Genomic DNA, 115,343 nt, shown 5'->3' on the forward strand with positions numbered 1-115,343 from the left:
TCCTGGGTCATCGGCCACAGATCGGGCTGCACGCGCAGGGTATAGACCGCATAGCGAGTGCCGCCGATCTCTTCGCTGGAAACGGCGACGGCGGTGATTTTGCCGTTAAGGAAACGCGGCTCGGCGAGAAAACCCTGGGTAGGGATAACCAGGGTCAGCGGCTGGCCGAGCAGGGCCTTGCGATCCAGGCGCGGGTTGGTGCTCAACAAAGCCACGTTGAAATCAAAAGGTTCGGAAAGGGCTTCGGTGCCGTCCAGGGAATGGAACAGCAGTTGCCCGGTGCCCAGCGGGGTATAGGCGGAAATACGGTCCAGCATGCGGACATCCTCTGTAACAACGCCCGGCGCTGGGCGGTTAGGGCATGTTATAGCAACGCCTAAAAACTAACCGATAGGCCGAGATATTTTTGTATTGTTTAATTTCTTTTAAGAGTGCCACACTTTTTCTTGAGAAAAAACACTGGTATCACTAACCAAAAGCCGTAGTTTTCTCTTCAGCGATATCAGTGCTGTCCGTGATCGTTTTGCAGCCAACCGCTATTCATAAGGCGTTACGGCACCAGAAAGGCTTTGAACTGCGGGGTCATCACCGCGCTGAAGCCGCTATCGGTCTTGGTGATCAGATACACCGCCAGTCCTTTTTGCTGCGCCAGTTGCAGCGCCTTTTCCGGGCCGAGCACCATCAGCCCGGTGTCCCAGCCGTCGGCTTCCAGCGCGGTGGGTGCGATCACCGTGGCGGAAACCAGCTTATGCTCGATCGGCCGGCCGGTGCTGGGATCGATCACGTGGGAATAGCGTTTGCCGTTTTCCTCGAAATAGTTGCGGTAGCTGCCGGAAGTGCTGATGCCATAACCTTGCAGATCCACCAGCGCCTGCACCGCGTTTTCCTGGTCGGTGGGTTTTTGGATCGCCACCCGCCAGGGTTTGCCCTGGCCGTTCACCCCACGTGAAGAAACCGCGCCGCCCACGGAAACCAGGTAGTTGGTGATGCCCTTGCGCGCCATCAACTGCACCAGTTGATCCACACCGTAGCCTTCTCCCAGAGTGGAAAGGTCAACATACAGCGCCGGCAGATCTTTTTGCAGCCACTCGCCCTGGCTGTTGCCGATCAATTGCAGGTGCTGCAAACCCACAAGGCTTTTCGCCGCTTCAATTTGCTGTTGATCCGGGGTTTTCCACGGGTGTTTGTCCGGCCCGAAGCCCCACAGGTTAACCAATGGGCCGACGGTAATGTCCATCGCGCCGTGCGTGTCGCGGCCGATGCGCTGGGCCATCAGGATAATATCGGCCATGCCGCGCGGAATCGGCTGCGGCGCCGTGCTTGGGCTGTGGTTGAACCTGGAAAGTACGGAGCCGGGCCGATAGGTGGATATATCGTCGTTGGCCTGTTCCAGCAGCGCGTCGATCTCTTGCCGGAGCTGCTGCTGGCTTTCCGCCAGTTCGCCGCTGATTTTAACGCTGTAGAAAGTGCCCATGGTTTTACCTTCAATGGTGACCTGTGGGCGGGTTTGCGCGCTGTCGCAGGCGCTGAGCAAGGCCAGCGTGGCGCCCAGCAGCAAAACCCTGGCATAGATGTGAGCCATAGTGCATCCCTTAAAAACAGATAAGGGCGTTACAAATAGAGCAAAGCGCGGCAAATGAAAAGGCTGAAAGTAAAAAATCGCTGCCCGGGGCGCATCGCCAGCGGCAACAGGCCGGCGTTTATCAGGCAGTATTCCTAATCGTATTATTGCGAGCTTGTCTGAGCTTCCCCCAGATTATTCATAAGGTTATCATTGGAAAAAAACGATATGGGAAGCGGCTGATGAACATAGCAAGTATAGGTAAAGGGGTTATAGACGGTGTAGTATCAATCCCCGTCGATTTTTATTACGGTATTGAGCGCACTTTGGAAGACCTTAGTTTAAGCGACGGCGGGCAGATGTACCAGAGCCGTAATTTTGATGACGATAGCCGTTTATACCAAGGGCTGAAAAGGATTTGTGCTAATCGGACGGTCATTATCCAGATAACAGAAATCATCATTAATGATGCCCTAAGCCACCTTCCAGATAGCGCTGTCCAGAAAATACATGATGCAATAGCTCGTAAAGCGACTGCTGTTGGTTCCCGGCAGATAACACAATTAGCCATTGGTGGTATCATCGGCGCAAGGTTAGTTGATGGGATAGCTGCCGCTGCCATTAGCAGGTTGGCTATCCGTATAGGGACATCATTTTCTATCGGTGTTGTACTCACCCAAGGGTTAATTTCGCGAGCTGCTCAAGCCTCTCGCCGTTTACGCCATGAAAATCCAGGACTGTATCAAAAGCTTTGGGTGCAAAATTTCGACATGCTCTATTTTTTATTTGAAAAACCTCTTGAAAACTTCTTATCCATCAGTAAGTTAGCCAGAAGCAATCCCGCGCAATTGGAGAGCGTTATCAATGAAATCAACAATATGTGATAGGGTTTTGCGCGTTTTTTTTGATGCCCTGGGTGGGATAGTCATGGGTATCACCGCGTTCTGCGTGATTGGCGCTATCGTGCTTAACGAGGGTTCCATGCAATATATTATACCTGCCCTAGTATTTTTCATCGGTTGTTTTATTTTCTGGTTGATTCCCGATAAAGGAAAACGGAAAGGAAAATAAAGATTCATCAGCAACAAAGCTCGGTATAACCTTAGCTTTCCCTCTCTTCATGATGAGTAGGGCTATCATCTGTGGTCTGCCTTTAAACAACACAGGAGCTGTCAGCCATGGCTATCGTTTCATCTATTTTAGTTTTTCCGCCCGCCGATCCGGCACAACATCTGGCCTATTTGCAGGCCAAATTGAGTTACTACGCTGATGCCTGGGACGTGGCTGAAGATCTGCGCAACGGTGTGACAGAGATTGTAGTGATCGACACCCGTTCGCCGGAAAATTATCGGGCCGGGCATATTCCCGGCGCGCTGAGTTTGCCTCACCGGCAGATGAACGAAGCCCGCCTGGCGCAGTTGGATCCCAGCAAGGTATACGTCACGTATTGCGATGGCATAGGTTGCAACGGCTCCACCAAAGGCGCTTATAAGTTGGCGATGTACGGCCTCAAAGTGAAGGAGCTGATCGGCGGGCTGGATTTTTGGCTGCGCGACGGCCACCCGTTGGCCACGGGGGAGCTAGCGGGTGAATGGGGCGCACGGCCGGCCGGTGATTGCGGCTGTGGGTAAGGCTGGCGCTGCCTAGAACAGCAGCATCAGCGCACCGATGATGATCGCCAGCGCAACGATCGTGGGCACCAGCGGTTTGCGTGCGATAGCCTGCCACCAGCCAGGTGACGGCGGCGGGGTTGCGATATCTTCACTGCGGATCAGCGCCGCCGTTCCAGCCTTTTCCAGGCGCTGCGAAAACAGCAGGCCAATGGCGTCGTTGAGCTGATCCTGGGTTAACGCCGCGTTGGCGCGGCGGTTAAAGCGCGACAGGCAATAATCGCTGAGCAACTGCCGCTCCTGCCTGTCTGCCGGCTGTTTAAGCGCCGCCAGCAGGCCGTTCAGCGTCGGCGCGCTTTGCTGGCTGAGCGTGGTTTTCACCTGCAGGTATTGGCTGAGCAACTGGAAGTGGCGCGCCGGTAACGGTTCGTTGCTTTTGATGCCGACCAGATGGAAGATCGCTTGCCTGATTTTTGCCGGCGGTTCGCCGGTGGTTGCGCTCAGACGCGTCACTAACGGCGCCAGGCTCTGGTGTTCCGCCGGCAGCAAGGGGCGATCGGTGACGGTCGCCTGCTGCGGCGTGGGGATCGCCAGCGAACCGCTTTGCAACAGATCCAACACCTGTTGCAACTGCGCATCGTTGAGCTGGCTGAGCACCGTGCAGTTAAATTGCTGGCGAATATAGTCGCTGACGGCCACGCGGTTGTTGCCCTGGGGCAACAGTTCGGTCAGCTGTTGCAGCAGTTGGCGGCTGGCATGATTTTGCTGCGCCTGCGCCAGGCGGCTTTGCAGGCGCTGTTCCGCCGGCTGGAAATGGCGGGCCAGCAGTTCGCTGCCGTTGTCTAGCCCCAGATCGTGGCGCAGCGCGGCCCAGATTTCTGCGGATTTCACCGGGCTGAGCGCCATGATTTTGACGATCAGTTTTTCCAGCGTTGTGCGCTGTGCCGTAGAGAGCGGTTGATCACCGGCGTTTTGGCTACCCGGAGCAGAAGGACTGTCGGGGGCGTTAGTGGTGTCGGGCCCGCTCAAAGGTTGCATATTACCAGTCCTTCCCAGTGTAGAAAAAAAGTCATCCCCGCCGCATCGCGCAGGTACTTTAATGATACCTGCAAATAACGGTTATCAATACTGTTTCGGCGAGATTTCTTTCGCTGAAGACGGATGCGCCGCCCGCCTGCCTATATTTCAGCCAGCGCGGCGGCGGGCGGTCAGTCTTTACAGGTTTTCGCCTGTTCCGCCGGCTTTTTACGGCCGAGCGGGGTACGCAGGCGTTGGGAAAGTATTACCCCCAGCAGAGTGGCGCCGCCGCCGATCAGGTGGTAGCTGTGCAATTGCTCATGCAGGAACGCCACGGCGATCACCGCGGTAAACACCGGCGCCAGGTTCATAAAGATCGACGCGGTATTGGCGCCCATGCGCATCACGCCCTGGATCCACAGATAGGGCGCGGCGATTGAAGCCGGGATGCCGGCAAACAGCACCAACGGGATGTTCTCACGGGTGAGCCCGATATCCGGCGCCAGCAGGAAGTTGGGCAGCAACAGCACCACCCCGAACAGGATCTGCACATACAGCGCCTGCCAGTTCGGCATCGGGATCGCCCAGCGTTTGGTCAGCACCCCATACAGCGCGTATGATGCGGCGGCGGCGAACATCATCAGTTCGCCTTTGTCGATGCCGTGTTCCAGCAGTAATCCCGGTTGGCCGCCGCTCACCAGCCACACCAGGCCGCCCAGCGATAGCACGCTGCCAATCATCACGCCAAGGGTGGGCGCCACGTTCAGCAACCAGATGCTGATCAGGATGGTCAACAGCGGGATCAGAGAGACGATAATCCCCATAAAAAGCGCGCTGACGCTGTGCGCGGCATAGTAGGCCAGGCTTTGGTACAGCACCATGCCGAGCAGGCCAAGAATCAACAGTTTCCAGCCGTTGGCGCGCGCGGCGCGCCAATTGCGCAGCAGCCCCGGCAGCACCATTGGCGTCAGGGCAATTAGCGCCAGCAGCCAGCGGTAGAACGAGATGGCGGCCGGATCGATCGCGGTTGCGGAAAGCTTACTGACGATGGCGTTGACAGACCAGATGAACACCGCCAGCAACGGAAAAAGTGCGTTCATAATCTTGTATCTTCGAGTTTTACTGCGGATAACGTAGCGGGTAGTTTACGCGTGTCTGGTTTATTATATATAACGATAACCAGACAAATTGCGGCGTAAACAAGACAACCTACGGGCTAACACGATGGCCGAGATCCGTTACTTTCCCGCCGAGCATATTCTTGCTCCGCGCCCAGTGCAGTTTCGCTGCGAAGATTTCAACGCGCACACAGAATTTCAGCCGCACAGCCATAGCTGGGGGCAACTGATGTGGGTAAAAGCCGGGGTGATGGCGCTGAACATCGGCGGCCAGCGCTTTTTGGCGCCGCCGGAATTTGTGGTGTGGGCGCCGGCGGGGCTGGAGCACTCTTGCTACAACCGCAGGCAGGCGCAGTGCAGGATGGTGGATATCATGCAGCCGCTGTGCGCCGGGATGCCGGCCGAACCGTGCCTGGTTAACGTGACGCCGATCTTTCGCGCTATCGCCGAAGATTTTTACGCCCGCCGGCAATATGTGCCGCAAAGCCGGGAAGATTTGCGCCTTTGCCGGGTGCTGATCGATCAACTGCACCGTTCGCCGCAGCAACAGGCTTATCTGCCTGCTTCGCGGGACAAGTTTTTGGCGCCGGTGCTGCAGGCGCTGGAACGCTGCCCGGCGGACAATACGCCGCTGGCGCAGTGGGCGGCGCGGGTGTATACCACCGAGCGCACGCTTTCGCGCCGCTGCCAGCAGGAACTGGGCATGTCGTTTAGCGAATGGCGCCAGCGGCTGCGTTTTCTGTATGCCAGTTCATTACTTGAGCAGGGCAAAACCGTGCAGGAGGTTGCCCTGGAGGTGGGGTATAGCTCGGCGTCGGCGTTTATCGTGATGTTCCAGCAGATCGCCGGCACCACGCCGGAGCGTTTCCGCCGGGCATAACAACATTGGGTTTCCGCGCCATTCAGTGGCAAACTATTGCCAGACAAACACTGTTTTAACCCGCCGGAGAGCGAAGTGAAAATCCTGGTTGATGAAAATATGCCGTATGCGGCTGAGCTGTTCAGCCGTTTGGGGAAAGTGCGGGCGGTGCCCGGGCGCCCGATCCCACGTGATGCGCTGGCTGATGCCGACGCCCTGATGGTGCGTTCGGTGACCAAAGTTAATGAAGAACTGTTGGCCGGCACCCGCATCGGCTTTGTCGGCAGCGCCACCGCCGGCACCGATCACGTTGACGACGCCTGGTTGAAACAGGCTGGCATCGCCTTTTCCGCCGCGCCGGGCTGCAACGCCATTGCGGTGGTTGAATATGTGTTTTCTGCGCTGATGTTGCTGGCCGAGCGCGACGGTTTTCAACTGCGTGATAAAACGGTCGGCATCGTCGGGGTCGGCAACGTGGGCTCACGGCTGGATGCGCGCCTGAAGGCGCTGGGCGTGCGCACGCTGCTGTGCGATCCGCCGCGCGCCGCGCGTGGCGACGCCGGGGCGTTCTGGCCGCTGGAAAAACTGGTGGCGGAAGCCGATGTGTTGACCTTCCACACGCCGCTGAATAAATCTGGCCCGTATAACACCCTGCACCTGGCTGATGCCGAGCTGCTGGCGGCGTTGCCGGATAACCGGATCTTGATTAATGCCTGCCGCGGCCCGGTGGTCGACAATGCGGCGCTGTTGCAGGCGCTGGAGCAGGGCAAGAAATTGAGCACGGTGCTGGACGTCTGGGAGCCGGAGCCGGCGCTTTCTCTGCCGCTGTTGGCGCGGGTGGATATCGGTACCGCGCACATCGCCGGCTATTCGTTGGAAGGCAAAGCGCGCGGCACCACGCAGGTGTTTGAAGCCTTTAGCCAGTATCTTGATCGGCCGCAGCAGGTTGAGCTGGCGGCGCTGCTGCCGGTGCCGGCGTTCAGCGAAATCCGCCTGCACGGGCCGCTGGATGACGCGAAGTTAAAACGATTGATGCACTTGGTGTATGATGTGCGCCGCGATGATGCGCCGCTGCGTAAAGTGGCCGGTCAGCCTGGTGAGTTTGATCGCTTGCGCAAGCAGTATCAGGAGCGCCGTGAATGGTCATCGCTGCGCGTACGCTGTGATGACAGCGCCAGCGCCGAACTGTTGCGCCAACTGGGCTTCACCGTGCAATAAGTTGCCGTAGCGCGGCGTGGGGGGCCATCGGCAACCCGCGATAACATTTTTACTCTGCGGGCGTTGTATCGCCAACGCCTTCCACGCGGCGGTGTGGAAGGCCAGGGCGGTAACGCCCGTCTGTATTTGAACGACATACTCTGGAGAAAACCCAATGTCTGACGGCTGGAATATCGCTCTGCTCGGCGCCACGGGCGCAGTAGGGGAAGCGTTGCTGGAATTGTTGCAGGAACGCCAGTTCCCGGTGGGTGAACTCTATCCTTTGGCCAGTGAACGCAGCGCCGGTGAAACGGTGCGCTTCGACGGTAAATCCCTGCAGGTGCAGGATGCGGCGCAGTTTGACTGGTCGCAGGCCCAGTTGGCGTTTTTCGTCGCTGGCAGCGAAGCCTCGGCCCGCTATGCCGAAGATGCGGGCAACATGGGCTGCCTGGTGATCGACAGCAGCGGCCTGTTTGCGCTGGAGCCGGACGTGCCGCTGGTGGTGCCGGGGGTTAACCCGCAAGCGCTGGCCGATTACCGTAACCGAAATATCGTGGCGGTGGCCGACGGTATGGTGAGCCAGTTACTGACCGCCATCAAACCGCTGGTGGAGCAGGCCGGCCTTTCCCGTTTGCATGTCACCACGCTGATGTCCGTATCTTCACGCGGCAAGGCCGCGGTGGATGCGCTGGCAGGCCAAAGCGCGCGTCTGCTCAACGGCATCCCGGCGGAAGCCGGCATGTTCAGCAAACAGTTGGCGTTTAACCTGCTGCCGCTGCTGGCGGACGAGCAGGGCAGCGTGCGTGAAGAACGGCTGATTGTCGATCAGGCGCGCAAAGTGTTGCAGGACGATGGCCTGCCAATTTCGGTGAGCTGCGTGCAATCGCCGGTGTTTTACGGCCATGCTCAGGTGGTGCACCTTGAGGCGCTGCGCCCGCTGGCGGCGGAAGAAGCGCGCGCAGAGTATGCACAGGCGGCGGATATCCAACTGAGCGAGGAGGACGATTACCCCACTCAGGTGACGGAAGCCTCTGGCAGTGCCGTGTTAAGCATCGGCTGCCTGCGCAATGACTACGGCATCCCGGAGCTGCTGCAATTTTGGTCCGTGGCTGATAACGTGCGCTTTGGCGGCGCGCTGATGGCGATCGAAACCGCCGAACGCCTGTTGCAGGAGCAGTTGTACTGATGTCACAGGTAGCAACCCCACCGTACAAAATTGCGCTGGGTATTGAATATGATGGCAGCCGTTATTACGGCTGGCAGCGCCAACAGGAAGTGGACAGCATTCAGGGCTGTCTGGAAGCGGCCCTGAGCAAAGTCGCGGATGAGCCTATTGTGGTGTTTTGCGCCGGCCGCACCGATGCCGGGGTGCACGCCACCGGGCAGGTGGCGCACTTTGAAACCAACGTGCGCCGCAAAGATGCCGCCTGGACCATGGGGGTGAATACCCATCTGCCGCCGGACATCGCCGTGCGCTGGGTGGCCGATGTGCCGGCGGATTTCCACGCGCGCTTTAGCGCCACGGCGCGGCGTTATCGCTATATCATCTTCAACCACCGTTACCGCCCGGCCGTGCTGCAACAGGGCGTCACCCACTTTTATCATCCGCTGGATGCCGACCGTATGCACCGCGCCGCACAGGCATTGCTGGGGGAAAATGACTTCACCTCGTTCCGTGCCGTGCAGTGTCAATCACGCACCCCCTGGAGAAACGTAAAACACGTTAAAGTTTCGCGTCATGGGCAATATATCGTGGTAGATATCAAGGCGAATGCGTTTGTGCATCATATGGTTCGTAACATTGTCGGCAGCCTGCTGGAAATTGGCTGCGGCAACCAGGATGAAAACTGGATGGCTGAACTGTTGGCATTGAAGGATCGCAATCTGGCGGCAGCGACGGCGCGGGCAGGGGGGCTGTATTTGGTTTCCGTGGATTATCCTGCGCATTTTGCATTACCGCGGCCAACTCTGGGGCCGCTGTTTTTACCTGATGATTAAGCCTTGTTCCCTGATTAATCCGCCGGGTGGGTGGCTCGCCCGGTCATAAGAGAGAATCTATGGAAATTATTAAGTTCCTTATTGATTTTATTTTGCATATTGATGTGCATCTGGCTGAGCTGGTCGCGCAGTACGGCATGTGGGTGTACGCCATCCTGTTCCTGATCCTGTTCTGTGAAACCGGCCTGGTGGTGACGCCGTTTTTGCCGGGGGACTCTCTGCTGTTCGTCGCCGGCGCGTTGGCGGCACTGCCCAGTAACGATTTAAACGTGCACACCATGGTGCTGCTGATGGCGATTGCCGCCATCGTCGGCGATGCGGTGAATTACACCATCGGCCGGCTGTTTGGCGAAAAGCTGTTCAGCAACCCGGACTCGAAGATTTTCCGCCGCAGCTATCTGGAAAAAACGCATCAGTTTTATGAGAAGCACGGCGGGAAGACGATTATCCTGGCGCGTTTTGTGCCGATCGTGCGGACATTTGCACCATTTGTCGCAGGTATGGGGCATATGTCCTATCGCCATTTCGCCGCGTACAACGTGGCAGGGGCCTTGCTGTGGGTGCTGCTGTTTACCTACGCCGGCTACCTGTTTGGCGATTTGCCGGTGGTGCAAGAAAACCTGAAACTCTTGATTGTTGCTATTATCATTGTTTCGATTCTGCCGGGCGTGGTAGAAATTTGGCGCCATAAACGCGCCGCTGCACGCCAGCAAAAATAACAAAAACATCGCTTAACCTATCGGTTCGACCAGTTTTTTATCCACAGCGCCGGGCCGATATGGTTTAATGAGCGACATTCACAGGTCTGTTCCTGTGAACAATCCCGAAGCCTGCGTTGCGCGCTTGCCGCGTTTTGTCAGGCATTTTTCTTTGGGGGCGTTCACAGGGGGATTGCTAAAGCATGAACAGCAGATTGGCGTCTGCCAGGTTCAAACAGAAAGGTCATCGATGAGCTGGATTGAACGAATTCTTAACAAGAGCAATATTACACAAACCCGTAAGGCGAGCATTCCCGAGGGGGTTTGGACCAAATGCGATAGCTGCGGCCAGGTACTTTACCGCGCCGAGCTGGAGCGTAATCTGGAAGTTTGCCCGAAGTGCGATCACCATATGCGTTTGTCTGCGCGCGCACGCCTGCACACGTTGCTGGATGAAGGCTCTGAAGTTGAGTTGGGCAGCGAACTGGAACCGAAAGACGTTCTGAAGTTCAGGGATTCCAAAAAGTATAAAGACCGCCTGAGTGCGGCGCAGAAAGCGACCGGCGAGAAAGATGCGCTGGTGGTGATGAAAGGCACGCTCTACGGCATGCCGGTGGTTGCAGCGGCGTTTGAATTCGCCTTTATCGGCGGCTCCATGTCTTCAGTCGTTGGTGCGCGCTTTGTGCGTGCGGTTGAACAGGCGCTGGAAGACAACTGCCCGCTGGTGTGCTTCTCCGCCAGCGGTGGCGCACGTATGCAGGAAGCGCTGATGTCGCTGATGCAGATGGCGAAAACCAGCGCTGCGCTGGCCAAATTGCAGGAACGCGGCCTGCCGTATATCTCGGTGTTGACCGATCCGACCATGGGCGGCGTTTCCGCCAGCCTGGCCATGCTTGGCGATATCAACATCGCTGAGCCGAAGGCGCTGATTGGCTTTGCCGGGCCGCGCGTGATCGAACAAACCGTGCGTGAAAAACTGCCGCCTGGCTTCCAGCGCAGTGAGTTCCTGATCGAAAAAGGGGCCATCGATATGATCGTGCGCCGCCCCGAGCTGCGCCAGACGCTGGCCAGCATTCTTTCCAAGCTGACCAACCAGCTGCAGCCAAACTTTGGCGAAACGGCGCCGGTGGTTGCGCCGGACAGCCAGGCGGATGCCTAAATTCAGGCGGTAACACCGCGCCGGCTTAGGCCGCGCGGTGTGCAATTTGCCAGTGTTATGGTTTAGCGTTGGCTGGCAACGGAGAGCACCACCCTTAGCCGCTGTTGACGGTGGTGCGCTGATGAATTAATGACCCAATCAGTGATGGGACGCATGCAAAACCACCAAATCCCCCAAGCCACGTCGTCACTCAGCGCGTGGCTTTACTATCTGGAGCGTCTGCACAGTCAGGCCATCGAACTTGGGCTGGCACGCGTTCAGCGTGTTGCAACGCAGCTTGATCTTCTTTCTCCCGCCCCGACCGTATTCACCGTTGCAGGCACCAATGGCAAGGGCACTACCTGCCGTACGCTGGAGGCCATTTTGTTGGCCGCCGGCTTGAAGGTGGGGGTGTACAGCTCGCCGCACCTGATCCGCTACACCGAACGGGTGCGGATCCAGGGCCAGGAACTGAGCGAAGCCGAACATTGCCGCGCGTTCGCGGCGGTTGAAGCCGGGCGCGGCGAGACGTCGCTGACCTATTTCGAGTTTGGTACGCTGGCCGCGTTGCAGTTGTTCAAACAGGCGCGGCTCGACGTTGTGATCATGGAAGTGGGCCTGGGCGGCCGCCTGGATGCCACCAATATCGTCGATCCCGATGTGGCGGTGATCACCAGCATTGCGCTGGATCACACCGATTGGCTGGGCGATAACCGCGAGAGCATCGGCCGCGAGAAAGCCGGGATTTTCCGCGCCGGCAAACCGGCGGTGGTCGGCGAGCCGGATATGCCGGCCAGCATTGCCCAGGTGGCGCAATCGCTGGGGGCGAAGCTGTACCGCCGCGGCGAAGCCTGGTCATTCAGCGAGCAGGGCGAGCGCTGGCAGTGGCAGGGCGACGGCACGCTGTTGACCGATTTGCCGATGCCGAACGTGCCGCTGGCCAATGCGGCGACGGCGCTGGCTGCATTGCACTATGCGGCGCTGGAAGTGGACGAGCGTGCGATTTTCACCGGGCTGCAGCAGGCGCTGTTGCCAGGGCGTTTCCAGATCGTGCAGCAAGAGCCAATGTTGATCCTTGATGTGGCGCATAATCCGCATGCGGCCGGCTATCTGGCCAGCCGCCTGGCGCAACTGCCGCGTAATGGCGGCAAGGTGCGCGCCGTTGTGGGGATGCTGGCGGATAAAGACATCGCCGGCACTTTGGCCTGCCTGGCGCCTGAAGTGGATGAGTGGTACTGTGCGCCGTTGGAAGGCCCGCGTGGCGCAAGTGTTGATCTGCTGGCCCAGCATTTATCGCTGCCGCGGCAATTTGCCGATGTTGCAACTGCCTGGCGCCAGGCGATGCAGGACGCAGCAAAACAGGATATTGTGATCGTCTGTGGATCGTTCCACACCGTTGCGCACGTGATGGCGGCGTTAGACGAGATACGGGGAGAGTGAGTGGCAAGCAAATTTCAGAACCGTCTGGTCGGGACCGTGATACTGGTGGCGCTGGGGGTGATTATCCTGCCTGGGCTGCTGGACGGCAAAAAGAAACACTATCAGGATGAGTTTGCGGCTATCCCATTAGTGCCGAAACCCGGCGACGTAGAAGAATCCGACGTGGTGCCGCCGGTTAGCCAGCCTTTGCCGGCGCAGCCGCCGGAAGGTGCCGCTTCGCTGGTGGAACAGCAGGCGGCGAATGAAGCGGCCATGCAGCAGGCGGCCAATCAGGCGGCGCAGCAGCCTGTCGTTGCACCGCCGGCGGTGGCCGAAAGCAAACCGGCGCCGCAGCCGAAACCGAAGCCGGCCGAAGTGAAACCGGTGGAACCCAAGCCGATTGAACCGAAACCTAAGCCAGTGCCGAAGCCGGAAGTGAAGCCGGCGCCAAAACCGGTGGAGCAGCCTAAACCGGCAGAAACCAAACCGGCCGAAGAAAAAGCGCCGGCGGGGCAGGCTTACGTGGTGCAACTGGGGGCGCTGAAAAACGCGGCCAAAGTGAATGAGATCGTCGCTTCGCTGCGGTTATCCGGCCACCGCGCCTTTACCGTGCCGGCAACGCCGGTGCAGGGGCAGATCACCCGCATTTACGTTGGCCCGGATGCATCGCGGCAAAAACTGCAGGCGGCGCTGCCGGAGTTGAACTCGCTCAGCGGATTGAGTGGGCAGATCAAACCGTACGGCGTGCGCTAACGGCCAAGGGGCGGCCCTGTGCCGCCCCTGCGGCAAGCTCCGTGCGAGGGCGATCGCCTATCCCCGTGAGGCGGCTGGGAATTATTTCATCGCCGATTTTTATTTGCGGCGCTGGGGAAAATCCCCTACGCAAACGTTTTCTTTTTCTGTTAGAATTCGCCGCGATTGGACGCAGGGGCGATTCACTATTGGAATAGTTCATGGTCTGGATTGATTACGTCATTATTGCGCTGATTGGTTTTTCTGCTCTGGTCAGCCTGATCCGCGGTTTTGTCCGCGAAGCTTTGTCACTTGTGACTTGGGGATGTGCGTTTTTTGTTGCCAGCCATTTCTACCCATCTCTTGCCGTCTATTTCACGCGTTTTCAAGATGAACTGGTGCGAAATGGTATCGCGATTACTATCCTGTTTATCGCGACTCTGATCGTCGGGGCGATTGTTAACTATGTGATTAGCTCGTTGGTGGAAAAAACCGGGCTGTCAGGAACCGATCGGGTGCTGGGCATCTGTTTCGGGGCGCTGCGTGGGGTGCTTATCGTCGCGGCCATCCTGTTCTTTCTGGATACCTTTACCGACTTTTCACACAGTGAAGACTGGAAACAGTCACAGTTAATCCCGCAGTTCAGTTATATCATCAGGTGGTTTTTTGACTATCTGCAGAGCACGTCGAGTTTCTTACCGGCCCACTTACCGGGGCGGTAGCGGCTTAGAGGAAAAGACAACATGTGCGGTATTGTCGGTATCGCCGGTTTTATGCCGGTTAACCAGTCGATTTATGATGCATTGACGGTGCTTCAGCATCGTGGTCAGGATGCCGCAGGCATCGTCACTATCGATGCGCATAACGGGTTCCGTCTGCGTAAGGCAAACGGTCTGGTGAAAGACGTGTTTGAAGCACGTCATATGCAGCGTCTGCAGGGAAATATGGGGATCGGCCATGTGCGTTACCCCACGGCCGGCAGCTCCAGCGCCTCCGAGGCTCAGCCCTTCTACGTCAACTCGCCGTTCGGCATTACGCTGGCGCATAACGGTAATCTGACCAACGCTCACGAACTACGCCAGGCGCTGTTTGAAAACGGGCGCCGCCATGTCAACACCACCTCCGACTCCGAGATTCTACTGAACGTACTGGCCACCGAGTTGGACCGTTTCCCGCATTATCCGTTGGGCGCCGACGACATCTTTACCGCCGTGGCGGCCATGCATCAGCAACTGCGCGGCGCTTATGCCTGCGTGGCGATGATCATCGGCCATGGCTTGCTGGCGTTTCGCGATCCGCACGGCATTCGGCCGCTGGTGATTGGCAAACGCACGCTGGAAGACGGCCGTAACGAGTATATGGTTGCTTCCGAAAGCGTGGCACTGGATACCCTGGGCTTTGAGTTCCTGCGCGATGTGGCGCCGGGCGAAGCGGTGTACATCACGGAAAAGGGGCAGTTGTTCACCCGTCAGTGCGCGGAGAACCCGAAAACCAACCCTTGCCTGTTCGAATACGTTTACTTTGCCCGCCCGGACTCTTTCATGGACAAGATTTCGGTGTACAGCGCCCGCGTGCGCATGGGGCAGAAGTTGGGCGAGAAAATTGCCCGCGAATGGGAAGATTTGGATATTGACGTGGTGATCCCGATCCCGGAAACCTCTTGCGATATCGCGCTGGAGATCGCCCGTATCCTGAACAAGCCGTATCGCCAAGGGTTTGTAAAAAACCGCTACGTCGGCCGTACCTTCATCATGCCGGGGCAGCAGGCGCGCCGTAAATCCGTACGCCGCAAGCTGAATGCCAACCGCGCCGAGTTCCGCGACAAGAATGTGCTGCTGGTGGATGATTCCATCGTGCGCGGCACCACGTCAGAGCAAATCGTTGAAATGGCGCGCGACGCCGGCGCCAAACGGGTTTATCTGGCTTCTGCCGCACCGGAAATTCGTTTCCCTAACGTGTACGGTATCGACATGCCAAGCGCCAATGAACTGATCGCTCATGGCCGCGAAGTGGATGAAATCCGCCAGCTTATCGGCGCCGACGGGCTGATCTTCCAGAACCTGGAGGATTTGATTGCCGCGGTGAACGAAGAGAACCCGGATATCACCCAGTTTGAATGCTCGGTCTTCAACGGCATTTACGTGACGAAGGACGTCGATCAGGGCTATCTGGAGTACCTGGAGTCGTTGCGTAACGACGACGCCAAGGCGCTGCGCGGCCAGGCAGAAGCCGAAAACCTGGAAATGCATAACGAAGGTTAACTCTCCTGGCGGTTTGCCGGCGGTGATGGTGGGCGAGGTTCTCCTTGGGGGGCCTCGCCCTGTGTTTTTCAGCACCGGTACGGCGCTATTTTCTGCTGGCTAAAATGGTGCAGGCCGGTTTGCTAATGGTGCATCGCGCCGTTACGGCTTGCTTATTCGCCCGTATTGCGGCAAAGTCGCCCTGATTTATCCCCAAGGCAGAGGCCTGCTAATGAAACGACTCATCATCGGTATTTCTGGCGCCAGCGGCGCTATCTACGGCGTGCGTATGCTGCAGGTATTGCGTTCGGTTGACGATGTGGAAACCCACCTGGTGATGAGCAACGCCGCGCGCCAGACGCTGGCGTTGGAAACGCCGCTCAGCCTGCGTGACGTGCAGGCGTTGGCTGATGTGGTGCACGATACCCGCGATATCGGCGCCAGTATCTCTTCCGGCTCGTTCAAAACGCTCGGTATGGTGATTTTACCCTGCTCGATTAAAACGTTATCCGGCATTGTCAACAGCTATAGCGACGGTTTGCTGACCCGCGCCGCCGATGTGGTATTGAAAGAAAGCCGCCGTTTGGTGCTGTGCGTGCGTGAAACACCGCTGCATCTGGGGCATCTACGCCTGATGACGCAGGCGGCGGAAATGGGGGCGATCATCATGCCGCCGATGCCGGCGTTTTATCATCAACCCACCAGCGTAGAAGCGATCATCGATCAGACCGTCAACCGGGTGATCGACCAGTTCGATATTACCTTGCCGCACGATTTGTTTGCCCGCTGGCAGGGCAGCCATTAGCCGTTAATCCCCATATTGATACATTTATGCAACACTGCACCAATATGGTGCTTTTGCTGCACTTTAATGGATCATCGATTTTAACCCTGTTGTTTACGTGTTTAATTATTCGTCACGGGCCGGGCGCCGGCTGGAGCTGAACGTTCGAATTATGTGCTGATGGTAGCCATATTCGCATCCCATGGCGCTTGACACGCATCTTGTAGCCGGCAATGGCAAATGTGGCATGATTGCTGCAGTTAATACGGATGGATAGGGTAGGTTTTTATTCTGTGGTTAACCGTCACGCGTTATACGCGCCAGCTTTACCGGCCCACGTTGGCGGATAATGACAGCATGCCCAGGTGGCATCAAAAACAATTGAGGGTAATGTATGAAAAAGCGGGTTTTGATTCTTCCTCTGCTTATGGCCTGTGCGTTACACAGCGCATTCGCTGCGATTCCATCGCCATTAAAGATTGGTACCGATCCTACCTATGCGCCATTTGAATCGAAAAACGCGCAGGGGGAGTTGGTCGGCTTTGATATCGATCTGGCAAAAGAGTTGTGTAAACGCATAAAGACTCAATGCACTTTTGTGGAGAGCGATTTTGATGCATTGATCCCTTCCCTGAAAGCCAAGAAAATCGACGCCATTATTTCGTCGCTTTCCATCACTGAAAAGCGCCAGCAAGAGATCGACTTTACCGACAAATTGTATGCGGCCAACGCACGGCTGATCGCACCGAAAGGCTCAAGCATTCTGCCGACGATTGAATCACTCAAGGGCAAGAGCGTGGGGGTGCTGCAGGGCACCACTCAAGAAGCCTACGCCAATGCCTTGTGGCAGCCGAAAGGGGTGACGGTTGTGCCTTACCAGAATCAGGATCTGGTCTACGCCGATCTGGCTTCCGGGCGCATCGATGCGGCATTCCAGGATGAAGTGGCGGGCAGCGACGGCTTCCTGAAACAACCCCCAGGCAAGAACTATGCCTTCGCCGGCGAAGCGGTGAAAGACGATAAATTCTTTGGCGTCGGCACCGGTATGGGGCTGCGCAAAGGTGATACCGAACTGAAAACCGCGCTGGATAAAGCCTTCGCTGAAATGCGTAAAGACGGGACTTACGACACGATTGCGAAAAAATACTTCGATTTTGACGTCTACGGCGGTTAATCCATACGCCCTTATCAAAGGGTAACTACGGGGCCGTATACCGGCCCCTGCGGACTGCAAGCCTGTCTTGCAGCCAGGGAAGGCGTGCCTCTCTGGAAGTTCACGAATAATGACGACAGGGCCCAGTAATGCTGCAAGGCTATTCCCAAATTATCTATGAAGGCGCTTTGGTGACGCTGGAGCTGGCGATCAGTTCCGTGTTGCTGGCGGTGGCGATCGGTCTGATCGGCGCGGCCGGAAAACTGTCCCAAAACCGCATAATTTCCTCGCTGTTCGGCGCTTATACCACGTTGATCCGCGGTGTGCCGGATCTGGTGTTGATGCTGTTGATCTTCTATGGCCTGCAGATTGTTTTGAACAATATCACCGAGTTTTTCGGTGTTGCACAAATTGATATCGATCCCCTCGGCGCCGGTATTATTACCCTGGCCTTTATTTACGGCGCCTATTTCACCGAAACCTTCCGCGGCGCCTACCTGGCGGTACCACGCGGGCAGATTGAAGCGGCGACCGCCTATGGCTTCAGTGGCAGCCAAATATTCCGCCGTATCATGTTCCCGGCGATGATGCGCTACGCGCTGCCCGGGATCGGCAATAACTGGCAGGTGATCCTGAAAGCGACGGCGCTGGTGTCGATTCTCGGCCTGAATGATGTGGTGAAAGCCACGCAGTTGGCGGGCAAGGGCACTTATCAGCCGATGTTCTACGCGCTGGTGGCCGGTGCGGTTTATCTGTTTTTTACCACGGTATCCAACGGTGTGTTGCTGTGGCTTGAACGGCGTTATTCGCTGGGAGTGAAGAGGGCGGAGCTATGATCGAGATCCTGCAGCAATACTGGCAGTCGCTGCTATGGAGTGATGGCTACCGTTTTACCGGCGTGGCCGTTACCTTGTGGCTGCTGATTCTTTCCGTGGTGTTCGGCGGCCTGCTGGCGATACCGATGGCGGTGGGGCGGGTTTCCTCCATTGCGTGGATACGCCTGCCGGTGTGGTTTTACACCTATGTGTTCCGCGGCACGCCGCTGTATGTGCAACTGCTGGTGTTTTATTCCGGCATGTACAGCCTGGAGATCGTGCGCGGCAGCGAGTTCCTCAATGCGTTTTTCCGCAGCGGGCTTAACTGCACCATTCTGGCGCTGACGCTTAACACTTGCGCCTATACCACCGAAATCTTTGCCGGCGCGATCCGTGCCGTGCCCTATGGCGAAATTGAAGCGGCCGAGGCCTATGGTTTTTCACGCTTCAAACTGTACCGCTGTATCATTCTGCCTTCGGCGCTGCGCACCGCATTACCGGCTTACAGCAATGAAGTGATTTTGATGCTGCACTCCACCGCACTGGCCTTTACCGCCACCGTGCCGGATCTGCTGAAGATCGCGCGTGATATCAACTCGGCCACTTACCAACCGTTCTATGCCTTCGGCATTGCGGCGGTGCTGTATTTGGTGATTTCTTATGCGCTTGTCAGCCTGTTCCGCAAGGCGGAAAAACGCTGGATGGTACACATTAAACAACATTGATGAATGACGGGAACAACGCTATGTCTGATAAAAAATTGGCCGTCACGGAGTTGCATAAGCACTATGGCGAACACGAAGTATTGAAAGGGGTTTCACTGGCGGCGAACGCGGGGGACGTGATCAGCATTATCGGCTCCTCCGGTTCTGGCAAAAGTACTTTCCTGCGTTGCATCAACTTCCTGGAAAAGCCCAGCGAAGGCTCCATTAGCCTGAATAATGAAGATATTCGCATGGTGCGGGATAAAGACGGGCAGCTTAAGGTGTTTGATAAAAAACAGCTGCAGTTGTTGCGCACCCGCCTGACGATGGTCTTCCAGCATTTTAACCTGTGGAGCCATATGACGGTGTTGGAGAACGTGATGGAAGCGCCGATCCAGGTGCTGGGGTTGAACAAGGCGGAGGCGCGCGAGCGTGCCATACGCTATCTGGACAAAGTAGGGATCGACGAGCGTGCGCGCGGCAAATATCCGGTGCATCTTTCCGGTGGCCAACAGCAACGCGTATCCATCGCCCGCGCGCTGGCGATGGAGCCAGAGGTGTTGCTGTTTGATGAACCGACTTCAGCGCTGGATCCTGAACTGGTGGGCGAGGTGCTGCGCATCATGCAGAAACTGGCCGAAGAGGGGAAAACCATGGTGGTGGTGACGCACGAAATGGAGTTTGCGCGCCATGTTTCCAGCCATGTGATTTTCCTGCACCAAGGGGTTATCGAAGAACAGGGGCCGCCGGATGAGCTGTTTGGCAACCCGAAAAGCCCCCGCCTGCAGCAGTTCCTTTCCGGCGCGTTGAAATAAGCCGCCGTGAGCCGCGCCCGCACCCTGTGTGCGGCGCGGCGCTTATTTGCCGTTAATTACGTTCTCCAGCGCCGGCGCCAGTTCGCTGTAGCGGAAGCTGAACCCCGCCTGTTCCAAGCGTTTCGGGATGGCGTGCTGCCCGCCGAGCACCAGGACTGCCGCTTCACCCATCATTATCTTCATGGCGAAGGCCGGCACGCGCAGAAACGCCGGGCGGTTGACCACCCTGGCAAGCTGGGCGGTAAACTGTTCGTTTTGCACCGGATTGGGCGCCACCATGTTGAATGGCCCCTGCAGGTTAGCGTCAGCCAGCAGGAAGAGAATGCCGTTGACCATATCGTCAAGATGGATCCAAGGCAGGTATTGGCTACCATCGCCTATCGGCCCGCCGAGGCCCAAGCGAAACGGGGGCAGCATTTTCGCCAGCGCGCCGCCGTTGGCGGCCAGCACCACGCCGGTGCGCAGCAGGCAGACCCGCGTTTCGCTGCTTTGCGCCCTTAAGGCTAAGGCTTCCCAACGTTGGCATAGCTGGTGGGTGAATTCGTCATGCGCCGGGGTGTCTTCGGTGACGACCGTCTGGCCCTGATCGCCGTAATAGCCGACGGCGGAGCCGGAAATCAGCACCTGCGGGGGCCGGCGGCTGGCGTGGCACAGGGCTGCCAACCGCTCGGTCAGCGCCCAGCGGCTTTGGCATAGCCGTTCCTTCTGGGTATTGCTCCAGCGTTTGTTGGCGATCGGTTCGCCAGCCAGGTTAATGACGGCGTCAATGCCGTCGAGATCGCGCTGTTCCGCCAGCGAGGGCCAGTAGCCGGCTTGCTCGCCAAACAGCTTGCGCGCCCGCTTTACGCTGCGCGTCAATACGGTGATGCTATGCCCCTGAGTGAGCAGGCGCTGCGTCAGTGTGCTGCCTATCAGCCCTGTTGCGCCGGTAATCAGGATATGCATGGAGATCTCCCTTTGGCTGTGCCCCGCGAAGGGCAGGGTAACGCTGCGCTGCCAGGCTTGCCGCGGAACAACGGGTTTTTAGCCCCGGCGATAGCTCATGGTCATGGAAACCGAATCGGCGTAGCGCAGCGCCAGCAATTTGTCTATTTCTACTTCAGCATAGGTCACCCACGGGTGCTGTTTCACTATATCAAGCACATCCTGGGTTAATTTTTCCAGGAGCGCGAAGCGGTTATCTTCCACATGCCGGATAATGGCTTTGGTAATGGTGCGGTAATTGAGGGCGTCGGCAATGTCTTCGCTGTTGCGGGCTTTATCGGCGGGGTAGTGGATCGCCACATTGATCAGAACATCCTGGCGGTTATTGATCTCTTCTTCCTTGATGCCGACAAATGTGCGTAAACGTAGATTTTTTATACGAATAATGGCGTCGGGTTGGTTAAATGACATCACTAATTCTCCGTGAGCTGGTTGTCTTCGCCCAGAATACACGGAAAGTAGGGAAAATATAATGCAAGGTGCCGGCGATGAGCCGCCGCCGGCAGCTTATCCCCCCGTCAGGCCTGGTCAGCCTTCTGATAGGCGCGTTGGGTCGCCGGGCGGTTGCCGATACGCTCATACCAGTTGCGCACCGCCGGGTAGTCCGCCAGATCGATACGTTGGCGGGCATGTGCCGCGGCCCAGGGGTAGGTGGCGATATCCGCGATGCTGTAATTGTCGCCCCCCAGGTAAGGGTGCTTTTGCAGCTCTGCTTCCAGCACGCCGTACAGGCGTTTGGTTTCCAACTGGTAGCGCTCGATGGCATAGGGAACCGGCTGCGGCGCATAGTGGGTGAAGTGGTGATTTTGCCCAAGCATGGGGCCAAAGCCGGCCACCTGCCAGAACAGCCACTGCAGCGTGGCGGCCCGTTCGCGCAGGCTTTTGCTCAACAGTTTGCCGGTTTTTTCTGCCAGATAGAGCAGGATCTCGCCGGATTCGAACAGGCTGATCGGCGCGCCGCCGTCGACCGGGCTAAGATCGACGATCGCCGGGATTTTATTGTTGGGCGAGATGGCGAGAAACTCGGGCTTGAACTGATCGCCAGCGCTGATATTCACATGGTGAATACGGTAGGGCAAGCCAACCTCTTCCAGGAACAGGGTTATCTTATGGCCGTTGGGCGTCGGTGCGTAATACAGGTCAATCATGTAGTGATACTCCTTGTAAAACATCGTCATAAGATGAAACATGGGCCGGTTGGCGCCACAAGGGTAATCAGCCGCCGCATGCCGTCTGTGAACCTGAAGGATCAAACCGCCGGCAATACCAGCCTGCGCGCGGCTGAGTGAAATGGTTCTCAATCACGCGGCTTAGGATATCAGTTCAGCGTAGGCGATCGCGAGTTGCTTGATCCAGATTTAGGAAAATCCGCCGGGCTTCGCTAACGTAAACCAAGCGGCGGCGGCCGGCGCCGTTACGCCGAGGTAGCGCCGCCTGGCGGCGCTAACATCACTAATCACTTCGCGACATCAGGAATGGGTATGAAACTGTTATTTGCTTCCGATCTGCACGGCTCACTGTCCGCCACGGAACGTGTGTTGGAACGTTTTGAAGAACATGACGCCGACTGGCTGATCCTGCTTGGCGATTTTCTTAATCATGGGCCGCGCAATGCGCTGCCGGACAACTATCAACCGGCGCAGGTTGCTGAACAATTGAATGGCTATAGCGACAAGATTATCGCCGTTCGCGGGAATTGCGATAGCGAAGTCGATCAGATGCTGCTTTCGTTCCCGATCACCGCCCCTTGGCAGCAAGTGCTGTTGCAAAAAAGACGATTGTTTTTGACCCACGGTCACCTTTATCATCCCTCTGCGTTGCCGCCGCTATCGGCCGGCGACGTATTGGCTTATGGCCATACGCACTTGCCGCAGGCAGAACGGCAGGGCGATATCTTTTGTTTTAATCCTGGCTCGGTCAGCATACCGAAAGGCGGTTTTCCCGCCAGCTACGGGCTGCTGGATGAAGACACTTTGCGGGTAGTGTCTCTGCACGAGGGCAAGACGGTTGCAGAGGTGTCATTATCCCATTAATTTATACCCTCGATATTCGGGTTGCAGGGCAAAACGCCCAGGCGCTGTTGAACGGCGCATGCAGCTTGCAGTATGGCGGGTATTTGCATAATAAGAATCTATGAATAACACTCATTGATCAACCAGTGCGCGGAATTCATCGTGCCAACACAGAAGGTTTTAGAGGATGGCGGAACAGGGTCAGGCTGCAGATATTGAGTGGGTTGATATTGTCAACGAGCAAAATGAAGTGATTGCTCAAGCCAGTCGCCAGCAAATGCGTGCAGAGCGGCTGCGTCATCGTGCGACCTATATCGTGGTGCATGACGGGATGGGGAAAATACTGGTGCAGCGCCGCACCGAAACCAAAGACTTCTATCCGGGCTGGCTGGATGCAACCGCCGGCGGTGTGGTGCAAAGCGGCGAAAACGTCCTGGAGTCGGCCCGCCGTGAAGCGGAAGAAGAGCTGGGTATCGCCGGTGTGCCGTTTGCCGAGCATGGCCTGTTCTACTTCGAGGAAGCGCAGTGCCGGGTGTGGGGCGCGCTGTTTAGCTGCGTTTCGCACGGGCCGTTCGCGCTGCAGGAAGAAGAAGTTGCCGAAGTGTGCTGGCTGAAGCCGGAGGAAATTACCGCGCGTTGCGATGAGTTTACGCCAGACTCGCTGAAAGCGCTGTCGCTGTGGCTGACGCGCAACAATGGGCAGGCTTACGGCAAGCCGCTGGCGCGGGAGGCAGCGCCAGAAGAAGGGGATGATCAGCCCTGATCGTCTGCCAGAGTAAACCGCAACACCGGCCAAATGGCCGGTGTTGCGCATTCTAACAGCTACTACGCCGGCAGAGCGTGGAAGGCAGCGATCCTTCCGGTTGCCAGGCTTCATCATTCAAACGCGCCAGCAAGGCCTTGCCGGCCTGAATACCGATCTCTTTGTGCGGCACGGTCATGGTCGTCAGCGGCGGCTGGCAAACCTGGCTGGCGTCGCTGTTGCCGAAGCCGACGATCGCCAATTGATCCGGCACTTTTATGTGCCGCCGCTGGCACTCGTACAGCGCGCCGCAGGCCAGCTCGTCGGCGGCGCAGACCAGCGCATCCAGTTCTGGCCAGGCAAGCAGGAACTCGGGCAGTTGCTGTGCGCCGATGCTAAAGCTGGCCGGCTGCGCGGCGTTGATCACCCGGTGCGGCGACATGTGATTGTGCAGCAGCGCTTTGTGCCAGCCTTGCAGGTGCTGCTGGAAAATCCACTGTTCCTGATTGGCGCACAGCAGCCCAACGTTTTGGTAACCGCTGGCGATGACCGTTTGCGTCAGTTGATACATGGCCGCCACATAATCAATGCCGATATTCATATCAATCGGATCTTCGCGTATCGCACCAATTTCAACGACCGGGATATTGGCGACTTTCAGTGCGTTGCGGGTATTTTGCGAATGTTCGACGCTCAACAACACCGCGGCGGCCAGATTATACGACAATAGCGTCTCCAGCAGTTTTTCCTCCCGCTCAAGGCGGTGCTGTGATTCCGCCAACATGATCTGATAGCCCGCCGGCTGCAATACGTGCTGTAGGCCGGCGAACATGCTGGCGCAGCCGAATTCAGACAGGCTGGGCACTACCATGGCTACGGTATAGGAAGATGCGGATGCCAGCGAACTGGCCGCCAGGTTAGGCAAATAGCCCAACTCGTTGATGGCCGCCTCGATTTTTTCTCGTAGTTTATCGGAGACTTGTTCCGGGGTGCGCAGCGCCCGGGAAACGGTCATGGTGCCGACGCCGGCCAGTTGGGCGACGTCGGCCAGTGTGACCTTTCCGGTACTGCGCCGTTTTTTACCGATCGACATGTGTAATCCTGACTAAACCGCGCATCGTGCGCATAAACGGTGGACGATTTCCCTGCGGCGCTGCCGGGTAGGAATATTGCGGAACCCGCCGCATTTTCAGCTTATTCTAACCCGTGGCCCTGTGGGGCGTGATAAAAAAACTGTGCGCCGCGTAGCACTGAGCGGCGTAGAACGCTGGCGCCATTGCGGCATAGCCGGCGCAAGGCGCGCAAGACACAACAGGATATATCGTTTATTTGATAGCGCTATCACAAAATTCTATTATAAAAACTTGGTAGCGCTATCTTTGTGATGGTAGTCACGGCTGGTGATCAGTGCGTTGATTAAAGTTTTATCAGGTTGTGGCAGCCAACGGCGCTGGCCATGAAAATTTGCGCCACCGCTGGCGCCTGGTTTCCTAACCTACACAGATGTTCGGTTCCTTATTGGATGGCAAGGAGGGAGCGTGCTGAACGACTGGCTAAATAATGACACGATCCAACTGTGTGACCGCGTCGATGGCTGGCAACAGGCGGTGGCATTGAGCGCGCAGCCGCTGCTGCAGCGCGGGGCGATCACGCCGGATTACGTCACGGCGATTCTCCAGCAACATCGTCTGCTGGGGCCTTATTTTGTGTTGGCGCCCGGTATCGCCATGCCGCATGCCCGGCCGGAAGCAGGGGCGAAAGCGCTGGGGCTATCGTTATTAAAAATACACCAGGGGGTAAATTTTCACTCTGCGGATAATGATCCCGTCTATGTGGTGGTGATGTTGGCCGCGCCGGACAGCAATAGCCATATCGAGATTATTGCACAGCTTGCTGAACTATTTTCAAACAACGCGGCGATGGATGAATTATTCAACGCTAAAGATAAACAGCAAATTGAGGATATTATTTCCCACTATTAATACTTGTATTTTTCATGACGGTCTCCTTTATTTAACCGGGAACTATTCCGGCGGGGATCCCTTACATAAAAATCAGGCGGGTGAATATCATGAAAATAATGGCTATTTGTGGCTCCGGCCTCGGCAGCAGTTTTATGGTTGAAATGAATATAAAGAAAGTGTTGAAGAAACTGGGCGTAGAAGCCGAGGTGGAACATTCCGATTTATCTTCGGCCACGCCCGGTGCAGCCGATATTTTTGTGATGGCGAAAGATATCGCCGGTAGCGCCAGCGTTGCGCAAGAGCAACTGGTGGTGATCACCAATATTATTGATATCAATGAGCTGGAAACCAAGCTGCGTGCGTATTTTGAAGCACACTCTATTCTGTAACCAAAATAATTCGAGTTGCAGGGCAAAAACGCAAAAGCGTTTTGAACAACGCTAGCGCTGGCCCCGAAAGGGTGAGGCCGAATGGCTGAATCACGCGGCAAGGGAAGAAATCCCGATGAGCTTACACAGGTAAGTGATTCGGGTAACTGAGCGCAGCCAACATACCTGCAACTTGGCGTGTGACGGGTAATTAATCAGACTCAATGGCGAGGTGGATATGTTTATCCAGGAAACGCTTAAATTCGTGGTTGATATATTAAAGGTGCCCTCCGTACTGGTGGGTATTATTGCCCTTATCGGTTTGCTGGCACAACGGAAATCATTTTCTGATATCGTGAAGGGGACGGTAAAAACCATTCTTGGTTTTATTGTATTGGGCGGCGGCGCTACCGTATTGGTCAGTTCACTGAATCCGCTTGGCGGTATGTTCGAACATGCCTTCAATATTCAGGGGATCATTCCCAATAATGAAGCGATCGTCTCTATCGCCCTTGAAAAGTATGGTGCCTCCACGGCGTTGATTATGGCCTTCGGTATGGTGGCGAATATTGTGGTGGCGCGCTTTACTCGGCTGAAATATATATTTCTTACCGGCCACCATACTTTTTATATGGCCTGCATGATTGGCATTATCCTGACTGTCGCCGGGTTTGAGGGTTTTGCTCTGGTATTCACCGGTGCATTGTCGCTGGGGCTAGTGATGGCGTTCTTTCCAGCGATTGCGCAGCGCTATATGCGCCGTATCACCGGCAATGACGACATCGCTTTCGGCCATTTCGGCACCCTGGGCTATGTGCTATCAGGGTGGATTGGGGCGCGGATCGGCAAAAACTCGCGCTCGACTGAAGAGATGAACCTGCCTAAAAACCTGAGCTTCCTGCGCGACAGTTCGATTTCCATTTCGATAACGATGATCATTATCTACCTGATTATGGCGATCTGCGCCGGCCAGGATTATGTGGAAAGCCAGCTTAGCGCCGGGCAAAACTATCTGGTGTATTCGATCATCCAGGCCATTACCTTCGCCGCCGGGGTGTTCATCATCCTGCAAGGGGTGCGGTTGATTCTGGCCGAGATCGTCCCGGCCTTTACCGGTTTTTCGGAAAAGCTGGTGCCGAATGCGCGCCCGGCGCTGGATTGCCCGGTGGTTTACCCCTATGCGCCGAATGCGGTGCTGATTGGCTTCCTGTTTAGCTTTCTCGGCGGGTTGGTCGGGCTGTTTCTGCTTGGGCAAATGAAAATGGTGTTGATTTTGCCTGGCGTGGTGCCGCACTTCTTTACCGGCGCCACGGCTGGTGTGTTCGGCAATGCTACCGGCGGGCGCCGCGGCGCTATGTTGGGCGCGTTTGCCAACGGTTTGCTGATCACCTTCCTGCCGGTGCTGCTGTTGCCGGTGCTGGGCGCACTCGGCTTTGCCAATACCACCTTCTCCGATGCCGATTTCGGTGTGGTAGGCATTGTGCTGGGGAATATGGCGCGCTTCATGTCTAAAGAAATGATCATGGTGGCGATCGTGGCCATCTTTGCGCTGTTGGTCGCGCACAACTTCCTGGGCAAACGCGGAGGCGGTGCGGCTGCCAACGGCGTTGAAAAAGAGTGAGGGCGTTATGATGAGTTCTGTAACGGCAAATATCGAAGCAATGCGCGAACTGGCGCGCGTGATACGCCTGGAAACGTTGAAGGCGCTGACCGGGCTGGGGTTTGGCCACTATGGCGGGTGTATGTCGGTGGTGGAAACCCTGGCGGTGTTATATGGCGGGGTGATGCGCATCAATCCGGCGCAGCCGGGTTGGCCCGCGCGTGATGATTTTGTGCTGTCGAAAGGGCATGCCGGCCCGGCGCTCTACAGCACGCTGGCGATCAAGGGCTATTTCCCGCGGGAGATGCTGAAAACCCTCAATCAGAACGGCACCCGGCTGCCCAGCCACCCGGATCGCCTGCGCACGCCCGGTGTGGATGCGACCACCGGCTCGCTGGGGCAGGGGGTGTCGATTGCCGCTGGAATGGCGCTGTCGCATCGCCTGGCCGGGCGCGATAACCGGGTATTCAGCATCCTTGGCGATGGCGAGCTGAACGAGGGGCAGTGTTGGGAGGCGTTCCAGTTCATTGCTCACCATAACCTCAATAATCTGACGCTGTTTATTGATTACAACAAACAGCAGTTGGATGGCGATTTGGACGAAGTGATCAAACCTTTCGATCTGGCCGCCAAATTCCGCGCCTTTGGCTTTGAGGTTTCCACCGTGAAAGGCGACGATATTATCGCTATTCACGCTGTGGCGGCGCCGGTGCGCGGCGGGGAGCAGCGGCCGCTGATGGTGATCCTCGACAGCATCAAGGGGCAGGGCGTGCCCTACCTGGAACAGATGAAGAACTCGCACCACCTGCGCCTGACGCCGGAGATTAAGCGGGAGATCGAAAAAACCATCGCTGAACTGGAGGCCGCTCATGGATAACGTCGTTACGCCGTTGGAAAAAGACAGCATAGAGATGCGTAAGGTGTACGCCGGCGAAGTGCGCCGGCAAATAGAAGCCGGCCAGCCGATCATTGCGCTGGAGGCCGATCTGATGAGCTCCATGGCGATGGACGGCGTGCAGCGGGATTACCCGCAGCACGTGATTAACTGCGGCATTATGGAAGCGAACGTGATTGGCGTTGCCGCCGGCTTGTCGTTGACCGGGCGCGTGCCGTTCGTTCATACCTTCACGGCGTTCGCCAGCCGCCGCTGTTTTGATCAACTGTTTATGTCTCTGGACTACCAGCGCAACAACGTCAAGGTGATTGCCTCGGATGCCGGCGTGACCGCCTGCCATAACGGCGGCACCCATATGTCTTTCGAAGACATGGGTATCGTGCGTGGGTTGGCGAATTCCGTGGTGCTGGAGGTGACGGACGCCACCATGTTTAAAGACATCTTGCAGCAGCTCATGGCGCTGGAGGGGTTTTACTGGGTGCGTACCATTCGCAAGCAGGCAACGCGTATCTATCAAGACGGGGCCCGTTTTACCCTCGGCAAGGGGAACCTGCTGCGCGATGGCAGCGATATTACGCTGATTGCCAACGGCATCATGGTGGCGGAAGCGCTGCAGGCGGCGCAGATACTGGCGCAAAACGGCATCAGTGCGGCGGTGATCGATATGTTCACCTTGAAACCAATCGATCGGAACATTATCCAGACCTATGCAGCGAAAACCGGGCGTATCGTGACCTGTGAAAACCACAGTATTCATAACGGCCTGGGATCGGCGGTGGCGGAAGTGTTGGTGGAAACCTGCCCGGTGCCGATGCGGCGGGTGGGGGTGAAAGAGCGTTATGGCCAGGTGGGAACGCAGGACTTCCTGCAACAGGAGTATGGTTTGACCGCGGAGCACATCGTTGAGGCGGCCAACCAACTGTTGCCAGGCTAAGCCCGGCATTGGTGTAAACCGCCCTCTCCCTGCGGGAAGAGGGCGGCTTGCAGCCCTTACGCTTTGGCTGCCAGTTTTTCTGCCTGTGCGGCTTGAATCGCCGTCAGCGCCACGGTATAGACGATGTCGTCAACCAGTGCGCCACGGGACAGGTCGTTAACCGGCTTGCGCATACCCTGCAGCATCGGCCCGATAGACACCAGGTTTGCTGAGCGCTGTACCGCTTTGTAGGTGGTATTACCGGTGTTCAGATCCGGGAAGATGAACACGGTAGCCTGGCCTGCAACCGGTGAGTTCGGCGCTTTGGATTTGGCAACGTCGGCCATGATTGCGGCGTCATACTGCAGTGGGCCGTCGATGATCAGATCCGGGCGTTTTTCCTGCGCCAGGCGGGTGGCTTCGCGCACTTTATCAACGTCGCTGCCGGCGCCGGAGTTGCCGGTAGAGTAAGAGATCATCGCTACACGTGGCTCGATACCGAACGCTGCGGCGGAATCTGCAGACTGGATCGCAATTTCAGACAGCTGTTCGGCGGTCGGATCTGGGTTGATCGCGCAGTCGCCGTAGACCAGCACCTGATCCGGCAGCAGCATGAAGAACACGGAAGACACCAGCGAGCTGCCCGGCGCGGTTTTGATCAACTGCAGCGGTGGGCGGATGGTGTTGGCGGTGGTGTGAACCGCGCCGGATACCAGGCCGTCCACTTCGCTTTTTTCCAGCATCAGGGTGCCGAGCACCACGTTGTCTTCCAGTTGCTCGCGGGCAACCACTTCGGTCATGCCCTTGCTCTTGCGCAGTTCAACCAGGCGCGGCACGTAGTTTTCACGCACCTGTACCGGATCGACAATCTCAATCCCTTTGCCCAGTTCAACGCCTTGCGCGGCGGCGACGCGCTGAATTTCATCCGGGTTGCCCAGCAGCACGCAGTGGGCGATGCCACGTTCGGCGCAGATGGCGGCCGCTTTCACGGTGCGTGGTTCGTCGCCTTCCGGCAGGACGATGCGTTTGCCGGCCTGGCGCGCCAGTTCGGTCAGCTCGTAACGGAATGCCGGTGGTGACAGGCGGCGTGAACGCTCAGAGGTGGCGGTCAGCGTGTCGATCCAGGCGCTGCTGATGTGGCTGGCCACGTAGTTCTGGACTTTCTCAACGCGCTGATGATCATCCGGCGGCACTTCCAGGTTGAAGCTTTGCAGGCTCAGCGAGGTTTGCCAGGTGTTGGTGTCGACCATTAGCACCGGCAGGCCGGTTTCAAAGGCGCGTTCACAGAGTTTTTTGATGGCGCCGTCGATTTCGTAGCCGCCCGTCAGCAGCAGTGCGCCGATCTCAACGCCGTTCATCGCCGCCAGACAGGCGGAAACCAGCACGTCCGGGCGGTCTGCAGAGGTTACCAGCAGGGAACCGGGGCGGAAGTGTTCCAGCATGTGTGGGATGCTGCGCGCGCAGAACGTCACGGACTTCACGCGGCGGGTCATGATGTCGCCTTCGTTGATCACGCGCGCATTCAGGTGGCGTGCCATATCAATCGCGCGGGTGGCGATCAGATCGAAGCTCCACGGGATGCAGCCCAGCACCGGCAGCGGGCTGTTAGCGAACAGTTGCGCGGGATCGACGTTGGCCACGTTGGCCTTGCTGGAATCATCGAAGATTTCAGACAGATCGGGGCGGGTGCGGCCCTGTTCGTCAACCGGCGCGTTCAGTTTGTTGATGATAACGCCGGTGATGTTTTTGTTTTTGCTGCCGCCAAAGCTGCTGCGCGCCAGTTCGATGCGCTCGGTCAGCTGTGCCGGGGAGTCATTGCCCAACGCCAGCACGAAGACGATTTCGGCATTCAGGGTTTTGGCGATTTCATAGTTCAGCGCGTTGGCGAACTGGTGTTTACGGGTCGGCACCAGGCCTTCGATCAGCACCACTTCGGCGTCTTTGGTGTTCTCGTGGTAGCGCGCTACGATCTCTTCCATCAACTCGTCCTGCTGGTTGCTGCTCAGCAGGCTTTCAACGTAGCTCATGCGCAGCGGTTCGGCCGCTGGGATGCTGGAGTTGCTGCGGATGATGGTGGTGGTTTGATCAAGCGTATCGGCGCCGCTGCGTGGCTGCGCGATAGGTTTGAATACGCTCAGACGAACGCCTTTTTGCTCCATGGAGCGAATGACGCCCAGGCTGACGCTGGTCAGGCCGACGCTGGTGCCGGTAGGGATCAACATGATTATACGTGACACAGAATAGTCCTCTTCACGGGTTTATTCGGCATGGCTACGCGGGGAAAAAACGCCCACCGGCCAATGCAAGTCCTGAAACAGCACCGCCAGCGGTTTGAGGCGGCTGGCGGTGCTGGGGGATTAAGCGGTCAGACGGTTGGCGTCTTGCGCGATGACCAATTCTTCATTGGTCGGGATGACCAGCGCCAGGCGGCTGCCATCTTTGGTGATCGCACCAGCGTTGCCGAAGCGGGCCGCCATGTTGCGTTCGTGGTCCACTTCAAAGCCCATCAGGCCCAGTTTGTTCAGCGTCAGTTCGCGCACCATACCGGCGTTTTCACCTATACCGCCGGTGAAGATGACCGCATCCAGGCGGCCTTCCATCAGCGCGCCATAGGCACCGATGTATTTGGCCAGACGGTGGCAGAAGACATCCATCGCACGCTTAGCGTCTTCTTTGCTGGCGTAGTTGTCTTCAACGTAACGGCAATCGCTGGTGACTTCGGTCAGGCCCAGCAGGCCGGATTCTTTGGTCAGCAGCTTGTTGATCTGGTCGATGCTCATGCCCAGCGTGTCGTGCAGGTGGAAGATGATTGCCGGATCGATATCGCCGCTGCGGGTACCCATCACCAGGCCTTCCAGCGGGGTCAGCCCCATGGAGGTATCAACACACTTACCGTTGCGCACAGCCGTAACCGAACCGCCGTTGCCGAGGTGACAAGTGATCAGGTTAACCTCTTCAACCGGCTTGTTCAGCATTTTCGCGGCTTCCTGAGTCACGTAGAAGTGACTGGTGCCGTGAGCGCCGTAACGGCGCACGCCGTGTTCGCGGTATAGGCTGTAAGGCAGAGCATACAGGTAAGATTCTTCCGGCATGGTTTGATGGAACGCGGTGTCGAACACGGCAACGTTCTTATCGGCCAGTTTAGGGAAAGATTTCAGCGCTTCGGCAATGCCGATCAGGTGAGCTGGGTTGTGCAGTGGTGCAAAAGGTACGGAATCTTTGATACCCTGAAGCACTTCGTCATTGATCACCGCAGAGGCCGTGAATTTTTCACCGCCGTGCACGATACGGTGACCGATAGCCGTCAGATTGGCGGACAGCTCAGGTTTTTGGGCCAGGATCGTGTTAACAATGAAGTTGAGCGCTTCGCTGTGTGCCGCACCGGCACCCAATGCCGCTTCCTGCTTGCTACCGTCCATTTTCCACTTGATGCGGGCTTCTGGCAGGTGGAAACACTCGGCCAAGCCAGAGAGGTGTTCTTCACCGTTGGTTGCATCAATAATGGCGAACTTCAGGGAAGAACTGCCGCAGTTAAGAACCAGTACTAGCTTACTCGACATGGAAGTACCTACTTAATAGTTTGTGTTGTTAAAGGGAGACCCAAAACAATGGTGAATAAACCGTCAATCAGACAACAAGCGTAGCGCAGAGTGCCGTTGACATTTATGATTAACATCATGTGGGTGAAGCAAAGCACATGATGATGGAAAAACCGGAGATTTCTCTGCGGTTTAAATAATCTACGTTTTTATTGGGCTAAACGTTGGCGATAAAAAAGCCATCTTTTAACCGGCCAAAAGGCCGGCTTAGCATACCGATAGCCTGCGGCAAACACAAAATAAATTTAAAGCTTCAAATTTTTTAGTAGTGACGCAGACTGAACAGACATTTTTAACCGTGAAATTGAGGTAGCCATGACAAGTAAACCGTCCGGTTCTGTAAGCTGGTTTCAGGTATTCCAGCGCGGGCAGCACTACATGAAAACCTGGCCGGCGGATAAGCGTCTGGCGCCTGTCTTTCCGGAAAATCGCGTTTCGCGCGCGACGCAGTTTGCCGTGCGCTTCATGCCGCCGCTGGCGATCTTTACCCTGACCTGGCAGATTGCCCTCGGCGGGCAACTGGGCCCGGCCATCGCCACCGCATTGTTCGCCTGTAGCCTGCCGATGCAGGGGCTGTGGTGGTTGGGGCGCCGCGCGATCACGCCGCTGCCGCCAACGTTGCTGCAATGGTTCCATGAGGTGCGCAATAAGCTGGCCGAAGCCGGGCAAGCCGTGGCGCCGATCGAAGGGCCGCCGACCTATCAATCGCTGGCGGATTTGCTCAAGCGTGCGTTTAAACAGTTGGATAAAACCTTCCTCGATGACCTTTGAGATCAAAACAGGCTGTTTCTTCGAACAGTCTGTTTATTGATCTTGCCCAAGAACCCCACGTTAAATCAAAAAATGAGCGAGTTGTCATTTCCCCTTTTCTTGCGCTGTGCGATGCTTGCGCCATTATTCAGCACCGAGGAAAAAATGATGGAAATGACGAATGCCCAGCGCCTGATTCTGTCTAATCAGTACAAAATGATGTCGATGCTTGATCCAGACAATGCGGAGCGCTATCGCCGCTTGCAAACCATTATTGAACGCGGTTTTGGCTTACAGTTGCGTGAGCTGGATCGGGATTTTGGTGAAATGAGCGAAGAGGTGTGCCGTACGATTATCAATATTATGGAAATGCACCATGCGCTTCAGGTTTCATGGGAAAACCTCAAGGATAAACAGGGTGTTGAACCGCGTCGTTTGGAATTCCTCGGTTTTGATGCGGCCACGGAGGCACGTTATTTGAGCTACGTGCGTTTTCTGGTCAACACAGAAGGGCGTTATACTCACTTTGATTCCGGCAGCCACGGCTTTAATGCCCAAACCAAGATGTGGGAAAAATACCAGCGCATGCTGGCCATTTGGCTTTCTTGCCCACGCCAGTATCACTTGAGCGCTGTGGAGATCGCGCAAATCATCAATGCCTGAGTATACAAAGAGGTTTTCTGTGGAGTGTAAGGGTTTTCTATTTGATCTTGATGGAACGTTGGTGGATTCATTACCTGTTGTAGAGCGCGCCTGGAGCAATTGGGCCAAAGGCCGCGGCCTTGATGTGCAGGAGGTGTTGGGTTTTATTCATGGTAAACAGGCGATCACGTCGCTGCGCCATTTTATGCCGGGCGCCAGCGAAGCGGAAATTCAGCATGAACACGCGGTGCTTGAGCAGGTGGAAGCGCAGGATACCGATGGCGTCCATGCGTTGCCGGGGGCGGCAGCGCTGCTGGCGCGTTTGAATACGCTTGATATCCCGTGGGCGATCGTCACCTCCGGCTCGGTTCCCGTCGCCACTTCGCGGCTGGCCGCCAGCGGGCTGCCGCGCCCGGCGGTGTTTATCACCGCAGAGCAGGTGCAGCGCGGCAAACCAGAGCCAGATCCCTATCTGCTGGGCGCTAAACGGCTGGGCCTGGCGCCGCAGGCGTGTGTGGTGGTGGAAGACGCTGCGGCCGGTATCCTTTCCGGGCTGGCGGCCGGCTGCCAGGTGATCGCGGTGAATGCGCCGGCGGACGCGCCAAAGTTGGATCAGGTCGCGCTGGCGTTGTCTTCGCTGGCGCAGTTACAGGTTGGCAAGCTGGCGCAGGGCGCGCGTATCGATGTGGCGCGCTGAGCAGCGCTTATCGGCAATCTGTAGACAAATTGATTGTACCCCGCATTTGCGGGGTTTTTTTATGCTATTTTTTAGGCCTTTGGATCACGATCATATGGGTACGCTGTGAACGGTGAATTACTGTGGGTATTGAGTTTATTGCTGGTGGCCATTGTATTGTTCACCACGAATAAACTACGTATGGACGTGGTGGCGTTATTGGTTATCGTCGCTTTTGTGCTGAGCGGCACATTGACCTTGCAGGAGGCCATGGCGGGTTTTAGCGATCCCAACGTGATTCTGATCGCGGCCCTGTTCGTGATTGGTGAGGGGCTGGTGCGTACCGGCGTGGCTTACCAGGTGGGGGACTGGCTGGTCAAGGTGGCCGGCAGCAGCGAAACCAAAATGCTGGCGTTGTTGATGGCGACGGTGGCGGGCCTGGGGGCGTTTATGAGCTCTACTGGCGTGGTGGCGATCTTCATCCCGGTGGTGTTGAGCGTCGCGGCGCGGATGAAAACTGCGCCCGGCAGGTTGATGATGCCGTTGAGCTTTGCCGGCCTGATCAGCGGCATGATGACGCTGGTGGCAACGCCGCCGAATATGGTGGTGAACAGTGAGCTGGTGCGTGAAGGTGCCCACGGCTTTGGTTTTTTCGATTTTACGCCGGTGGGCGTGCTGGTGCTGCTGTTGGGTATCGGCTATATGCTGATAGCGCGCCGTTGGCTGGGCAATGATGATGGGGAAAGCACGCGCGTAACCTGGCAGCGGCGCACCTTTCGCGATTTGATCCGTGATTACAAGCTGAGCGGCCGTGCGCGCCGTTTGGCGATCCGCAGCGGTTCGCCGCTGGTCGGCCATTCGCTGGATGAACTGCACCTGCGCGCTCGCTATGGGGCGAACGTAGTCGGGATCGAACGCTGGAAGCGCTTTCGGCGTGTGATGATCAGCGCTTCCGGCAGTACTGAACTGCGCGAGCGCGACGTGTTGCTGATCGATATGTCGGACAGCGATGTCGATCTGCGCCAGTTCTGTAGCGAACAATTGTTGGAGCCGATGGTGCTGCGTGGGGATTACTTTTCCGAGCAGGCGCGCAATGTGGGCATGGCGGAGGTATCGCTGATCCCGGATTCTGCCCTGTTGGGCAAAAGCCTGCGCGAAGCGGTATTCCGCACCCGCTACGATCTGAATGTGGTGGGCATTCGCCGCAACGGCGAGGCGCTGGCGGGCAAACTGGTGGATGAGCCGTTGCAGTTTGGCGATATTTTGCTGGTGATTGGCGACTGGCGGGCGATCCGCCAACTGCAGGCCGAAACCCACGACTTTATCGTGCTCAACCTGCCGGCGGAAGTGGACGAAGTCGCGCCGGCCATCACCCAGGCGCCGCATGCCTTGTTTTGCCTGGCGCTGATGGTGGCGATGATGCTGACCGATGAAATCCCCAACCCGATTGCGGCGCTGATCGCCTGTTTACTGATGGGGCAGTTCCGCTGCATTGATATGGAGAGCGCCTATAAATCCATCCACTGGCCCAGCGTGATCCTGATCGTGGGGATGATGCCCTTTGCCCAGGCGCTGCAAAAAACCGGCGGGGTGGATCTGATCGTCCATGGGCTGATGGACGTGGCCGGCAGCATGGGGCCGCGGGTGATGCTGGTGTGCCTGTTTGTGCTGTGCGCCACCATTGGCCTGTTTATCTCCAACACCGCCACGGCGGTGTTGATGGCGCCGATCGCCATTGCCGCCGCGCGGGAAATGGGCGTCTCCCCGTATCCGTTCGCCATGATTATCGCCATTGCGGCATCGGCGGCATTTATGACGCCGGTTTCCTCGCCGGTCAACACCTTGGTGCTGGGGCCGGGCAACTACAAGTTCGGTGATTTTGTGCGAATGGGCGTGCCTTTTACCCTGTTGGTGATGCTGGTCAGCGTGGTGGTGGTGCCGTGGCTGTACGGCTTTTAACGGCTGGCCCGGCGGCGTGCCGGGCAGAAGGTGGGTTACAGCGGCGAATCCAGGCTGATTTCGTCCAGCGAGAGGCTGAAGCTTGGGATGAACACCGCCATGAAGTAATCCATTTCCGGGCTGTTGCGCTGCTGTAAGGTTTTCTCCAGGCGCGCTTTGGCCAGTTTGAATTCATTATTGCCGGCAGACAGTTCCTCCAGGCACTTCAGGTAGGCGCACAGCGCATCCGCTTGCTTGACCAGATATTGTTCATCTTCGGTGTAATAGCTGGTGTCGAGGATCGGCCGGAAATCATCCTGAAATTCCGCCGGGATCATATCCAGCAGCTTTTGCTGGGCGATTTTTTCGATCTTCTTATATTCATGGGCAATCTGCGGGTTGTAGTACTTGATCGGCGTGGGCATGTCGCCGGTGAGCACTTCACTGGCATCGTGGTACATCGCCAGCAGCGCCACGCGCTCCGCGTTCAGGTTGCCATTAAACTTACGATTTTTAATCACCGTCAACGCATGGGCGACGAAGGCCACCTGCAGGCTGTGCTCGGAGACATTTTCGGTACGTACGTTACGCATCAGCGGCCAGCGGCTAATCAGTTTCAGGCGTGACAGGTGGGCAAAGAAATGGCTCTGGCTCATGGTGCTCTCTTTATAACGGCAAGTGAGAGCTACATTGTGGGCAGTAGGGGCGGGTTATGCAAATCCTGCGGTGCGATCGGGCTCGGATAAGGGGCGCAGTGCCTGCGCCCCTGTGCGGAGTTATAGCTGGCGGTAGTGTTCCAGGAAACGCCCCAGTTTGCCGACGGCCATTTCCAGATCGTCAACGCGCGGCAGGGTGACAATGCGTACGTGATCCGGGTAAGGCCAGTTGAAGGCGCTGCCCTGCACCAGCAGCACTTTCTCCTGCAGCAGCAGATCCAGCACCATTTTCTGGTCGTCGTGGATGTTAAAGCGCTTGGCATCGATACGCGGGAACATATACAGCGCCCCCTGGGGTTTCACGCACGAGACACCGGGGATGTCGTTAAGCAATTCCCAAGTGCGGTTGCGCTGTTCATACAGGCGGCCGCCTGGCTGAATGAATTCGCTGATGCTCTGATAGCCGCCCAGCGCCGTCTGGATGGCGTGCTGCATCGGGACGTTGGCGCACAGGCGCATTGAGGCCAGCATTTCCAGCCCTTCAATGTAACCTTTGGCGTGTTTTTTCGGCCCGTTGAGCACCATCCAGCCCTGACGGAAGCCCGCGACGCGATAGGTCTTGGACAGCCCGTTAAAGGTGACGGTGAGTAAATCCGGCGCCAATGCGGCGATCGAGTGGTGTTCCGCTTCATCGTAGAGGATCTTGTCGTAGATCTCGTCGGCGAAGATGATCAGGTTGTGCTCGCGGGCAATATCGACGATCTGTTCCAGCAGCGCCTTGCTGTAAACCGCGCCGGTTGGGTTGTTCGGGTTGATGATCACGATGCCGCGGGTACGTGGGGTGATCTTGCTGCGGATATCGTCCAGATCGGGGAACCAGCCGGCCTGTTCATCGCACAGATAGTGCACTGCATTGCCGCTGGAAAGCGAAACCGCGGCGGTCCACAGCGGATAATCGGGCGCCGGCACCAGCATCTCGTCACCACTGTTGAGCAGCGCTTGCATCGACTGGACGATCAATTCAGAAACGCCGTTGCCGATATAGATATCTTCCACGGTCACTTCACGCATGCCACGCGCCTGGTAGTGCTGCATGATCGCCTTACGGGCGGAATACAGCCCCTTGGAATCGCAGTAGCCCTGCGCCGTAGGCAGGTTGCGGATCACGTCGACCAAGATTTCATCCGGGGCTTCAAAGCCGAAAGGCGCGGGGTTGCCGATGTTCAGTTTGAGGACTTTGTTGCCTTCTTCTTCAAGGCGTTTTGCTTCTTTAAGCACCGGACCGCGAATGTCATAACAAACGTTGTCCAGTTTGCTGGATTTCTCAATGGGGGACATAGAATGTTGAGCCTTATTACTGGAAGCGGGGGCTCCTACCGTGGAACTCCGCAATCCGCACAATGTACTCCTGCCGCCGGTGCTTTTGAAGAGTTCCAAGTACCTTCGACGTAAAAAATCTGCCAAAAGGGCGACTGTAGCGATGATACGTCTGAATGAATTTATTTTATGGTTATAATCACCAATCTTACGCCGTTTTTTAGTTGTTTTCTGCGGCGTTGCTGGTATGGCGGGCTGGCAGCGGCGGTATAGTCCTCGCTGGCAAAGTATGAGAGAATGCTTAATTACATTAATATAATTTAACTATTTAGAGTTATATTAATTGCGGTAGATGCTATCGTACGCCGGGGCGTAAACGGTTATTTATTGCGTCGGCGGCGGTTGGCCGGCCGTTAGGGCGATTTCTTGCCTGTTGTCGCTGCCTGAAGAATCTCTGTCGGTGCGGCGATTATCCGGTTTTTGGCGCGGTTGAGCACGAATAGCGTGGAAAAATGGGCAGACATCTACGTAAAATCCTTTTGATAACGTATTGTTAATGGTTTTGAGCGTGTATGTATCGGCATTTGATAAGTAATATCGATATGTTTTAGCGTAAAAGGCGATGGAGGTAACGAAATATAAGTAATTTTTTTGCCCTCCACTTATGAGTGGGGTACTGTCATATCTGGCACCGTCCTTTTAAACGGTGTCTTAGAAATACACCAGGGTAGTTTTATAAATTAATAGAATTCAAAAAGTGAAGAATACACTATGACAAATGCAAATCGTCCGATACTTAATCTCGACCTCGATCTGCTAAGGACATTTGTGGCTGTTGCTGATTTAAATACTTTTGCCGCCGCGGCCGTCGCCGTGTGCCGAACTCAGTCAGCAGTCAGTCAACAAATGCAGCGGTTAGAGCAATTGGTTGGCAAGGAACTGTTTGCCCGCCATGGCCGTAACAAGTTGTTGACCGAACACGGCATTCAGCTTCTTGGTTATGCCAGGAAAATCCTGCGCTTTAACGATGAAGCCTGTGCCTCATTGATGTACAACAATATCAAGGGTGTCCTGACGATTGGCGCGTCTGATGATACTGCCGATACCATCCTGCCTTTTTTGCTCAGCCGCGTGACGTCTGTCTATCCCAAGCTGGCGATTGATGTGCGGGTGAAACGCAGCCCGTTTATGATCGATATGCTGAAAACCGGTGAGGTTGATCTGGCCATCACCACCGTTGATGCCGAAGGGCACCCACATATTGTGCTGCGCACGTCGCCGACGCTGTGGTATTGCTCTGCGGATTACCGCTATCAACAAGGCGAGCCGATTCCGCTGGTCGTGCTTGATGAACCCAGCCCGTTCCGCGCTATGGCGATCAAGCATCTGGATGAAGCCGGCATCCCTTGGCGCATCGCCTATGTGGCCTCTACGCTTTCTGCCGTGCGAGCGGCGTGCAAGGCTGGCCTGGGCGTAACGGCCCGGCCGATCGAAATGATGAGCCCAGATCTGCGCGTGCTGGGTTCCTCCGAAGGGTTGCCGCCGTTGCCGGATACGCAGTATGTATTGTGCAAGGACACGCAGTGTGAGAATGAACTGGCAATGGCCATTTTCCGCGCGGTGCAAAATGGTAACGATAGCTATAGCTTCACCAGTGCCGACGCGGGCAACAAGGATGATAGCGGCGCCGCCGATGCGCAGGAGTAACACCCGATTTATTTTCTGGTAACACATTGCCGTGATTACGCGAATGCCAGCCGGGGTAAAACCGGCTGGCATTTTTTATGCCTATAACCCCATTTCCCGCCTGCCGTCTGCCTGCCCGCAAAATTCCCCGTCCGTGGTGTTAATCGCCTGTTCCTTTTGTTTTTCATTCATGAGACAAGCAAGTAAAATCCTAGAGTTAATGTGGTTATTTTGCTATTTTCATTCGCGGCATCGCGTTGGGCGAAAATTGATAAGCATTGCCAATGCCTTGTACGGCAAAGGCTGTTTTTTTGCTGGAAACGTGTCTTGGATCAAAAAAATACCCCTAGGTAGTGAGTGGAAACACCGGAGTTTCCTGAGAAAATGTTAGACTAAAACCTGAATATTAATGTTGGTTTATTACCGTTGGCTGCTATACGGCCGTTGACTGACACGATTTAGCCTAACCAAGACGCATTAAGTGTTAATAAATTGCTATATATGTGAATTAACGTGAGGAATCTTTTGTTAAAGTTGACAAAAGGTTATAAAAAGGAGTAAAAAAACCACATTAAAATCACTGTCTAATGTGATCTAAATGCAGTTTTTTATTGTGGTTATTTATCCTTCCCTTGAATCGATGCGGTGCGCTAGCTGCCAGCCATAAGAGCAGGATGTCTGACACCGCTTTTGATGAGTAAGCAAAGAGTATGTCAACAACCACTGAAGTTATCGCCCATCACTGGGCGTTTGCCGTATTTCTTGTCGTAGCTATCGGGCTATGCGGCCTCATGCTGCTGGGGGCATTTTTCCTCGGCGGAAGAGCCAGGGCCCGTGCCAAAAACACCCCTTATGAATCAGGGATCGACTCCGTCGGGTCGGCGCGTTTGCGCCTTTCCGCCAAGTTTTACCTGGTCGCCATGTTCTTCGTTATTTTCGACGTTGAAGCCTTATACCTGTACGCCTGGTCGGTCTCTATCCGTGAGAGCGGCTGGTTGGGTTTTGTCGAAGCCACCATCTTCATTCTGGTGCTTTTGGCCGGGCTGTTTTATCTGGTGCGCATCGGCGCGCTGGACTGGACGCCGGCGCGTTCCAAGCGTCAGGTCAAGCCAGGCACCATTACTAACACCAACAGTCATCCGCAGTAACAGCGAGGCATTAACATGGACTATACGCTCACCCGCATAGACCCGAACGGTGAGAATGACCGTTACCCCCTGCAAAAGCAGGAGATCGTCAGCGATCCTCTGGAGCAACAGGTTCACCGTACGGTTTACATGGGTAAACTCGAGCATGCGTTGCACGACATGGTGAACTGGGGGCGTAAAAACTCTCTTTGGCCTTATAACTTCGGCCTTTCTTGTTGCTATGTGGAAATGGTGACCTCCTTTACTGCCGTTCACGACGTGGCGCGCTTCGGCGCTGAAGTGCTGCGCGCCTCTCCGCGCCAGGCGGACTTCATGGTGGTGGCCGGTACCTGCTTTACCAAGATGGCGCCGGTTATTCAGCGCCTGTATGAGCAGATGCTGGAGCCGAAATGGGTGATCTCCATGGGCGCTTGCGCCAACTCCGGCGGCATGTACGACATTTATTCCGTGGTGCAGGGCGTCGACAAATTCCTGCCGGTTGACGTGTATATCCCCGGTTGCCCGCCGCGCCCGGAGGCCTATATGCAGGCGCTGCTGCTGCTGCAGGAATCTATCGGTAAAGAACGCCGCCCGTTGTCATGGGTGGTCGGCGATCAGGGCGTGTACCGCGCCAATATGCAGTCTGAAAGGGAACGTAAGCACGGCGAACGTATCGCGGTGACTAACCTTCGCACGCCCGACGAGATTTAAGCGTGCGGATGAATGCCGACCTTGTTGCGCTGGTTCGGTAACCAAGAGCAGTTAAGCTTGCAATAAAAATGACCATTTAACGTGGTGAAAAAATTATGACAGATTTAACGACGCATGACGCCCAAACTGCCCGGCCTGTATGGGAAACCCGCGATCATCTTGATGATCCTGTGATTGGCGAACTGCGCAACCGTTTTGGGCCGGAAGCCTTTACTGTTCAGCCCACCCGCACCGGCATACCCGTGGTATGGGTGAAAGTTGAACAGCTGCTGGAAGTAATGACGTTTTTAAGAAAACTGCCGAAGCCGTACGTTATGCTGTTCGATCTGCACGGCATGGACGAGCGCCTGCGTACCCACCGCCAGGGCTTGCCGGCGGCGGACTTCTCCGTTTTCTATCATTTGATCTCCATCGATCGCAACCGCGACATCATGCTGAAAGTGGCGCTGTCGGAAAAGCATCTGCATGTGCCCACCGTGACCCAAATCTTCCCCAACGCCAACTGGTATGAGCGTGAAACCTGGGAGATGTTTGGCATTACCTTTGACGGCCACCCGCACCTGACGCGCATCATGATGCCGAAGACCTGGGAAGGCCATCCGTTACGCAAAGACTACCCGGCGCGTGCCACGGAATTCGATCCCTTTGTGTTGACCAAACAGAAAGAAGATCTGGAAATGGAGGCCTTGACCTTCAAACCGGAAGAGTGGGGCATGAAGCGCGGCACCGAGAACGAGGATTTTATGTTCCTTAACCTCGGCCCTAACCACCCGTCCTCGCACGGCGCGTTCCGAATCATCCTCCAGTTGGACGGTGAAGACATCGTCGACTGCGTGCCGGATATCGGCTACCACCACCGCGGCGCGGAGAAAATGGGCGAGCGCCAGTCGTGGCACAGCTACATTCCCTATACCGATCGCATCGAATACCTGGGCGGCTGCGTCAACGAAATGCCGTACGTGCTGGCGGTTGAGAAGCTGGCCGGTATCGTGGTGCCGGATCGCGTCAACACCATTCGCGTGATGTTGTCGGAGTTGTTCCGTATCAACAGCCACTTGCTGTACATCAGCACCTTTATCCAGGATGTCGGCGCAATGACCCCGGTGTTCTTCGCCTTTACCGATCGCCAGAAAATCTACGATCTGGTGGAAGCGATCACCGGGTTCCGTATGCACCCGGCCTGGTTCCGTATCGGCGGCGTGGCGCACGATCTGCCGAAAGGCTGGGATCGCCTGCTGCGTGATTTCCTCGATTGGATGCCGAAGCGCCTGGATTCCTACGTGAAGGCGGCGTTGCAGAACAGCATTCTCAAGGGCCGTTCCATCGGCGTGGCTTCCTACAACGCCCAAGAGGCGTTGGCCTGGGGCGTGACAGGCGCTGGCCTGCGCGCGACCGGTATTTCCTTCGACGTGCGCAAATGGCGGCCTTATTCCGGCTATGAAAACTTCGATTTTGACGTACCGATCGGCGACGGCAACAGCGATTGCTACACCCGCGTCATGTTGAAAGTGGAAGAGCTGCGCCAAAGCCTGCGTATTCTTGAACAGTGCCTGAACAACATGCCGGAAGGGCCGTTCAAGGCCGATCATCCGTTGACGACGCCGCCGCCGAAAGAGCGCACGCTGCAGCACATTGAAACGCTGATTACCCACTTCCTGCAGGTTTCCTGGGGGCCGGTGATGCCGGCGAACGAATCATTCCAGATGGTTGAAGCCACGAAAGGGATCAACAGCTACTACCTGACCAGCGACGGCAGCACCATGAGCTATCGCACCCGGGTACGCACGCCGAGCTTTGCGCATTTGCAGCAAATCCCAGCGGTGATCCGCGGCAGCCTGGTTTCCGACCTGATCGTTTATCTGGGTAGTATCGATTTTGTCATGTCAGATGTGGACCGCTAACTATGCACTCTCAAAAAGACACTCACGTGAGTCACGATGCGCCAGAGCCGATTGATGCCGCGCCTTTGCCGCACGGCGCCGAGGCCTTTGAGCTGAGCGCTGAAGAACGTGATGCGATAGAGCAGGAAAAGCACCATTACGAAGATCCGCGCGCCGCGTCGATTGAAGCCTTGAAGATCGTGCAGAAAAAACACGGTTGGGTGCCGGACGGCGCGATATACGCCATCGCCGATGTGCTGGGTATCCCGGCCAGCGATGTCGAAGGCGTGGCCACGTTTTATAGCCAGATTTTCCGCCAGCCGGTGGGGCGCCACGTCATTCGCTACTGCGACAGCGTGGTTTGCCACATCAACGGTTATCAGGGCATTCAGGCCGCGCTGGAGAAAAAGCTCAACATCAAGCCAGGGCAAACCACCTTTGACGGCCGGTTTACGCTGCTGCCGACCTGCTGCCTGGGGAACTGCGACAAAGGCCCGAATATGATGATCGATGAGGATACCCATGCTCATCTGACGCCGGAAAACGTGGTCGAACTATTGGAGCGGTATAAATGATTGATATCAAACGTACTGCCGAAATGCACCCGCTGACCTGGCGGCTGCGCGACGATCACCAGCCGGTGTGGTTGGATGAGTACCGCAGCAAAAACGGTTATGCCGGGGCGGAAAAAGCGCTCAAGGGCCTGGCGCCGGAAGAGATCGTCAATCAGGTGAAAGACGCCGGCCTGAAAGGCCGCGGTGGCGCAGGGTTCTCCACCGGCCTGAAATGGAGCCTGATGCCGAAAGACGAATCCATGAACATCCGTTACCTGCTGTGTAACGCTGATGAAATGGAGCCGGGCACCTATAAAGACCGTCTGCTGATGGAGCAACTGCCGCACCTGTTAGTGGAAGGTATGTTGATCTCCGCCTTCGCGCTGAAGGCCTACCGCGGCTACATCTTCCTGCGCGGTGAATACGTGCAGGCGGCTAAACACCTGCGCCGTGCCATCGCCGAAGCCACCGAAGCGGGCTTCCTAGGCAAAAACATCTTGGGCAGCGGCTTTGATCTGGAGCTGTTTGTGCACACCGGCGCCGGCCGTTACATCTGCGGCGAAGAAACCGCGCTGATCAACTCGCTGGAAGGGCGCCGCGCCAACCCGCGCTCCAAACCGCCGTTCCCGGCCTCTGCCGGCGTGTGGGGCAAACCGACCTGCGTCAACAACGTAGAAACCCTGTGCAACGTGCCGGCTATCCTGGCCAACGGCGTGGAGTGGTACCAGGGGATTTCCGCCGGCAAAAGCAACGATGCCGGTACCAAGCTGATGGGGTTCTCCGGCCGGGTGAAAAACCCCGGCGTCTGGGAACTGCCGTTTGGCACCACAGCGCGCGAAATTCTGGAAGATTACGCCGGCGGCATGCGTGACGGCCTGAAGTTCAAAGCCTGGCAGCCGGGCGGCGCCGGCACCGACTTCCTGACGGCGGATCACCTCGATTTACCAATGGATTTCGAGCACATCGGCAAAGCCGGCAGCCGTCTGGGGACGGCGTTGGCCATGGCGGTGGATCACGAAATCGGCATGGTATCGCTGGTGCGTAATCTGGAAGAGTTTTTCGCCCGTGAATCCTGCGGCTGGTGTACGCCGTGCCGCGACGGCCTGCCGTGGAGCGTCAAGATCCTGCGGGCGCTGGAAAAAGGCGAAGGGCAACCCGGGGATATCGAAACCCTTGAGCAGCTTTGCCGCTTCCTGGGCCCGGGCAAAACCTTCTGCGCCCACGCGCCAGGTGCCGTAGAGCCACTGCAAAGCGCAATTAAATATTTCCGTGACGAGTTTGAAGCGGGTATCGCCGTGCAGCACTTTAGCAATGCACATGCGATCGGCGGTATTCAGCCGAACAACTTGCTGAAGCAACGCTGGTAAACAGCCGCTTCCGGGCGCGCTGAGCGCGCCTTGCACGGCCGAATTTTTGATTAACGCCTGTCGTAAGGCAGGCCACTTGGAAGCATGCTGACTATGGCTACGATTCATGTAGACGGCAAAGAATACGATGTCGACGGAGCAGACAACCTGTTGCAGGCTTGTCTCTCTCTCGGCCTTGATATTCCTTACTTTTGCTGGCACCCGGCGCTCGGCAGCGTCGGCGCTTGCCGCCAATGTGCGGTGAAGCAATATCAAAACGCGGAAGATACGCGCGGCCGTTTGGTGATGTCCTGTATGACGCCGGCAGCCGATGGCACCTTTATTTCCATCGACGATGCCGAAGCGAAACAGTTCCGTGAAAGCGTGGTTGAGTGGCTGATGACCAACCACCCGCACGATTGCCCGGTGTGTGAAGAGGGCGGCAACTGCCACCTGCAGGATATGACGGTGATGACCGGGCACAGTTTCCGCCGTTATCGCTTTACCAAACGCACCCACCAGAACCAGGAACTGGGGCCGTTCATTTCCCATGAAATGAACCGTTGTATCGCCTGTTACCGCTGCGTGCGCTATTACAAAGATTATGCCGACGGCACGGATTTTGGCGTTTACGGCGCCCACGACAACGTCTACTTCGGCCGCCCGGAAAGCGGCGTGCTGGAAAGCGAATTTTCCGGCAACCTGGTGGAAGTGTGCCCGACCGGCGTGTTCACCGACAAAACCCATTCCGAACGCTACAACCGCAAGTGGGACATGCAGTTTGCGCCTAGCATCTGCCAGCAGTGCAGCATCGGCTGCAATACCAGCCCGGGCGAGCGCTATGGCGAGTTGCGCCGCATCGAAAACCGCTACAACGGCAGCGTTAACCACTACTTCCTGTGCGATCGCGGGCGTTTCGGTTACGGCTACGTCAACCTGAAAGACCGCCCGCGCCAGCCGCAGCAGCGCCGCGGCGAAGATTGGATCACGCTGAACGCCGAGCAGGCGATGCAGGGGGCAGCAGACATTCTGCGCCAGGCGAAGAAGACCATCGGTATCGGCTCGCCGCGCGCTAGCCTGGAAAGCAACTTCGCGCTGCGTGAACTGGTCGGGGCGGAAAACTTCTACACCGGTATCGCCAGCGCCGAACAGCGCCGGCTGGCGCTGATGCTGAACGTGCTGCAAAACAGCGGCGTTTATACCCCAGCCCTGCGCGAAATCGAAAGCTACGACGCCGTGCTGATCCTGGGCGAAGATCTGACCCAAACCGGCGCGCGCATCGCGCTGGCGGTTCGCCAGGCAGTGAAAGGCAAAGCCCGGGCGATGGCGGCGGCGCAGCGCGTCGCCGACTGGCAGATTGCGGCGGTGCAGAACATCGGCCAGCACGCCAAACACCCGCTGTTCGTCACCAACGTGGATAACACCCGTCTGGACGACATTGCGGCCTGGAACTACCGGGCGCCGGTGGATGAGCAGGCCCGGCTGGGCTTCGCCATCGCCCATGCGCTGGATTCGGCGGCACCGGCCGTCAGCGATCTGGCCGCCGGGTTGGACAAGAAAATCGACGTTATCGTGCAGGCGCTGGCCGGTGCGCAGAAACCGCTGATCGTGACCGGCAGCAACGCCGGCAGCGAAGCGATTATCGAAGCCGCCGCCAATATTGCCAAAGCGCTGAAAGGGCGCGGGGTTGATGTTGGCATCACCTTCGTCGCCAGCGCCGCCAACAGTATGGGCCTGGCTATGATGGGCGGCGGGGCGCTTGACGACGCGTTGGCGCTGCTGGCCGACGGCCGCGCCGATACGGCGATCGTGATGGAAAACGATCTGTACCGCCATGCGCCAAGGGCAAAGGTGGATGCCGCGTTGGCGCAGGTCAATAACCTGATCGTGGTCGATCATCAACGCACCGCTATTATGGAAAAGGCCGATTTAATCCTGTCTGCGGCCAGCTTTGCCGAAAGCGACGGCACCCTGATTAACCAGGAAGGCCGCGCTCAACGCTTCTTCCAGGTGTACGATCCCGCCTACTACGACGATGCCGGGAAAAACGTGCACAGCATCATGCTGGAAAGCTGGCGCTGGCTGCACTCGCTGCATTCCACCTATACCAGCCGCCAGGTCGACTGGACGCAGCTCGATCATGTGATCGATGCCTGCGCCGAGGCGCTGCCGCAGTTGAAAGGTATTGTAGATGCCGCGCCGGACGCCACGTTCCGTATTCGCGGCCAGAAGTTGGCGCGTTCACCGCACCGTTACAGCGGCCGCACGGCGATGCGCGCGAATATCAGCGTGCACGAGCCGCGCCAGCCGCAGGATAAAGACACGATGTTTGCTTTCTCGATGGAAGGGAACAACAGCCCGCTGGCCGATCGCCAGCAGATCCCATTCGCCTGGGCGCCAGGTTGGAACTCACCGCAAGCCTGGAACAAATTCCAGGCCGAAGTGGGCGGCAAGCTGCTCCATGGCGATCCAGGCGTGCGGCTGATTGAAGCGGGGGAGGGCAGCCTGGATTACTTCACCCAGGTGCCGGCCGCTTTCAACGCCGAGGGTTGGCGCGTGGCGCCGTATTACCACCTGTTCGGCAGCGACGAAATGTCGCAGCGTTCACCGGTGATTCAGCAGCGTATGCCGCAGGCCTACGTGGCGGTTAATCCGGCGGATGCGGCACAACTGGGCGTTAACGCCGGCGCGATGGTGGAATTTAACTGTGCCGGCCAGCAATTGCGCCTGCCGGTACGCCTGAGCGAAGGCTTGGCGCCGGGCCAGCTTGGCCTGCCGCTGGGGCTGCCGGGGATCCCGCCGGTGCTGGTGGGGACGAAGGTTGAAAATCTGCGGGAGGCGGCACGATGAGCTGGTTAACCCCTGAGGTGATCGCCATTCTGATCGCCATCCTGAAAGCGGTAGTCATTCTGTTGGTCGTGGTGACCTGCGGGGCATTCATGAGCTTTGGCGAACGCCGTCTGCTCGGTCTGTTCCAGAACCGTTACGGGCCAAACCGTGTCGGTTGGGGCGGTTCCCTGCAGCTGGTCGCCGACATGATCAAAATGTTCTTCAAAGAGGATTGGGTGCCGGCGTTCTCTGACCGGGTGATTTTCACCCTGGCGCCGATGATCGCCTTCACCTCGTTGTTGCTGTCGTTTGCCATTGTGCCGGTCAGCCCGACCTGGGCGGTGTCCGATCTTAACATCGGTATTTTGTTCTTCCTGATGATGGCGGGCCTGGCGGTGTATGCCGTGCTGTTTGCCGGCTGGTCAAGCAACAACAAATACTCGTTGTTGGGGGCAATGCGTGCTTCGGCGCAAACCCTGAGCTATGAGGTGTTCATCGGGCTGTCGCTGATGGGCGTGGTGGCGCAGGCCGGTTCCTTCAATATGCAGGCGATCGTGGAATCACAGGCGCACCTGTGGAATGTGATCCCGCAGTTCTTCGGCTTTCTGACCTTTGCCATCGCCGGTGTTGCGGTGTGCCACCGCCACCCGTTCGACCAACCGGAAGCGGAACAGGAGCTGGCGGACGGTTACCATATTGAATATTCCGGCATGAAGTTCGGCCTGTTCTTCGTCGGGGAATACATCGGTATCGTGACCGTTTCAGCCCTGATTGTGACGCTGTTCTTTGGCGGCTGGCATGGCCCGTTCCTGCCGCCGTTTATCTGGTTTGCGCTGAAAACAGCGTTCTTCATGATGATGTTCATTCTGATCCGCGCCGCGCTGCCGCGCCCGCGCTATGACCAGGTGATGGCCTTCGGCTGGAAGATCTGCCTGCCGCTGACGCTGCTGAACCTGCTGGCGACCGCCGCGGTCATTTTGTATAACGCGAATTAAAGGGGTGAATGAACCATGACATTGAAAGAGTTAGTGGTTGGTTTCGCCACCCAGGTGCGCAGCATTTGGATGATTGGCCTGCATGCCTTTGCCAAACGTGAAACCCGCATGTATCCGGAAGAGCCGGTTTATCTGCCGCCGCGTTACCGCGGCCGTATCGTGCTCACGCGCGATCCGGACGGCGAGGAGCGATGCGTTGCCTGTAACCTGTGTGCGGTAGCGTGCCCGGTAGGCTGTATCTCGCTGCAAAAGGCCGAGATGAAAGACGGCCGCTGGTATCCGGAATTTTTCCGCATCAACTTCTCACGCTGCATTTTCTGCGGGCTGTGCGAGGAAGCTTGCCCGACGACGGCAATCCAGCTCACGCCGGATTTTGAGATGGGGGAATTCAAACGCCAGGATCTGGTGTATGAAAAGACGGATTTGTTGATCTCGGGTCCGGGTAAATATCCGGAATATAACTTCTACCGGATGGCCGGTATGGCGATTGACGGCAAAGCCAAAGGCGAAGCCGAAAACGAAGCCAAGCCGATTGACGTCAAAGGTCTATTGCCCTAAGGAGCAAGCTGAGCATGGAAATTGCCTTTTATCTGGCAGGTCTGATTGCGGTTCTCGCGACGCTTCGCGTGATTACGCATACCAACCCTGTGCATGCGCTGCTGTACCTGATCGTTTCATTACTGGCGATTGCGGCAGTCTTTTTCTCGCTGGGCGCCTATTTTGCCGGCGCGCTGGAAATCATCGTCTACGCGGGCGCCATTATGGTGCTGTTCGTGTTCGTGGTGATGATGCTGAACCTGGGCAGTGCGGTGCAGCAGCAGGAACGCGAATGGCTGCGGCCGGTGGTCTGGATTGGCCCCGGCGTGCTGTCGCTGTTGCTGTTGGCGGTATTGATTGTGGCAATTCGCAGCGTGTCCGATCAGGGCATCAGCGGCGATATGGTGGATGCCAAAGCGGTGGGGATCAGCCTGTTCGGCCCTTACGTGCTGGCGGTAGAGCTGGCCTCAATGCTGCTGTTGGCGGGGCTGGTCGTTGCCTTCCACATTGGCCGTGAACACAAACCGGGCGAGGTATTGAGCAATGCCACCGCCGGTGGCGAAATGGCGAGAAGAAAATCGGAGGAACAAGCATGATCCCTCTCCAACATGGTTTGATCCTGGCGGCGATTCTGTTTGTGCTTGGGCTGACCGGGCTGCTGGTGCGCCGTAACCTGCTGTTTATGTTGATCAGCCTTGAAGTGATGATTAACGCTGCGGCGTTGGCGTTTATCGTGGCGGGGAGCTACTGGGGCCAGGCGGACGGGCAGGTGATGTATATCCTGGCGATCAGCCTGGCGGCGGCCGAAGCCAGCATTGGCCTGGCGCTGCTGCTGCAGCTTTACCGTCGCCGTCACACCCTGAATATTGATACAGTCAGTGAGATGCGCGGATGAACCTATTATATTTAACTATTCTGCTACCGCTGATCGGGTTTCTGCTGTTGGCATTTTCCCGCGGCCGCTGGTCAGAAAACACATCGGCGACCATCGGCGTGGGTTCCGTCGGCCTGGCGGCGCTGGTAACGGTGTTTGTGGCCATCGGTTTTCTCGGTCAACAAGCCACCGGCGCGCAGGTGTTCGAGCAAAGCCTGTGGAACTGGATGGCGGTCGGCGACTTCAATATCGGCTTTAACCTGGCGCTGGATGGCCTGTCGCTGACGATGCTGGGGGTAGTGACCGGCGTCGGCTTCTTCATCCACATGTTCGCTTCCTGGTACATGCGCGGCGAAGAAGGCTACTCGCGTTTCTTTGCCTACACCAACCTGTTTATCGCCAGCATGGTAGTGTTGGTACTGGCGGATAACCTGTTGCTGATGTACCTGGGCTGGGAAGGCGTGGGCCTGTGCAGCTACCTGTTGATCGGCTTCTATTACAAAGATCCGCACAACGGCGCGGCGGCCATGAAGGCGTTTATCGTCACCCGCGTTGGCGACGTGTTTCTGGCCTTCGCACTGTTCATTCTCTACCACGAACTGGGCACGCTGAACTTCCGTGAGCTGATGGTGCTGGCGCCGCAAAAACTGGCGGTGGGCGATCCGGCCATCACCTGGGCGGCGCTGCTGCTGCTGGGCGGGGCGGTGGGTAAATCTGCCCAGTTGCCGCTGCAAACCTGGCTGGCGGACGCGATGGCTGGCCCAACGCCGGTGTCCGCGTTGATCCACGCCGCCACCATGGTGACCGCGGGCGTTTACCTGATCGCTCGTACGCACGGCCTGTTCCTGATGGCGCCGGAAGTGCTGCATTTGGTGGGGATCGTCGGGGCGGTGACCTTGCTGCTGGCCGGCTTTGCTGCGCTGGTGCAAACCGACATCAAACGCGTGCTTGCCTATTCCACCATGAGCCAGATCGGCTATATGTTCCTGGCGCTGGGCGTGCAGGCGTGGGACGCGGCGATTTTCCACCTGATGACGCACGCGTTCTTCAAAGCGCTGCTGTTCCTGTCTTCCGGTTCGGTGATCCTGGCCTGCCATCACGAGCAGAACATCTTCAAAATGGGCGGCCTGCGCAAGAGCATTCCGCTGGTCTACGTGTGTTTCCTGGTGGGGGGCGCGGCGCTGTCGGCGCTGCCGCTGATTACCGCCGGCTTCTTCAGTAAGGATGAAATTTTGGCGGGGGCGATGGCCAACGGCCATATCAACCTGATGCTGGCGGGGCTGATCGGTGCGTTTATGACGTCGCTGTACACCTTCCGGATGATTTTCATCGTGTTCCATGGCGAAGAAAAAATCAAAGCGCACGCGGGGCGGGGGATTACCCACCACCTGCCGCTGCTGGTTCTGCTGGTGTTGTCTACCTTTGTCGGGGCGCTGATTGTGCCGCCATTGCAAGGGGTGCTGCCGGAAACGGCCGAGCTGGCGCACGGTTCTATGCTGACGTTGGAAATCACCTCCGGCATCGTCGCCATTATCGGCATCGTGCTGGCGGCCGTCTTGTGGCTGGGCAAACGTAGCCTGGTCAATAGCGTGGCGGCTAGCGCTCCGGGCCGTTTCTTCTCCGTCTGGTGGTTCCATGCCTGGGGCTTTGACTGGCTGTACGACAAACTGTTCGTCAGGCCGTATCTGGGGATCGCCCGTTTGCTGCAGCGCGATCCGTTGGATCGCCTGATGAATCTGCCGGCCGTATTCTGCCGCTTTGGGAATCGTGGCCTGACGGTATCTGAGAATGGTCAGGTGCGGTGGTATATCGCATCGATGGGTGTGGGTGCAGTGGTCGTCTTGGCGCTGTTGATTTGGGTTTAACGAATAATTTAAACAAACGCATTTTGGGTTTGGCCCTTGGTGAGCAGGGGCCTGATACAGACTTTAGATTATTCAGATAAGGGACACAAAACGCCATGCTATTACCTTGGCTAATTCTTCTCCCCTTTATTGGTGGCCTGCTGTGCTGGCAGTGCGAGCGCTTTGGCACGAAGACGCCACGCTGGATCGCCTTGATTGCCATGGGGCTGACACTGGTGCTCTCGCTGCTGCTGTGGCTGCAGGGCGGCTATACGTTGACCACGCCGCAGGGTATTCCGCAGTGGCAGGAAACATTTGTTCTGCCGTGGATCCCGCGCTTTGGTATTTCCATTCATCTGGCGCTGGACGGTCTGTCGCTGCTGATGGTGGTCTTGACCGGGCTTTTGGGCGTGCTGGCGATCCTGTGCTCCTGGAATGAGATCCAGAAATACCAGGGGTTCTTCCACCTAAACTTGCTGTGGATCCTGGGCGGCGTCATCGGCGTGTTTCTTGCCATCGACATGTTCCTGTTCTTCTTCTTCTGGGAAATGATGCTGGTGCCGATGTACTTCCTGATTGCCCTGTGGGGCCATAAGGCATCGGACGGTAAAACACGCATTAGCGCCGCGACCAAATTCTTCATCTATACCCAGGCCAGCGGCTTGGTGATGCTGATTGCCATTTTGGGCCTGGTGTTTGTGCACTATAACAACACCGGCGTGTGGACCTTCAACTATGAGGACCTGCTGAGCACGCCGATGTCGCACCATGTGGAATACCTGCTGATGCTGGGTTTCTTCATCGCCTTTGCGGTGAAAATGCCGGTTGTGCCGTTGCACGGTTGGCTGCCGGACGCCCACAGCCAGGCGCCAACCGCCGGCTCGGTCGACCTGGCGGGGATCCTGCTGAAAACTGCGGCCTACGGCCTGTTGCGCTTCAGCCTGCCGCTGTTCCCGAACGCATCCCATGAGTTTGCGCCGATCGCCATGTGGCTGGGCGTGGTGGGGATTTTCTACGGCGCCTGGATGGCCTTTGCCCAAACCGACATCAAACGCCTGATTGCCTACACCTCGGTTTCCCACATGGGGTTTGTGCTGATCGCCATCTACACTGGCAGCCAACTGGCCTATCAGGGCGCGGTGATCCAAATGATTGCCCACGGCCTGTCGGCGGCCGGGATGTTCATTATCTGTGGCCAGCTTTACGAGCGCTTGCACACCCGCGACATGCGCCAAATGGGCGGGCTATGGGGCCGTATCAAGTATCTGCCGGCGCTATCGCTGTTCTTCGCCGTGGCAACGCTGGGGATGCCGGGCACCGGTAACTTCGTCGGTGAGTTCATGATCCTGTTTGGCAGCTTCCAGGTTGTGCCGGTCATTACCGTGATATCTACCTTTGGCTTGGTGTTCGCTTCGGTTTATTCGCTGATCATGATGCAGCGTGCCTACTATGGCGCGCCGAAATCCGAACAGCCGTTGCCGGGCATGACCGCGCGGGAATTGTTCATCATTCTGCTGCTGGCGGTATTGTTGGTGCTGCTCGGGTTCTTCCCGCAGCCGATTCTGGATACTTCGGCCACGGCGATGAGCAACGTGCAACATTGGTTTGGTTCGTCAGTTTCTGCAATTTCAACAACAAGGCCGTAATTCGCCATGACAATAACTCCTCAACAACTGATCGCACTATTACCGCTGTTGATCGTCGGATTGACGGTGGTGGTTGTGATGCTAAGCATTGCGTGGCGACGCGACCACTTTATCAACGCCACGCTGGCAGTGGTTGGCCTCAACCTGGCGCTGCTTTCACTTTACTTTGTCGGCCAGGCAGGCCCGATGGACGTGACCCCGCTGCTGCGGGTTGACGGTTATTCCATGCTCTACACCTGTTTGGTGCTGATGGCCAGCCTGGCAACCTGCACCTTCGCCTACCCGTGGCTGGTGGGGTATCCGGACAACCGTGAAGAGTTCTACCTGTTGGTGCTGATTGCCGCGATGGGCGGTATTCTGCTGGCGAGTGCCAATCACTTGGCTTCGCTGTTCATTGGTATCGAGCTGATTTCGCTGCCGCTGTTCGGGCTGGTGGGCTATGCCTACCGCCAGAAGCGTTCGCTGGAAGCGGCCATCAAATACATGCTGCTGTCTGCGGCGGCGTCCAGCTTCCTGTTGTTCGGTATGGCGCTGCTGTATGCGGAATCCGGCGATTTGTCGCTGGCGATGCTGGGCAAAAGCCTGAGCGAGAACATGCTGCACCAGCCGTTGATTCTGGCGGGGATGGGCATGATGATCGTCGGCCTGGGCTTTAAGCTGTCGTTGGTGCCATTCCAACTGTGGACGCCCGATGTGTATCAGGGGGCGCCGGCGCCGGTTTCCACCTTCCTGGCGACCGCCAGCAAGATCGCCATTTTTGCGGTGGTGATGCGTCTGTTCCTGTACGCGCCGGCGGCGAATAGCGAGGCGTTGCGGATGGTGCTGGCGATCATTGCCTTCTGCTCGATCCTGTTCGGCAACCTGATGGCGATCAGCCAGACCAACATCAAGCGCTTGCTAGGTTACTCCTCCATTGCGCATCTGGGCTATCTGTTGGTGGCGCTGGTGGCGGTGCAAACCCATCAGCTGTCGCTGGAAACCGTCGGCGTCTATCTGGCCGGTTATCTCTTCAGCAGCCTGGGGGCCTTTGGTGTGGTCAGCCTGATGTCCAGCCCGTACCGTGGCCCGGACGCCGATTCCCTGTTCGCTTATCGCGGGCTATTCTGGCACAAGCCGGTGCTGTCGGCAGTCATGACGGTGATGATGCTGTCGTTGGCAGGGATCCCGATGACGCTGGGCTTTATCGGTAAGTTCTTTGTTATCGCCACCGGCGTAAGCGCACACCAGTGGTGGTTGACCGGTGCCGTGGTGGTGGGCAGTGCGATCGGCCTGTATTATTACTTGCGAGTTACGGTGAGCCTGTACCTTAGCGCACCGGAAACCCCAGTGCGTGATACGCCAAACAATTGGGCGTTGACCGCCGGTGGCGTCGTGGTGCTGATCTCCGCGGCGCTGGTGCTGTTTTTGGGGCTCTACCCGCAGCCGCTGATTAGCCTGGTTCAGTTGGCGCAGCCGATGTTCTGATCGCCGCCGCCAATTCAAGCGTAACGTGCCAGCCTGGTTCTACCGGCTGGCATTTTTTATGCCGAAAGTGACGGGGAAAACGGCGGTTGGCCTGCCAACGGATATTGTGTTCTGCACCGAATGGCGCGAAGATGCAGGTGTTGTTTGCCTGGCTGATGCCTCATGCCGCGCGTGGTGCTCGGAGGCATCTGTGCCCCGTTATCATAAATAAAAAATGCCTGCTTGGGTGGTATTTAAGGGAAATCATGGTTGCGTTATGGATGGTGGTCGCCAGCGCGTTTTTCGCGCTAATGGGCGCCAGCATTAAATTAGCCTCGGCTAAAGTCGGTTTCTTCGAAATCATTTTCTACCGTTCGTTTATCAATGTCATGATCGTCGCGGCGCTGATCAAGATAAAGAATATCGGCTTTCGCACCCGCAAGTTGGGGCTGCACATGCAACGCGCGGCAATCGGTAATGTGGCGATGTATTGCGGGTTTTATGCGCTGATTCACCTACCGATCGCCACCGCCACGACGTTGGGCTATACCAACCCCATTTTCCAGTCGGTGATCACCTTTATCACCGCGAAGGGGCAGTTGACGGGCAAACTGCTCTTTTCGGTATTGCTTGGCTTTCTCGGTATCATTGTGCTGCTGCGGCCGGATATGCCGCACGGCGAATATGCCGCTACCCTTGTCGGTCTGTCATCCGGCCTGTTGACTGCGTTGGCCTATTTTAACGTCGGGAAACTGGTGCGCAGCGGCGAGCCTGAACTGCGCGTGGTATTTTATTTTTCGTTAGTCGGCACGCTGGTTGGCGTGGCGATGGCGACCACGGTTGGCTTTTCCCCCCTTGATGCCGGCACCTTCCTCTGTGTGTGCGCCATTGGTTTGTTTGGCAGCTTGGCGCAAATTAGCATGACGCGCGCCTACGGCAGCGGTAACCCCGTGATCGTCAGCATCTTGTCGTACAGCACGATTATTTTCTCTACGCTATTGGGGTATCTGATCTTTGACGAAAGTCTGTCTTATATCGCGGCGGCGGGTATGGCGCTGATTATATTGTCGGGGGCATTGGCTATTTTAAGGCGGGCTCCGGCCAGGAAGGCCAAAACCATCACCATAAAGCAGTGAGACAGAGCGTGTGAAAGTAATGTCGGTCAAGGGGAGGATTTAATATTTCGAATAAAGAATGAAATGTATGGCATGTTTTTGAGATTAATCTTAACTGCATGCTGTTATATCTCTTTATTCTATTATTCTCATATTTTTCAATTTGTTAGTGTGTTAAAAAATAGCGTATGCGGTAAATGATGTAAAAGCCGCTACGTTACTTTTCTGGCAGTGTATACTCCATAATCAAAACCTGACCCTTTCCCTTTTTCGGTATATTCCTGGCGCTTACAATACATTCTGTTGTTATTTTTAAAGGATACGGGAATGTTAAATACTATTGCGCAAATTGCTATTTTAGTGGTTCTTGTTGTGAGTGTTTATTTAATTTTGGGGCTTTATGTGCGTGGAATAACGGCACTATCAAAAAAAATACTCCAACGCCGTCTGAGTTCGGGGGAAATGAGCGATAAGAAAGTTACAAAATTTTACCATTCTTATAAAAAGAAAAAAGATCAGCGCCTGGTACCCATTCTGATCTTCGGTATTTTTTATAAATCCTTCGTGAGGATGCAGGGCGAATTTTATGCGCTCTACCGTGCCGAGATGGAAAAAAGGCAATTGCCGCTGTAATGTTTGTTCGCGCTGTTTTTTTGTGCGCTGTGGAGAGTGATCCTAAATTGTACGGTATCTCTTAGTTCGTTCTCTTATATTGTTATTCTGTATTGGTTCATCTGTTGGGCTGGCCTTTTTCCGTCTTAGTCGCCAAAATAAGTTCATACGTTATTGATTGTACTGATTTGGCGATTAAATGTGCAGCGTGGTTGCCTGATTAGCTGGTCTTTCCCGTCGGGATGCATTAATGAATCACCGTGATGCATTTCTGGTGATGTTTTGCCTTATACCCGGGCAGTAAGATAACTGTGTTCCCTTATTAGAAATTCCTTTCCGGGTGACACATTTATTTAAGGTTGGTGCCTTATTGTTTCGGGAGAGAATCGATGCCGGCAGGTATTGCTGTTGAAAAGGCCGTAAAAATAGGGCCGCGTACGTCGCATTTTGCGGTATTGCTGTTTTTGGCCTTGGCGTTAATGGCCGCATTGCTTAACAGCAGCGCGCCGTCGCCGTTGTATCCGCTTTACCAACGGGAACTGGGGCTTTCGTCGGTTAGCCTGACGGTTATTTATGGCGCCTATGCCGCCGGTGTGCTCATTTCACTGTTTGGTGTGGGCAACCTGGCGGGCAGGGTAAAAGACCTGCGTATCATGATTGTGCCGGCGCTGCTGGCCGTGTTGGGCGGCGCTTTGTTGTTCGCCATGGCGGATTCGTTGATGCTGCTGCTGATGGCGCGTTTGTTGGCCGGCATTGGCACCGGGGCGCTGACCGGTGCCGCCAATATCGCATTGATGCGCTTTGGCCCGCAGGACGGGGGCAAAATGGCGGCGTTGATCGCCACCTTATCGTTTACCGCCGGCCTGGCGCTGGGGCCGATTTTCAGCGGCATTGCGTTGCAAACCGGTTTTTATACCACCTCGCTGCCGTTTGCTATCATTATGGTGATCGCGGCGGTGGCGCTGGTAGGCGTGGTGTTGCGCTGGCCGTCTGTGCCTGCCGCAGCGGTGGTGAATACGGCGGCAACGCATAAATCACTGCCTGCTCGCGGGGCGCTGGCAGAGGGGCTGCGAGTCACCGGCGGTAAGTTTTTCCTGTGTGCCGGCGCACTGTTTTTCTGCTGGGTGCTGGCAGCCAGTATGCTGGTGATCGGGCCCAGCGTGGCGGAAACGTTGTTGGGCATGCATAGCCGCGGGGTGTTTGGCTATGTGATTGCGGTGTATCTGGTGATTGCCGGCATCAGCCAATTGCTGAGCCGCCGGGTGAATGCCCGTTACTCGCTGATGCTCGGCTGCCTGGCGCAGGCGCTGTCGGTAGGGGTGTTCGCCATTGCGCTGGCGTTTCACTCACTGGGCATGGCGGCAGTGGGGATGGCGATCGCCGGTTATGCCTACGGCGCGGTTTTTGTCGGCAGCGCGATGCTGGTGAACCTGATATCCCCCGCGGCAAGCCATGCGCGGCTGGTATCGTTGTTTTACGTGATTGCTTACATCGCCAACTGGGTGCCTATCTTGTTGGGGGTGGTTATTGACCATGTCAGCCTGAGTTTGGCGGTCAATCTGCTATTTTTGGTTAATGCCGTAGTGTGTTTGGGGTTGGGCCTGTGGGCGATGCGCGCGGATTTTCCGCGCTGGTAACCCCGCGCAGTATGGCGAGCGGTTTCCCTGGTGTTGTTGTGTATCATTTTCAGCGTGCTTGCACGCTGTTTTTTTTGCGCGCAGCAACCATCCTCAAGGCACCGGCAGGGCGTAAGCTAAGCGACTGAGACGCTATCGCATCTTTACCCTGTGGGAGGCGATATTTTCGTTACACGGCATTGGCTGGGGGCATTATGGATCCGTTATTTTCGTTGGAAAACAAAAGAATACTTATCACCGGTTCTTCACGCGGCATCGGTTTTCTGCTGGCTAAAGGGCTGGGGCAGCGCGGCGCGCAGATCCTGGTGAACGCCACCCGGGTGGAAAGCGCCGAGCGTGCGGTGAACGCCCTGCGCAGCGAGGGCTTGCAGGCCGAAGCGGTGGCGTTCGACGTTACCGATTCGCAGGCTATCCACCAGGCGATTGCACAGGTTGAGGCGGATCTTGGCCCGATCGACGTGCTGATCAATAACGCTGGCATACAACGCCGCCACCCGTTTATCGATTTCCCGGAAAGCGAATGGGACGAAATCATCGCGGTTAATCAGAAGGCGGTATTCGTGGTGTCGCAGGCGGTCGCGCGCCATATGGTGCAGCGCCGGCGCGGCAAGATAATTAACATCGGTTCGATGCAAAGCGAGCTTGGGCGCGACACCATCACGCCGTATGCGGCGTCAAAAGGCGCGGTGAAAATGCTGACGCGCGGCATGTGCGTGGAACTGGCGCGTTACAATATTCAGGTGAACGGCATCGCGCCGGGGTATTTCAAAACGGAAATGACGCAGGCGCTGGCGGACGATCCGGCATTTACCGGCTGGCTGACCAAACGCACGCCGGCGGCCCGTTGGGGCGATCCGGCGGAACTGATCGGTGCGGCGGTGTTCCTGGCCTCCGGCGCGGCTGATTTTGTTAACGGCCAACTGCTGTTTGTCGACGGCGGGATGTCTGTCGCCGTATAGCGTCTGGCGTTCAACCCGGTGTGCCAAAAGTCTCATGGCGGCGAACGGGGTTTGTTCCTATAGTTAGGGGCAGGGTGAATTTTCTAACGGCGGAGGAAACGAAAATGTCGAAAAATACGGACGACGATCAAACGACCCTTGATGACGATCTGAAAATGCTGTCGGACACGCTGGAAGAGGTGTTGGCGTATTCCGGCGATCGTGCCGATCAGGCCTATGTCGATATCAAATCCCATGCCGAGGAGGCGCTGCAAGAGGTAAGAGCACGGCTGGAGAGCGTCTCGGAATCGTACTGCGCGCGTGCAAAAGATGCCGCTTTACGTGCGGATTTCTACGTGCATGAGAAGCCTTGGCAAAGCGTCGGCATCGGCGCCACCGTGGGGTTGGTGTTCGGCCTGTTGCTGGCGCGCCGCTAGCGCGAAGCGGGCAGGGCGTGTGCCGCGCCCTGTTTCTTTCTCTGCATCTCCACACATTTCCCTCTCTTTTATCTGCTTCCTGCGCTACGTTTGCCGCTAAACTCGCTAACTGTCCAAGCGAACTGTTTATGTCTCCCGAAATCACGGCCTTGCATGGAGAAGCCATTCGCTTGCGTGTAAGGTACCTGTGATTTATTTGTTCATTTTTGGTTGCAATTCTGGGCGCACGGGCACTCACCGAGATATTAACCTTGATCTTTCAGGGTAAGAAGCCGCCATTGCGCTTTAAGGATATACGGCGTTTTTGCGCCAGCGCAAAAGTCGTGTTGAAAACTACTCATATAATTTGATCATTGCGTTGGCGTGATTAATGCCAGAGAAATAATTCTGTTAACGGATTTGTGAGCGGACTATGTCGACAAGTGTTTTTAATCGCCGCTGGGCGGCGTTGTTATTGGAAGCGCTGTCTCGGCATGGGGTGCGGCATGTCTGCATTGCCCCCGGATCGCGTTCCACGCCGTTGACGCTTGCGGCGGCGGCCAACCCCGCCTTTATTTGCCATACCCATTTTGACGAGCGCGGCCTGGGCCATTTGGCACTCGGCTTGGCTAAGGCAGCGCAAGAGCCCGTTGCGGTAATCGTTACCTCCGGCACGGCGGCTGCCAACCTGTATCCCGCCATCATTGAAGCCAGCCTCACCGGCGAACGCCTGGTTTGCCTGACGGCCGATCGCCCGCCAGAGTTGATCGACTGCGGCGCCAACCAGGCGATCCGCCAGCACGGCCTGTATGCCGGCCACCCGGCGCAGGCGATAGACTTGCCGCGCCCCACCCCGGATATTCCGGCGCGCTGGCTGGTTGCTACCGTGGACAACGCCATGGCGAACCTGGCCCATGGCGTCCTGCATATCAATTGCCCGTTCGCCGAGCCGTTGTACGGCGGCGGCGAACAACACTATGCGGCCTGGTCGGCTGAATTAGGCAATTGGTGGCACGATCGTCGCCCCTGGCTATGCGCCCCGGCCACGCCGAGCGTGGCGAAGCAGCCTGACTGGCATTTTTGGCGCCAGAAACGCGGGGTGATTGTGGCCGGGCGCATCAGCGCAGAAGAAGGTGTGCAACTGGCGGCCTGGGCAGCGATGCTGGGGTGGCCGCTGATTGGCGATGTGCTGTCGCAAACCGGGCAGCCGTTGCCGTGTGCCGATTTGTGGCTGGCGCGCCCGCAAGCCAAAGGCATCCTGGCCAACGCCCAGTTGGTGATCCAGTTTGGCGCCAGCCTGACGGGCAAACGCGTGCTGCAATGGCAGGCGCAGTGCCAGCCGCAAGAATACTGGCTGGTGGACGCGCTGCCTGGGCAGCGTGATCCCGCCCAGCATCGCGGCCGGCGGATTTGTTGCCCAGTGGGGCAATGGCTTGATGCGCATCCGGCGCAGTTACGTTCCCCCTGGGCCGACGGTCTGGCCGCCATCGCGGCGCAAACCCACGAGCTGGTGACCGGCTATCTGCGCGATCGCTTTGGTGAAGCGCTGTTGGCACATCGCCTGGCGCAACTGCTGCCGGAAAACGGCCAGCTGTTTCTGGGCAACAGCCTGGTGGTGCGGTTGGTTGATGCGTTGGCGCAGTTGCCGCCGGGCTACCCGGTGTTCAGCAATCGCGGCGCCAGCGGCATTGACGGGCTGCTTTCCACAACGGCTGGGGTGCAGCGCGCCACGGCCAAGCCCACGCTGGCGGTGGTGGGCGATCTTTCCGCGCTGTATGACTTGAATGCGCTGGCGCTACTGCGCCACTGCTCGGCGCCGACGGTGCTGATCGTCGTGAACAATAACGGGGGCCAGATATTTTCGTTATTGCCCACCCCGGAAATGGAGCGCCAGCGCTTCTACTGCATGCCGCAGGACGTGGCGTTTAGCCACGCGGCGGCGATGTTCCAGATTAACTATGCCTGCCCGGCCGACTGGCAACAGTTACGCCAGGCGGTGGAGCAGGGCTGGCGCCACAGCGGCGCTACGCTGATTGAATTACAGGTGCCGCCGAGCGATGGCGCAGAGGCGGTGCAATACCTGATACAACAAATGGTGGCAGGCTGATGCTGGCAGCAAAAGTATTGCAAAGCGGTGAGGGCGATCGCCCCTGGCTGGTGTGGTTACATGGTTTTCTTGGGAATAACAATGAGTGGCGGGTGATCGCCGGGCACTGCCCGCAGTGGCCGTCGCTGGCGATCGATCTGCCTGGCCATGGCGATTCGGCTAACCAGCACTGTACCGGGCTTGACGACGTCAGTCGGCAAATCAATGCGGTGCTGGCGCTTTACCGTATTGAAAAGTACTGGCTGGTGGGCTATTCGCTCGGCGGGCGCATTGCGATGTACCATGCCTGCCAGGGCAACCACAGTGGTTTGCAGGGTGTGGTGATTGAAGGCGGCAACCCCGGTTTAGGCAGTGAAAGCCAGCGCGAGCAGCGCAGCGCCCATGATGCCGCCTGGGCCAGCCGTTTTCGCCATGAACCCATTACCCGCGTGCTGGCCGATTGGTATCAGCAGCCGGTGTTTGCCGATCTCAGTACCGTGCATCGCGAAGCGCTGATTGCCGTACGGGCGGTTAACGACGGCCCCGCGGTGGCAGACATGCTCGAAGCCACATCGCTCGGGCGCCAGCCTTACCTGGGCGATCAACTGCGCCAACTGCCGGTGCCGCTGCGCGTACTCTGTGGCGACAGCGATCATAAATTTCAGGCGTTGGTGCGCGAAGCCGGGTTGCCGTTGGGCATTGTGCCGCAGGCTGGGCACAACGCCCACCTGGGCAACCCGCAGGATTTCGTCGCCCAATTGCATCATTTTCTCGATAACCCCGTTTGAAGGAACAGAACATGCTCTACCCAGATGAACAACAGCTTTACGCGCCGATTGAATGGCAAGACTGCAGCGGTGATTTCGAGGATATCCTGTATCACAAATCCAGCGACGGGATTGCCAAAATCACCATCAACCGCCCGCAGGTGCGTAATGCTTTTCGCCCGTTGACGGTGAAAGAGATGCTGGAAGCGTTGGCCAACGCCCGCTATGACGACGGCATTGGCACCATTATTCTTACCGGCGCCGGCGAGAAAGCGTTCTGCTCCGGCGGCGATCAGAAAGTGCGCGGCGATTACGGCGGTTACAAAGACGCCAGCGGCGTCCACCATCTGAACGTGCTTGATTTCCAGCGCCAAATCCGCACCTGCCCGAAACCGATCGTGGCGATGGTGGCGGGCTATTCCATCGGCGGCGGCCATGTGCTGCATATGATGTGCGATCTGACCATCGCCGCCGACAACGCCATTTTTGGCCAGACCGGGCCGAAAGTCGGCTCGTTCGATGGCGGCTGGGGCGCTTCTTACATGGCGCGCATCGTCGGCCAGAAAAAAGCGCGCGAAATCTGGTTCCTGTGCCGCCAATATGATGCCGCGCAGGCACTGGATATGGGGCTGGTGAACACCGTGGTGCCGCTGGCGGATCTGGAAAAAGAAACCGTGCGCTGGTGCCGTGAAATGCTGCAAAACAGCCCGATGGCATTGCGCTGCCTGAAGGCGGCGCTGAACGCCGACTGTGACGGGCAGGCCGGTTTGCAAGAGCTGGCGGGCAACGCCACCATGCTGTTTTACATGACCGACGAAGGCCAGGAGGGGCGCAACGCATTCAATGAAAAACGCCAGCCTGACTTCAGCAAATTCAAGCGTAATCCTTGATGGATAAGCTAACCCGCAACGCGGCGCTATACCGTTACCAACTGCCGATGGAAGCCGGCGTGGTGCTGCGCAACCAACGGCTGAAAACCCGCGACGGCCTGCTGTTGCACCTGCGGCAGGGCGAGCAGGAAGGTTGGGGAGAGATCGCGCCGCTGCCGGGCTTTAGCCAGGAAACGCTGGCCGAGGCGCAAAGCGCGCTGCTGGCGTGGCTGCCGGTTTGGCTCGGCGACGGGCAACCGGCGGAAAGCGGCCTGCCGGCGGTGGCGTTCGGCACCAGTTGCGCGCTGGCGGAGCTAAGCGGGGCGTTGCCGCCGCAGGCGGATTATCTCACGGCGCCGTTATGCACCGGCGATCCCGATGCGCTGTTCGCGCTGCTGGCGGCGCTGCCGGGGGAGAAGATCGCCAAAGTGAAGGTCGGGCTGTATGAAGCGGTGCGTGACGGCATGATCGTTAATATGCTGCTGGAAGCGCTGCCGGACCTGAAACTGCGGCTGGATGCCAACCGCAGTTGGCCGCTGGCCAAGGCGCAAGGCTTCGCTAAATACGTCAATCCCGCCTGGCGCGCTCGCATCGCCTTCCTGGAAGAGCCGTGCAAAACCCGCGATGAGTCGCGCGCCTTTGCGCAGGCGACCGGGATCGCCATAGCCTGGGATGAAAGCGTGCGAGATGCCGATTTCGTCGTGCAGGCCGAGCCTGGCGTCGCGGCGATTGTGATCAAGCCGACGCTGATCGGCAGCCTGGCACGTTGCCGCGCGCTGGTAACGCAGGCGCATCAGGCCGGGCTGACGGCGGTGATCAGCTCCAGTATAGAATCCAGCCTGGGGCTGACCCAACTGGCGCGGCTGGCCCAGTGGCTGACGCCCGGCACTGTGCCGGGCCTGGACACATTGCATTTGATGCAGGCACAGCTGCTGCGCCCGTGGCCCGGCAGCGCATTGCCCGTGCAGGGCGAGGCCGAGCTGGAGTGCGTATGGCGCAACTGACCGACTGGCCGTGGCGCTATTGGGCGCAGCGCCGGCCGCGGGCCACGGCGTTGCTGGTGGGCCAACAGGCCGTCAGTTGGCACGCTTTGCAACAACAGGTGGCACAGCTGGCAGCGGCATTCCGGCAGCAGGGGGTTAACCCCGGCGTCGGCGTGGCGTTGTGCGGCAAAAACAGCTACCCGCTGTTGTTGGCCTATCTGGCGCTGTTGCAGTGCGGCGGCCGGCTGCTGCCGCTAAACCCGGCGTTGCCGCCGGCGCTGCTGGCCACGCTGCTGCCGGCATTGAATATTTCTTTGGCCTATTGCCCAGACGGCACGCCGTTATTGCCTGATTCAATACGGCCGTTGGCGCCGCGGTCAACGGCCGTATCCCCGCCGCCGCTGGCGTGGGCGGCCGATCGTTTAGCCACTCTGACGCTGACCTCCGGCTCCAATGGGCTGCCGAAAGCCGCGGCGCACAGCTATCAAGGGCATCTGGCCAGTGCGCAAGGGGTACTGCGGCTGATGAACTTCCGGGCGCAGGACAGCTGGTTGTTGTCGCTGCCGCTGTTCCACGTTTCTGGGCAGGGGATCGTCTGGCGCTGGCTGGCGGCGGGCGCCCGGCTGGTGGTGCGTGATCGGCTGCCGCTGGCCGATGCGCTGGCTGGCTGCAGCCATGCGTCGCTGGTGCCAACCCAGCTCTGGCGTTTGCTGGCTGAACCCCGTCGCGTGCCGGGGTTAACCGATGTGTTGTTGGGCGGCGCCATGATCCCGGTGGAGCTGACCGAACGGGCAGAGGCGGCGGGCATCCGCTGCTGGTGCGGCTATGGCCTGACTGAGCTGGCGTCAACCGTCTGCGGCAAACGTGCCGATGCGCTGCCGGGCGTCGGGCTGCCGCTGTATGGCCGTGAGATCAGACTGGTGGATCAGGAAGTGTGGGTACGCGGCGCCAGCCTGGCGCTGGGGTATTGGCGCGATGGTGCGCTGCAGTCGATTGCCGATGGTCAAGGCTGGTTCCACACCCGCGATCGCGGCGTGATGGCCGAGGGCGAACTGCGCATCCTTGGGCGGCTGGATAACCTGTTTTTCAGCGGCGGTGAGGGCGTACAGCCGGAAGACGTGGAGCGTGTGCTGGCGGCCCATCCACAGATAGAACAGGTGTTTGTGGTGCCGGTGGACGATGCGGAGTTTGGTCAGCGCCCGGTGGCGGTGTTTGAAGGGGATACGGCGCTGTCTTTGCCGGCGCTATTGGCATGGGCGCAGGATAAATTGGCGAATTTCCAGCGGCCGGTGGCCTTATTGCCGCTGCCGGCGCAGCTGAAAACCGGCGGGATTAAAATCGCCCGGCGGCAGGTGCAAGCCTGGGCGGAGGGGGCACTGCAAAGCGGGTAACGCTGCGGTGGCTAGGGTGCCTGTAGGATTAACACCATTAAAACCATAAACGCCATAAAAAGCATAACCTTTTGATTTACATTGTGTTACTGAAATTTTCCCCGCCTGGGAGGAAAGTGTAGGCGCGATCACAGTGGCAGATGATAAACAGATGTTAATTATTTAATAATAAATTAACAGGAGCTGCCAGTATGTTAGCAAAACACACCCGGCCTGCCGCCGCCCGGCAGGGGAATGCCAAAAATATTTTCCGCGTTACCAGCGGCAACTTTCTTGAAATGTATGATTTCATGGTGTTTGGCTACTATGCCAGCGCCATTGCCGGCACCTTTTTTCCCGGCTCTAATCCGTTTGCTTCGCTGATGTTAACCCTGATGACCTTCGGCGCCGGCTTCCTGATGCGCCCGTTGGGTGCCATGGTGCTGGGGGCCTATATCGATCACCATGGCCGGCGCAAGGGGCTGCTGATCACCCTGGGGTTGATGGCCATCGGTACGCTGACCATCGCCTGTGTGCCCGGCTATCACAGCATTGGCGTATTAGCGCCGATACTGGTGTTGGTTGGGCGTTTGCTGCAGGGCTTCTCCGCCGGGGTGGAACTGGGCGGCGTTTCCGTTTATCTGTCGGAAATCGCGCCGGAAGGGAAAAAGGGCTTCTATGTTAGCTGGCAGTCCGCCAGCCAGCAGATTGCGGTGGTGTTCGCCGCATTGCTCGGGGTGGTGCTGAACCATTGGCTGGGGAAAACCATCATGTCGGATTGGGGCTGGCGCATTCCGTTCTTCGTCGGCTGCATGATTGTGCCATTCCTGTTTTGGATCCGCCGGATGCTGGAAGAAACCGACGCATTCCGCCAGCGCCGCCATCACCCGTCGATGGGGGAAATCACCCGCTCGGTGGCCAGCAACTGGCCGATTGTGCTGGTGGGGATGATGATGGTGGTGACCACCACCGTGGCTTTTTACATGATCACTGCCTTCACGCCGACTTACGGCAAAACCGTTTTGCAGTTCAGCGAGCAACAAAGCTTTATCGTGACGCTGTGCGTGGGATTGTCCAACCTGTTCTGGCTGCCAGTGATGGGCAGCGTCTCGGATAAGGTGGGGCGCCGGCCGCTGTTGCTGTTGTTCACTGCGCTGATCTTGCTGACTGCCTACCCGGTGTTGAGCTGGCTGGTGAGCGCGCCGAGCTTTATCCACCTGCTGGAAGCGGAGCTGTGGTTATCGTTCCTCTATGCCAGCTATAACTCGGCGATGGTGGTGGCGTTAACGGAGGTGATGCCGGCGGAAGTGCGCGCCACCGGGTTCTCCATGGCCTACAGCCTGGCGACCGCGCTGTTTGGCGGCTTTACGCCGGCCATCGCCAGCTATCTGATCCACGCGACCGGCAATAAGGCGATGCCGGGCGTATGGCTATCGATCGCGGCGCTGTGCGGGTTGGTCGCCGCACTGCTGCTGCCGGTATTGCAGCGGCAACGTCAACGCCAGCATGGCCAACTGCCCGCCGGTTCGCCAATTCGCTAACCCGCGTATCGCGGCGTTTAAACGTATAACGCCCCAGCCGTATGGCCGGGGGCGTTTTATTATGGCGCGTTTACGCACCGGGGATTATCGCCTTATGAAAGGCCCAGCGCTTTGGCAACGCCAGCGCCGTAGTCGGGGTGTACTTTGGTGAACAGTTCAATTTGGCGGCGCTGGATGGCTTCCGGCACTTGCGACAGCTCACAGGCAATGCGGGTGAACATGCGCTGGTGTTCTTCGGCGCTCAGCAGGTTGAACAGAGCGCGCGGTTGGCTGAAGTAGTCCTCGTCTTCACGGTGGTTCCAGTGGTCGGCCGCGCCTTCAATGCTCAACGGCGGTTCGCTGAAATCTGGCTGCTCCTGGAACACGCCGAAGCTGTTCGGTTCGTAGGTGGCGCCGTTGCCGCTGTTGCCGTCAACGCGCATCGCGCCGTCGCGGTGATAGTTGTGGAACGGACATTTTGCGGCGTTGACCGGGATCTGATGATGGTTGACGCCCAGGCGGTAGCGGTGTGCGTCACCATACGAGAACAGGCGGCCCTGCAACATTTTATCCGGCGAGAAGCTGATGCCCGGCACCACGTTGGCCGGGTTCATCGCGACCTGTTCCACTTCGGAGAAGTAGTTGTCCGGGTTGCGGTTCAGTTCAAAGAAGCCGACGTCAATCAATGGGTAGTCCGCATGCGGCCATACTTTGGTCAGATCGAACGGGTTGTACGGGGTCTGCGAGGCTTCATGTTCCGGCATGATCTGGATTTGCAGGTTCCAGCGCGGGTGGTCGCCGCGTTCAATGGCGTCGAACAGATCGCGCTGTGAGCTTTCACGGTCTTTGGCGACGATGGCCTCGGCCTCTTCATCCATCAGGTTTTCGATGCCTTGTTGGCAACGGAAGTGGAATTTTACCCAGAAACGTTCGTTGTTGGCATTGATAAAGCTGTAGGTGTGGCTGCCAAAGCCGTGCATATGGCGATAGGATTTGGGCAACCCGCGGTCGCTGAAATCAATGGTCAACTGGTGCAGGGCTTCCGGCAGATGGGAAAAAAAGTCCCATTTGTATACCGGGTTACGCAGGTTGGTACGCGGATCGCGTTTTACCACGTGGTTCAGATCCGGGAACTTCAGCGGATCGCGCAGGTAGAATACCGGGGTGTCGTTACCCACCAGATCCCAGTTGCCTTCTTCGGTGTAGAACTTCATGGCGAACCCACGGATGTCGCGTTCGGCATCGGCGGCGCCGCGTTCACCGGCGACGGTGGAGAAGCGCACGAACATCTCGGTTTTTTTGCCGATTTCTGCGAATATTTTCGCACGGGTATAACGGGTAATGTCATGGGTGACGGTGAAGGTGCCGTAAGCGCCGGAACCTTTGGCGTGCATGCGGCGTTCCGGGATCACTTCGCGGTCGAAGTGGGCCAGTTTTTCCAGGAACCAAACGTCCTGCAGCAGCATCGGGCCGCGTTTTCCGGCGGTAATAACATTATTATTATCCACCACCGGCGCGCCGGCGACGGTGGTCAGTCCTTTCTTGCTCATCAGTTGCTCCTTACTTTTCACAGTGAAATCGTTAACGTGATCGGGTGGCCGGGTTGTGTCCCGTAATACCTTGTAGCGCCGTTAAGGCAATGGCTTGCTTTCCTTATCGCCGGTTTAAATTTTCCCTATTAGTTGTAGACCTATTATTTGCCGGCAGCAAATAGGCGTGGGTTATCATTGCCGACGTGTGCCCGGATTGATGATAAGGTGCAAAAAACATACCGCCGCCCTGGCGGCGACGTCAGGGCGGCGTGAAGAGCAAAGCGGGAAGGGGGTTAGCCGGCGGCGGGCAGCAGGCCAGCGGCGATGCCCAGTTGAATGGCGATCACCAACACGCCGCAGGCAAACACTAACGCCAGAGCAGGGCGGCCGCCACGTACCCGGTAGGCAGTTTGGTGCTGTTGGCGGGTTTTCCAGGCCAGCAAAGCGGGCAACAGTAAAGCCAGCACCGAGAGCGCAATGGCGGCGTAGCCCAGCGCCAGCACGAAGCCGCGCGGATAAAACAAGGCGAAGGCCAGCGGCGGCAAAAAGGTGATAAGCCCGGTCTGCAGGCGGCCATGCGGGGTATTCCTGCGTTTGCATAGATCGGCCAGGAAATCGAACAGCCCTAATGCTACGCCCAGGAACGAGGTCGCCAGCGCCAGATCGGCGAACAGGTGTACCGCCAATTCTACCTGTGTGGAAGCCACCACATCGCGCACGGCCTGCAACAGCCCGTTCAGCCCCGCCTGCTGCGCCAGTATGCCGACAAACGTTTGTGAGCTGATGCTGCCGAGCGTGGCCAATTGCCAGAAAATATAGGCAAGCAGTGGGATTGCGCTGCCGGTGATAAACACCCAGCGCAGCCGGCGGATATTGCCGCCCATATAATTCACCACGCTGGGCACGCTGCCGTGGAAACCAAACGCGGTAAGGATCACCGGGATTGCCGAGAGCGTCAGGCCTTGCTCCAGCGGCAGCGTCAGCAGGTTGGCCTGGTGAATACTGGGCAACATTAACCCCAGCATCACCATCAGCAGCAACATTTTGGCGCTGAACAGAATACGGTTGAACAGATCGACGGAATGTGTGCCGATGCACACCACGCTGCCCGCCACCAGGGTAAACAGCGCAACCCCAAAGGCAGCTGGCACGTTGCGGGCTGTCCATTGGCTGATGCTGGCGGCCAGCAATTCGCCGGCGCCGCTCATGTAGGCCGCGGTGAGGGCATACATCAGGAACATCATGCTGAAACTGGTTAGCCATTGGCCGCCGCTGCCGAGATAACGCCGCGCCAGCGTACCCAGGCCGGTTTCCGCCGGGTGGTGTTGGTACACCTCCACCAATAGCAGTGCGGTGTAGCACATCAGCAGCCACAGCCCGATCAGCAGCGCCAGGGTGACGCCGAACCCGACGCCGGCCGCCGCCAGCGGCATCGCCAGCATACCGGCGCCGATAGTGGTGCCGGCCACGATAAAAATACTACCAAGGGTGCGATTCTTCACGTTTTTCTCTACCGTCGCCTATTTTGGCAACATAATCAGTAACTCATTTGCAGGGCGGCAGAATAGAGGAATGATTATTTTCTGTCAAACCGACGTTACATAGCGTGTAAATTTATATTTACGATTGAGGGGGTGACGGATTTGGCAGCCGTGAAGGGTACGTGACGGGTGAAAAGTTGTTTACAGCCATCTATAGTGGGTAAAACAAAAAATGCGGGAGAAAGCAATGTTAAGGGTGGAGATGTTAAGCACTGGCGATGAAGTGCTGTATGGGCAAATTATCGATACCAACGCGGCCTGGCTGGCGGATTACCTGTTCCAACAGGGCTTACCGATGAGCGGGCGTGAAACGGTGGGGGATAATTTGTCTTCGCTGGTGGAAACGCTGCAGGAGCGCAGCCACGTCGCGGACGTGCTGATTGTTAACGGCGGCCTGGGGCCGACCAGTGACGATCTCAGCGCGCTGGCGGCGGCTAACGCCTGTGGCGTGGCGTTGGTCGAGCACCCTGAATGGCTGGCGCGCATGACCGCCTATTTTGCCGAACGCGGGCGCCCGATGGCGGCGTCCAATCGTAAACAGGCGCAGATCCCGGCCAATGCGGAGATGCTTGATAACCGTGTCGGCACCGCCTGTGGTTTTGCGTTGACGTTGAATAAGTGCCTGATGTTCTTCACCCCCGGCGTGCCGTCGGAATTTAAGGTGATGGTGGAGGAACAGATTGTGCCGCGCCTGCGCCAGCGTTTTACCTTGCCCGAGCCGCCGCTGTGCCTGCGTTTAACCACCTTTGGCACTTCGGAAAGCGATCTGGCCGCCCAGTTGGACGGCATGGCGTTGCCGGCAGGCGTGGTGCTCGGTTACCGCTCATCCAGCCCAATTATTGAGCTGAAGTTGACTGGGCCGGCGGTGCAGCGGGCGGCGATGGAAACCGCATGGGAGCGGGTGCGCGCTGTCGCGGGCGATAACACTATCTTCGAAGGCACCATTGGCCTGCCGGGGCTGTTGGCGCAAACGCTACAACAGCGCGGGCTGCACCTGGCGCTCAGCGAGCAATTCAGCGCCGGCCTCATCAATTTGCAGTTGCAAACCGCCGGTGCGCCGCTGGCGGGCGGCGAGCTGTTGCCCAGCCATTGCATTGAAGATTTGCCCACGGTGCTGGCGCGCGCCCGCTCTTTGGCGCAGCTTGCCGGTGCGCCGCTGGCGTTGGCAATCGGCGCGATGGTCGACGAACGGATCAATATCGCGTTGTATACGCCGCAGGGCGAATTTGCCCAGACGGTACAATATCGCGCTGCGCGCCACGGGTTGAGCTTGCGCCAGGAATCGGTGGCGATGTTGGCGCTGGACATGCTGCGCCGGTGGTTGCAAGGGGGCCAAGTGTGCGGCAACTATGGCTGGCTGGATGTGGTTGAGCGTATCGGCTAACGGCGGGAAGGGATTCGGCAAGCCCCGCGTCGGGAGACGGGCGGGGCGTGCGGGGGCGTTTCAGATTTCCAGTTCGATATCCGCCAGCGGCATGCAGCAGCAGGGCAGGATCTCACCGTCATTGATAAACGCCAGCGGCTGCTGGCGATAGGCGACCTGGCCTTTCACCAGCTTCAGCCGGCAAGAACCGCAGTACCCGGAGCGGCATTGGTATTCCACCTGAACATTATGCCGCTCCAGCGCATCAAGCAGGCTGTGTTCGCTGTCCGGGCAGGCCAACTGCGTGCCGGTGGCGCGCAGCGTTACGGTTGACGTTGCCATAATAGTAAAGGCATCCCTCCCTGGGCGAGTGTTACAGTTCGAAATCGCTCAGATCGTCGGCATTGACTTCGGAATCGATCTGGCCGACCAGATAAGAGCTCACCTCGACTTCCTGCGGGGCAACCTGCACGTTGTCGGAAACCAGCCAGGCGTTGATCCACGGGATCGGGTTGGAACGGGTTTCGAACGGCAGGCTCAGGCCAACCGCCTGCATGCGGATGTTGGTGATGTACTCCACATACTGGCAAAGGATCTCTTTGTTCAGGCCGATCATTGAGCCGCCGCTGAACAGATATTCAGCCCACTCTTTTTCCTGCTGTGCCGCTTTCAGGAACAGATCGTAGCACTCTTGCTGGCATTCAACGGCGATCTCCGCCATTTCCGGGTCATCGCTGCCGGAGCGCATCAGATTCAGCATATGCTGGGTGCCGGTCAGGTGCAGGGCTTCGTCGCGGGCGATCAGCTTGATGATTTTGGCGTTGCCTTCCATCAGTTCGCGCTCGGCAAAGGCGAATGAGCAGGCGAAGCTGACGTAGAAGCGGATCGCTTCCAGCGCATTGACGCTCATCAGGCACAGATAAAGCTGCTTTTTCAGCGAGCGCAGGTCAACCGTGACGGTTTTACCGTTCACCTGATGGGTGCCTTCCCCCAGCAGATGGTAATAGCCGGTCATTTCGATCAGATCATCATAGTAGCCGGAGATATCTTTCGCACGCTTGAGGATCTCTTGGTTGGTGACGATGTCGTCGAACACCAGCGCCGGATCGTTGACGATATTGCGGATAATGTGGGTGTAGGAACGGGAGTGGATGGTTTCCGAGAACGACCAGGTTTCCACCCAGGTTTCCAGCTCCGGGATGGAAATCAGCGGCAGCAGTGCCACGTTCGGGCTGCGGCCTTGGATGGAGTCCAGCAGCGTCTGGTATTTCAGGTTGCTGATGAAAATGTGTTTTTCATGATCCGGCAGCGCCTGATAGTCGATGCGATCGCGTGAGACGTCCACTTCTTCCGGGCGCCAGAAGAAGGAGAGCTGTTTTTCGATCAGCTTTTCAAAGATTTCATGTTTTTGCTGGTCGAAACGCGCCACGTTGACTGACTGGCCGAAAAACATCGGCTCAAGCAGTTGATCGTTCTTGTTTTGCGAAAAAGTGGTGTATGCCATAAGCCTTAATCCTTTGCTGCCCCACGCAGAGAGGCCGGAGTGATCCGGCCCTGATGAGGAAAACGCGAAAGGGCCGCATGACCACGGCCCGCCGCATGAATGTTAAATTTTGCAGGCGCCGCCTTCACAGTCGTCATCGCCGCCCTGTACCGGCAGCAAGTCTTCCTGAATATCCTCAGCACCGTCACGGGTATTCTGATAGTACAGTGTTTTAACACCGAACTTATAGGCGGTGAGCAGATCTTTCAGCAGTTGCTTCATCGGCACTTTGGTGCTTGGGAAGCGAGCCGGATCGTAGTTGGTGTTGGCAGAGATCGACTGATCGATAAACTTCTGCATCAGGCCAACCAGCTGCAGGTAGCCGTCATTGTTCGGCATTTCCCACAGCAGCTCATAGGCCTCTTTCAGGCGTTCATATTCCGGCACCACCTGGCGCAGAATGCCGTCCTTCGAGGCTTTGATGCTGATGTGGCCGCGCGGTGGCTCAATACCGTTGGTGGCGTTGGAAATCTGTGACGACGTTTCCGACGGCATCAGCGCAGACAGGGTCGAGTTGCGCAGGCCGGTTTCTTTGATTTCTTTGCGCAGCGTTTCCCAATCGTAATGCAGCGGCTCGTCGCAGATGGCGTTCAAGTCTTTTTTATAGGTGTCGATTGGCAAGATGCCTTGCGCATAGGTGGTTTCGTTGAACCACGGGCAAGCACCCTGTTCCTGAGCCAGACGGTTGGACGCCTTCAGCAGATAGTACTGGATGGCCTCGAAGGTTTTGTGGGTCAGGGCGTTGGCGCTGCCGTCGGAGTAGCGCACGCCGTTTTTCGCCAGGTAGTAGGCGAAGTTGATGACGCCGATCCCCAGGGTACGGCGCCCCATTGCGCCACGGCGGGCCGCCGGGATTGGATAGTCCTGGTAATCGAGCAGGGCGTCGAGCGCACGCACGGCGAGGGTGGCCAGCTCTTCCAGATCGTCCAGGCTGTCAATTGCGCCCAGATTGAACGCCGACAGGGTACACAGCGCGATTTCGCCGTTTTCGTCGTTGACGTCTTCCAGCGGCTTGGTCGGCAGGGCGATCTCCAGGCACAGGTTAGACTGGCGCACCGGGGCGATCTGCGGATCAAACGGGCTGTGGGTATTGCAGTGGTCGACGTTTTGAATGTAGATACGGCCGGTAGAGGCGCGTTCCTGCATCATCAGCGAGAACAGCTCCACGGCCTTCACGCGTTTTTGGCGGATGCTGCTGTCTTGCTCATACTGGGTGTACAAACGTTCGAATTCGTCCTGGTCGGCGAAGAAAGCGTCGTACAGCCCCGGCACGTCGGATGGGCTGAACAGGGTAATGTCGCCGCCTTTGATCAGGCGCTGGTACATCAGGCGGTTCAACTGCACGCCGTAGTCCATGTGGCGCACGCGGTTGCCTTCCACGCCGCGGTTGTTTTTCAACACCAGCAGGCTTTCGACTTCCAGGTGCCACATTGGGTAGAACAGGGTGGCGGCACCACCGCGCACGCCGCCCTGGGAGCAGGATTTCACCGCGGTCTGGAAGTGTTTATAGAACGGGATACAGCCGGTGTGGAAAGCTTCACCGCCGCGGATCGGGCTGCCCAGCGCGCGAATACGGCCGGCGTTGATGCCGATGCCGGCGCGTTGGGAGACGTATTTCACGATCGCGCTGGAGGTCGCGTTAATCGAATCCAGGCTGTCGCCGCATTCGATCAGCACACAGGAGCTGAACTGGCGGGTAGGGGTGCGTACGCCGGACATAATCGGCGTCGGCAGCGAGATCTTGAAGGTCGAGATCGCATCGTAGAAACGTTTGACGTAATCCAGACGGGTTGCGCGCGGGTAGCCGGAGAACAGGCAGGCCGCCACCAGAATGTACAGGAACTGCGCGCTCTCGTAGATTTCGCCGGTAACGCGGTTCTGCGCCAGGTACTTCCCTTCCAGTTGCTTGACGGCGGCATAGGAGAAGTTCATGTCACGCCAGTGATCGATAAAACCGTCCATCTGCTCGAACTCTTCAGCGCTGTAGTCTTCCAGCAGATGCTTATCGTATTTGCCCATCTCGACCATGCGGGTCACGTGCGCATGCAGCTTCGGCGGCTCGAACTTGCCGTAGGCTTTTTTACGCAGGTGGAAGATGGCCAGGCGCGCGGCCAGGTATTGGTAATCCGGCGCATCGCGCGAGATCAGATCGGCCGCCGCCTTGATGATGGTTTCATGGATATCGGCGGTCTTGATGCCGTCGTAAAACTGAATATGGGAACGCAATGCTACTTGAGAAACCGAGACGTTATTTAAACCTTCTGCGGCCCAGTCGATGACCCGGTGAATTTTATCAAGATTGATGCGCTCTTTGCGGCCATCGCGCTTAGTAACAAGTAGACTCTGGTTCATATGCTGTTTTCCGTATAATGTCTGCCAGGCAGAAGTGTAGTCGCTCTGCTCAGTATGTAAACACTATATATAGGGGTTATATGTGGTAGAGGCGTCAAGATAGTGAGAAAAAAGGGCCTTGGCAAGTGAACAGAAACGGCCTGTTTTGTGGATAACTTGGGGGCAAAATGTTAAGGCCGGTCCGCAATGCGCGCCGCGTCTGGCATGGCGCTGTTGTCAATAAGCAGGATAGGATTTTGCTGATTTGCTAAAAAACATGATCGTTTGCCGCTTTCTTAAACATTAGAAAAAAACGGCATATTGATCTGGTTTAATATTATAAAAAAACTGCTGCCCACCGTTTTTTCCCCGACGGTGCTGAAGATGCCCGCCGGCACGAGGTTTAGTGCGGGATGCGCTGTTCCATTTGCTCTCGCGTCAGGCTTTGCAGAAACAGTGCGCCGCCGGGCTGAAACAGCGGCGCTGTGTCTAACCCGCCGACCACCACCGGCACAAAGCCCGCCGCTTTCACCAATTCGGCAACGCTGGCCAGTGCCGCCGGATCGTCGCCCGCCAGCGGCACGGCGATGCGCGGGGCGCTGCGGTTCGATTCAGCGGCTAACGCGGCCGCGGCCAGCGCGTTTAACCCCCGCACCAGCCGCGTGCCGGGGAACAACCGAGCGCTGTATACTCCGCTGCCCATTTGCAATGCCTGTTCCCCGATAGCACCATCGCGCCCTGGATAGGGGTTGGTGACGTCCAATACCACCTTATGCGCCAAGGTGGCCGCCAGGCTTTTACCCAATTCGGGCAGTGCGCCATAGGGCACCGCCAACACCACGATTTCACCATAGTGCGCCACCTGCTGCGCGGTTCCGGCCTGGGCGCGGGCGCCCAGTTCGGTCACCAGCGGCTGCAGCTCTTGCGGATGGCGTGAGGCAAGCAGCACCGAATAGCCGGCGTTCACCCACAGCCGGCCAAGCGTCGCGCCCATTTGCCCGGCACCGATGATGCCAATGCGTGGCAGGGGTTCCGCTCTCGCACCGGCGCAGGCAAACACCACCAACAGGCAGGACAACAGTAACCGGATAAGGTAGCGCGGCATTTTCACGGTGATTTGCGCCAGAACTGTAATAACGGCCCCTGTGGGCCGGATACCGGATCGCTGTGCGGGAAAGGCAGGTTGGCGATACGTTCAAGCATGGCCGGGGTTGGCGCCGCCCGACATAAATCCCAACGTTGCTGCGGCGGATAGGCGCCGACCACGACAAAATCACTGCTGCTGCTGAGTTTGCAATGGCCGGTGCCGGCGGGCAGCACCGCGACATCGCCGGCACGCACGCTGATCTCATGGCCGCCTGGCCCACCCAACATCAGGCGGGCGCTGCCGCCGGCAAAGCCCAGCACTTCGTGGGCGGTGCTGTGGTAGTGGTGGAAGGCATAAACGCCGGCCACCCATTGCGGCGGCCAGCCGGTGCGGCCGAACAACGCCTGCGCGTTTGCGATGGTATCCTGGCCGGGCAATACCTGGCGATACAGCAGTACCGGCAAATGGGGGTTATTGGGCACCCAGCCGTTGCGTTCCAGCCGCAGCTGTTCCGCCCCTGGGGCCGCGCGCGCCAGCAGCACCGGCGCGGCGATCGCCAGGCTGGAGACGAACTGCAAAAAATAACGGCGGGAAACGGTTGCCATATCGATCTCCTGCGGCACGTTTTCCCCGGCGGGCACCGGGGGAAAACGTGTGATGGGTTTATTTACTATAGACCCCATCGGCAAGGATATGAGGAGCGTTAACCTTGGTGCTGGGTGTGTACCATATAGTTGACGTCCACGTTGCGGCCAAGCTTGAAGCGATCGGTGATCGGGTTGTAATGCAGGCCGATCATGTGTTTTTCCCGCAGCGGGGTGCTGTCGATCCAGCCGATCAGCTCAGACGGGCGAATAAACTTTTTATGATCGTGCGTGCCCTGCGGCACCATCTTGAGAATATATTCGGCGCCGATCACCGCCATCAGCCAGGCTTTGGTATTGCGGTTGATGGTGGAGAAGAACACATGGCCGCCCGGTTTCACCAGGTGAGCGCAGGCGCGCACCACCGAGGCCGGATCCGGCACGTGCTCCAGCATTTCCATGCAGGTCACCAGATCGTATTGTTGCGGGTTGGCATGGGCATGGCTTTCCACTGTTTCCTGGGTATAGGTGACGTTGACACCACTTTCCAATGCGTGCAGGCGCGCCACCTGCAGCGGCTCCGCGCCCATATCCAGGCCGGTGACCCGCGCGCCTTCCTGCGCCATACTCTCGGCCAGGATGCCGCCGCCGCAGCCGACGTCGAGCACGGTCTTGCCGAAGATGCCGCCGGCGCGCTGCATGATGTACGCCAGGCGCAGCGGGTTAATGCGGTGCAGCGGTTTGAATTCCCCTTCCAAATCCCACCAGCGCGAGGCCACGGCCTCAAACTTGGCGATTTCCTGTTGGTCGACGTTTTGCGCTTGGCTGGATGTCTCTACATTCATGGGTGTGCTCTGGCTCCTGTTCCTGTTGTGAAGAGTATACATGTTCTGGCTCGCCGCTGTCCCCAGCCTGTGCCGCAAGGCACAAGCCGGCGGGGAAGAAACGGTTCTTTACTGCGTAATTTTCCTGTAAAGCGCGCTTTGTGATATAGTTTTACACCTTTGCCACTATGGCATGCGGGCAGATGAATCATTAGTAGAGGGATAGCAGCTCCATGAGCGACCTTGCCAGAGAAATCACACCGGTAAACATCGAAGAAGAGCTGAAAAGCTCGTATCTGGATTACGCGATGTCCGTTATCGTCGGACGTGCGTTGCCAGATGTTCGTGATGGTCTAAAGCCGGTGCACCGCCGCGTCTTGTACGCGATGAATGTACTGGGTAACGACTGGAATAAGCCATACAAGAAATCGGCCCGTGTCGTCGGCGACGTGATCGGTAAATATCACCCGCACGGCGACAGCGCGGTTTATGACACCATTGTACGTATGGCCCAACCGTTTTCGCTGCGCTATATGCTGGTGGACGGCCAGGGGAACTTCGGTTCGGTCGACGGCGACTCCGCAGCGGCAATGCGTTACACCGAAGTACGCATGGCGAAAATCGCCCACGAATTGCTGGCGGATCTGGAAAAAGAGACCGTTGACTTTGTGCCTAACTATGACGGTACGGAACAGATTCCGGAAGTCATGCCAACCAAAATCCCTAACTTGCTGATCAACGGCTCCTCCGGTATCGCGGTAGGGATGGCGACCAATATTCCGCCGCATAACCTGTCCGAGGTTATCGACGGTTGCCTGGCCTATATCGATGATGAAAACATCAGCATTGAAGGGCTGATGGAACATATCCCAGGGCCGGATTTCCCAACCGCAGCAATCATTAACGGCCGCCGTGGTATTGAGGAAGCCTATCGCACCGGCCGCGGCAAAGTGTATATCCGCGCCCGCGCCGAGGTGGAAGCCGACGCGAAAACCGGCCGCGAAACCATCATCGTGCATGAAATTCCGTATCAGGTGAACAAAGCGCGCCTGATCGAGAAAATCGCCGAGCTGGTGAAAGATAAACGCGTCGAAGGCATCAGCGCTCTGCGCGACGAGTCCGATAAAGACGGCATGCGCATTGTGATTGAAGTCAAACGCGACGCCGTGGGTGAAGTGGTGCTGAACAACCTGTATTCACAAACCCAACTGCAGGTGACCTTCGGCATCAACATGGTGGCGTTGCACCAGGGGCAGCCAAAGCTGCTGAACCTGAAAGACATTCTGCAAGCCTTTGTGCGCCACCGCCGCGAAGTGGTGACCCGCCGTACTATTTTCGAACTGCGCAAGGCACGCGATCGTGCACACATTCTGGAAGGTTTGGCGATCGCGCTGGCGAATATCGATCCGATCATTGAACTGATCCGCCGCGCGCCGACCCCGGCGGAAGCGAAAGCCGGCCTGGTTGCGCAATCCTGGGAACTGGGCAACGTGGCCGCGATGTTGGAACGCGCGGGCGACGATGCGGCGCGGCCAGAGTGGCTGGAGCCTGAATTCGGCATCCGTGACGGCAAATATCACCTGACCGAACAGCAAGCGCAGGCGATTTTGGATCTGCGTCTGCAGAAACTGACCGGCCTTGAGCATGAAAAACTGCTCGATGAGTACAAAGAGCTGTTGAATCAGATCGCCGAGCTGATCTTCATCCTGGAAAGCCCTGAACGCCTGATGGAAGTGATCCGTGAAGAACTGGTCGCCGTGCGTGAACAGTTTGGCGATCAGCGCCGCACCGAGATCACCGCCAACTCTTCCGATATCAACATCGAAGATTTGATCAACCAGGAAGACGTGGTGGTGACGTTGTCGCACCAGGGCTATGTGAAGTATCAGCCGCTGAGCGATTACGAAGCCCAGCGCCGCGGCGGCAAAGGCAAATCTGCCGCGCGTATAAAAGAAGAAGACTTTATCGATCGTCTGCTGGTGGCCAACACCCACGACACCATTCTGTGCTTCTCCAGCCGTGGCCGCCTGTACTGGATGAAGGTTTACCAACTGCCTGAAGCCAGCCGTGGCGCACGTGGCCGCCCAATCGTCAACCTGCTGCCGCTGGAAGCCGACGAACGCATCACCGCCATCCTGCCGGTGCGCGAGTATGAAGAAGGGCGCCATGTCTTCATGGCCACCGCCAGCGGTACCGTGAAGAAAACCGCCCTGACCGAGTTCAGCCGCCCGCGCAGCGCCGGTATCATCGCCGTCAACCTCAACGAGGGGGATGAGCTGATTGGTGTCGACCTGACCGACGGCAGCAACGAAGTGATGCTGTTCTCCGCTAACGGTAAAGTGGTGCGTTTCCCTGAGTCGCAAGTGCGCGCAATGGGGCGGACCGCAACTGGTGTGCGCGGCATCAATCTGGGCGAGAGCGATCGCGTGGTGTCGTTGATTGCGCCGCGCGGCGAAGGCGATATCCTGACCGTGACGCAAAACGGCTACGGCAAACGCACCGCGGTGACCGAATACCCGACCAAATCGCGCGCCACCCAAGGGGTTATCTCCATTAAGGTGAGCGAACGTAACGGCCAGGTCGTCGGTGCGGTTCAGGTGGAAACCACCGACCAGATCATGATGATCACCGACGCCGGTACGCTGGTGCGCACTCGCGTGGCGGAAGTCAGCGTGGTGGGCCGTAATACTCAGGGCGTAACGTTGATTCGTACCGCTGAAGATGAAAACGTGGTGGGTCTGCAACGTGTTGCCGAACCGGTTGAAGATGAAGAGCTGGACAGCATCGAAGCGGGTGAAGCGGTAGAAGATGCCGCGCCGTTGGATGACGGCGACGACAACGAACCGGCCGACGATGATGCGGATGGCGAAGACGCATAACGTTCAGTGGGTGGCTATGCCGGCCGGGGCGTAACGGCTCCCGGCAGGCAGGTTATAAAAGAGGGGGCCTGGCTGCGATGCCGGGCCCTTTTTTCAGTTATACTCGTCGTACTTCTGGCCGCAGGCGCATAGGCGTTGCTGCGGCTTGAATGATGCAGGGGATATGCAGGGTGATGGGTCTGCCAAACACAGGATGTGGCCTCAGGTAAGAACGTGCTTGCCACCACTTACATTCATATGGTATCAGATTGAAATATCTAGCCTCTTTTCGTACCGCGTTAAAAATCTCCCGCTATTTGTTCCGGGTGTTGGCGATTATGCTGTGGATATTGGGCGCGTTGCTCACCACCTTTTATATTCTCAACATCCTGCATGATAAAGAATCCGAGCTGCGGCAAGAATACAACCTGAATTTTGATCAGGCCCAGGGCTATATTCGCCATGCGGCGGATGTGATGCGCGATATCAAGTACATGGCTGAGAACCGCCTCAACGGCTCGGTCAGCAATCTGGACATGTTCAGCGGCGTGTTCCCGGCCAAAAGCAGCCCGCCAGTGTTTTATCCCCTCTATCCTGAATCCAACTGTTCACTCAACACCAATTATCACAGCCTGTACGATTCGCTAAGCGGGCTGATTCAATACTGGCGTGAGAACTTCGTCGCCGCCTACGATCTTAACCGGGTATTTGTGATCGGCGGCGACAGCCTGTGTATGGCGGAGTTCGGCAAGAGCACCGGGGTGATCGATCGCGAAGATGTGTTGAAATCGCTGCACGATCGCATCCTGAAATACCGCAATGCCAAAAACCAGGATAAAGACAGCAACCTGTACTGGATCAACCCCAGCTCGCAGCGGCCGGATGTGGGCTATCTGTACGTATTGGCGCCGGTGTATATCGGCAACAAACTCGAGGCATTGCTGGGCATTGAGCAAACGGTGCGCCTGGAGGATTTTGTTGCGCCGGGCAACCTGTCGACCGGTGTCACCTTGCTGGATGAAGACAATGAACCCGTGCTGCGCTTGGCCGATGATGCGCTGCCGACGGACAGTTACCCGGATTCGCACATCTATTTTGGCTATGTGGACAGCTACCATGATCTGATCATGAAAAAGGCGCTGCCGCCGTCTTCATTGAGCGTGGTGTATTCGCTGCCGATAAAAAATGTGGCGGAGCGCTTCAAGATCCTGATCCTCAACGCCGTCTTGCTCAACATGCTTTCGGCGATCGTGCTGTTCAGTTTGGCCTGGCTATTCGAACGCAAAATGTTCATGCCGGCGGAAAACAACGCCTTCCGGCTGGAAGAACACGAGCAGTTTAACCGCAAGATTGTCGCTTCAGCGCCGGTGGGGATCTGTATTCTGCGTATCAGCGACGGCACCAATATCCTGAGCAATGAGCTGGCGCATAACTACATCAACATGTTGACCCATGAAGACCGGGAGCGCATCACGCGCATCATCTGCGAGCAGCAGGTGAACTTTGTCGATGTCATGACCAGCGACAACAACAACCTGCAAATCAGCTTCGTTCACTCCCGTTACCGCAACGAAGACGTGGCGATTTGCGTGTTGGTCGACGTGAGCGCCCGTGTGAAGATGGAAGAGTCGCTGCAGGAAATGGCCGCCGCCGCCGAACAGGCCAGCCAGTCGAAGTCGATGTTCCTGGCGACCGTCAGCCATGAGCTGCGCACCCCGCTGTACGGTATTATCGGCAACCTGGAGCTGCTGCAAACCAAGGATCTGCCGCTGGGGGTCGATCGGCTGGTGAATGCGATGAACAACTCGTCCGGGCTGCTGTTGAAAATCATCAGCGATATTCTGGACTTCTCCAAGATTGAATCGGAACAGCTCAAAATTGAGCCGCGGGATTTCTCCTGCCTGGAGCTGATTACCCATATCGCCGGCAACTATCTGCCGCTGGTGGTGAAAAAACGCCTGGGGCTGTTCTGCTTTATCGAGCAAACCGTGCCCGAACGTATCTCCGGCGATCCGGTGCGCCTGCAGCAAGTGCTGTCCAATCTGCTGAACAATGCCATCAAGTTTACCGATACCGGCTGCATTATCTTGCAAGTGCGCGCGCGTGATAACTACCTGGAATTCAGCGTGCGCGATACCGGCGTCGGCATTCAGGCGAAAGAGATCCCGCGGCTGTTTGATCCGTTCTTCCAGGTGGGCACTGGCGTGCAGCGCCATTTCCAGGGCACCGGTCTGGGGCTGGCGATCTGCGAAAAGTTGATCAATATGATGGATGGCGATATTGCGGTGGAGTCTGAGCCCGGGCTTGGCAGCATGTTTATTATCCGCATCCCGCTGTTCGATGCCCAGTTCGTATTGCCGCAGGCCAGCGACACCTGGCAGGGGCTTAAGCTATGGCTGGACATTCGTAACCAACGGCTGGAGAACTACCTGATGGAGATCCTCGCCGGCTATGGCGCACAGTTGCAGCGTTATGCCGGGCAGGCGACCGGGAAGGGCGATGTGTTGATCAGCGATTACCCGCTGATGTTTACCCAGCCGCTGTTGGCGCAGATCGAGTTTTCCATTGAGCATATCGGCCCGGCGCAGCAAACCCGGCCAGGCTATTGGGTGCACAGCACGTCCACCCCGCGGGAAACTATCGGTTTGCTCAACCGCCTGTTCGGCGTGGGCGGCAACAAGGCGCCGATGCAACTGCCGGCGGTGGCTAAAACGCCGGCGGCGGGCAATCAGGATATCCGCCTGCTGGTGGTGGACGACCATCCGATCAACCGCCGTTTGCTGTCCGATCAGCTTTCTTCGCTGGGCTACCAACTGGTGACCGCCAACGACGGCGTCGATGCGCTGGGGGTGCTGAACCATCACCCGGTCGACATCGTGCTGACCGACGTGAACATGCCGAATATGGACGGTTATAAGCTGACGCAGTGCCTGCGGGAGATGCACTTTAGTGCGCCGGTGATCGGTGTCACCGCCAATGCGTTGGCGGAAGAACGGCAACGCTGTATGGCGGCGGGGATGGATAACTGCCTGTCGAAACCGGTGACGCTGGAATCGCTGGAACAGACGTTGGCATTCTATAGCCAGCAGGTGCGGCGCACGCGAGCGGAGCGTGAAGAGGCGTAACGATGGGAAGCTAAACAGGGCAGGGCATTGCCCTGCCTGTTACGTGGCTGGTTTAAGGGAGTTCGGTTGAACCCGCCAGTTCGCTGCTTTCTTCTTCTGCCGGCTCGTTGCGCGCCAGCATGGCGGTGGCAATGCCGTTGCCCAGCACGTTAATCGCCGAACGGCCCATATCCAGGAAGTGGTCAATCCCCATCAGCAGCAGGATGCCGGCGACGGGAATGTTGAAGCTGGGAATGGTGGCGGCTAACACCACCAGCGCCGAACGCGGCACCCCGGCGATCCCTTTCGAAGCCAGCATCAGCGTGAGCATTAGCACCGCAACTTCAGAAAATGACAGATGGATGTTGTAAGCCTGGGCGATAAACATCGAGGCGAATGAGCAATAGATCATCGAGCCGACCAGGTTAAACGAATAGCCGATGGGCAGCACGAACGACGCGATGTTGCCTGGGCAGCCAAAGTTACGTAGCTGTTCCAGCGTTTTTGGATAAGCCGCTTCCGAGCTGCTGGTGGTAAAGGCGACCAATACCGGCGATTTCAGCATGCTGACCAGGCGGAAGGTATCTTGTTTTAACACCAGGTAGCAGAAGGCGATCATCAGCGTGCAGGCCAGCAGAATGGCAATATAGTAGCCACCGACGAACGATGCGTAGTTGAGCAAAATCCCCAGGCCCTGGGTGGCGATCACTGAGGATACCGCGGCGAAAATCGCCAGTGGGGCAACGTACATCACGTAGCCGGTCACTTTCAGCATGATATTGGCGACCACGTTCAGGCAGTCGCTTAGCGGTTTGGTGAAGGTTTCGCCAAAGGACGCGCCGGCAATGCCAAAGAACAGGGCGAATACCACAATCTGCAGGATCTCATTGTTGGCCATCGCTTCAATGATGCTGGAAGGGAAGGTGTGCGAAATAAACGCTTTCAGCGACATGCCGCTGACGGCCAGGCCGGTATCCACAGCGCCTGCCGGGATCTGCAGGTTAAGCCCATGCCCAGGCTGCTGTAACGTCACCACCAGCAGGCCAAGAAATATCGAGATGATCGAGGAAGAAATAAACCACAGGAAAGCTTTCCCGCCCAGGCGGCCAATTTTGGCTGTGTCGCCCATTTTCATGATGCCGACGGTCAGAGTAGTGAAAACCAGCGGGGCAATCACCATTTTAATCAGGCGAAGGAATATATCGGTCAACAGGGAGACATTGCTGGCATAAGACTGGGCGATATCAGGCGCCAAATATTGGTGAACCAATGCGCCGGTGATGACCCCTAACACCATAAATATAATAATAAATGATGTTAGTTTGTTTGATTGTGACATAGATGTTGTGAACCTTTTAATTAACCTGTCTGTGCTACTGGCTTATCCTATAACCAAAATAATTCGAGTTGCAGGACAAAAACGCAAAAGCGTTTTTGAACAGCGTTAGCGCTGGCCCCGTAGGGGCGAGGCCCAAGGATGGGCCGAGTAACCAAGCCAACACACCTGCAACTTGAAGTATGAAGGGTATAAACGCGTAACAATGTTATCAATCGGAAGGTAATACAACCGCTTTCTAATTGCCATAAGTTTTTTTTATGATAGGAGGCACTGAATTAATGTTTTATACCCGAAATAATTCGAGTTGCAGGACAAAAACGCAAAAGCGTTTTTGAACAGCGCTAGCGCTGGCCCCGAAGGGGCGAGGCCCTGGGATGGGCCGAGTAACCAAGCCAACACACCTGCCTTGAAGTATGAAGGGTATATTGTGATGGGAATAGGTACGGCAGCCGCTGCGCCGTGCCTATTATTGCGGCGTTGGTGGGTTATTTGCGCAGATCTTCAATCCCCACCGGCTGGCCGAACAGAAAACCCTGAATTTCCTGGCAGCCTTCTTCTTCCAGGATACGCAGTTGCTCACGCGTTTCCACGCCTTCGGCGACGACCGGCGTCTTCAACGAGTGGCTTAGCGTGACCATCGCGCGCACAAAAGAGCGCGTTTGGAAATTGCTTTCAACATTGCTGACGAACGAGCGATCGAGCTTAATCACGTCGAAATTAAAGTCACGCAGCATACTCAGCGAAGAATAGCCGGTGCCGAAATCATCCAGCGCAATGCTGATCCCCATTTTTTGTAATTGATGCAGCAGGTTGAACGCCAATTGTTTATTGGTGATAAATGCGGTTTCTGTAACTTCAAACTCCAGCAGCGTGGGTGGATAAGCGGTTCGCATTAATATTTCACGCACTTTATCGATAAAAACCGGATCGCGTAATTGCACCGGTGAAATATTGACGGAGATCTTTTTATCCACTTTGTTATTTAGCGCTTCACGGCACACATGCTCAATAACCCAATAGCCTAAAGAGATAATTGCGCCGGATTCCTCGGCAATAACAATAAAGACTTCTGGCAATATTGGGCCAAGCCTGGGGTGATTCCAGCGTAATAACGCTTCATAGCCGGTAACCGTTCCGTCTTTGAGCGAATATTTTTCGTGATAATTAATATAAAACTGTTCCTGCTGTAGCCCGGTGCGAATATCAGCGGCAATCTGATTGCGTTGGCGCGTTTTCTCATCCATTTCGACAACGTAATAACAGATTTTCTCATTAATATTGTGCTTGGCGCGATACATGGCCAGATCGGAATTGCCGATCAGCGTGTTGATTTCGGTGGCGTCATCCGGATATACCGAGACGCCGATGCTGGCGTTGACCACCAGCTCGGTTTGCGCAAAGGCGCGGTGCCCGGCAAAACAGGCGTACAGGCGGCGCACGAAGGCTTCAAGTTCGCGCTTGTCGCTAAACGGCTTGGCGGCGACGAATTCATCGCCACCAAAACGGGCGACGATTTCATCACCGCTGAGGGTTTGCCGGATGCGCGAGGCGGTTTGCTGCAGCAACAGATCGCCGGTATGGTGCCCTTCGCGATCGTTGATCTCTTTGAATTTATCCACATCGATGGTGCAAATCGCGATGTTATGCTCCGGCGCTTCAGCGAGCATTTTTTCAACCACGGTAAAAAATTCAAGGCGGTTGGGCAATCCAGTCAGGGCATCGTAGCGCGCCATGTAATGCATACGATCGTTCATTTGCTTCTGTTCGGAAATATCACGCGTTATTTTGGCAAAACCGAGCAGCGTGCCTTGTTCGTCATGAATCGTATCGATCATCACGTGTGCCCAAAATCGCGAGCCATCTTTGCGGTAGCGCCAACCTTCACCTTCAAATTTACCGTTCAGACGCGCTACCGCCAGGTTTTTTTCCGGCAGCCCGGCCCGTTGTTCAGATTCACTGTAAAAAATGCCAAAAAACTGACCAACGATTTCTTCGCTGGTATAGCCTTTGGCTTTTTGCGCGCCTAAATTCCAACTGGCGATGGCGCCATCAGGATTCAGCATATAAATCGCGTAGTCTTTAACGTTTTCCACAAAATGGCGATAGGACAGATCGCTTAACCCCAGATGATCCATGTCGACCAAACCTTTTGTATGGCTATTTCCCATAAGTCTATACGGCACATGGTGAAAAAGAAATGCGTTCCGGCCTGAGTTGTGATGGTTGCCTGGAGATAATGTTGTGAACAATGGTTAACACCAAAATAATTAATCTGCCAAACAGGCATTACTAACAATGGGGTTATTTCAGTGCGCTGTATTATTTTGAAAAATAAATTTCTGAATAGACTTGAAAGTTTTACAGTTTGACGCTAATGGTTATCATTCAAATTATTTGCAGGCCATATGGCAAGCGCTGCACGGTGCGATTTTCAATTCTTCTATTGGGGGTTCAAAGATATGTGGGTGTCTTTCAGTGTAAAACGATCCTGCCTGTTGTGCTCGCTGGCGGTCCTGCTGCCCGGCGCTTCGTTTGCCGAAGAAACCGTGGTGGTGACTTCCGCGCCTGAGGATTCCGCACAGAGCGTCACCCACGGCTATACCGTGCAGACCAGCAGCGGCGCAACCAAAACGGACCAGCCGCTGATCACCACTGGGCAGTCGGTTTCTGTCGTCACACGCCAGCAGATCGAGGATCAGGGGGCGGCGAACCTGAACCAGGCCCTCAACTATACGCCAGGGGTGTTTACCAACTTCGCCGGCGCGGCGACCCGCTTTGATACTATCTCGCTGCGTGGTTTTCACGGCGGGGATGTGGATAACACCTTCCTTGATGGCCTGCGGCTGATGAGCGACAGCGGCAGCCATAACAATTTGCAGATCGATCCCTGGTTCCTGGAACGCGTGGATATCATAAAGGGGCCGTCTTCGGCGTTATATGGGCAGACGGTGCCGGGCGGCCTGGTCAACATGACCTCCAAACGCCCGCAGTTTACTTCTGAAGGGCATTTCCGGCTGTTTGCCGGCAGCCAGAATAGCAAAGGGGGCGCATTTGATTACACCAATGCCATTAACGATCAGTGGGCCTTCCGCATTACCGGGATGACGCGTACCAGCGACACCCAGTATGACCATACCCGCGAAGAGCGTTATGCGATATCGCCCTCCTTGCTGTGGCAGCCGGATGACAATACCTCACTGTTATTAAAAGCCTATTTGCAGAAGGATCCTTCCGGGGGTTATCACAGCGCCGTTCCCGCCGAGGGCAGCCTTTTCTCACGCAATGGTTACAAACTGAGCCGCAGTTTTTACGACGGGGAAAGCAGCCTGGATCAATACAAGCGCCGTATCCAGATGTACAGCTATGAGTTTGCCCACACCTTTAACGATACCTGGTCGTTCCGCTCCAACGCCAACTATACCCACTCCAACGTTGCAATCGATCAGATTTACCAGGCCGGCTGGGTGGGCAATAGCAATGAGATGAGCCGCTACTACACCGGTGAGCGCTCATCGTTGGATGCGTTTGCCATTGATAACCAACTGGAGGCGGATTTCGCTACCGGCGCGCTGGAGCACCTGGTGATCCTGGGGGCGGAATATCATCAGTACCGCAATAATCTGTGGGACGGCGGGGCTTATGCCAGCACGTTGAACGCGGTAACCGGCGTTTCCGGCGGCGATGCGCTGACGTTCTATAAAGACGATGACAATAATCGGCGTTACTACCAAACCGGCATTTATTTGCAGGATGCGATGACGCTGGATAAATGGCACGTTGATTTGTCCATGCGTTACGATCGTATCGTCTCCAAACGGGTGAGCGACAGTTATGCCACCGCCGATCGCCGCAGTGACGATCACGTCAGCGGGCGTGGTTCGGTGCTGTACGCGTTTGATAATGGCATTTCGCCGTATGTCAGCTACAGCCAGGCGATTACGCCCACTTCGCTTTCCGACGCCAACGGTAATCTGCTCAAACCGACCACGGCCGAGCAGTATGAAACCGGGGTGAAATACCAACCGGTTGGCACTTCAGATTTGTATACGCTGGCGGTGTATGACTTGATGCAAAAAGATGTGGCCAACCGCGATGTGCTGACGGCCACTTATGTCCCGGCCGGTAAGGTGCACTCGCAGGGGATCGAGCTGGAAGCGCGCAATCAGTTGACCCCGCGCCTGAGCACCATTATGGGCTATACGCTAAGCCACGTGCGCTTTAAAGATTCGGTGGACGGCAACGATGGCCATACGCCATATGTAGTGCCTAACCAGATGGCATCTGCCTGGGCGAAATACCAGTTTGACTACGGTATCAGCGTGGGCGCCGGCGTGCGCTACATAGGCAAACAATGGGCCGATAATGAAAATACGCTGCGCCTGCCTTCGACAACCCTGGTTGATGCGTCGGTGCGGATGGATCTGGCGGCCTGGAACCCTGCGTTGAAGGGCGCATTTGTGCAGGTGAATGCCAATAACCTGACGGATAAAGCGTATGTCGCTGCCTGCTATGGCACGGGATATTGCTACTGGGGGGCTGAACGCACGGTGATGGCGACCGTGGGCTATGATTTTTGATCAAAGCCGATGAGGGGCCTCGCAGCGGCCATCATCGGCGGTTGTTTTCAGCCATGTGGTATTTGGCGCCGCCATACGCTGCAGGGGCGCCCAGCCGTATCACGCCACGTTCGAGTTAACCAGGTTAATCGCGCGGGCAAGATGCATGGTTTTCTCAAACACGGCGTCGACGGAGATCGACATGACGTTCTCGTCAGGTGTTTGCAGTATTTCATGCGGCACACCCCACGGCGCCCAGCAGACAGGATCGCTGTTGCCGAACAGCGCCACGATCGGCTTTTGCAGGGCGGCGGCGATATGCATGGCCCCGCCGTCGCTGCACACCACGAAATCGCACAACTGCGTGGCGGCTATCATGTCTTTCAGTTCGCTGGTCGGGACGGCCGTTATCGGTAACTCTTGGCAAAGCGCCAACATTTTCCGGGCCTTTTCGTCATCGCCGGGGTGGCAGGGGTTATCTTCGGCGCCCGGCGACCACAGGAGAACAAGCTGGCATGGTAGCGTTGCCGCCAGGCGTTTGGCCAATTCGGCAAAGTTTTCCACCGACCAGCGTTGGCGGACTTTACGTGAGCTGATGTTTAAACCAAATACCGGCAGCGTATCCGAGATCGGGTATTTTTTCCGTAACGATGAAACCCGGTAGGGATCGGCGGTGATTGTTAACGGCCCGGGCTGCGAGTGAGCGGTGAACGGTTTCATCAGGTAGTGAAAACGCGTGACGATACTCATGGCGCAGTTTTCCGGCTGCGTAACCAGATCGCTAATAAGTGGATGTTTTTCTTTACCCAGGGCGATAACACGCCCCGGCTTAATCAATGTGATCCAACGCATCACGCGTTTATCCCAGCGGCCTTTGGCGATAAATACCACGTCGTACTTATTTTTTCTCAATGCCAGGACCAGCGCTATGCGCTTGAAAATAATTTTCACCACCGACGTATTTTTTTCCCGGTGGTGTGTTTTTTGGTAAATATACAACCTATTAACGTGGCTATTGCCTTCTAATACTGCAACGTTGTAACTATTAGCCAGCACATCGACATCATAATTAAGTTCGGCAGAAATACTCCTGATGAGTGGTGTCGCAACAATGGTATCCCCAATGTTATCTCTGCAGATAATCAAGGCTTTCAAACATGGCTCCCGCGTATTTCAAAAAATATTTTCATATGACTCACTGCTTCCGCGTAAGTTCAGCTGGCGCCGGGTAAATAGTGAGAAATAAAATCGTATGTATTTCGTGCAGATAGCGGTGATTTTTAGCGTATAGGCCGGGGATTGTTGGGCGGCTAGGGGAGACGAAGGCAATAAAAAACCCGATAATCTTGAACCTAAAAAGGCGGGATTATCGGGCTCCACAAAATGGGGACATCAAAGAAAAGCAGTGGCACTAATTAAGACTATGGCTTGGCCGGAAAGTTCTCATCAAGGGTAAAAAAATCGCAAAGATTTATCGTCTATTCTTTCTGATATTGTCCCCGTCATCCAAACAGGCCGGGCCAAATCACCACAATCAGCGAACCCGCCAGGGTTAACAGTACGTTAGCGATGGCATAGGTGCCGGCATAGCCCAACGCTGGGATGTTACTGCGCGCTGTATCGCTGATGATCTCCATTGCCGGGGCACAGGTGCGGGCCCCCATAATGGCGCCGAACAACAGCGCCCGGTTCATGCGCAACACATAGGCACCGAACAGGAAGCAGAACACCACCGGCATCAAGCTGACCAGCAGCCCGGCGACCAGCATCTGGCCGCCGATGGCGCCCAGGCCATGGCCGATACCGGCGCCGGCGCTCAGGCCGACGCCGGCCATAAAGACCATCAGGCCGAACTCTTTCACCATATTCAGCGCGCCCTGCGGGATATAGCCGAAGGTAGGGTGGTTAGCCCGCAGAAAGCCGAGCATGATACCGGACATCAGCAGCCCGGCGGCATTACCGATGCCGAACGAAAAGTTGCTGAACTGAATGGTAATTTGCCCAATCAGCAGGCCTATAATGAAGAAGGCGCAGAAGGCCAGCAGATCGGTAACCTGGCTGTGGATTGAGATAAAGCCGATCTTTTCCGCCACGCCTTTCACCCGGCGCGCGTCGCCGCTGACCTGCAGCACATCGCCCTTATTCAGCACGATGCTGTCGTCGATAGGCATTTCAATCTGGCTGCGGATCACGCGGTTGAGGAAACAGCCGTGGTCGGTCAGCTTCAGTTGGCTCAGGCGCTTGCCGACCGCATTGCTGTTTTTCACCACGATTTCTTCGGTAACGATGCGCATGTCCAGCAGATCGCGGTCAAACACTTCTTTGCCGTTACGGAAGCTCGGATCCAGCCGCGCATGCGCATCCGGGTAACCCACCAGCGAGATTTCGTCGCCTACTTGCAGCACCGCATCGCCATCCGGGTTAGCCAGAATACCGTTGCGGCGGATACGCTCGATGTAACAGCCCGTTTGGCGATAAATGCCCAGCTCACGCAGGTTTTTCCCATCGGCCCAGGCCACCAACTCTTGCCCGACGCGGTAGGCGCGGATAACCGGCAGATAGACCTTGCGTTGGCTGTCCGTATCCAGGCCGCGTTCGCGGGCGATTTGCTGGGCGGAAGTCGACAGATCCTGATGCTGCAATTTCGGCAGGTAGCGTGCGCCGAATATCAGGCTCACCAGGCCAATCAAGTAGGTCAGGGCGTAGCCCAGGCTGAGGTGATCCTGCGCGGCCAGTAGCGCCGGGCCGTTGGTAATGGTGTTGCGTAGCGTATCACCGGCCCCCACCAGCACCGGGGTTGAGGTCATTGAGCCAGCCAACATACCGGCGGTAAGGCCAATATCCCAGTGGAAGAGTTTACCCAGGCCGATGGCGAGCACCATGGCGGAGCCGACCATAACCAATGCCAGCATCAGGTAATTTTTGCCATCGCGGAAGAAAATGGAAAAAAAGTTAGGCCCGGCTTCAACGCCGACGCAGAAGATAAACAGCATAAAGCCCAGATTTAGCGCTTCGGTGTTAATGGTGAAATGTTGCTGCCCAAGCAGCAACGACACGACCAAAACGCCAATCGAATTACCGAGTTGGACAGAGCCCAAACGAATTTTTCCGAGGCAAAGCCCCAGGGCGAGAACCACAAACAGTAACAGGATGTAGTTACCGTTTAACAAACTAGCGACGTTTATGTTCACGGAGGATAACTTATTGTTTACCAGTAAGTGCTTGATATTAATGGCTATAAGCGCTAAATTCAGCCATCAGATACATAGAAAAATCCTATAAAAATTGCCGAACGCCGAAGGCAATTCGCTCCATCGTTCAGCGGCGCTTATTCTAGTCGCTCTGGCGCATGACAGCCAGCACAAAGCGGGATAACGTTTACCGCCTGCTGCATTAATCCTCTTTTTATTGACAAGGGAAAGTTCGGCCTTTGCCTACAGGTAAATGGCAAGGCGGGTATGTCATTGGGTATGGGTACCTGGCCGTCACTATCGAGGAGGAGTTCCATGACGACCTATCGTTACTGGGCAGGTATAGTCAGCAGCTTCCTGTTGTTCAGCCTGGTGTTTTTGGGCCAGCGGGATGATGTGCTGCGCAGTATGGATCACGAGCATCGTGGCGAAATTGGCCTGCTGCTGTTTATGATCCCGGGATTTATTGCCAGCGCGCTCTCCGGCCGTCGGCGTATCCGCTGCCCGCTGATCGGCACGCTGTGTGCGCTGCCGTTGTGCCTGATCGTCCGTTATTTCCGGCCGACAGCGTATTGGTTTTGGCAGGAATTGGCTTATGCCACCAGCGCAGTATTCTGGTGCTTATCGGGTGCGATGCTGTTTTTATGTATCAAGGTGATGCTGCAGGCTTGCCGCCAGGGCGGCGGCAACGGCTCACACCTGAAGTAAACGGGCTGCGGTGCCCTCAGCCAATAAAGGGGGAGGGCACCAACCTGATTACTGGTACAGGCTCAGGTGTTCTTTGGCATAGGCTTCAAAATCGGTGCAGCCGCCAATGTGTTTTTCATCCAGGAAGATTTGCGGAACGGTTTCTACCGGTTTGCCGACGGTTTTTTCCAGATCGGCCTTGGTGATGCCTTCGGCATGGATATCAATATAGCGGTAGTTGAAATCGTCACGCTCGTTAGCCAGTTTTTCCGCCAGCGCTTTTGCCCGGACACAATAAGGGCAAGCAGGGCGCCCAAAAATTACTGCATACATGCAATACTCCTTCGTTTTTATATTCAAAATACTCGCCATACTTCAAGTTGCAGGTGTGTTGGCTTGGTTACTTGGCCCATCCCTGGGCCTCGCCCCTTCGGGGCCGCTGCTCACGCTGTTCAAAAACGCTTTTGCGTTTTTGTCCTGCAACTCGAATTACTTAGCGTATAAATAGTGGTCATTGCAATGGCGCTTTGCCGGTTAAAATAAGACTGCCGTTGGCGCTCCACTGTTGCTGCGGCACACTATGCCCATATGGCGGCGTAAAACAAAGCAGGAATTACCTGTTAATCTGATTTATACAATCGATGGCTTAGCCATTGCCCTGCTGGAGAGAAAAATATGCGATCGTTGGGTGATCTGCCGCGCCCGGTTCTGGTGTTGGAAGGGATCGGCATGCTATTGCTGATATTGGCGTATTTGTGCATTCATGGGCATGTGCAACTGCCGGGGATGCTTGGCAGCCAGATGGCGGCGGTCGGGATGATTTTTCTTGGCGTCGCGCTGATGGTGCCGGCCGCCGCCTTCCTGGTGTGGCGCGTAGTGCAGGGGTTTAGCCCGCTGATGCGCGGTGATTTGCCGCCGGATAGCGAACAACGCGGCGGCGAGAAGCCGGATCGGGATCCGCGCCGCTGAACCCTGTGCGATCGAGCAGATTTGTCAATTAAGGCGGATTGGCCGTGGCGTATTGGGTGAATATTCCGTAAGCTATGCGCCTTTTCGCATGTTGAATATTTGAGGCTGGTATTTATGGATTCACTCATCGTCCCGGATTTAGCGTTATTACGACGTTGGCTGGATCAGTTAGGGATCTCCTTCTTCGAATGCGATGCCTGCCAAGCGCTGCACCTGCCGCACATGCAGAACTTTGACGGGGTGTTCGACGCCAAGATTGATCTGGTCGACAACGTGATCCTGTTCTCGGCGCTGGCGGAGGTGAAGCCAACGGCGTTGATTCCGCTGGTGGGCGATCTCAGCCAAATCAATGCCAGTTCTCTGACCACCAAAGCGTTTGTCGATATTCAAGATGACAATTTGCCCAAACTGGTGGTGTGCCAGTCCTTAAGCGGCGTGGTCGGCATTACTCTGGAACAGTTCGCCCACTTTATGCAGCAGGGCGAAGAGCAGATTTCGATGATTATCCTGGAAGCCCGGGCGAACGATCTGCTGTTTATGGGTGAGGAAGAAGAGAACCCGGCTAGCGCTCCCCGCCAAATAACCGTGCACTAACCACTTGTTTAAATGATGCGCACCGCCAGCGCGGCGGTGTGCCAGCGTTATTCCATTCAGTAATCATATATTCTGCATTTCAAGCCAGTTTGCCAGATATTCCTCGCTAGTTTGTCGTTATTGGCGTAGCACATAGAGAAAATTTGCATAGAAAATCGATAAAAGGCGTTTTTCACCCTGAGGACTGGTGCCTGTTTACAACAGCGGGTATGCTGCTGATTCTGCTAAGGGCTTGCGATTACCTTTGTGACCACGTGGGCTGGGCGGTAAAAATGCCAGCAGCATCAACTGCATGGCTATGCACCCGCGGTTGCAGCGATTGCGCTCGATCAGGAAAGGTTTTGTATCATTGCCGATACAAATTGAGCTCCCCTTGTTCTTGGAGGTAGTTACGGATGGTCGCCCAACATAAAAAATGGTTAGCGGGTGTTGTTACGGGGTTGCTGATGGCGGCTTCCGTCACCACGTCAGCAGCGGAGAAAACGCTGCACGTCTATAACTGGTCAGACTATATCGCGCCAGATACCTTAGCTAAATTCCAGCAGGAAACCGGCATTAAAGTGGTTTACGACGTTTTCGATTCCAACGAAGTGCTGGAAGGTAAACTGATGGCCGGCAGCACCGGTTATGATCTGGTGGTGCCTTCCTCCAACTTCCTGGAGCGCCAATCGCAGGCCGGCATCTTCGAGCCGCTCGACAAGAGCAAAATCCCGAATTACAAGAACCTTGATCCTGAAATGCTGCAGCTGGTGGCGCATAACGACAAGGACAACAAATACGGCATCCCTTATATGATGGTGACCACCGGCATCGGCTATAACGTCGACAAGGTGAAAGCGGCGCTGGGTAAAGACGCGCCGGTCAACAGTTGGGATCTGATCTTCAAGCCGGAAAATCTGGAGAAGCTGAAAAGCTGCGGTGTTTCCTTCCTGGATGCGCCGAGCGAAGTCTACGCCACTGTGCTGCACTATCTGGGTAAAGATCCCAACAGCACCAATGCGGCGGATTACACCGGCGCGGCGAACGATCTGCTGCTCAAACTGCGGCCGAACGTGCGTTACTTCCACTCTTCCCAGTACATCAACGATCTGGCCAACGGCGATATCTGCGTAGCGATCGGCTGGTCCGGCGACGTCATGCAGGCGGCCGACCGCGCCAAAGAGGCGAAGAACGGCGTCAATATCGCCTATTCGATTCCAAAAGAAGGGGCGCTGACCTACTTTGATGTGTTCGCGATGCCGGCGGATGCCAAGAACAAGGACGAAGCCTACCAATTCCTTAACTTCCTGCTGAAGCCGGACGTGATTGCAGATATCAGCAACCATGTCTACTACGCTAACGCGGTGAAAGACGCAACGCCGCTGGTGGACGCCGAAGTGCGTAATAACCCGAACGTTTATCCGCCGGCGGATATTCGCGCCAAGCTGTTCACGCTGAAGGTGCAGGATCCGAAAATTGACCGTGTTATTACCCGCTCTTGGACTAAGGTTAAGAGTGGGAAGTGATGAGTAAGGGGCAACCCTCACGGTAATCATCAACCGCAGGCGGGCCTTTTCCCGCCTGCGTTGCCATTTTAGTGCCACGGCCATTGCCGTGGCGGTTTGTACTGATTTAGCACCGGAGAGCCCCTCGTTGAACGACGCGATTCCTCGTCCTCAAACCCGGCAGCAAAAGGTTTTTACCCCGCTGTTGGAAATCCGTAACCTCACGAAAACCTTTGATGGCCAGAACGCGGTAGAAGATGCCAGTCTGACCATTTACAAAGGCGAGATCTTCGCACTGCTTGGGCCTTCGGGCTGCGGCAAATCCACGCTGCTGCGTATGCTGGCGGGTTTTGAACAGCCCACCGCCGGGCAGATTGTCCTTGATGGCCAGGATCTGGCGCTGGTGCCGCCGTATCAGCGGCCGGTGAATATGATGTTCCAGTCTTATGCGCTGTTCCCGCACATGAGCGTGGAGCAAAACATCGCTTTTGGCCTCAAGCAGGACAAAATGCCGCGTGGCGAAATCAACGCGCGCGTTGAAGAGATGTTGGCGCTGGTGCATATGCAGGAATACGCCAAACGCAAGCCGCACCAGCTTTCCGGCGGCCAACGCCAACGCGTGGCGCTGGCGCGCAGCCTGGCCAAACGGCCGAAGCTGCTGCTGCTGGATGAACCAATGGGCGCGCTGGATAAAAAGCTGCGCGATCGCATGCAACTGGAAGTGGTGGATATTCTTGAGCGCGTTGGCGTCACCTGCGTGATGGTGACCCACGATCAGGAAGAAGCGATGACCATGGCCGGGCGCATTGCCATCATGAACCGCGGCAAGTTTGTTCAGATCGGTGAGCCGGAAGAGATCTATGAACACCCGAACAGCCGCTTCAGTGCGGAATTCATCGGCTCGGTTAACGTGTTCGAATGCGTTTTACAGCAGCGGCAGGACGACGCGCTGATTCTGCAAAGCCCCGGCCTGCGCCACGCCATCAAAGTGGATCCGGATGCATCGGTGGTGGACGGGGTGCCGATCCAGGTTGCGCTGCGGCCGGAAAAGATCACGCTGTGCGAAGACGTGCCGGAAGACGGCTGCAACTTTGCCGTGGGCGAAGTGGTGCACATCGCCTACCTGGGCGATTTGTCGATTTACCATGTGAAGTTGCTCAGCGGCCAGATGATCAGCGCCCAGTTACAAAACGGCCACCGCTTCCGCAAAGGGATGCCCACCTGGGGTGATGAAGTGCGCTTGTGCTGGGATACCGATAGCTGTGTGGTGCTGACGGTCTAATGGGGATGTGAGGAGTTACCGTTATGACAATACTTTCTGAACAGCCCCCATCGGCGCCGGTGCAGCAGCCCGGCCCGCTGAAAGCGTTTTTCCGCCGTGTGCAAATGGCGCATGGTCGCAAGCTGGTGATCGCGCTGCCGTATCTGTGGCTGGTGCTGTTGTTTTTGCTGCCGTTCCTGATTGTGTTCAAAATCAGCCTGGCCGAAATGGCGCGCGCTATCCCACCTTATACCGATCTTATGAGCTGGGCGGACGGCAAGCTGGATATTGCGCTCAACTTTGCCAACTACCTGCAGTTGACGGACGATCCGCTGTACGTGGAGGCCTATCTGCAATCGCTGCAGGTGGCGGCGGTCTCAACGGTTTGCTGCCTGCTGATTGGTTACCCGTTGGCATGGGCGGTGGCGCACAGCAGATCCTCAACGCGCAATATCCTGCTGCTGTTGGTGATCCTGCCTTCGTGGACCTCGTTCCTGATCCGCGTTTACGCCTGGATGGGGATTTTGAAAAACAACGGGGTGTTGAACAACGTCCTGATGTGGCTGGGGGTGATCGATCAGCCGTTGGTGATCCTGCATACCAACCTGGCGGTGTATATCGGTATCGTCTATTCCTACCTGCCGTTTATGGTGTTGCCGATATACACCGCACTGACCCGGATCGATTATAGCCTGGTGGAAGCGTCGCTCGATCTTGGCGCCCGGCCGCTCAAAACCTTTTTCAGCGTGATCGTGCCGCTGACGCGCGGCGGCATTATCGCTGGCTCGATGCTGGTGTTTATCCCGGCGGTGGGGGAGTTCGTCATCCCGGAACTGCTCGGCGGGCCGGACAGCATTATGATCGGCCGCGTGCTGTGGCAGGAGTTCTTCAATAACCGCGATTGGCCAGTGGCCTCTTCGGTGGCGGTTATCATGCTGCTGCTGTTGATTTTACCAATTCTCTGGTTCCACAAGCACCAGAACAAAGAAATGGGGGGCCAGGGATGAGCAATTTGCCGGTAGTGCGTTCCCCGTGGCGTATTTTGATTTTGGTGTTGGGCTTCACTTTCCTGTACGCGCCGATGCTGATGCTGGTGATTTACTCTTTCAACAGCTCAAAACTGGTGACGGTGTGGGCTGGCTGGTCGACGCGCTGGTACACCGAACTGTTCCACGATTCTGCGATGATCAGCGCCGTGGGGCTAAGCCTGACCATTGCCGCGGCTTCGGCGACGGCGGCGGTGATCCTCGGCACCATCGCCGCGGTGGTGATGGTGCGTTTTGGCCGTTTCCGTGGCTCCACCGGCTTTGCCTTCATGCTAACGGCGCCGCTGGTTATGCCGGACGTTATCACCGGCCTGTCGCTGCTGTTGCTGTTTGTGGCGATGGGGCACACGCTCGGCTGGCCGTCGGAACGCGGTATGTTCACCATTTGGCTGGCGCACGTTACTTTCTGCACCGCCTATGTGTCGGTGGTGATCGCTTCCCGCCTGCGTGAGCTTGACCGTTCGATCGAAGAGGCGGCGATGGATCTCGGCGCGGCGCCGCTGAAAGTGTTCTTTGTGATCACGCTGCCGATGATCGCACCGGCGCTGATCTCGGGCTGGATGCTGGCGTTTACGCTGTCGCTGGACGATTTGGTTATCGCCAGCTTCGTGGCCGGCCCAGGGGCGACAACGTTGCCAATGTTGGTGTTCTCCAGCGTGCGTATGGGGGTCAACCCGGAAATTAACGCCCTGGCGACGCTGATCCTGCTGGTGGTGGGGCTCATCGGCACCATCGCCTGGTGGTTTATGGCGCGTGCGGAAAAACAACGCGTGCGCGAGTTGCACAAGGCCGCCCGTGGCTGAATGCGGCTAAACCTGCTACTTTTGCTTGGGTTGTGGTTGCATAATCTCCCGATCCGCCGCTCTGGTGGGCGGCGCTGTTGCACGAAATACGGATATGGCTGATATGCTGAAAAGCGGGCAGGGAATATATATGCGGGCTGATGCACCGGTAGCGGTGATGGTAGCAGGCACCGCGATAGTGGCGATCAAGTGCCTGAGCGTGGTGTTGTTACTGGGGGAATTGGGTTTTTCCGGCGCCAGGGAGTTCGTCAGCACCAGTGCGCAGGCGTGGGATTCAACGCTGATTTTTCTGGCGGGCATTATGGTGCTGTGCGGGCAGATCGGCTGTGGCATCATGGTGACGCGTGGCCGCAACTGGGGGCGCTGGGGCTACGTTGCCTGCCAATGCCTGGTGGTCGGCTACTTACTGCTGGCGACCATCGGCAGCCAGTTTCCCGAAGTGTTTACCGTGGAAGGGGAAACCAGCAGCCAGATCCTCCACCGGTTGATACTGGCCAAACTGCCCGATCTGGTGATCCTGCTGTTGCTGTTTGTTCCGCGCGCCAGCCGCCGTTTCTTCCGCGCGCGCAACTGAGATTTTAGCCGCGCAGAGTGGTAAACTCTGCGCCCTTGAATCGTCATCCTGAATTTTACCGGTTAATCGTCATGCATTGCGCTTTGTACACGGCGGGCAACTGCCGTTCCTGTCAGTGGCTGGAAAAGCCTTATCCGCAGCAATTGGCTGACAAACAGCAACACCTGCAAAACCTGCTGGCGCAGCACCCGGTGGCGCAGTGGCTGGCGCCGGTAACCGGGCCGCAGGCGGCTTTTCGCAACAAAGCCAAGATGGTAGTCAGCGGCAGCGTGGAAAGGCCGCTGCTCGGCATATTACAGCGCGACGGCACGCCCGCCGATTTATGCGCCTGCCCGCTGTATCCGGCCAGCTTTGCGCCTCTGTTTCCGCTATTGAAAACCTTTATCGCCCGCGCGGGGTTAACGCCCTATAACGTGGCGCGCAAACGCGGTGAGCTGAAATACCTGTTGCTGACCGAAAGCACCCACAGCGGCGGCGTGATGCTGCGTTTTGTGCTGCGTTCGGAAACCAAGCTGGCCCAGCTGCGTGCCGCATTGCCCTGGCTGCAGCAGCAACTGCCGCAGTTGAAGGTGATCTCCGCCAATATTCAACCGGTGCATATGGCGATTATGGAAGGTGAGCGCGAGATCCCACTCACCGAGCAGCAGGCACTGGAAGAGCAATTTAATCAGGTGCCGTTGTATATCCGTCCACAGAGCTTTTTCCAGACCAACCCACAGGTGGCGGCCCGCCTTTACGCCACCGCCCGTGACTGGGTGCGGGCGCTGGGTGTCAGCAGTATGTGGGATCTGTTTTGTGGCGTGGGGGGCTTTGGCCTGCACTGCGCCGATCGGGATACGCAACTGACTGGTATTGAAATCAGCGCTGAGGCGATCGCCTGTGCACGCCAGTCGGCGCAGGCGCTGGGGCTGCGCAAGGTTGGGTTTCAGGCATTGGATTCAACCCGCTTTGCCACCGCCGAAGGCCAGGTGCCGCAATTGGTGGTGGTTAACCCGCCGCGGCGTGGTATCGGCCAGGCGCTGTGCGAGTATCTGAATGCCATGGCGCCGGATTATCTGCTGTATTCCAGCTGTAATGCGCAAACCATGGCGAGCGATATCGCCTTGCTGCCCGGTTACCGGCTCGTGCGCGTGCAACTGTTCGATATGTTCCCGCATACGGCGCATTACGAGGTGTTGGCGCTGCTGGTGCGGGCCTGAGAGGCTGCCTCCGCCGCCGGCGAGGGCAATAGGGGTGTTTATTGCGGGAACCACTTGTCGTTGATGGCCTTATAGGTGCCGTCGGCTTTGATCGCCTCCAGCGCGGCATTTAGCTTGGCGAGCAGCGCCTTGTTATCCGGGCGCACGGCGATGCCCAGGCCGGTGCCGAAATACTGCGCATCGGTGATATGTTCACCGACCGGCGCCAGGTTCGGGTTATTCTTCAACCATTCATTGACCACGGCGGTGTCGCCGAATACGCCGTCGATACGGCCGTTCTTCAGCTCAAGAATCGCATTCTGGTAGCTGTCGTAGGCCACCGTATTGATCTCCGGGTGTTTATCCTGCATGTATTTTTGGTGGGTTGTGCCGTTCTCCATGCCCACTTTTTTGCCTTTCAAATCCGCCAGGCTGCTGTATTTGCCTTTTTGCGTAATGACGATCGCCGAGTTGGCATAATACGGCTGAGTGAACGCCACCTGTTTGCTGCGCTCCGGCGTAATATCCATGCCGGAAATCACCGCATCGTATTTTTTGAATTTCAGCGCGGCGATCAGGCTGTCGAAAGCCTGATTGGTGAAGGTGCATTCCGCCTGCATCTGTTTGCATAGCGCCTTGGCAAGATCGATATCAAAGCCGACAATCTGGTTATTGGCGTCCAGCGATTCAAACGGTGGGTAGGTGGCGGAAGCGGCGAAGCGGATGGTATCGGCCGCCTGGGCGGTAAAGGCGATCCCGGCCAGCATCGTGGCGGCAAGTAATAGTTTTTTCATGCACAAATTCCTGTCTGCAAATTATCTGCTGTTATTTTAGGCCACCGTTTGATTCTGCTGGCAAACCGGCGAAAATCATCCGTGGTGGTGATGGCGTTAACCATGCCACCGAGTGAATTAATATGCAATAAAAATGATTAAAAAAGTGGTTTGGCGTTAGCTTAACGCACAGGGCAGGGCAATGCAGGCCGGGCATGGGGAAGCGCCCGGCCCCGGGCGCAAGAGAAAACGGCTAGTTGCGGCGTTCAAAGGCCAGCGCGTGGCGTTCCACCAGGCGCATCAGCAGCGTCAGCAGGCCGTTGACCACCAGATAAATCAGGCCGGCGGCGCCGAACACCATCACATCATAGGTGCGGCCGTACATCAGTTGGCTGTAGCCCATCACTTCCATCAGCGTAATGGTGTAGGCCAGCGAAGTGCTTTTAAATACCAGCACTACTTCGTTGGAATACGACGACAGCGCGCGTTTAAAGGCGAACGGCAGCAGGATGCGCAGCGTTTGCCGGCGCGACATGCCGAGCGCTTCGCATGATTGCCACTGCCCCGCGGGGATGGCCCGCACCGCGCCATAGAACAGTTGGGTGGTATAGGCGGCGCTGTTGAGCGCCAGCGCGATCATGGCGCACAGCCACGGCTGCGACAGCAAGTTCCACAGCCACGGGTAATCGCGGATCGCCGGGAACTGGCCGGGGCCGTAGTAGATCAGGAAGATCTGCACCAGCAGCGGCGTGCCGGTGAACAGCGTGATGTAGGCTTTCACCAGCGGTGTGAGGATCGGCGTTTTCAGCGTCAGCACCACCGTCAACGCCAGCGACAGCAGCAGGGCGACAATCAGCGCGGCCACGGTGAGGGTTAAGCTGGTGTGCAGCCCTTTGGCGATTTCGGGCAGGTAGTCAAGCATCAGGATGCCCCCTGTTCAAAACGCGTGGTACGCAGTTCGATCCGTTTAATGACGTATTGGCTAAGCAGGGTAACAACCAGATAAATAGCGGCGGCAACCACATACCAGGTAAACGGTTCTTGGGTACGGGTGGCGATGCTTTTGGTTTGCAGCATCAGATCGTTAACGCTGATCAGCGATACCAGCGCGGTATCCTTCAGCAGCACCAGCCATTGGTTGCCAAGGCCGGGCAGGGCGTGGCGCCACATCTGCGGCATAATCAGGCGGAAGAATATCGCTGATTTGCGCATGCCCAGCGCCTGGCCGGATTCCCATTGCCCCTGCGGCACCGCTTTCAGCGCGCCGCGCAGCGTTTGCGAAGCATAGGCGGAATAGAGCAGGGCAAGGGCGATCACGCCGCACAGGAACGGGCTGACGTCGAAATTTTCAATCGCCAATTGGATGGGCAGTTGGAACAGGCCAAAATTCAGGGTAAAACCGTCGGACAGCAACAGCAGTAACTGCGACGAGCCGAAATAGATGAACAGCACCACCAGGATTTCCGGCAGGCCGCGCAGCAGCGTAACCCAAGCGGTGCCCAGCCAGCTGACCAGGCGCCAGCGTGCAGACTCAATGGCGGCAAACAGCATGGCCAGGGCAAGCCCGAGCACCAGGGCGCAAACGGCAAGGCCGACGGTCATGCCGGCGGCGCTTGCTAAGGGTTGGATTTCATTCATCGGGGTTAATTACTGCTGGAACCATTTTTTGTAGATGGTTTCGTAAGTGCCATCCTGTTTGATCTTGTCCAGCGCCGCATTGAATTTACCCTGTAACGCGGTGTTGCCCTGGCGCACGGCAATGCCTAAGCCGGTGCCGAAGTAGTCTTTGTCTGTCACTTTTTCGCCCACTACCGCCAGCGTGTTGTTCTGTTTCAGCCATTCGTTAACCACGGCTGAATCGCCGAAGACGGCATTGATGCGGCCGTTTTTCAGATCCAGAATGGCATTCTGGTAGCTGTCGTAGGGCACGGTGGTGATTTCCGGGTGTTTATCCGCCAGGTATTTTTGGTGGGTAGTGCCGTTTTGCACGCCGACTCTTTTGCCCTTCAGCGCGGCGACATCGGCCACTTTGCCTTTTTCAGTAATAAACAGCGCGGAGTTATCGTAGTAAGGCTGGGTGAACAGTACCTGTTTTTCGCGTTCTGGGGTAATGTCCATACCGGCCATCACGGCGTCGAAGCGTTTGAACTTCAGGCTGGGGATCAGGCTGTCGAATGCCTGATTGGTAAAGGTGCATTCGGCCTGGATTTCTTTGCACAGGGCATTGGCCAAATCGACGTCAAAACCCTGGATCTGGTTGTCCGCGTTAACGAATTCAAACGGCGGATAAGAGGCTTCCGTCGCGAAGCGAATAGTTTCAGCGGCGGCGGCGGAAATGCTGATGCCGGCTAAGACGGCGGCGATAAACAATTTTTTCATTAAAAATCCCCTAAGCCTAGTGTGATAAATAGTTGGCGAACTCGGCCGTTTGCGGGTGGGCGAAATGCTGGGCATCCCCCTGTTCCACTACCCGGCCATTTTCCAGATAGGCCACGCGGCTGGCGGTTTTGCGCGCCACTTCCACTTCATGAGTGACGATGACCTGGGTGATCCCGGTGCTGGATAACTCGCGAATGATACTGACGATCTGCGCCGTGATTTCCGGATCCAGCGCTGCAGTGGGCTCATCGAACAGCAGCACGTGCGGTTCCATCATCAGCGCGCGGGCAATCGCGACACGCTGTTGCTGGCCGCCGGAAAGATGAAGCGGGTAACGATCGGCGAAATCACTCAGGCGCAGGCGCTTGAGCAGTTTGTCGGCGCGTTCCATCGCCTGTGCTTTGCTCAAGCCTAGCACACGGCAGGGCGCTTCGATCAGGTTGTGCACCACGGTAAGGTGGGGCCACAGATTATATTGCTGAAATACCATCCCCACGTTCTGGCGCAGTTCGCGGATGGCTTTTTCACCCGGGGGCTGTGTGAAGTCAAACTGGTTGCCGGCAATCTGCAAATGGCCGGAACGCGGCATTTCCAGCAGGTTTAGCACCCGCAGCAGGGAGCTTTTCCCGGCGCCGCTTGGGCCAAGTAGCACTAATGTTTCGCCCGCTGGGCAGTCCAGCGTGATATTAAACAGCGCCTGGTTTGCGCCGTAAAAGCAATTGATATCTTTTAATTGAATGCTCATGCGCCAGGATCGGATAGATTTAGATGCCGCGAATGTTAACTTCCACAGCATAGTTATGCAATGTTTGTGAGTTAAAATTTATTTATATGCGGTTATTTAATAAATAATAGCACAATGTACCGGGCAGCAGCCGCGGCGCATGAATTTGTCGCGCCGCCGATGAAAACCCCAGTCAGTTTGCTCCTGCCTGCGGGCGATGATAAAACCGGCACGGGAGCGCCGGTTTCGCACGGTGATTATTGATCTTCAAGGGTTTGCCGCAGGGTGGCGTGGGAAGCCGGCGTCGGCGTATTCAGATAGCGAATATCGTTAACGGTCCAGCAAGTGCCTTCACGCACCATCAGCACCTCATTCTGCCAGTTCACTTCGTTGCCGCCGGCTTTCTGGTAGCTCAGCGCGACGCGCAGCGGAATATTTTTTGCATCGGTATTCGGAATGGTGGAGGCACTAGCGACCTTGGCGCTGGTCGGCCCTTCGGCACTGCCCGAGAACAAATCGCCGCTGGCGGGCAGTTTACCCGGCTGTCGGCTGGCCTTTAACAGTTCCTGATAGAGCTGCTGGCTCAGATAGGGCTGGAGTTCGCCCAGGCGGGCGCTGTCTGGCCGCGCGGCGCCTTGCTCGATGCGCAGATCGTAAAACGCTTGCGCCACGCTGTCTGGGCCGCCGTCTATACAGCCGCCGCTGCGGGTGCCGATATCCTTGTAAGCCGGCTCAACGGTAGTACAGGCACTCAGTAATAACGCTAAAGGCAAAACAGCCGCAATCGTTTTTATTTTCATCTTAATACCTTTTGTGAAAGTCTCTCTATCCCATAGATTTCAAGGCACCGGCAGGCGGCAAACAAACCTCTCCCCCAGCAGGCTGTTGTCACAGAGCATGCCATGAATACATCAGCAGCTTACAGTATAAATAGATTTTGCCGTGAAGGTAGGTGTCTGAAATGGCTATTCTCGCCGCTTGCCCGCTGGGCATGGCAATACCCTGGCCGGCCTGTTGATGTACATCAATACGACAGGGTGACTATTTCGTTATGTTATATTTTATATAACGAATGGATTCACAGGTATCGATATGGATATATCCCGGCGCCGTTTGCTTCGCTATGCATTGACCGCCGCCTGCCTTAGCGCGTTCCCCGCGGTGGCGCGCCCGCCGGTGCTCGTCAGCCCCTTTGGGCAATTGCCGGCGCCGTTCTCAATCCGCTGTGTGGTCAGCGCCGGGGCGCCGGCCGATCTTTTGCTGATGGCGGTGGCGCCGGATCGCTTGGCCGGTTTGTCGTCGTTCGATTTCTCCACGGCGGCCATGCTGCCCGACAGTTTGCGCCGTTTGCCCCGGCTGGGGCGTTTAGCCGGGCGCGGCAGCACACTTTCCATTGAAAAACTCCTAGCAATCAATCCTGACATCATCATTGATTGCGGCAGCGTCGACGCCACCTATCGCTCGCTGGCGCAACGGGTGTCCGCCCAAACCGGCATTCCCTACGTATTGATTGATGGTGGGCTACCCCATGCGGCGCAGCAGATTCAGCAGTTGGCCGCGCTGCTTGGCGTTGAAGCACCCAGCGCGCCTTTGGCGGATATGGCCGCGCGTTTCCTGGCGGACGCGCAGGTATTTGCCGCCAGGCCGGGTAGCGCCAGGCGTTTCTACGCTGCGCGCGGGCCGCGTGGGTTGGAAACCGGCCTGCGCGGCTCGTTGCATACGCAAGCGGCTGAAATGCTTGGGCTGGTGAACGTTGCCGCCGAACCGGGGCTGAGCGGGTTGGCGCAGGTGTCTTTTGAACAGATCGCCCAATGGAACCCCGAGATTATCATCACGCAAAGCGACACGACGCGGCAATATCTGAACACCAGCCCCGTTTGGCGCAGCCTGGATGCGGTGGCGCACGGGCGGGTATACGGTTTTACCGGTCTGCCGTTCGGTTGGCTGGACTCGCCGCCGGGTATCAACCGCCTGTTGGGGCTGCGCCGCTTGCAAAGCCATTTCGATCCGCACCTGGCCGCTGGTATCGCTGATGATATTAAGCAGTTCTTCCGCCTGTTTTATCACGCGGAACTGGGCGATGCGCAACTGGCCGAGCTGTTGGTGCGCTCATGAGCATACGGATACGTATGGCGCTACTTTGCGCGCTGGGGGGCGCCGCCGTGCTGCTGGCGCTGTGCACCGGCCCATTTTCGCTGTCGTTAACGCAAATCTTGCACCTGATGGCGCCGGAAACGATCACGCCGGCAGACCGGCGCCTGGCGGTGGTTTTCTGGCAGGTGCGCTTGCCGCGCGTGGCCGGGGCGCTGCTGATTGGCGCCGCGTTATCGGCGGCGGGAGCCACCTATCAGGGCATGTTTCGCAACCCGCTGGTGTCGCCGGATATTTTGGGTGTTTCCGCCGGCGCCGGTATGGGGGCCAGCATCGCGATTTTCCTCGGCTTGCCGATGCTGATGATCCAGTTGCTGGCCTTTTTCGGCGGCCTGGCGGCGGTGATCGCGGTGTGTTTGATCGCAAGATTGGCAACCCGCCACGATCCGGTTCTGTCGCTGGTGCTGGTGGGGATTGCGATCGGGACGCTGTGCGGTGCGGTGATCTCACTGATCAAGATTTTGGCGGATCCTTACCTGCAACTGCCGTCGATCACTTTCTGGCTGCTTGGCGGCCTGTCAACGCTGACGCCAGCGGATTTGCTGGCGGTGGCGCCGGCGCTGTTGCTGGGGATGATCCCGATGCTGCTGTTGCGCTGGCGGGTGAACCTGCTCAGCCTGCCTGACGACGAAGCGCGCACGCTGGGGGTCAATGTCGCCCGTTTGCGGCTGGTGTTGATTCTGTGCGCCACGTTGGTGACCGCCACTGTGGTTTCGGTTGCCGGTATTATTGGTTGGATCGGGCTGGTTGTGCCGCATATCAGCCGGCTGCTGGTGGGCGCGAATCACCGCTATCTGCTGCCGGCGGCCATGGGCTGCGGCGCATTGCTGCTGCTGTTGACCGATACCCTGGCGCGCAGCATCGCCGCCATTGAGTTGCCGCTCGGCATCCTGACCGCGCTGGTTGGGGCGCCGTTCTTTCTGGCCCTGTTACTGGGGGGCGGGCGGCGATGAACGTGGTGAAGGCAGAGCAGGTCAGCCTGGGTTACCGGCGGCGGCCGCTGGTGCGCGATGTCAACTTTACGCTGCGGGCCGGGCAGATAACCTGCCTGCTCGGCGCCAACGGCTGCGGAAAAACCACCCTGATGCGCACACTGTTGGGCCTGATGCCGCCGCTTGCGGGCGAAATCAGCCTTTATGATCGGCAGATATCCCGTTGGCCGGCCGCCGAACTGGCGCGGGCTCTGGCCTATGTGCCGCAGGCGCATGACGGCCCCTTTGCGTTTCGGGTGCTGGATATGGTGATGATGGGCTGCAGCGCACGGCTGCGGCTGTTTACGTCACCGGGCAAGCGGGAGCATGCGTTGGCCCGGCAGGCATTGGCGGCGCTTGGGATCGCGCATCTGGAACGGCGTCTTTACCCCACGCTCAGCGGCGGCGAGCGCCAGTTGGTGTTGATCGCCCGCGCGCTAGTGCAGCAACCCTCGCTGTTGGTGATGGATGAACCGGCATCCAGCCTGGATTTTGGCCACCAAATCGCGTTGCTGGAGCAGGTGCGGCGCTTACAGGCCGGCGGGATGACGATCCTGATGTCGACCCATCACCCGATGCATGCCCAGGCCGTTGCCGACAGCGTGATACTGATGAGCCCAGAGCACGCCGTGCGCCAGGGCTCACCGGCAGAGATGCTCAGCGCTGAAGCGCTGGCGGCCATTTATCAGGTTTCACCGGCGCAAATTCGCCGCCACTTTCAGGGGAACCCCGTAAACGACATTCAGGACAAACACCATGCTGATTGATGACATTGATTTCGCCACGCTGTACCAACAGCAGATGAAGCTGGCGAAAAGAACGGAAAAAACGCCTGAACACTGGGATCGGCGGGCGGAGAAAATGGCGCAGACCTGCGCCAACCCGCAGGATCCTTATCTGGCGCAACTGATCGCCCGCATGGATTTTACCGGCGTGCAGACGCTGCTGGATATGGGGTGCGGGCCGGGCTCCGTGTGCCTGAACGTGGCCGATCGCCTGCAACGGGTCTATGGCCTGGATTACAGCAGCGGCATGTTGGCGGTGGCGCGCCAGCGCGCCCAGGCGCAGGGCATCGCCAATGCCACCCTGCTGCGCAAGGCGTGGGAAGACAGCTGGGACGATGTGCCGCAATGCGACATCGCCGTTGCCTCGCGCTCTACGCTAGTGGCCGATCTGCGCCAGGCGATGCGCAAGTTGAACGACAAGGCCAGGTTGCGGGTATATACCACTCACACGGTAAGCCCGTCGTTTGTCGATCCGGCGATCCAGCGCGCCCTTGGCCGGCCGGTGGTTGAACTGCCCAACTACGCGTACGCCTTCAACGTGCTGTACCAGATGGGCATCCAGCCGCGGGTCGATTTTATTCGCGGGCCGAACTGCCAGGCGCAAACCGATACCTTCGAGGCGTTTCTTTCTGCGGTTGCCTGGTCAACCGGCGAGCTGAACGATGAGGAAAAACAGCGCCTATTTGATTATTTCACCCAGCGCAAACACGGGCCGCGGCCGCTGGTGGCGCCGACCCGTGACTGGGCACTGCTCTGGTGGGATCGCGTTGATTTTGAGGCGGCGCCATGATCTTTATTCCTGATGCGCTGTTGGATCGGCTCTTGCAGGAAGACATCCAGGGCGGAGATGTGACTACTCGTGCGCTGGGGATTGGCGAACGGGACGGTGAGATGCACTTTATCCACCGCCACGGCGGCTGCGTCAGCGCCATTGACACCGCCTGCCGCATGCTGCGCCGCCTTGGCATTGAGGCGCAGGCGCGGGTGGAAGACGGTGCGGTGGTGGGCGCCGGGGCGCGGCTGGTGTCCGCTCAGGGCAAGGCAAAAGCATTACACCAAGGGTGGAAGGCGGTGCAGAACCTGCTGGAGTGGAGCTGCGGCGTGACGGACTACCAGTTCCGTATGCTGCAGATCCTGCGGCGCTATGTGCCGAACGGGCAGATCGCCTGCACGCGCAAGGCGGTGCCTGGGACGCGGCTGCTGGCCGCGCAGGCGGTGTTGGCCGGCGGCGGGCTCATCCACCGCGCCGGCACGGCGGATACGCTGCTGGTTTTTGCCAACCACCGCCGCTTTCTGGCCGATGATGACTGGCCGGGGATGGTCGTCCGCCTGCGTATGGCGGCGCCGGAAAAGGCCATCGTGCTGGAAGCCGATACCCCGGCAGAAGCCCGTCTGGCGTTGGCCGCCCAGCCCGACGTGTTGCAGTTGGATAAGTTTACGCCGCACGATATTGCCGCGCTGCTCGCACTGGCGCGGCATATAGCGCCTCATTGCCGCATTTCCGCCACCGGCGGCATCACACTGCTCACGGTTGAAGCCTTCGCTCGCACCGGCGTGCCGCTGCTGATCACTTCAGCCCCTTATTATGCACCACCAGCGGATATTCAGGTTCAACTGTTGCCGCTGGCGTGATGCGTTTTGCCGCCGCCGCGCCACATCGGCGCCGCGGCTGTGCGATAAAACACCGTTATATAAAAACAACACAGCACACTTTTGGAAAGGATATCCTGATGAAAATAAAAAACCTCTCTCTGTATATACCGTTCACTCTGCTGGCCATGGATGCCGCGTTGGCGGCGCAAGAGGACACGGTCACCGTATGGGGCAGCGCCGTGGCGGCGACCAGTGATATTGTTGACCAGCAAACCGTCACCCAGCTTGATAAACGCAATGTTGCACAGGCGCTTAGCGTGATCCCAGGGGTAACGTTACAGAAGTCCGGCAACCGTAATGAACTGCAGGTGCGGGTGCGCGGCTTCGACAGCCGGCAGGTGCCGGTGTTCTACGATGGCGTACCGATTTATGTGCCTTACGACGGCAATTTGGATCTTGGGCGCCTGCTCACTTCCGGGCTGGCGACGCTGGAAGTTTCCAAAGGCTACACGTCGCTGCTGCAAGGGCCAAACCAGATGGGGGGATCGATCAACCTGACAACACAGAAGCCGAAGAACCCGCTGGAAGCTCGCATCGGCTTTCGTCAGGGCTGGGCGCGCGGCGAACGCAACGCCTATGACGCCAATGCCGCGCTGGGGATCAAAAGCGATCTCGGCTATATCCAGGTCAGTGGCAGCCGGCTGAAACAGGATTTTGTCGGTTTGCCCCATGGCAGCGACGGGCCGGTGGTGGGGGAACAGGGCAAGCGCAGTAATTCAGCGGCCGACGACCAGCGCGGTATGCTAAAAATCGGTTTCACCCCGCGGCCATCGGATGAGTACACCTTTACCTACATCAAACAGGACGGCGAAAAGAACAACCCGCCCTATGCCGGCACCAGCAGCCAGCAGGCGCGCTATTGGCAATGGCCGCAATACGATAAGGAAAGTTATTACTATCAGGGCACCACGCGGTTGGCCGATGGCTATACCCTGAAAAGCCGGGTTTACCACGACGCGTTTAAAAACACCCTGCTGATGTACAACAGCCTGGCCGCGCTCAAAAGCGGGAGCAGCAGCTACAGCCACTACGACGATTACAGCAACGGCGCCGGGCTGCAATTGGCGATAGATATGCGCGAGCGCGATCAACTGGCGTTCGCCGCGCACTGGAAAGAAGACGTCCACCGTGAAAAGAGCGCGCCTTCGGCGGCCTACGATCGCTATAAAGACCGCACCTGGTCGCTGGCCAGCGAATACCAATGGGCGGCAACTGACGATCTGGACGTGGTGGCGGGCATCAGCTACGACTGGCGTGACAGCCTGCAGGCCATGAAGCACGAGACGGCCGGGATCACCCGTTATGACGACAATACCCAACGGGCATTCAACTGGCAGGGGATGGCTAAATATCACCTTGACAGCCGTAACGATATTGCCCTGTCGTATTCTGAACGTAGCCGCTTCCCCACGCTGAAAGAACGCTACACCACCTCGCGCCCGGCCTATGGCCAAATTGCATTGGTGAACCCTGGCCTGAAGGCGGAACGCAGCCGTAACCTTGATCTGACCTATACCGGCGCGCTGTCTGAACGGTGGGGTTATGACGCCAGCGTGTATTACAACCGCGTCAGTGACGCCATTTTGTCGCAAAACATCAGCGCAGACGTGGTGCAGAACCGCAACAGCGGCCGGGTGGATTACACTGGGTTTGAGCTGGGCATTAAAGGCAAACTGCTGGATATGCTGTCGGCCGGGGTGAATTACAGCTTTACCCACAGTGATCCCAAGCAATTGGAAATCGGCAAGATTACCGGTTTGCCGAAGCAAACGCTGGTGGCCTGGGCAACGCTGACGCCGTGGCAGCCGCTTAGCATTACCGTGGCGCAGGAGGCGCGTTCTTATAGCTACAGCGACACCGACGGCAGCCAGAAGGCGGCCGGCTTTTCCGTCACCAACCTGCGTACCGATTACCAGATTGGGCATGGCCTGAGCGTCAATGCGTCGGTCAACAATCTGTTCGATACCACCTACGCCTATGCCGAAGGGTTTATCGAAGAGGGGCGCAATTATTGGCTGGGGGTAGAGTACCGCTACTGACCGCGCCGGTCGGGTAGGTTGCCGCCAGGGCTGACGCCGTGGCGGCATCGTGTTAAAAAGGAGGGCGGAGCAAGAAGTTCATCATTAACAGGAGATCCTGATGCAGCTTTCGACGACCCCAACCCTGGAAGGGTTCACCATTACCGCCTATTGCGGCGTCGTTACCGGCGAAGCCATTCTCGGTGCCAATATTTTCCGTGATTTTTTTGCCGGCGTGCGTGATATCGTCGGCGGCCGTTCCGGCGCCTACGAGAAAGAGTTACGCAAGGCGCGCCAATTGGCGTTCAGGGAATTGGAAGAACAGGCCAAGGAGCTGGGGGCCAACGCGGTGGTTGGTATCGACATCGATTATGAAACCGTCGGCAAAGACGCCAGCATGTTGATGGTTACCGTCAGCGGCACGGCGGTGAAAGTGAACCGTTAATCCAAACGCAAGGCAAAGGAGCATGCAGTGGCGAAGGGATTATGGATCATAGCCGCCGCCAGCCTGTTGGCCGGCTGCCAGAGCGGCCAACAGCACGAAGATGGCGCTTATCACGTTGAGACGCGTTACCGGGCGCAGGGCGCCGATGCGCGCATCCGCTTTCTGGTGATGCATTACACGGCGGATGATTTTCACGCCTCGCTGAAGACGCTGACCGACGATCACGTCAGCGCGCACTACCTGCTGCCGGCTCATCCGCCGCGGCAAAACGGCCAACCGGTGGTGTATCAACTGGT

The 115,343-nt window shown here is 57.2% G+C and carries 105 protein-coding genes (1 of these 105 running past the window's edge); 74 read left to right on the top strand and 31 right to left on the bottom strand.

Annotated elements, in window-relative coordinates; translation table 11 throughout:
• Both AC559G_RS20365 and apbE read right to left on the bottom strand, forming a co-directional pair.
• Positions 1-317, bottom strand: a 317-nt coding sequence (locus tag AC559G_RS20365; protein WP_498914297.1) for a contractile injection system protein, VgrG/Pvc8 family, incomplete at its 3' end; no start/stop codon positions are given.
• 233 nt (positions 318-550) lie between these two features.
• Positions 551-1,582, bottom strand: coding sequence for an FAD:protein FMN transferase ApbE (gene apbE / locus AC559G_RS20370; RefSeq protein ID WP_498914299.1), 1,032 nt, complete (start codon positions 1,580-1,582; stop codon positions 551-553).
• Between the two features lie 221 nt (positions 1,583-1,803).
• Here apbE and AC559G_RS20375 point away from each other — a divergent pair, with 221 nt between their 5' ends.
• Positions 1,804-2,445 carry a hypothetical protein gene (locus tag AC559G_RS20375; protein ID WP_498914300.1) on the top strand — a complete coding sequence of 214 codons (642 nt, stop codon included), beginning with the start codon at positions 1,804-1,806 and terminating at the stop codon, positions 2,443-2,445.
• A 294-nt stretch (positions 2,446-2,739) separates the two neighbouring features.
• Positions 2,740-3,192 carry a rhodanese-like domain-containing protein gene (locus AC559G_RS20380; protein WP_498914301.1) on the top strand — a complete coding sequence of 151 codons (453 nt, stop codon included), beginning with the start codon at positions 2,740-2,742 and terminating at the stop codon, positions 3,190-3,192.
• Positions 3,193-3,204: 12 nt separating this feature from the next.
• On the opposite strand, the gene flk is transcribed toward AC559G_RS20380, so the two are convergent.
• Both flk and AC559G_RS20390 read right to left on the bottom strand, forming a co-directional pair.
• The gene (gene flk / locus AC559G_RS20385) at positions 3,205-4,209 is read right to left on the bottom strand and encodes a flagella biosynthesis regulator Flk (protein WP_498914308.1); all 1,005 of its coding nucleotides are present in this window, start codon (positions 4,207-4,209) and stop codon (positions 3,205-3,207) included.
• Between the two features lie 170 nt (positions 4,210-4,379).
• Entirely contained in the window at positions 4,380-5,288 is a 909-nt protein-coding gene (locus AC559G_RS20390; RefSeq protein ID WP_498914309.1) for a DMT family transporter, read from the bottom strand.
• A gap of 124 nt (positions 5,289-5,412) precedes the next feature.
• On the opposite strand from AC559G_RS20390, the gene AC559G_RS20395 reads away from it, so the two are divergent.
• The 15 genes from AC559G_RS20395 (at position 5,413) to hisP (ending at position 19,858) form a co-directional block, all read left to right on the top strand.
• Entirely contained in the window at positions 5,413-6,186 is a 774-nt protein-coding gene (locus AC559G_RS20395; RefSeq protein ID WP_498914311.1) for an AraC family transcriptional regulator, read from the top strand.
• 75 nt (positions 6,187-6,261) lie between these two features.
• The gene (gene pdxB, locus AC559G_RS20400) at positions 6,262-7,383 is read left to right on the top strand and encodes a 4-phosphoerythronate dehydrogenase PdxB (RefSeq protein WP_498914312.1); all 1,122 of its coding nucleotides are present in this window, start codon (positions 6,262-6,264) and stop codon (positions 7,381-7,383) included.
• A gap of 154 nt (positions 7,384-7,537) precedes the next feature.
• Positions 7,538-8,548: an aspartate-semialdehyde dehydrogenase family protein gene (locus tag AC559G_RS20405; protein ID WP_498914314.1), complete on the top strand. Its 1,011-nt coding sequence runs from the start codon at positions 7,538-7,540 to the stop codon at positions 8,546-8,548.
• Positions 8,548-9,360, top strand: a complete 813-nt coding sequence (gene truA / locus AC559G_RS20410; protein ID WP_279022653.1) for a tRNA pseudouridine(38-40) synthase TruA — start codon at positions 8,548-8,550, stop codon at positions 9,358-9,360. Before AC559G_RS20405 ends, truA begins: the two co-directional genes overlap by 1 nt.
• Before the next feature lie 59 nt (positions 9,361-9,419).
• Positions 9,420-10,079, top strand: coding sequence for a DedA family protein (locus AC559G_RS20415; RefSeq protein ID WP_498914315.1), 660 nt, complete (start codon positions 9,420-9,422; stop codon positions 10,077-10,079).
• 229 nt (positions 10,080-10,308) lie between these two features.
• On the top strand, positions 10,309-11,217 hold the full coding sequence (accD, locus tag AC559G_RS20420) for an acetyl-CoA carboxylase carboxyltransferase subunit beta (RefSeq protein WP_498914317.1): 909 nt from the start codon (positions 10,309-10,311) through the stop codon (positions 11,215-11,217).
• A 153-nt stretch (positions 11,218-11,370) separates the two neighbouring features.
• Entirely contained in the window at positions 11,371-12,636 is a 1,266-nt protein-coding gene (folC, locus tag AC559G_RS20425; RefSeq protein WP_498914318.1) for a bifunctional tetrahydrofolate synthase/dihydrofolate synthase, read from the top strand.
• Positions 12,637-13,368, top strand: a complete 732-nt coding sequence (dedD, locus tag AC559G_RS20430; RefSeq protein ID WP_462613972.1) for a cell division protein DedD — start codon at positions 12,637-12,639, stop codon at positions 13,366-13,368. It begins immediately after the preceding gene.
• A gap of 200 nt (positions 13,369-13,568) precedes the next feature.
• Positions 13,569-14,069: a colicin V production protein gene (gene cvpA, locus AC559G_RS20435; protein ID WP_095847952.1), complete on the top strand. Its 501-nt coding sequence runs from the start codon at positions 13,569-13,571 to the stop codon at positions 14,067-14,069.
• A gap of 21 nt (positions 14,070-14,090) precedes the next feature.
• Positions 14,091-15,608: an amidophosphoribosyltransferase gene (gene purF, locus AC559G_RS20440; RefSeq protein WP_121553195.1), complete on the top strand. Its 1,518-nt coding sequence runs from the start codon at positions 14,091-14,093 to the stop codon at positions 15,606-15,608.
• A gap of 211 nt (positions 15,609-15,819) precedes the next feature.
• Positions 15,820-16,392, top strand: a complete 573-nt coding sequence (locus tag AC559G_RS20445; protein WP_279022661.1) for a UbiX family flavin prenyltransferase — start codon at positions 15,820-15,822, stop codon at positions 16,390-16,392.
• A gap of 373 nt (positions 16,393-16,765) precedes the next feature.
• Positions 16,766-17,545 carry a lysine/arginine/ornithine ABC transporter substrate-binding protein gene (locus AC559G_RS20450; RefSeq protein ID WP_279022662.1) on the top strand — a complete coding sequence of 260 codons (780 nt, stop codon included), beginning with the start codon at positions 16,766-16,768 and terminating at the stop codon, positions 17,543-17,545.
• A 128-nt stretch (positions 17,546-17,673) separates the two neighbouring features.
• Positions 17,674-18,360 (top strand): histidine ABC transporter permease HisQ, encoded by a 687-nt coding sequence (locus AC559G_RS20455; protein ID WP_279022663.1) that lies wholly within the window; start codon positions 17,674-17,676, stop codon positions 18,358-18,360.
• Complete coding sequence (locus AC559G_RS20460; RefSeq protein ID WP_498914322.1) at positions 18,357-19,064, top strand: ABC transporter permease; 708 nt, start codon at positions 18,357-18,359, stop codon at positions 19,062-19,064. The genes AC559G_RS20455 and AC559G_RS20460 overlap by 4 nt, the downstream gene beginning before the upstream one ends.
• Positions 19,065-19,084: 20 nt before the next feature.
• Positions 19,085-19,858 carry a histidine ABC transporter ATP-binding protein HisP gene (gene hisP / locus AC559G_RS20465; RefSeq protein ID WP_438598622.1) on the top strand — a complete coding sequence of 258 codons (774 nt, stop codon included), beginning with the start codon at positions 19,085-19,087 and terminating at the stop codon, positions 19,856-19,858.
• Between the two features lie 42 nt (positions 19,859-19,900).
• Here hisP and AC559G_RS20470 read toward each other — a convergent pair whose 3' ends face one another.
• The 3 genes from AC559G_RS20470 to yfcG all read right to left on the bottom strand — a co-directional run bounded on the left by AC559G_RS20470 (position 19,901) and on the right by yfcG (position 21,990).
• Positions 19,901-20,803, bottom strand: a complete 903-nt coding sequence (locus AC559G_RS20470; protein ID WP_498914324.1) for an epimerase — start codon at positions 20,801-20,803, stop codon at positions 19,901-19,903.
• 78 nt (positions 20,804-20,881) lie between these two features.
• Complete coding sequence (gene folX / locus AC559G_RS20475) at positions 20,882-21,253, bottom strand: dihydroneopterin triphosphate 2'-epimerase (protein WP_095847959.1); 372 nt, start codon at positions 21,251-21,253, stop codon at positions 20,882-20,884.
• Between the two features lie 107 nt (positions 21,254-21,360).
• The gene (yfcG, locus tag AC559G_RS20480) at positions 21,361-21,990 is read right to left on the bottom strand and encodes a glutathione S-transferase family protein (RefSeq protein ID WP_498914326.1); all 630 of its coding nucleotides are present in this window, start codon (positions 21,988-21,990) and stop codon (positions 21,361-21,363) included.
• 333 nt (positions 21,991-22,323) lie between these two features.
• Between yfcG and yfcE the strand changes: the two genes are divergently transcribed.
• Together yfcE and yfcD are read left to right on the top strand one after the other, a co-directional pair.
• Positions 22,324-22,875, top strand: coding sequence for a phosphodiesterase (yfcE, locus tag AC559G_RS20485; RefSeq protein ID WP_438598387.1), 552 nt, complete (start codon positions 22,324-22,326; stop codon positions 22,873-22,875).
• 166 nt (positions 22,876-23,041) lie between these two features.
• Positions 23,042-23,617, top strand: a complete 576-nt coding sequence (yfcD, locus tag AC559G_RS20490; protein WP_438598388.1) for an NUDIX hydrolase YfcD — start codon at positions 23,042-23,044, stop codon at positions 23,615-23,617.
• A 52-nt stretch (positions 23,618-23,669) separates the two neighbouring features.
• On the opposite strand, the gene AC559G_RS20495 is transcribed toward yfcD, so the two are convergent.
• A complete protein-coding gene (locus tag AC559G_RS20495; protein WP_438598389.1) occupies positions 23,670-24,689 on the bottom strand; it encodes a LacI family DNA-binding transcriptional regulator in 1,020 nt (339 codons plus the stop codon).
• Between the two features lie 445 nt (positions 24,690-25,134).
• Here AC559G_RS20495 and AC559G_RS20500 point away from each other — a divergent pair, with 445 nt between their 5' ends.
• From AC559G_RS20500 to AC559G_RS20520, 5 genes are all read left to right on the top strand, one after another.
• Positions 25,135-25,578, top strand: a complete 444-nt coding sequence (locus AC559G_RS20500; RefSeq protein ID WP_498914328.1) for a PTS sugar transporter subunit IIA — start codon at positions 25,135-25,137, stop codon at positions 25,576-25,578.
• 89 nt (positions 25,579-25,667) lie between these two features.
• The gene (locus tag AC559G_RS20505) at positions 25,668-25,949 is read left to right on the top strand and encodes a PTS sugar transporter subunit IIB (protein WP_438598391.1); all 282 of its coding nucleotides are present in this window, start codon (positions 25,668-25,670) and stop codon (positions 25,947-25,949) included.
• Between the two features lie 217 nt (positions 25,950-26,166).
• Complete coding sequence (locus tag AC559G_RS20510; protein WP_438598392.1) at positions 26,167-27,549, top strand: PTS ascorbate transporter subunit IIC; 1,383 nt, start codon at positions 26,167-26,169, stop codon at positions 27,547-27,549.
• Between the two features lie 7 nt (positions 27,550-27,556).
• Entirely contained in the window at positions 27,557-28,405 is an 849-nt protein-coding gene (locus AC559G_RS20515; protein ID WP_498914331.1) for a transketolase, read from the top strand.
• Positions 28,398-29,357 carry a transketolase family protein gene (locus AC559G_RS20520; protein ID WP_498914333.1) on the top strand — a complete coding sequence of 320 codons (960 nt, stop codon included), beginning with the start codon at positions 28,398-28,400 and terminating at the stop codon, positions 29,355-29,357. The genes AC559G_RS20515 and AC559G_RS20520 overlap by 8 nt, the downstream gene beginning before the upstream one ends.
• A gap of 56 nt (positions 29,358-29,413) precedes the next feature.
• On the opposite strand, the gene pta is transcribed toward AC559G_RS20520, so the two are convergent.
• Both pta and ackA read right to left on the bottom strand, forming a co-directional pair.
• The gene (pta, locus tag AC559G_RS20525) at positions 29,414-31,573 is read right to left on the bottom strand and encodes a phosphate acetyltransferase (protein ID WP_498914335.1); all 2,160 of its coding nucleotides are present in this window, start codon (positions 31,571-31,573) and stop codon (positions 29,414-29,416) included.
• A gap of 120 nt (positions 31,574-31,693) precedes the next feature.
• Complete coding sequence (gene ackA / locus AC559G_RS20530) at positions 31,694-32,896, bottom strand: acetate kinase (protein WP_498914336.1); 1,203 nt, start codon at positions 32,894-32,896, stop codon at positions 31,694-31,696.
• Positions 32,897-33,250: 354 nt separating this feature from the next.
• On the opposite strand from ackA, the gene yfbV reads away from it, so the two are divergent.
• The 4 genes from yfbV to AC559G_RS20550 all read left to right on the top strand — a co-directional run bounded on the left by yfbV (position 33,251) and on the right by AC559G_RS20550 (position 36,962).
• The gene (yfbV, locus tag AC559G_RS20535; RefSeq protein ID WP_438598397.1) at positions 33,251-33,706 is read left to right on the top strand and encodes a terminus macrodomain insulation protein YfbV; all 456 of its coding nucleotides are present in this window, start codon (positions 33,251-33,253) and stop codon (positions 33,704-33,706) included.
• 147 nt (positions 33,707-33,853) lie between these two features.
• A complete protein-coding gene (locus tag AC559G_RS20540) occupies positions 33,854-34,348 on the top strand; it encodes a YfbU family protein (RefSeq protein WP_095849120.1) in 495 nt (164 codons plus the stop codon).
• Positions 34,349-34,367: 19 nt separating this feature from the next.
• The gene (locus AC559G_RS20545; protein ID WP_498914339.1) at positions 34,368-35,024 is read left to right on the top strand and encodes a sugar phosphatase; all 657 of its coding nucleotides are present in this window, start codon (positions 34,368-34,370) and stop codon (positions 35,022-35,024) included.
• Between the two features lie 105 nt (positions 35,025-35,129).
• Positions 35,130-36,962, top strand: coding sequence for an SLC13 family permease (locus AC559G_RS20550; RefSeq protein WP_498914341.1), 1,833 nt, complete (start codon positions 35,130-35,132; stop codon positions 36,960-36,962).
• A gap of 35 nt (positions 36,963-36,997) precedes the next feature.
• On the opposite strand, the gene yfbR is transcribed toward AC559G_RS20550, so the two are convergent.
• Both yfbR and AC559G_RS20560 read right to left on the bottom strand, forming a co-directional pair.
• Positions 36,998-37,597 (bottom strand): 5'-deoxynucleotidase, encoded by a 600-nt coding sequence (gene yfbR, locus AC559G_RS20555; protein ID WP_095847973.1) that lies wholly within the window; start codon positions 37,595-37,597, stop codon positions 36,998-37,000.
• A gap of 120 nt (positions 37,598-37,717) precedes the next feature.
• Positions 37,718-38,935, bottom strand: a complete 1,218-nt coding sequence (locus tag AC559G_RS20560) for a pyridoxal phosphate-dependent aminotransferase (protein WP_095847974.1) — start codon at positions 38,933-38,935, stop codon at positions 37,718-37,720.
• A 750-nt stretch (positions 38,936-39,685) separates the two neighbouring features.
• On the opposite strand from AC559G_RS20560, the gene lrhA reads away from it, so the two are divergent.
• The 25 genes from lrhA (at position 39,686) to AC559G_RS20685 (ending at position 68,720) form a co-directional block, all read left to right on the top strand.
• Positions 39,686-40,621, top strand: a complete 936-nt coding sequence (lrhA, locus tag AC559G_RS20565; protein ID WP_438598400.1) for a transcriptional regulator LrhA — start codon at positions 39,686-39,688, stop codon at positions 40,619-40,621.
• A gap of 689 nt (positions 40,622-41,310) precedes the next feature.
• Positions 41,311-41,748 carry an NADH-quinone oxidoreductase subunit A gene (locus AC559G_RS20570; RefSeq protein WP_438598401.1) on the top strand — a complete coding sequence of 146 codons (438 nt, stop codon included), beginning with the start codon at positions 41,311-41,313 and terminating at the stop codon, positions 41,746-41,748.
• A gap of 15 nt (positions 41,749-41,763) precedes the next feature.
• Complete coding sequence (locus AC559G_RS20575; protein ID WP_095847977.1) at positions 41,764-42,438, top strand: NuoB/complex I 20 kDa subunit family protein; 675 nt, start codon at positions 41,764-41,766, stop codon at positions 42,436-42,438.
• Positions 42,439-42,533: 95 nt separating this feature from the next.
• Positions 42,534-44,339, top strand: coding sequence for an NADH-quinone oxidoreductase subunit C/D (gene nuoC, locus AC559G_RS20580; protein WP_438598402.1), 1,806 nt, complete (start codon positions 42,534-42,536; stop codon positions 44,337-44,339).
• 2 nt (positions 44,340-44,341) lie between these two features.
• Positions 44,342-44,893: an NADH-quinone oxidoreductase subunit NuoE gene (gene nuoE / locus AC559G_RS20585; RefSeq protein WP_438598403.1), complete on the top strand. Its 552-nt coding sequence runs from the start codon at positions 44,342-44,344 to the stop codon at positions 44,891-44,893.
• On the top strand, positions 44,890-46,239 hold the full coding sequence (gene nuoF / locus AC559G_RS20590; RefSeq protein WP_438598404.1) for an NADH-quinone oxidoreductase subunit NuoF: 1,350 nt from the start codon (positions 44,890-44,892) through the stop codon (positions 46,237-46,239). The genes nuoE and nuoF overlap by 4 nt, the downstream gene beginning before the upstream one ends.
• A 93-nt stretch (positions 46,240-46,332) precedes the next feature.
• Positions 46,333-49,068, top strand: a complete 2,736-nt coding sequence (gene nuoG, locus AC559G_RS20595) for an NADH-quinone oxidoreductase subunit G (protein ID WP_498914345.1) — start codon at positions 46,333-46,335, stop codon at positions 49,066-49,068.
• Positions 49,065-50,042, top strand: coding sequence for an NADH-quinone oxidoreductase subunit NuoH (nuoH, locus tag AC559G_RS20600; RefSeq protein WP_095847980.1), 978 nt, complete (start codon positions 49,065-49,067; stop codon positions 50,040-50,042). Before nuoG ends, nuoH begins: the two co-directional genes overlap by 4 nt.
• Positions 50,043-50,057: 15 nt before the next feature.
• A complete protein-coding gene (gene nuoI, locus AC559G_RS20605) occupies positions 50,058-50,600 on the top strand; it encodes an NADH-quinone oxidoreductase subunit NuoI (RefSeq protein ID WP_095847981.1) in 543 nt (180 codons plus the stop codon).
• Positions 50,601-50,614: 14 nt separating this feature from the next.
• Entirely contained in the window at positions 50,615-51,175 is a 561-nt protein-coding gene (gene nuoJ, locus AC559G_RS20610; protein WP_095847982.1) for an NADH-quinone oxidoreductase subunit J, read from the top strand.
• On the top strand, positions 51,172-51,474 hold the full coding sequence (nuoK, locus tag AC559G_RS20615; protein WP_004936014.1) for an NADH-quinone oxidoreductase subunit NuoK: 303 nt from the start codon (positions 51,172-51,174) through the stop codon (positions 51,472-51,474). The genes nuoJ and nuoK overlap by 4 nt, the downstream gene beginning before the upstream one ends.
• Complete coding sequence (gene nuoL, locus AC559G_RS20620; protein ID WP_498914347.1) at positions 51,471-53,318, top strand: NADH-quinone oxidoreductase subunit L; 1,848 nt, start codon at positions 51,471-51,473, stop codon at positions 53,316-53,318. The genes nuoK and nuoL overlap by 4 nt, the downstream gene beginning before the upstream one ends.
• Positions 53,319-53,413: 95 nt before the next feature.
• Entirely contained in the window at positions 53,414-54,943 is a 1,530-nt protein-coding gene (gene nuoM, locus AC559G_RS20625; protein WP_279022685.1) for an NADH-quinone oxidoreductase subunit M, read from the top strand.
• A 6-nt stretch (positions 54,944-54,949) separates the two neighbouring features.
• Positions 54,950-56,407: an NADH-quinone oxidoreductase subunit N gene (gene nuoN / locus AC559G_RS20630; RefSeq protein WP_498914349.1), complete on the top strand. Its 1,458-nt coding sequence runs from the start codon at positions 54,950-54,952 to the stop codon at positions 56,405-56,407.
• A gap of 245 nt (positions 56,408-56,652) precedes the next feature.
• On the top strand, positions 56,653-57,522 hold the full coding sequence (locus AC559G_RS20635; RefSeq protein ID WP_498914350.1) for a DMT family transporter: 870 nt from the start codon (positions 56,653-56,655) through the stop codon (positions 57,520-57,522).
• Between the two features lie 306 nt (positions 57,523-57,828).
• Positions 57,829-58,134 carry a hypothetical protein gene (locus AC559G_RS20640; RefSeq protein WP_498914351.1) on the top strand — a complete coding sequence of 102 codons (306 nt, stop codon included), beginning with the start codon at positions 57,829-57,831 and terminating at the stop codon, positions 58,132-58,134.
• A gap of 368 nt (positions 58,135-58,502) precedes the next feature.
• Positions 58,503-59,750: an MFS transporter gene (locus tag AC559G_RS20645; RefSeq protein WP_498914353.1), complete on the top strand. Its 1,248-nt coding sequence runs from the start codon at positions 58,503-58,505 to the stop codon at positions 59,748-59,750.
• 194 nt (positions 59,751-59,944) lie between these two features.
• A complete protein-coding gene (gene idnO, locus AC559G_RS20650) occupies positions 59,945-60,709 on the top strand; it encodes a gluconate 5-dehydrogenase (protein WP_462613961.1) in 765 nt (254 codons plus the stop codon).
• Between the two features lie 104 nt (positions 60,710-60,813).
• Entirely contained in the window at positions 60,814-61,125 is a 312-nt protein-coding gene (gene elaB / locus AC559G_RS20655) for a DUF883 domain-containing protein (protein ID WP_498914354.1), read from the top strand.
• Between the two features lie 412 nt (positions 61,126-61,537).
• The gene (menD, locus tag AC559G_RS20660) at positions 61,538-63,211 is read left to right on the top strand and encodes a 2-succinyl-5-enolpyruvyl-6-hydroxy-3-cyclohexene-1-carboxylate synthase (RefSeq protein ID WP_498914355.1); all 1,674 of its coding nucleotides are present in this window, start codon (positions 61,538-61,540) and stop codon (positions 63,209-63,211) included.
• The gene (gene menH, locus AC559G_RS20665) at positions 63,211-63,978 is read left to right on the top strand and encodes a 2-succinyl-6-hydroxy-2,4-cyclohexadiene-1-carboxylate synthase (RefSeq protein ID WP_121553173.1); all 768 of its coding nucleotides are present in this window, start codon (positions 63,211-63,213) and stop codon (positions 63,976-63,978) included. Before menD ends, menH begins: the two co-directional genes overlap by 1 nt.
• Positions 63,979-63,989: 11 nt before the next feature.
• Complete coding sequence (menB, locus tag AC559G_RS20670; protein WP_095847992.1) at positions 63,990-64,847, top strand: 1,4-dihydroxy-2-naphthoyl-CoA synthase; 858 nt, start codon at positions 63,990-63,992, stop codon at positions 64,845-64,847.
• Complete coding sequence (menC, locus tag AC559G_RS20675) at positions 64,847-65,830, top strand: o-succinylbenzoate synthase (protein ID WP_498914357.1); 984 nt, start codon at positions 64,847-64,849, stop codon at positions 65,828-65,830. The genes menB and menC overlap by 1 nt, the downstream gene beginning before the upstream one ends.
• Entirely contained in the window at positions 65,818-67,200 is a 1,383-nt protein-coding gene (menE, locus tag AC559G_RS20680; protein WP_498914359.1) for a 2-succinylbenzoate--CoA ligase, read from the top strand. The genes menC and menE overlap by 13 nt, the downstream gene beginning before the upstream one ends.
• 191 nt (positions 67,201-67,391) lie before the next feature.
• Positions 67,392-68,720: an MFS transporter gene (locus AC559G_RS20685; RefSeq protein ID WP_498914361.1), complete on the top strand. Its 1,329-nt coding sequence runs from the start codon at positions 67,392-67,394 to the stop codon at positions 68,718-68,720.
• A 92-nt stretch (positions 68,721-68,812) separates the two neighbouring features.
• On the opposite strand, the gene katA is transcribed toward AC559G_RS20685, so the two are convergent.
• Together katA and tyrP are read right to left on the bottom strand one after the other, a co-directional pair.
• Positions 68,813-70,249 carry a catalase gene (gene katA / locus AC559G_RS20690; RefSeq protein WP_498914363.1) on the bottom strand — a complete coding sequence of 479 codons (1,437 nt, stop codon included), beginning with the start codon at positions 70,247-70,249 and terminating at the stop codon, positions 68,813-68,815.
• A gap of 275 nt (positions 70,250-70,524) precedes the next feature.
• A complete protein-coding gene (tyrP, locus tag AC559G_RS20695) occupies positions 70,525-71,733 on the bottom strand; it encodes a tyrosine transporter TyrP (protein ID WP_498914365.1) in 1,209 nt (402 codons plus the stop codon).
• A 226-nt stretch (positions 71,734-71,959) separates the two neighbouring features.
• On the opposite strand from tyrP, the gene AC559G_RS20700 reads away from it, so the two are divergent.
• Positions 71,960-73,156, top strand: a complete 1,197-nt coding sequence (locus tag AC559G_RS20700) for a nicotinamide mononucleotide deamidase-related protein YfaY (protein WP_438596421.1) — start codon at positions 71,960-71,962, stop codon at positions 73,154-73,156.
• Positions 73,157-73,216: 60 nt separating this feature from the next.
• On the opposite strand, the gene yfaE is transcribed toward AC559G_RS20700, so the two are convergent.
• From yfaE to ubiG, 6 genes are all read right to left on the bottom strand, one after another.
• Entirely contained in the window at positions 73,217-73,477 is a 261-nt protein-coding gene (yfaE, locus tag AC559G_RS20705) for a class I ribonucleotide reductase maintenance protein YfaE (protein ID WP_279022698.1), read from the bottom strand.
• Between the two features lie 31 nt (positions 73,478-73,508).
• Entirely contained in the window at positions 73,509-74,639 is a 1,131-nt protein-coding gene (gene nrdB / locus AC559G_RS20710) for a ribonucleotide-diphosphate reductase subunit beta (protein ID WP_498914367.1), read from the bottom strand.
• 102 nt (positions 74,640-74,741) lie between these two features.
• Positions 74,742-77,030: a ribonucleoside-diphosphate reductase subunit alpha gene (gene nrdA / locus AC559G_RS20715; protein WP_498914369.1), complete on the bottom strand. Its 2,289-nt coding sequence runs from the start codon at positions 77,028-77,030 to the stop codon at positions 74,742-74,744.
• A 382-nt stretch (positions 77,031-77,412) separates the two neighbouring features.
• The gene (locus tag AC559G_RS20720; protein ID WP_498914454.1) at positions 77,413-78,114 is read right to left on the bottom strand and encodes an NADPH-dependent F420 reductase; all 702 of its coding nucleotides are present in this window, start codon (positions 78,112-78,114) and stop codon (positions 77,413-77,415) included.
• Between the two features lie 2 nt (positions 78,115-78,116).
• Entirely contained in the window at positions 78,117-78,701 is a 585-nt protein-coding gene (locus tag AC559G_RS20725; RefSeq protein WP_498914371.1) for a cupin domain-containing protein, read from the bottom strand.
• A 98-nt stretch (positions 78,702-78,799) separates the two neighbouring features.
• Positions 78,800-79,525: a bifunctional 2-polyprenyl-6-hydroxyphenol methylase/3-demethylubiquinol 3-O-methyltransferase UbiG gene (gene ubiG, locus AC559G_RS20730; RefSeq protein ID WP_498914372.1), complete on the bottom strand. Its 726-nt coding sequence runs from the start codon at positions 79,523-79,525 to the stop codon at positions 78,800-78,802.
• Between the two features lie 212 nt (positions 79,526-79,737).
• Between ubiG and gyrA the strand changes: the two genes are divergently transcribed.
• Positions 79,738-82,383 (top strand): DNA gyrase subunit A, encoded by a 2,646-nt coding sequence (gene gyrA / locus AC559G_RS20735; RefSeq protein ID WP_498914374.1) that lies wholly within the window; start codon positions 79,738-79,740, stop codon positions 82,381-82,383.
• A gap of 248 nt (positions 82,384-82,631) precedes the next feature.
• Positions 82,632-85,487 carry a two-component system sensor histidine kinase RcsC gene (rcsC, locus tag AC559G_RS20740; protein ID WP_498914376.1) on the top strand — a complete coding sequence of 952 codons (2,856 nt, stop codon included), beginning with the start codon at positions 82,632-82,634 and terminating at the stop codon, positions 85,485-85,487.
• Positions 85,488-85,539: 52 nt separating this feature from the next.
• Here the strand turns inward: rcsC and AC559G_RS20745 are convergent, their stop codons facing one another.
• A complete protein-coding gene (locus AC559G_RS20745) occupies positions 85,540-86,805 on the bottom strand; it encodes a dicarboxylate/amino acid:cation symporter (protein WP_498914378.1) in 1,266 nt (421 codons plus the stop codon).
• 485 nt (positions 86,806-87,290) lie between these two features.
• Positions 87,291-88,940: a putative bifunctional diguanylate cyclase/phosphodiesterase gene (locus AC559G_RS20750; protein WP_498914380.1), complete on the bottom strand. Its 1,650-nt coding sequence runs from the start codon at positions 88,938-88,940 to the stop codon at positions 87,291-87,293.
• A 324-nt stretch (positions 88,941-89,264) separates the two neighbouring features.
• Here AC559G_RS20750 and AC559G_RS20755 point away from each other — a divergent pair, with 324 nt between their 5' ends.
• The gene (locus AC559G_RS20755; RefSeq protein WP_498914382.1) at positions 89,265-91,382 is read left to right on the top strand and encodes a TonB-dependent siderophore receptor; all 2,118 of its coding nucleotides are present in this window, start codon (positions 89,265-89,267) and stop codon (positions 91,380-91,382) included.
• A 99-nt stretch (positions 91,383-91,481) separates the two neighbouring features.
• On the opposite strand, the gene AC559G_RS20760 is transcribed toward AC559G_RS20755, so the two are convergent.
• Positions 91,482-92,315, bottom strand: a complete 834-nt coding sequence (locus tag AC559G_RS20760; protein WP_498914384.1) for a glycosyltransferase family 9 protein — start codon at positions 92,313-92,315, stop codon at positions 91,482-91,484.
• Positions 92,316-92,863: 548 nt separating this feature from the next.
• On the bottom strand, positions 92,864-94,552 hold the full coding sequence (locus tag AC559G_RS20765; protein ID WP_438599478.1) for an aspartate:alanine antiporter: 1,689 nt from the start codon (positions 94,550-94,552) through the stop codon (positions 92,864-92,866).
• A gap of 315 nt (positions 94,553-94,867) precedes the next feature.
• Between AC559G_RS20765 and AC559G_RS20770 the strand changes: the two genes are divergently transcribed.
• On the top strand, positions 94,868-95,260 hold the full coding sequence (locus AC559G_RS20770) for an inner membrane protein YbjM (protein ID WP_498914386.1): 393 nt from the start codon (positions 94,868-94,870) through the stop codon (positions 95,258-95,260).
• Between the two features lie 48 nt (positions 95,261-95,308).
• Here the strand turns inward: AC559G_RS20770 and AC559G_RS20775 are convergent, their stop codons facing one another.
• Entirely contained in the window at positions 95,309-95,572 is a 264-nt protein-coding gene (locus AC559G_RS20775; protein WP_438599480.1) for a GrxA family glutaredoxin, read from the bottom strand.
• Between the two features lie 342 nt (positions 95,573-95,914).
• Here AC559G_RS20775 and AC559G_RS20780 point away from each other — a divergent pair, with 342 nt between their 5' ends.
• The 8 genes from AC559G_RS20780 (at position 95,915) to rlmC (ending at position 103,169) form a co-directional block, all read left to right on the top strand.
• The gene (locus AC559G_RS20780; RefSeq protein ID WP_498914388.1) at positions 95,915-96,208 is read left to right on the top strand and encodes a YbjC family protein; all 294 of its coding nucleotides are present in this window, start codon (positions 95,915-95,917) and stop codon (positions 96,206-96,208) included.
• A 114-nt stretch (positions 96,209-96,322) separates the two neighbouring features.
• Positions 96,323-96,802, top strand: a complete 480-nt coding sequence (locus AC559G_RS20785; protein WP_095848014.1) for a type III secretion system chaperone family protein — start codon at positions 96,323-96,325, stop codon at positions 96,800-96,802.
• Between the two features lie 395 nt (positions 96,803-97,197).
• Positions 97,198-98,307 carry a type 2 periplasmic-binding domain-containing protein gene (potF, locus tag AC559G_RS20790; protein WP_498914391.1) on the top strand — a complete coding sequence of 370 codons (1,110 nt, stop codon included), beginning with the start codon at positions 97,198-97,200 and terminating at the stop codon, positions 98,305-98,307.
• A 127-nt stretch (positions 98,308-98,434) separates the two neighbouring features.
• Positions 98,435-99,568 carry a putrescine ABC transporter ATP-binding subunit PotG gene (potG, locus tag AC559G_RS20795; protein ID WP_279023296.1) on the top strand — a complete coding sequence of 378 codons (1,134 nt, stop codon included), beginning with the start codon at positions 98,435-98,437 and terminating at the stop codon, positions 99,566-99,568.
• Positions 99,569-99,591: 23 nt separating this feature from the next.
• Entirely contained in the window at positions 99,592-100,554 is a 963-nt protein-coding gene (potH, locus tag AC559G_RS20800) for a putrescine ABC transporter permease PotH (RefSeq protein ID WP_462613946.1), read from the top strand.
• Positions 100,551-101,396: a putrescine ABC transporter permease PotI gene (gene potI, locus AC559G_RS20805; RefSeq protein WP_498914394.1), complete on the top strand. Its 846-nt coding sequence runs from the start codon at positions 100,551-100,553 to the stop codon at positions 101,394-101,396. The genes potH and potI overlap by 4 nt, the downstream gene beginning before the upstream one ends.
• Positions 101,397-101,490: 94 nt before the next feature.
• Positions 101,491-101,970 carry a YbjO family protein gene (locus tag AC559G_RS20810; protein WP_498914396.1) on the top strand — a complete coding sequence of 160 codons (480 nt, stop codon included), beginning with the start codon at positions 101,491-101,493 and terminating at the stop codon, positions 101,968-101,970.
• A 71-nt stretch (positions 101,971-102,041) separates the two neighbouring features.
• Positions 102,042-103,169 (top strand): class I SAM-dependent methyltransferase, encoded by a 1,128-nt coding sequence (gene rlmC / locus AC559G_RS20815; protein WP_498914398.1) that lies wholly within the window; start codon positions 102,042-102,044, stop codon positions 103,167-103,169.
• 38 nt (positions 103,170-103,207) lie between these two features.
• On the opposite strand, the gene artJ (AC559G_RS20820) is transcribed toward rlmC, so the two are convergent.
• From artJ (AC559G_RS20820) to AC559G_RS20845, 6 genes are all read right to left on the bottom strand, one after another.
• On the bottom strand, positions 103,208-103,942 hold the full coding sequence (gene artJ / locus AC559G_RS20820) for an arginine ABC transporter substrate-binding protein (RefSeq protein ID WP_438597773.1): 735 nt from the start codon (positions 103,940-103,942) through the stop codon (positions 103,208-103,210).
• 232 nt (positions 103,943-104,174) lie between these two features.
• Positions 104,175-104,843, bottom strand: coding sequence for an arginine ABC transporter permease ArtM (gene artM / locus AC559G_RS20825; protein WP_498914400.1), 669 nt, complete (start codon positions 104,841-104,843; stop codon positions 104,175-104,177).
• Positions 104,843-105,559 carry an arginine ABC transporter permease ArtQ gene (gene artQ, locus AC559G_RS20830; protein WP_416260478.1) on the bottom strand — a complete coding sequence of 239 codons (717 nt, stop codon included), beginning with the start codon at positions 105,557-105,559 and terminating at the stop codon, positions 104,843-104,845. Before artQ ends, artM begins: the two co-directional genes overlap by 1 nt.
• Before the next feature lie 9 nt (positions 105,560-105,568).
• The gene (gene artJ / locus AC559G_RS20835; protein WP_498914402.1) at positions 105,569-106,300 is read right to left on the bottom strand and encodes an arginine ABC transporter substrate-binding protein; all 732 of its coding nucleotides are present in this window, start codon (positions 106,298-106,300) and stop codon (positions 105,569-105,571) included.
• A 16-nt stretch (positions 106,301-106,316) separates the two neighbouring features.
• Positions 106,317-107,045 carry an arginine ABC transporter ATP-binding protein ArtP gene (gene artP, locus AC559G_RS20840; RefSeq protein WP_438597770.1) on the bottom strand — a complete coding sequence of 243 codons (729 nt, stop codon included), beginning with the start codon at positions 107,043-107,045 and terminating at the stop codon, positions 106,317-106,319.
• Between the two features lie 236 nt (positions 107,046-107,281).
• A complete protein-coding gene (locus AC559G_RS20845) occupies positions 107,282-107,824 on the bottom strand; it encodes a YqhG/Tai3 family protein (protein ID WP_498914404.1) in 543 nt (180 codons plus the stop codon).
• A gap of 292 nt (positions 107,825-108,116) precedes the next feature.
• On the opposite strand from AC559G_RS20845, the gene AC559G_RS20850 reads away from it, so the two are divergent.
• From AC559G_RS20850 to AC559G_RS20885, 8 genes are all read left to right on the top strand, one after another.
• Complete coding sequence (locus AC559G_RS20850; RefSeq protein WP_498914406.1) at positions 108,117-109,139, top strand: ABC transporter substrate-binding protein; 1,023 nt, start codon at positions 108,117-108,119, stop codon at positions 109,137-109,139.
• Positions 109,136-110,128, top strand: coding sequence for a FecCD family ABC transporter permease (locus AC559G_RS20855; protein ID WP_498914408.1), 993 nt, complete (start codon positions 109,136-109,138; stop codon positions 110,126-110,128). Before AC559G_RS20850 ends, AC559G_RS20855 begins: the two co-directional genes overlap by 4 nt.
• Entirely contained in the window at positions 110,125-110,913 is a 789-nt protein-coding gene (locus tag AC559G_RS20860) for an ABC transporter ATP-binding protein (RefSeq protein ID WP_498914410.1), read from the top strand. Before AC559G_RS20855 ends, AC559G_RS20860 begins: the two co-directional genes overlap by 4 nt.
• Positions 110,903-111,721, top strand: a complete 819-nt coding sequence (locus AC559G_RS20865; protein ID WP_498914413.1) for a class I SAM-dependent methyltransferase — start codon at positions 110,903-110,905, stop codon at positions 111,719-111,721. The genes AC559G_RS20860 and AC559G_RS20865 overlap by 11 nt, the downstream gene beginning before the upstream one ends.
• Positions 111,718-112,563, top strand: coding sequence for a ModD protein (gene modD / locus AC559G_RS20870; protein WP_498914415.1), 846 nt, complete (start codon positions 111,718-111,720; stop codon positions 112,561-112,563). Before AC559G_RS20865 ends, modD begins: the two co-directional genes overlap by 4 nt.
• A 98-nt stretch (positions 112,564-112,661) precedes the next feature.
• Positions 112,662-114,623, top strand: coding sequence for a TonB-dependent receptor plug domain-containing protein (locus AC559G_RS20875; RefSeq protein ID WP_498914417.1), 1,962 nt, complete (start codon positions 112,662-112,664; stop codon positions 114,621-114,623).
• Between the two features lie 100 nt (positions 114,624-114,723).
• The gene (locus tag AC559G_RS20880; RefSeq protein WP_095848031.1) at positions 114,724-115,047 is read left to right on the top strand and encodes a heavy metal-binding domain-containing protein; all 324 of its coding nucleotides are present in this window, start codon (positions 114,724-114,726) and stop codon (positions 115,045-115,047) included.
• Between the two features lie 27 nt (positions 115,048-115,074).
• Positions 115,075-115,343, top strand: the 5' portion of a protein-coding gene (locus AC559G_RS20885) for an N-acetylmuramoyl-L-alanine amidase (protein WP_498914419.1). The gene runs 562 nt beyond the window's last position; the window shows 269 of its 831 coding nt (coding positions 1-269); it begins with the start codon at positions 115,075-115,077; the stop codon falls past the right edge of the window.

The sequence above is a fragment of the Gibbsiella greigii genome (genome assembly GCF_039540155.1).
In the GTDB taxonomy this organism is placed as follows: Bacteria; Pseudomonadota; Gammaproteobacteria; order Enterobacterales; family Enterobacteriaceae; genus Gibbsiella; species Gibbsiella quercinecans.

What these genes read in the sequence shown, in the direction of transcription:
- nuoM (WP_279022685.1), top strand. Translation starts at nt 53,414, where the DNA reads ATGCTATTACCTTGGCTAATTCTTCTCCCCTTTATTGGTGGCCTGCTG.
- AC559G_RS20380 (WP_498914301.1), top strand. Translation starts at nt 2,740, where the DNA reads ATGGCTATCGTTTCATCTATTTTAGTTTTTCCGCCCGCCGATCCGGCA.
- AC559G_RS20880 (WP_095848031.1), top strand. Translation starts at nt 114,724, where the DNA reads ATGCAGCTTTCGACGACCCCAACCCTGGAAGGGTTCACCATTACCGCC.
- AC559G_RS20515 (WP_498914331.1), top strand. Translation starts at nt 27,557, where the DNA reads ATGATGAGTTCTGTAACGGCAAATATCGAAGCAATGCGCGAACTGGCG.
- artJ (WP_498914402.1), bottom strand. Translation starts at nt 106,300, where the DNA reads ATGAAAAAATTGTTTATCGCCGCCGTCTTAGCCGGCATCAGCATTTCC.
- nrdB (WP_498914367.1), bottom strand. Translation starts at nt 74,639, where the DNA reads ATGGCATACACCACTTTTTCGCAAAACAAGAACGATCAACTGCTTGAG.
- yfcD (WP_438598388.1), top strand. Translation starts at nt 23,042, where the DNA reads ATGGCGGAACAGGGTCAGGCTGCAGATATTGAGTGGGTTGATATTGTC.
- artQ (WP_416260478.1), bottom strand. Translation starts at nt 105,559, where the DNA reads ATGAATGAAATCCAACCCTTAGCAAGCGCCGCCGGCATGACCGTCGGC.
- AC559G_RS20395 (WP_498914311.1), top strand. Translation starts at nt 5,413, where the DNA reads ATGGCCGAGATCCGTTACTTTCCCGCCGAGCATATTCTTGCTCCGCGC.
- idnO (WP_462613961.1), top strand. Translation starts at nt 59,945, where the DNA reads ATGGATCCGTTATTTTCGTTGGAAAACAAAAGAATACTTATCACCGGT.
- AC559G_RS20405 (WP_498914314.1), top strand. Translation starts at nt 7,538, where the DNA reads ATGTCTGACGGCTGGAATATCGCTCTGCTCGGCGCCACGGGCGCAGTA.
- AC559G_RS20635 (WP_498914350.1), top strand. Translation starts at nt 56,653, where the DNA reads ATGGTTGCGTTATGGATGGTGGTCGCCAGCGCGTTTTTCGCGCTAATG.
- AC559G_RS20785 (WP_095848014.1), top strand. Translation starts at nt 96,323, where the DNA reads ATGGATTCACTCATCGTCCCGGATTTAGCGTTATTACGACGTTGGCTG.
- artJ (WP_438597773.1), bottom strand. Translation starts at nt 103,942, where the DNA reads ATGAAAAAACTATTACTTGCCGCCACGATGCTGGCCGGGATCGCCTTT.
- AC559G_RS20470 (WP_498914324.1), bottom strand. Translation starts at nt 20,803, where the DNA reads ATGCATATCCTGATTACCGGCGCAACAGGGCTGATAGGCAGCACACTG.
- lrhA (WP_438598400.1), top strand. Translation starts at nt 39,686, where the DNA reads ATGACAAATGCAAATCGTCCGATACTTAATCTCGACCTCGATCTGCTA.
- AC559G_RS20540 (WP_095849120.1), top strand. Translation starts at nt 33,854, where the DNA reads ATGGAAATGACGAATGCCCAGCGCCTGATTCTGTCTAATCAGTACAAA.
- rlmC (WP_498914398.1), top strand. Translation starts at nt 102,042, where the DNA reads ATGCATTGCGCTTTGTACACGGCGGGCAACTGCCGTTCCTGTCAGTGG.
- AC559G_RS20770 (WP_498914386.1), top strand. Translation starts at nt 94,868, where the DNA reads ATGACGACCTATCGTTACTGGGCAGGTATAGTCAGCAGCTTCCTGTTG.
- AC559G_RS20685 (WP_498914361.1), top strand. Translation starts at nt 67,392, where the DNA reads ATGTTAGCAAAACACACCCGGCCTGCCGCCGCCCGGCAGGGGAATGCC.
- menE (WP_498914359.1), top strand. Translation starts at nt 65,818, where the DNA reads ATGGCGCAACTGACCGACTGGCCGTGGCGCTATTGGGCGCAGCGCCGG.
- AC559G_RS20845 (WP_498914404.1), bottom strand. Translation starts at nt 107,824, where the DNA reads ATGAAAATAAAAACGATTGCGGCTGTTTTGCCTTTAGCGTTATTACTG.
- AC559G_RS20575 (WP_095847977.1), top strand. Translation starts at nt 41,764, where the DNA reads ATGGACTATACGCTCACCCGCATAGACCCGAACGGTGAGAATGACCGT.
- yfbR (WP_095847973.1), bottom strand. Translation starts at nt 37,597, where the DNA reads ATGAGCCAGAGCCATTTCTTTGCCCACCTGTCACGCCTGAAACTGATT.
- menD (WP_498914355.1), top strand. Translation starts at nt 61,538, where the DNA reads ATGTCGACAAGTGTTTTTAATCGCCGCTGGGCGGCGTTGTTATTGGAA.
- nuoH (WP_095847980.1), top strand. Translation starts at nt 49,065, where the DNA reads ATGAGCTGGTTAACCCCTGAGGTGATCGCCATTCTGATCGCCATCCTG.
- artP (WP_438597770.1), bottom strand. Translation starts at nt 107,045, where the DNA reads ATGAGCATTCAATTAAAAGATATCAATTGCTTTTACGGCGCAAACCAG.
- nuoJ (WP_095847982.1), top strand. Translation starts at nt 50,615, where the DNA reads ATGGAAATTGCCTTTTATCTGGCAGGTCTGATTGCGGTTCTCGCGACG.
- elaB (WP_498914354.1), top strand. Translation starts at nt 60,814, where the DNA reads ATGTCGAAAAATACGGACGACGATCAAACGACCCTTGATGACGATCTG.
- cvpA (WP_095847952.1), top strand. Translation starts at nt 13,569, where the DNA reads ATGGTCTGGATTGATTACGTCATTATTGCGCTGATTGGTTTTTCTGCT.
- purF (WP_121553195.1), top strand. Translation starts at nt 14,091, where the DNA reads ATGTGCGGTATTGTCGGTATCGCCGGTTTTATGCCGGTTAACCAGTCG.
- nuoK (WP_004936014.1), top strand. Translation starts at nt 51,172, where the DNA reads ATGATCCCTCTCCAACATGGTTTGATCCTGGCGGCGATTCTGTTTGTG.
- yfcE (WP_438598387.1), top strand. Translation starts at nt 22,324, where the DNA reads ATGAAACTGTTATTTGCTTCCGATCTGCACGGCTCACTGTCCGCCACG.
- AC559G_RS20720 (WP_498914454.1), bottom strand. Translation starts at nt 78,114, where the DNA reads ATGCCGCGCTACCTTATCCGGTTACTGTTGTCCTGCCTGTTGGTGGTG.
- AC559G_RS20645 (WP_498914353.1), top strand. Translation starts at nt 58,503, where the DNA reads ATGCCGGCAGGTATTGCTGTTGAAAAGGCCGTAAAAATAGGGCCGCGT.
- AC559G_RS20460 (WP_498914322.1), top strand. Translation starts at nt 18,357, where the DNA reads ATGATCGAGATCCTGCAGCAATACTGGCAGTCGCTGCTATGGAGTGAT.
- nuoF (WP_438598404.1), top strand. Translation starts at nt 44,890, where the DNA reads ATGATTGATATCAAACGTACTGCCGAAATGCACCCGCTGACCTGGCGG.
- AC559G_RS20455 (WP_279022663.1), top strand. Translation starts at nt 17,674, where the DNA reads ATGCTGCAAGGCTATTCCCAAATTATCTATGAAGGCGCTTTGGTGACG.
- AC559G_RS20560 (WP_095847974.1), bottom strand. Translation starts at nt 38,935, where the DNA reads ATGTCCCCCATTGAGAAATCCAGCAAACTGGACAACGTTTGTTATGAC.
- AC559G_RS20520 (WP_498914333.1), top strand. Translation starts at nt 28,398, where the DNA reads ATGGATAACGTCGTTACGCCGTTGGAAAAAGACAGCATAGAGATGCGT.
- AC559G_RS20700 (WP_438596421.1), top strand. Translation starts at nt 71,960, where the DNA reads ATGTTAAGGGTGGAGATGTTAAGCACTGGCGATGAAGTGCTGTATGGG.
- katA (WP_498914363.1), bottom strand. Translation starts at nt 70,249, where the DNA reads ATGAGCAAGAAAGGACTGACCACCGTCGCCGGCGCGCCGGTGGTGGAT.
- AC559G_RS20860 (WP_498914410.1), top strand. Translation starts at nt 110,125, where the DNA reads ATGAACGTGGTGAAGGCAGAGCAGGTCAGCCTGGGTTACCGGCGGCGG.
- nuoL (WP_498914347.1), top strand. Translation starts at nt 51,471, where the DNA reads ATGAACCTATTATATTTAACTATTCTGCTACCGCTGATCGGGTTTCTG.
- yfaE (WP_279022698.1), bottom strand. Translation starts at nt 73,477, where the DNA reads ATGGCAACGTCAACCGTAACGCTGCGCGCCACCGGCACGCAGTTGGCC.
- apbE (WP_498914299.1), bottom strand. Translation starts at nt 1,582, where the DNA reads ATGGCTCACATCTATGCCAGGGTTTTGCTGCTGGGCGCCACGCTGGCC.
- AC559G_RS20725 (WP_498914371.1), bottom strand. Translation starts at nt 78,701, where the DNA reads ATGGCAACCGTTTCCCGCCGTTATTTTTTGCAGTTCGTCTCCAGCCTG.
- nuoC (WP_438598402.1), top strand. Translation starts at nt 42,534, where the DNA reads ATGACAGATTTAACGACGCATGACGCCCAAACTGCCCGGCCTGTATGG.
- menC (WP_498914357.1), top strand. Translation starts at nt 64,847, where the DNA reads ATGGATAAGCTAACCCGCAACGCGGCGCTATACCGTTACCAACTGCCG.
- potF (WP_498914391.1), top strand. Translation starts at nt 97,198, where the DNA reads ATGGTCGCCCAACATAAAAAATGGTTAGCGGGTGTTGTTACGGGGTTG.
- AC559G_RS20850 (WP_498914406.1), top strand. Translation starts at nt 108,117, where the DNA reads ATGGATATATCCCGGCGCCGTTTGCTTCGCTATGCATTGACCGCCGCC.
- truA (WP_279022653.1), top strand. Translation starts at nt 8,548, where the DNA reads ATGTCACAGGTAGCAACCCCACCGTACAAAATTGCGCTGGGTATTGAA.
- AC559G_RS20780 (WP_498914388.1), top strand. Translation starts at nt 95,915, where the DNA reads ATGCGATCGTTGGGTGATCTGCCGCGCCCGGTTCTGGTGTTGGAAGGG.
- flk (WP_498914308.1), bottom strand. Translation starts at nt 4,209, where the DNA reads ATGCAACCTTTGAGCGGGCCCGACACCACTAACGCCCCCGACAGTCCT.
- ackA (WP_498914336.1), bottom strand. Translation starts at nt 32,896, where the DNA reads ATGTCGAGTAAGCTAGTACTGGTTCTTAACTGCGGCAGTTCTTCCCTG.
- AC559G_RS20505 (WP_438598391.1), top strand. Translation starts at nt 25,668, where the DNA reads ATGAAAATAATGGCTATTTGTGGCTCCGGCCTCGGCAGCAGTTTTATG.
- AC559G_RS20415 (WP_498914315.1), top strand. Translation starts at nt 9,420, where the DNA reads ATGGAAATTATTAAGTTCCTTATTGATTTTATTTTGCATATTGATGTG.
- modD (WP_498914415.1), top strand. Translation starts at nt 111,718, where the DNA reads ATGATCTTTATTCCTGATGCGCTGTTGGATCGGCTCTTGCAGGAAGAC.
- AC559G_RS20510 (WP_438598392.1), top strand. Translation starts at nt 26,167, where the DNA reads ATGTTTATCCAGGAAACGCTTAAATTCGTGGTTGATATATTAAAGGTG.
- AC559G_RS20750 (WP_498914380.1), bottom strand. Translation starts at nt 88,940, where the DNA reads ATGGATCATCTGGGGTTAAGCGATCTGTCCTATCGCCATTTTGTGGAA.
- AC559G_RS20450 (WP_279022662.1), top strand. Translation starts at nt 16,766, where the DNA reads ATGAAAAAGCGGGTTTTGATTCTTCCTCTGCTTATGGCCTGTGCGTTA.
- potI (WP_498914394.1), top strand. Translation starts at nt 100,551, where the DNA reads ATGAGCAATTTGCCGGTAGTGCGTTCCCCGTGGCGTATTTTGATTTTG.
- AC559G_RS20495 (WP_438598389.1), bottom strand. Translation starts at nt 24,689, where the DNA reads ATGTCGATCGGTAAAAAACGGCGCAGTACCGGAAAGGTCACACTGGCC.
- menH (WP_121553173.1), top strand. Translation starts at nt 63,211, where the DNA reads ATGCTGGCAGCAAAAGTATTGCAAAGCGGTGAGGGCGATCGCCCCTGG.
- yfbV (WP_438598397.1), top strand. Translation starts at nt 33,251, where the DNA reads ATGACAAGTAAACCGTCCGGTTCTGTAAGCTGGTTTCAGGTATTCCAG.
- AC559G_RS20875 (WP_498914417.1), top strand. Translation starts at nt 112,662, where the DNA reads ATGAAAATAAAAAACCTCTCTCTGTATATACCGTTCACTCTGCTGGCC.
- hisP (WP_438598622.1), top strand. Translation starts at nt 19,085, where the DNA reads ATGTCTGATAAAAAATTGGCCGTCACGGAGTTGCATAAGCACTATGGC.
- yfcG (WP_498914326.1), bottom strand. Translation starts at nt 21,990, where the DNA reads ATGATTGACCTGTATTACGCACCGACGCCCAACGGCCATAAGATAACC.
- nuoN (WP_498914349.1), top strand. Translation starts at nt 54,950, where the DNA reads ATGACAATAACTCCTCAACAACTGATCGCACTATTACCGCTGTTGATC.
- folC (WP_498914318.1), top strand. Translation starts at nt 11,371, where the DNA reads ATGCAAAACCACCAAATCCCCCAAGCCACGTCGTCACTCAGCGCGTGG.
- nuoG (WP_498914345.1), top strand. Translation starts at nt 46,333, where the DNA reads ATGGCTACGATTCATGTAGACGGCAAAGAATACGATGTCGACGGAGCA.
- nuoI (WP_095847981.1), top strand. Translation starts at nt 50,058, where the DNA reads ATGACATTGAAAGAGTTAGTGGTTGGTTTCGCCACCCAGGTGCGCAGC.
- AC559G_RS20445 (WP_279022661.1), top strand. Translation starts at nt 15,820, where the DNA reads ATGAAACGACTCATCATCGGTATTTCTGGCGCCAGCGGCGCTATCTAC.
- AC559G_RS20375 (WP_498914300.1), top strand. Translation starts at nt 1,804, where the DNA reads ATGAACATAGCAAGTATAGGTAAAGGGGTTATAGACGGTGTAGTATCA.
- nuoE (WP_438598403.1), top strand. Translation starts at nt 44,342, where the DNA reads ATGCACTCTCAAAAAGACACTCACGTGAGTCACGATGCGCCAGAGCCG.
- nrdA (WP_498914369.1), bottom strand. Translation starts at nt 77,030, where the DNA reads ATGAACCAGAGTCTACTTGTTACTAAGCGCGATGGCCGCAAAGAGCGC.
- AC559G_RS20810 (WP_498914396.1), top strand. Translation starts at nt 101,491, where the DNA reads ATGGCTGATATGCTGAAAAGCGGGCAGGGAATATATATGCGGGCTGAT.
- AC559G_RS20775 (WP_438599480.1), bottom strand. Translation starts at nt 95,572, where the DNA reads ATGTATGCAGTAATTTTTGGGCGCCCTGCTTGCCCTTATTGTGTCCGG.
- accD (WP_498914317.1), top strand. Translation starts at nt 10,309, where the DNA reads ATGAGCTGGATTGAACGAATTCTTAACAAGAGCAATATTACACAAACC.
- artM (WP_498914400.1), bottom strand. Translation starts at nt 104,843, where the DNA reads ATGCTTGACTACCTGCCCGAAATCGCCAAAGGGCTGCACACCAGCTTA.
- AC559G_RS20755 (WP_498914382.1), top strand. Translation starts at nt 89,265, where the DNA reads ATGTGGGTGTCTTTCAGTGTAAAACGATCCTGCCTGTTGTGCTCGCTG.
- potH (WP_462613946.1), top strand. Translation starts at nt 99,592, where the DNA reads ATGACAATACTTTCTGAACAGCCCCCATCGGCGCCGGTGCAGCAGCCC.
- AC559G_RS20570 (WP_438598401.1), top strand. Translation starts at nt 41,311, where the DNA reads ATGTCAACAACCACTGAAGTTATCGCCCATCACTGGGCGTTTGCCGTA.
- ubiG (WP_498914372.1), bottom strand. Translation starts at nt 79,525, where the DNA reads ATGAATGTAGAGACATCCAGCCAAGCGCAAAACGTCGACCAACAGGAA.
- AC559G_RS20745 (WP_498914378.1), bottom strand. Translation starts at nt 86,805, where the DNA reads ATGTCACAATCAAACAAACTAACATCATTTATTATTATATTTATGGTG.
- AC559G_RS20855 (WP_498914408.1), top strand. Translation starts at nt 109,136, where the DNA reads ATGAGCATACGGATACGTATGGCGCTACTTTGCGCGCTGGGGGGCGCC.
- menB (WP_095847992.1), top strand. Translation starts at nt 63,990, where the DNA reads ATGCTCTACCCAGATGAACAACAGCTTTACGCGCCGATTGAATGGCAA.
- AC559G_RS20390 (WP_498914309.1), bottom strand. Translation starts at nt 5,288, where the DNA reads ATGAACGCACTTTTTCCGTTGCTGGCGGTGTTCATCTGGTCTGTCAAC.
- gyrA (WP_498914374.1), top strand. Translation starts at nt 79,738, where the DNA reads ATGAGCGACCTTGCCAGAGAAATCACACCGGTAAACATCGAAGAAGAG.
- AC559G_RS20865 (WP_498914413.1), top strand. Translation starts at nt 110,903, where the DNA reads ATGCTGATTGATGACATTGATTTCGCCACGCTGTACCAACAGCAGATG.
- AC559G_RS20640 (WP_498914351.1), top strand. Translation starts at nt 57,829, where the DNA reads ATGTTAAATACTATTGCGCAAATTGCTATTTTAGTGGTTCTTGTTGTG.
- folX (WP_095847959.1), bottom strand. Translation starts at nt 21,253, where the DNA reads ATGTCATTTAACCAACCCGACGCCATTATTCGTATAAAAAATCTACGT.